Source organism: Litoreibacter roseus, assembly GCF_009811795.1.
GTDB lineage: Bacteria > Pseudomonadota > Alphaproteobacteria > Rhodobacterales > Rhodobacteraceae > Litoreibacter > Litoreibacter roseus.
The window spans coordinates 1-112933 of the sequence record NZ_BLJE01000003.1 but is presented as its reverse complement, the minus strand read 5'-3'; the positions used below and the strand labels follow the sequence as shown (position 1 = coordinate 112933).

Below are 112933 nucleotides of genomic sequence, written 5' to 3'. Positions count from 1 at the left end.
GAGATCGGACAGTTTTCCTTGGCCGTCTTGGCAGCCTCTGCGAATGCGTCCTCGGACGCGCCTGGGATTCGCGCGGTGACCGTCAAGTGAGATTTGGTGACCGCGAACCCACCATCAACTTGTTCCAGTGTGACATCCGCGCTGGTTTTGATCTCATCAGCTGTCAGATTGTGCTCGCCCAGCACCATTGACAGGGCCATGGAAAAACAACTCGCGTGGGCCGCGCCGATCAGCTCTTCGGGGTTTGTACCCGCCTCGCCCTCAAACCGCTTCGCGAACCCGTACGGCACGTTCTCCAGTACGCCGCTCTTTGCAGAGATGTTGCCTTTGCCATCCTTCAGCCCGCCGCGCCAAATCGCTGATCCTGTGTTTACAGTCATTTCGATCTCCTCTCCTTGGTTGGTGGAAAAACGCAGCAGAGCTGAGGTGAGTTCCCTGCGACGGATTGGCAGGCTTTGTTGACGCCACAGCTACCGTCGTCTATGTGAAAGCACCCGAAACAAACGGTTTCAGGTCAGACGCAGGGACGCGTTGGAATCTGCGTCCCAATATACTCGGATTAGGCCGCTGCCAGGCCGTTCGCAATCTTGGACACGCATGACAAAATTTTCAGACCTTAAACTCCATACTAAAGTTCTCAAAGCCATTGATGAGGCCGGATATACCGAGCCGACACCGATCCAGGCGGGCGCCATCCCCCATGCCTGCGAAGGACGTGACGTTTTGGGGATTGCCCAGACCGGCACCGGCAAGACAGCCAGCTTCACGTTACCAATGATAACCTTGCTGAACCGCGGACGCGCGCGCGCGCGGATGCCGAGGTCGCTGGTGCTGGCACCGACGCGGGAACTGGCCGCGCAGGTTGCGGAGAATTTCGATACATACGCCAAATACACCAAGCTGACCAAGGCGCTGCTTATTGGCGGCGTCAGCTTTAAGGAACAAGACGCCCTGATCGACCGTGGCGTGGATGTCCTGATTGCAACGCCGGGCCGCCTTCTGGACCATTTCGAACGCGGCAAGCTGTTGCTGACCGGTGTGCAGATCATGGTTGTCGATGAAGCCGACCGGATGCTGGATATGGGGTTCATCCCCGACATCGAGCGGATTTTCCAATTGACGCCGTTTACCCGCCAAACACTGTTTTTCTCGGCCACCATGGCGCCCGAGATTGAGCGGATCACCAATACGTTTTTGTCAAACCCCCAACGGGTCGAGGTGGCGCGCCAGGCAACCGCATCCGAGACGATAGCCCAGGAGGTTTTCGAAATCGCTGGCGCTGGTCGGGAAACAGCGAAAAAGAAACGCGATTTCTTGCGTTATCTGATCGACAAAGAAGGCGAGGCCGTCACCAACGGGATCATCTTCTGCAACCGGAAAGTCGACGTGGATATTGTCGCAAAATCGCTCAAGCGCCATGGCCACGATGCCGAGCCTATTCACGGCGATCTGGACCAGTCCCATCGGACAAAAACACTCGACGGATTTCGTGACGGGGACATTCGCTTCCTTGTCGCATCTGACGTGGCAGCCCGCGGTCTGGACATTCCAAACGTGAGCCATGTGTTCAACTTCGACGTTCCGTCTCATTCCGAGGACTACGTTCACCGCATTGGTCGGACAGGCCGGGCGGGCCGCTCGGGCAAGGCAATGATGATCTCGACGCCGAAGGATGACAAGCTGCTGGCGGCGATCGAAGGGCTGATCGAGAAGGCCATTCCCCGTGGGGAAACTGAAATGCCAAAACCCGAAAAGGTCGAAGAGAAGCCGAAACGCAGCCGCCGGAAAGCTGCTCCGAATGAAGAAGTGGTTGAGCAGGCGAACGAGGATAAGGCCGAAGCCGCGGAAGAACCCACTGACACAAAGCCGGTGCCAAAGCCCAGCCAAATGCGTGAAGACAAACCGCGCCGGACTCGCGGCGGACGTGGTCGGGGCCGTAAATCAGATGATGGCGGAGAAAAGGTGGTGGGTCTTGGCGATCATCTGCCCCAATTCATCGCTCAAAGCTTTGAGGAACGTCGCGCGGCGAGCTGAACCTTAGCGCTTACGCCAGCTGGGATGGTATTCCGGCCACGAGTTCCATCGGTATTGAAGGCGGTTAGATGTCCAAAAAACTCAAAAACCGTGCCACTCTGGAGGACATTCTTGCAAGCTGCGCGGATAGCTTTTTTCCAGCCCACCCCGTCAAGATAGACAGCAGGCGTCCGGACGGCGACACGCCGCTTCATGTGATGCTATGGCAAGAGAACGCATACGCCGCGCTTGAGCTTATCAAGGCAGGCGCAGACGTGAACGCTGCAGGCGACATGGGAGAAACACCGCTGCATATCGCTGTGAAAAAACAAAATCTGTCCGTTATTGAAGCTCTGATCGACGCGGGGGCAGACAGCATGTTCAAATCTGAACTTGGCCAATCGCCCAAAGACCTGGCGATCGCGCAAGGCGGTGACGTCGCCCGCTTCTTTACCGATAGGTGATTTGGACAGAGGGAGATCGAGGCGGCCTGCGCAAAGACTAGGTGGACGGCTCCCTTCAAGCCCTGAAAGCGTAGACCTTTGGTAGAGCCGTTGAGTAACCTTTCGTTATCCCTCGTCCGGTGAAGCCGCCTGATCCGCGCACAGCGCTTTTTGCATGATCACAGTATCGACCCATTGCCCGAGCTTGAAACCGACCTTTTCCAAAGTCCCTATATGGCGAAATCCCATTTGTTCGTGCAGGCGGATAGATCCAACATTCTGGCTATCGCCGATCACTGCAACCATCTGCCGCCATGATCCACGTTCAGATTGCGCGATCAGTTCAGAGAGCAGTAATCTTCCGAGGCCCTGCCCCCGAAAATCTCGGTCGATATACACAGAGTTCTCAATGGAGTAGCGGTATGCCGGACGCGTGCGGTACCTGCCCGCGTAAGCGTAACCGACGACATGCCCGCCCTGCTCTGCAACTAAATAGGGAAGCCCCAGATCAAGAATACTTGCACGCCGCTCGGCCATCTCGTCCTCTGCCGGCGGCACTTCTTCAAAGGTGGCAAGTCCGTGGAGGACTTCATGGCTGTAGATCCGCAAAATGCCCACGACGTCGTCACGCACAGAATTGCGGATCGTAACCCCAGCCATTCGTGTCAGACCGCCAGTCGGCTGATCAGCACTGTGACCTCCGGCTTCTTGCCGATTTCGTCATTGCTGCTCTGGCGCACGATGCGGGAGATCTGCTCTTCCAGTTTGGCGTCATCCATGACCGTCTTACGGTTTGCACGGCCCAGGAATTGACCGACCTCTTCTTCCAGCACGTCGGCCAGCGGTGCCTTTGATCGTCCGGTTTCGGGCAACCCGCGCAACTCGACCCACGCATCGGACAGGGGTTCATCTTCTTCGTCAATCAGAACACCCACGACGACAGACCCGTTGAGCGCCATGCGAATGCGGTCGCGGACAACACCGTCCAGCGCGCCGACTTGAACCGAGCCGTCAAGATAGAGGCGGCCCGTGTCCACAAACTCCACAACTTCCGGGCGATTGCCGGACAGGGACACCATCGTACCATTCGGGGCCACGACCGACGCGATACCACCGGCCTCGCCCAATTTTGCGTGTTCACGCAGCATCCGGTGCTCCCCGTGCATAGGGATCAGGAATTGTGGCTTCACCAGCGCGTGCATCTCTTGAAGATCGGGGCGGTTCGCATGGCCCGAAACATGGATGTCGGCGAGTTTGTCGTCGATCACGTCCACACCCATCTCACTGAGCGCGTTCACAATCCGCCCGACAGACGTTTCATTGCCGGGAATAGTCTTTGATGAAAAGAGAAACAAATCCCCTTCCTTCAGGCTCAGACCTTGATACTTGCCACGGGACAACTGCGCTGACGCCGCGCGTCGCTCCCCTTGCGAGCCTGTCGCCAGCAACATCAAATTGGCACGGGGAATGTCGCGCGCCTCTTCCGGGGAAACGGTCGAGGGAAATTCGGTGATGACCCCTGTGGCCACACCCGCTTCGATCATCCGTTTCATGGCCCGGCCCAGCAGCACGATAGACCGCCCGGCGGCAATACCGGCATCGGCCAGTGTTTTGACCCGCGCGATGTTGGACGCGAAGGTTGTCGCCACGACCATGCCTTGGGCCTCGGCAACGATTTTCTCGATATTCGGTCCTACGGTCACTTCGGACCGGCCGGGATGCATGGAAAAGACATTCGTTGAGTCGCAAACCAGCGCTTTCACGGGACCAAGATCGCCCCAAGCCTGACGATCGAAAGGCTCCCCCAGAATGGGTGTTTCGTCGATCTTGAAGTCGCCCGTGTGAACCACGCGGCCGTCCGGCGTGTCGATGATCAGCGCGCTGCTTTCGGGGATGGAGTGGCTGATGGGCTGAAATCCGACGGTGAAGGGTCCCGCTTTGACCTGCTCGGGCATAGCGCCGATGGTCTCAATCTCGGAGCCGTCGTAGCCGTGCTCCTCCATCTTCAGCCGGGCAATATGGGCCGTGAACTTCCGGGCGTAGATCGGCGCTTTCAACCGTTCGTAGAGATGACCAACCGCGCCCACGTGATCTTCATGCGCATGGGTGATGAAGATGGCATCCAACTGATCCGCCCGGTCTGCGATCCACTCGATATCGGGGAAGATCAAATCCACCCCCGGTGTGCTGTCCATATCGGGGAACGTCACGCCCATATCGACCAGAATAAAGCGCTCCGATCCCTTCCGGCCGTAGCCATAGAGATACATGTTCATACCAACTTCGCCCGCCCCGCCAAGGGGCAGGTAGACCAATCGCTCGCCTGCCATCAGTTTCTTTCTCTGTTGTATTTGTTAATGACAACCAGCCCATGCATGGTCAGATCATCGTTGAATTCATCAAATAGCGCCTCGGCCTGCTGAAACAACGGGGCAAGCCCCCCGGTCGAAATGACCTTCATCGGTCGCCCATGTTCGCCCTGAATGCGGGCGCAGACCTCTTTGATCAGGCCGATATAACCCCAGAAGACACCCGACTGCATGCAGGCCACCGTATTGGTGCCGATCACAGCTTGCGGCTTGGTGATGTCCACGTGGGGCAGCGCCGCCGCAGCCTGGTGCAACGCCTCAAGGCTGAGGTTCACGCCGGGCGCAATCACTCCGCCGATATAGGCCCCATCCGTGTCGACCACGTCAAAGGTCGTCGCCGTCCCAAAATCCACGATGATCAGGTCGCCACCATAGAGATCGAACCCAGCGACCGTGTTCACCAGACGATCCGGCCCCACTTGAGTGCCAGTGTCGACGCGTACGTCCACGGGCAGGATGCAGCCTTCCTTGCCCACCACGATGGGCCGGGTATTGAAATAGCGATCCGCAAAAACGCGCAGGTTGAAAACCACGCGCGGCACGGTGGAGGACACGATCACTTCCGTGATCTCGACCTCCATCTTCTGAAATTTCATCAGGCTAGACAGCCAGACATAGTATTGATCCGCCGTCCGTTGGTGCTCTGTCGAAGTGCGCCACGTCGCCAGAAACCGGGTTCCGTCCCAGATGGAAAAGACCGTGTTGGTGTTTCCGCAATCGATCGCAAGCAGCATGGGCGCCCCATCTTGTCCCTGAGCCTCGTCTCTATACCGCAGCGTTCATGCCGTCAAAGCCTTCTGAACACTGGAAAATTCAGCGTGTTTTGGCGGACGAGGCACCGCATGCCCGGGTAACGGACCTTCAACCTGTGGGCCGTAGAACTCGCCCCCGGTATACCAAGGCAATGAGATGCGGTTGCCGTCCGAGAGGGCGGGTCTGGCACCCCGGCCAACGCACAGACATCCAACACGCACCGGTGAATAAGGATGGGGCAGGTTAGACAGATCTGCGCTGCAACCGCTGACACTGAACATGGGCGGTGCCGCCTTTTCCAAAAGCCAGAGACCAGATGAAACCCGGCGCTCGGAAACAAACGGCCGGATCATCTTGCATGGGATGTTAGAAATAAATGTCCGCTGCCGGAACGGGAACCATGCCGTCCTTGGTACGCAAGATCAGGTTGCCATATGCATCAACAGTTTCGAACACGCCCGTGATCTCATCGCGCGATGTGCGGGCAGTGATCACCTCGCCCAGCCGGGCAGCGCGCTTCAACCAGTTATCCCGGATCATATCGAAGCCCATTTCGGCGTATATGGCCTCTTCCGTGGCGAAGTTTGCCGCCAATGCGTTGAGGAAGATATCGGGTTCCACCGCAGCGCCACCTTCATCAAACAGCGCAACCGGCGGAAACGCGGCATCGCGCACGCCGTCGGGTTTGTGCAGCAGATTCACCCCGATGCCCACCGCCAACCAGTCCAGCCCCTGCGCCGTTCCCATGCTTTCCAGAAGAATGCCCGCGACTTTTCCGCCATTCAGTAAGACATCATTGGGCCATTTTAATCCTAATCGGGTCCGGTCCACATAGAGAGCAAGCGTTTCGAACAAAGCATTGGAGGCAAAGAAGGACCTAAGCGCGGCTTCCTGCGCCTGCCCGCCCGGCCGCATAACCAAAGTCGCCGCCAGATTGCCGACCGGGTTTTCCCAGTGCCGCCCCTGACGTCCGCGGGCGGCGGTCTGGGTTTTGGCCAAGATCCAGGTGGGACGTTTCAGGTCGCCCGCGATCCGAGCGGCCTCCGCATTTGTGCTGTCCACACTATCGAGAATGATGCAGTCATACCCCTCGGGCCAAAGATCGCCCTTAGTTGACAAGGGCACCCGCCGCAACAAGCGCAAGACCTTCGATCCCGAAGAGGTTGATCACGCCTACGACCATTACGGTCGCCGATCCCATCAGCATCGCCCACCCGGCCAACGGCATGGAACTGTCCAACGCATCCCGGTCTTCGCCGAAATACATGAAGTAGATGATCCGCAAATAGTAGAACGCACCTATCACGCTGGCGATTACACCGGCAACGGCGAGCCAGACCATATTCGCGTCGACTGCGGCCTTGAGCACGTAGAACTTACCGAAAAATCCAACCAGCGGCGGAATGCCCGCAAGGCTGAACATCAGAACCAACATCGCAAGCGCCCGGCCCGGCTGGTATTTGGAATAATTCTGTAGGCTGTCGATATCGGTCACCGGCTCGCCGTCCCGCTCCATCGACAGGATGAAAGCAAAGGTTCCAATGTTCATGACCACGTAGATGGCCATGTAGATCAGCATCGCCTGCACGCCTTCCGCGGTACCTGCCGCGAGCCCCATCAGGGCAAAGCCCATATGCGCAATGGATGAGTAGGCCATCAGCCGTTTGATGTCGCGTTGTCCGATGGCCGCAACCGCACCCAGAAACATGGAGGCGACAGACAGGAAGGCTACGATCTGGCTCCAATCGGAAACGGCCCCGCCGAACGCATCGTGAGCTACCCGCGCAAAAAGGGCCATGGCAGCGACCTTGGGCGCGGTCGCAAAGAACGCGGTGATCGGCGTGGGTGAGCCCTCGTAAACATCTGGTGTCCACATGTGGAACGGGGCGGCGGACACTTTAAAGGCGAGACCTGCGATCACGAAGACCAGACCGAAGAGCAAGCCAAGCGAGACATCGCCCTCGGTCGCCGTGGTGACGATGCCCGAAAACAGCGTTGTCCCCGCATAGCCGTAGACCAACGAGGCCCCGTAAAGCAGCATACCGGAGGAGAGCGCCCCTAGAACGAAGTATTTCAGGCCAGCCTCTGTGGACCGGACACTGTCGCGCCGCAGAGAGGCCACGACATAAAGGGACAGAGACTGAAGCTCCAACCCCATGTAAAGCGCCATCAGATCGCCAGCGCTGACCATCATCATCATGCCAACGACCGCAAGCGCCACAAGGATCGGGTACTCGAACCGGAAGAGATCATGCCGCGTCATGAAGTCCTGACTGAGGATCAGGATCGCGGCGGCCGACAGAAGGATCGTCACCTTCGCAAACCGTGAGAACGCGTCGTCAATAAATGCACCGCCAAAGGCCGTGTTGATCCCTTCGCCCGTCAGGCCGATCCATGCGGCCAAAAGGACGAACACGACCGAGGTCGCCCAAAGAACGATTGGCGCAGTTTTGTCCTTGCCGGTGTAAACCGCCCCCATCAGGGCCGCCATAGCGAAGACTGCGAGGATCACCTCGGGCAAGACGATGGAAAGATCAGCCTGTATCATAGGTCGCCCTCAGTTCCCGGCCACAGCCGTCGCAGCGCCACTGTCCAGCAGCGCGGTGTCGTAATTTGCAATCAGTGCGCCCACGCTGGGTCCGATCATGTCGGTGATCAGCGAGGGATACACGCCCAGAAGCAGGGTCATGACCACCAGCGGTGCGAAAATCGCCCGCTCCCGGCGGCTCATGTCGGTAATCGACTTCAGGCTTTCTTTGATCAGGTCGCCCAAAACCACACGGCGGTAGAGCCAAAGCGCATAGGCGGCAGACAGGATCACACCGCTTGTCGCAACCAGCGCCACCCAAGTGTTGACTTGAAACACGCCCATGAGCGTCAGAAATTCCCCGACAAACCCGGAGGTCCCCGGAAGTCCTACATTGGCCATAGTAAACAGCATGAAAATCAGCGCGTATGCCGGCATCCGGTTCACGAGGCCGCCATAAGCATCGATGTCGCGTGTGTGCATTCGGTCATAGATCACGCCAACACACAGGAAGAGTGCTCCCGAGATGAAACCATGACTGATCATCTGGAAAATCGCCCCATCGATGCCCTGCTGGTTCACCGTGAAGATCCCCATCGTCACGTACCCCATATGCGCAACGGAGGAGTACGCGATCAGCTTCTTCATGTCCTGCTGCGCCAGAGCCACCAGCGAGGTGTAGACGATGGCGATCACGCTCAGCCACAGGATGAACGGCCCCAGAAGGTCGGAAGCAACCGGGAACATGGGCAAGCTGAACCGCAGGAAGCCGTAGCCGCCCATTTTCAACAGGATCGCCGCCAGCACGACAGAGCCCCCCGTGGGCGCCTGAACGTGCGCATCGGGCAGCCATGTGTGGACGGGCCACATCGGCATCTTCACGGCGAAGCTCGCAAAGAAAGCAAGCCACATAAGCGTTTGCATCCCGCCGATCACTTGGAAGCCCAGCACGCTCATCGTTTCGGACCCGAAGTTATGATCCAGAAGCGTTGGGATATCGGTAGTGCCCGCGTCGATATACATCGCAAGCATGGCGACCAGCATCAGGACGGACCCCAGCAGCGTATAGAGGAAAAACTTGAAGCTGGCGTAGATCCGCTCCTTCCCGCCCCAGATGCCGATGATCAGGAACATCGGGATCAGACCAGCCTCGAAGAACAGGTAGAACAGGACCATATCGAGGGCGCAAAACACCCCAATCATCAACGTCTCAAGCACCAGAAACGCGATCATGTAATCTTTGACGCGGTGGGTGACGTCCCAGCAGGACGCAATCACAAGCGGCATCAGGAACGTTGTCAGAAGCACAAACAGGACACTTATTCCGTCAACGCCCATCTTGTATTTCAGACCCAGAAGCCAGTCCCGCTCTTCCACGAACTGGAAGCCGGTGTTGGCCGGATCGAAGCCGGTGTAAAGGAAGATCGACACAAGGAACGTGGCCGAGGTCGCAATAAGCGCCAGCCATTTGGCATTGCGCTGTGCAGCTTCATCATCGCCCCGCAGAAACAGCGCCAGAATGAGCGCCGCAACCAACGGCATGAAGGTGATGATGGACAGAAGGCTTTCCATTATTCAGCACCTCCGCCAATCGCGAACCATGTGATCAACAAGACAATCCCCAGAACCATCGCAAAGGCATAGTGGAACATGAAGCCCGATTGCGCCCGACCGGCCAGACGGGTGAAGAACGGAATGATCCCCATGGCCAATCCATTGATACCGCCGTCAATTACGTTGCCATCACCGCGTTTCCACAGGAAGCTGCCAAGCCAGCGGGCGGGACGCACGAAAACTGCGTCGTAAAGCTCATCAAAATACCATTTGTTCAGCAGGAACTGGTAGAGCGGCCTTTGGTTCTCGGCCAGTTTACCCGGCAGGGATGGATTGCGGATGTAGAACAGCCACGCGGTGGCAAACCCGATCACCATCGCAATGAATGGCGACAGCTTTACCCACGTCGGAACGTGGTGGGCATCATCGAGCACCGTGTTGCTTTCGGCCATGAAGATCGCGCCATCACCGGGCGCCCCGATGACGCGACTGCCGTGATCGTCGCCACCTTCGCCCTCGGCGGCCCCGGCAGCGTAGGCTGCACCAAGTGGTTCCATCAGGGCGTAATTCTCGCCCGAGATGCCAAAGAATTTCTCCACGCTCTCGAAGGATCCGAAGAACGGCTTGTAGAATACCATCCCCGAGAATACCGCACCCACGGCAAGCACAGCCAGCGGCGCCAGCATCGTCCTGGGGCTTTCATGAGCATGCTCATGCGTGTGCTTGTCGCCCCGTGGGGTGCCGTAGAACGTCAGGAACATCAGTCGCCAGGAATAAAAGCTGGTGAACAGCGCCGAGATCACCAGCGCCCAAAACGCAAAGCCCATCGGCGTCGCAGCATACGCGCTTTCGATAATCGCATCTTTGGACACAAAGCCCGCGAAGCCGACCGGGAACCCAAGGTAAAGAAGCGGGATGCCGACGCCTGTGATGGCCAGCGTGCCGATCATCATGGCCCAGAAGGTGTAGGGGATCTTTTTGCGCAGACCGCCATAATTGCGCATATCCTGCTCGTGATGCATCGCGTGAATGACCGAGCCCGCGCCAAGAAAGAGCATCGCCTTGAAGAATGCGTGGGTCAGCAGGTGGAACATGGCCACCGAATAGACGCCCACACCCGCCGCTACGAACATATATCCCAGTTGGGAGCAGGTCGAATAGGCGATCACGCGTTTGATGTCGTTCTGGACCAGCCCGACGGTGGCCGCGAAAAAGGCGGTCGCAGCGCCTAGGAATACGATGAACCCCGTCGCGTAGGGTGCAAATTCCATGATCGGGGACATGCGGCAGACAAGGAAGACGCCCGCCGTCACCATGGTCGCCGCGTGGATCAGCGCGGATACAGGCGTCGGACCTTCCATCGCGTCGGGCAGCCATGTGTGTAGGATCAACTGAGCCGATTTCCCCATTGCCCCGATGAAGAGCAGGAAGGCCACAACCTCCGCCGCGTTCCACTCGCGCCACAGAAACGTCATTTGCGTCTCGGCAATCTCTGGTGCGGCTGCAAATATGTCGGACAGGTTGATCGAGTCTACGAGGAAGAACAGCGCGAAGATGCCCAGAAGGAAGCCGAAATCCCCGACACGGTTGACCACGAAAGCCTTGATGGCTGCAGCGTTCGCCGATGGTTTTCGGTAGTAAAAACCGATCAGAAGGTAGGATGCGACACCAACCCCTTCCCACCCGAAGAACATCTGAACAAGGTTGTCCGCTGTTACCAGCATCAACATCGTGAAGGTGAAGAAGCTGAGATACGCAAAGAAACGGGGCTTATAGACCTCCCCTTCGCGGAAGTTCTCGTCATGGGCCATGTAGCCGAAGCTGTAGAGATGCACGAGGCTGGAGACTGTGGTGATGACGATCAGCATAATCGCGGTCAGACGATCCATGCGGATGGCCCAGCTTGTGTCGAGCGTGCCCGATTGAATCCAGCGCATGATCTCGATCTGTTCAGTGGCACCGTCAAACGTCAGGAACACGATCCAGCTGAGAATGGCCGACAGGAACAAACCGGAGGTTGCGATGACGCAGGCGGCCTGTTCGCCAATCAGTTTCCACCCAAATCCGCAGATGAGCGCGCCAATGAGCGGGGCAAAGAGGATAATGCTTTCCATTGTGACTTAGCCCTTCATCACATTGACGTCTTCCACGGCGATGGTGCCGCGGTTCCGGAAGAAACAGACCAGAATGGCCAGCCCGATGGCCGCCTCCGCCGCCGCAACGGTCAGGACGAACAGGGTGAAGACCTGCCCCGCCAAATCGTTGAGAAAGCTGGAGAATGCGACAAAATTGATATTGACCGCCAAAAGCATCAATTCGATCGACATGAGAATGACGATCACATTCTTCCGGTTCACGAATATACCAAATATACCGATCACAAACAGCGCCGCAGCGACCGTGAGATAGTGTTCAAGTCCGATCATTGCACTGTCCCCCAGAGCCTACTTCTTCTTGCGCGTGAAAAAGCCAAAGGCTGCAAGCACCGAGATGGCAATCGCCACCATGATTGCGATGAAGTCTCCATCCGTCACAGCCCCTGCCCCGGTTTCACGTCTTTCAACTCCATCTGCTCGGCCGGGTCGCGATAAATCTGGCTGAGGATGTCCTGACGTTTGATGTCCTCGCGGTGGCGCAGGGTCAGAACGATGGCGCCGATCATGGCGACCAGCAGGATCAGGCCCGAGGCCTGAAAGAGATAGATATATTTGGTGTAAATCAGCTGTCCCAGAGCCGCGGTGTTCTGAGTGTCTTCCAGCGCCGGCGTGACTGCGTCGCGTAGATCCGCCACGTTTTCCGTGGATTGCCACGCGCCGAACACGAGCGCCAGCTCCATAAGCAGAACAACACCGATCAGGCCCGCGAGCGGCACGAACTTGGCCAATTCCCCGCGCAATTCGGCGAAATCAACGTCAAGCATCATAACAACGAACAAGAACAGGACGGCCACAGCGCCCACGTAGACGATAATGAGCAGCATCGCGACAAATTCGGCGCCAAGCAGAACGAACAGCCCGGCAGAACTTAGAAACGCCGCTATCAGCCAAAGCACGGAATGCACGGGATTTTTCGAAACGACCACCAAAAGGCCAGAGACCACGACCACTGTGGAAAACATGTAAAATGCGAAGTCCGCAAAGCCCATCAGTCGTCCCCCTCACTTGGCGCGTCCAACACTTCGGTCGCAAGCTCCATAGCCTTTGACATGGCTGGCACGCCACCAAACATCGCGGCCTGCGCGATGGTCTCGGCAATTTCCTGTTTCGTCGCGCCGGCCTCTATCAGATGACGCACGGTGATGCGGATCTGTGCTTCAGCCTGAGCACCAGTGATGGTCAACCCAGTTAGGGTCAACAGAAGGCGCGTCTTGGCGTCCAGCCCCTCGGGATTGAACGTCTTTCCCAGAAACTGCTCCATGAACTCGGCGGGCATGGTGGGCACCATCGCCTCAAAGCCTTTGGGCGTGAACGCCTCTAGCGCAGGGTTCATGGCCTTCGCCATGTCCTGCCCCATGCGCATCATGGCGTCGAACGGGTTGGCTGGATCGCTCATCTGTAGGGTGCATCCAATTCGAGGTTGCGGGCAATCTCGGCTTCCCAACGCTCGCCGTTTTCCAGCAGCTTTTCCTTGTCATAGTAAAGCTCTTCGCGGGTTTCAGTCGCGAATTCGAAGTTCGGACCTTCGACGATGGCGTCTACGGGACAGGCCTCCTGACAGAAACCGCAATAGATGCATTTGGTCATGTCGATATCGTAGCGCGTTGTTCGGCGGGAGCCGTCTGCACGCGGTTCTGCGTCAATCGTGATGGCCTGCGCCGGGCAAATGGCCTCGCACAGTTTGCAAGCGATGCAACGCTCTTCCCCGTTGGGATAGCGGCGCAAGGCATGCTCGCCCCGAAACCGCGGGCTGAGTGGTCCCTTTTCATGCGGGTAGTTTACCGTCGCCTTCGGGGCAAAGAAGTATTTGAACCCCAATTGGAAGCCCTTGAAGATATCCAAGAGCAGAAAATATTTCGCGCGACGTCCAATTGATACGGTCATATGCTTACCCCTTTGCCTTCAGCCTTGGGAGTGTCTTGCGCGGCTGTGTCCCAAAAGCGTTCGTAATCGCTTTGAAGAACAGAACCACTCGAAAGTGTTTCGTCAGTTTTTTCGACTTCGTAGTACAGGTACATGCGGCCTGTTGGTATCTTACCCTTCAACTTCAGCCTGCGCCCGGTTTCTGCGGCATCCGGAAAATTCAACGGATCTGCGCGACCCGGAATTTTGTGGATCCCCGCGCACATGTGGACGTTGGCGTGGCATTTCCTCTTCCAGAATGTCCAGACAAGCTCAGGCGAGAATTGGTACATCCCGTGGCCAACCCATCCGTTCATTCCGTTGGCGGACACGAACCTTCCGCCGGGTTTGAGCATATGAAATACGTTTTCTAACGCCTGCGGAACGTTGAAGACATGTTCGATCGTTCCGCCGTCGAAAATGAAACCAAACTGATTGTACAGGCTCTCTGGCACTGGCTGGTTCAAATCTTGTTCGATCGACGGACCTTCGAAGCTCGCATAGTCCATCGTCTCGATTTCACCCAAACCAAGTTCTGCGAAAAGCTTTTCCGAGAACCCATCATCCTGGACAAGGCCAAACCGTCGTTTTTCAAGTCCCGCTCGGCGCAAAGCCGCGTCGTAGCGACGCGCAAACTGACGCTCAATCCGAAAACTCTGACGACCTAGCATGAGGGACCTGCCCTCCGGCTGGAACCGGGTGGAAAGCTCCACGAGCTGTTGGAAGAGTGTGCAGTCCACCCCCATGCGCTCACACCCCTACAGCCCAACGGGCCCAGAAGCCCCCAAACACTTCGAATTTTGCGAGAAAAGCCACGATCACGACCCATGCCAGCGAAAACGGCAGGAACACTTTCCAGCCCAGACGCATCAATTGGTCGTAGCGGTAGCGCGGCACGATGGCTTTCACCATCGCAAAGAGGAAGAAGAACACTGCCATCTTACCAACCATCCAGAGCGGTCCGTCCGGCAGGAACGGGAACGGCGACAGCCAACCGCCAAAGAACAGCAATGTGATCAGTGCGCACATCAGGAAGATTGCGATGTACTCACCTGCCATGAAGAGCAGGAACGGAGTGGAAGAGTATTCCACCTGATAGCCAGCGACCAGTTCCGACTCCGCCTCCGGCAAATCAAAAGGAGGGCGGTTGGTTTCGGCCAACGCGCTTATAAAGAAGAGGAACACCATCGGAAGGTGGGGCAACCAATACCAGTTAAAGAGCCCCAGATCGCCGTCCTGCGCCCGCACGATGTCGCCAAAATTCAGCGACCCTGTGGATAAGACGACCCCAATGATGATCAAGCCGATGGAGACCTCGTAAGAGATCATCTGCGCGGCGGAGCGGAGCGACCCCAAAAACGGGTACTTCGAATTCGAGGCCCAGCCCCCCATGATCACGCCGTAAACCTCAAGCGAGCCAATGGCGAAGATATAGAGAATTGCCACGTTGATATCCGCTAGAACCCATGTGTCGGAAAAGGGGATCACAGCCCAGGAAATCATCGCCAGCACGAACGCCACCAGCGGCGCCAGCATAAACACCGTCTTGTCGGCCCCAGCGGGAATCACGATCTCTTTGACAACGTATTTCAGTGCGTCCGCGACGGTCTGCAGCAGCCCAAAGACACCGACCACGTTCGGGCCGCGACGCATCTGCACGGCGGCCCAGATCTTGCGGTCGCCATAGACCAGAAACAGCAGGCTGATCATCACAAAGGCGATCACGGCCAGACATTGCGCGACAATGATCAACGCGATCCCCGGTCCCGTTGTCAGAAATTCACCCATCAGTCACCTCTTGACCTGCTTGTATCGCGCCTGCGAACTGGCTTTCGTCTGCGGAAGACCGCACCGGGACAACGGTATCATCGGTGTCGGAAGGCAACGGGATCGCCTGATCCCGGCACTCTTTTACACGATCTTCGGCGACTATCGTCTTCAATCCCGGCGGCAGTTCTACCGAGATGGTGTAAATCGCATCTGCGCGCCAAACACCACCCTCTTTTAGCAGGTTTGTGCGGACATGACGCGCATATCCCCCACCTAAATCAAGGGCGTAGTCCGCAGCCACGCAACTGCTGTAGTCATTGATGTATTCGCGGGTCACCGGGGGTGCCACGGCGATCCTGATCTCAACAAGATCAGCGGCGATCTGCGATGCTCCAAGGAAGCTGTATTGCGCCGGTTCTGGCGGGGGGATGAGATCGCAGTCCTTTACGCAGACCTCGGCAGGCGAGGTGCAGGCACACACCATCGCCGCCGTGCATGACAAAACCCACCCGCGCATGGGGTGGTTACTCCGCCGCGATCGGTTCGGCCTGACGCACTTTCGCGTTGGCGCTCAACTCACCCATCAACGGACACGCCCTTGCAATCGGATTGGTCAGGTAGAAATCGGTGATCGCGTTGCGGAAATCTGCATTGCCCAGTTTGCCCGCTGGCACTGGCGTCCATTCGTTGTCCACGACCTCGTCGATCTGCGCGAGATGAGGGGCTTGTGCGATGAGCGCGTTGCGCAGTTCTGCCATGCTGTCGAAAGGCAGCGTAGCGTCCATTTCAGATGACAGCGCCCGCAGGATCGCCCAGTTTTCCTTGGCCTCACCCGGCGGGAAACTGGCGCGCAAGGCGAGCTGAGGGCGGCCTTCGGTGTTCACGAAGAGACCCTGCTCCTCGGTATAGGCGGCGCCCGGCAGGATGATGTCGGCGCGGTGCGCGCCTCGGTCCCCATGGGAGCCTTGATAAATCACGAAGGGCCCCTCGGCGATGTCGATCTCGTCCGCACCCAGATTGTAAATCACCTCGGCCTCGGCGACGGCGTCCATTCCGTGCTCGGTCGTACACCCGGCGTCCAGCGCGCCAACGCGTCCTGCGGCGGTGTGAAGCACCATGAATTTTGACTGCGCGGCCGCGGCCGCGGCCCTCGCGGTGCCCAGAACGGCGGCGCCGTCAGCCTCGGTCAGCGCACCTTGACCCACGATCATGACACCGGGGGTGCCGTGTTTGTCGCTGTGATCGGCCTCGGCCAACTTTGCCAGCGCAGCCCGATCCGTGCCAAGATGGATGTAATCGTAGCTTAAATCCTGCGGCTCACCGATCAGGGCCACTTTTGCGCCCTTTAGCCATGCCTTGCGAATACGGGCGTTCAGAACTGGAGCCTCGACGCGGGGGTTGGTACCGATCAACAGGATCATCTCGGCATCATCGATTTCCTCGATGGTGGCATTTCCGACGTATGCGGAACGGTTGTCCGCAGGCAACTTCGCGCCATCGGTTCGACACTCCACGCCACCGCCCTGTCCTTCGATCAGCTGCTTCAGCGCAAACGCCGCCTCAGCTGACGCCAGATCGCCCACAAGACCGGCAAGTTTCTTACCTTTCATCGCGGCAGCAGTTGCTTTCAAGGCCTCGTCCCAACCGGCTTTGCGCAATTTGCCGTTTTCACGAATGTAGGGCGTGTCCAGCCGCTGGCGGCGCAGGCCGTCCCAGACAAACCGGGTCTTATCGGAAATCCATTCCTCGTTCACGCCGTCATGGTTACGCGGCAGGAACCGCATCACTTCGCGACCTTTGGTATCTACCCGAATATTAGAGCCGAGCGCGTCCATCACATCGATGCTTTCGGTCTTGGTCAACTCCCATGGCCGGGCCGTGAAGGCATAGGGTTTTGAGACCAGTGCACCCACAGGACAAAGATCGATAATATTGCCTTGCAGGTTAGAACCCAGAGTTTGGCCCAGATAGGTGGTAATCTCGGCATCTTCGCCGCGGCCGGTCTGCCCCATCTGTGTGATGCCCGCGACCTCGGTCGTGAAGCGCACACAACGAGTGCAGGAAATACAGCGCGTCATGTGGGTTTCGACGAGTGGACCCAAATCCAGATCGGTCACGGCGCGTTTGGGTTCGCGATAGCGCGAAAAATCAACGCCATAGGCCATCGCCTGATCCTGCAGATCGCATTCACCGCCTTGGTCGCAAATCGGGCAATCCAGCGGATGGTTGATCAGCAGGAATTCCATCACCCCTTCACGGGCTTTCTTGACCATAGGAGAGTTCGTCTTAATCACCGGCGGCTGGCCCTCGGGACCGGGGCGCAAATCCTTGACCTGCATCGCACAGGAGGCGGCTGGTTTGGGCGGGCCGCCCACGACCTCGACCAGACACATGCGACAGTTACCAGCAATCGTCAGGCGTTCATGGTAGCAAAACCGCGGGATTTCGATGCCAGCTTCCTCACACGCCTGAATCAATGTCAGGCGCGGATCGACTTCGATTTCCGTGTCGTCGATGACGATTTTGCGCAGGTCAGCCATTTGAATCTCCACATCCGCAACGCGTTGGGGATGTGCTACATCAAGTTGCGCGGGGCCAAAACCCAATTGCGCAAAAAGCGGCAAAAAGTCCGGCTTTCAGGTGCCCTTAGGTCGCTTTCGACGCCTCGTAGGCCTCCAGCAGGTCAGTGACCTTCACACCGTTGATTGTCATTCCAGCAAGATTGGCGTCGTCGATGGAAACCCCAGCCATATTGACGTTGCGCAGCCTGGTATTTGACAGATTTACATCTTCGATATGGAGGTTCGACATATTGCTGGCAGTAACATTGCCGGAGGACAGGTTTACATCATGAAACGCTGTGTTCGACATGTTCACGTCTTCAAACCGGGCATTTGCGATGACCGCGCGCACCACTTCAAGCGTGTCCCGGGTGTCCTTGATCTTCGCCATATCAATCCGCTCTCAAATACTGACCCACCTTAGTTTCGTTCGAGATTTCAGCCTTGCCAACAGCACAGAAGGTCTCGGGCTTCTTAAAATCCGCGCCACGCGCTCTCAGATAGGCGCGCGCCGCTGATTTGATGCGCTTTTTCTCGGTATCGTTGTCGAGATAGGCATCTATCTCTGCGTCCGAATAGCCCAGTCCCTTGGCCCGCTGCTGCAAGGACAATGCAAACCCGAATGCCTTGATCCGGCGCGGCTCAATCGCGCTGCATTTGTCAGTCAGCATCTTGCCGATGGCAACGATCTTCAAACCGTTGTCGATGGTGGCGTCATCCTGCAGCCGCGTGCGGGCGTCTGCACTTGCCGTGGAGGCGACCAGTGCGGCCGCCAGAATCATTGCAAAGAGTTTCATGCCCCCACTTTCCGAACGCATGCCGTGTTATTCAATATCAGAAGATAAACTAGGGTGGATGGGCATGATTTTCACCCCATCGCATAGGTTTTGGCCGGTTTTTTACCGCGCCGTACACCGCCCGCGGAAGGTAAGCCCCCGGCTTTCCTGCGTGAACGCCCAGTCGTTTGTCGCAGGATCAATCTGCCAGTCCGCATCGGACGCACCGTAGGCAAACAGGCAATACTTCGTGGCCTCGAAGCGAACACTTTCGCGAACGGCATCCACACCCTCGCCCTCATTCTGGACGTTTACGAAAAACTCACGATCATCCTGCCCCGTCGACAATTTGGCCCGGAAAGGAATGATATTTTCGGTTTCGGCATTGCGCCCCGGGTTGCGGTTGAAAAGCCCACAGGAGGCCACCGAGAAAACCAGGCATAAAATCAGAAAAACCCGCACGACATACCCCATGAGACCGCAATTCCGCCTGCAGGTATTTCATGAAACACCTAGGCTGCCAAGTCAGGCTGCGGCGCTGTTACTCCACAAAAACGTTGCGCATCGCGATGTTATAAATGAAGCCTTCGTAATACTCTTCGAAGGTCAACACACCGTCCTCGTCCGTGTCGGCATATTGAGATGAGTTGACGATCCCGGTTTGATGTTCCTCAAGCGTCACAAGGCCGTCATTGTCCCGGTCAAATATGTCGAACACGATGGCAATGGAGGTCGTGAAGCGGGCATCCCGGCCTTGGAAAGTTGCCAATTCCCCGAAGCCGTACTTCCAATCCCGCATCTCCGCGAAGGTCGCGGATCCGTCACCGTCAGTGTCTACTGATGCAAAGGCTTCATCCGTCGCATTATTCAATTCCTCGAACGTGATGGTGCCGTCCGAGTTCACATCAATACCGCTGGCGAACTGCTCTGCTAAGGCGCGGCCTGCGCTGTGGGTTTCCATCTGCGCGACAGCACCCGAGGCGGGTAGGATCAGCGTGAGGACGGTTGTTATCAGACGCACGCTCATTCTGCAGCCACCGGCATGCGTTTGTGTTTGATCCTGTCTTCGATCTCGTCGCGGAAATGTCGGATCAGGCCTTGGATCGGCCATGCCGCAGCGTCGCCAAGCGCGCAAATAGTGTGACCCTCAACCTGCTTTGTCACATCCAGAAGCATGTCGATTTCGGCAGGATCTGCCTCGCCTTTCACCAACCGGTCCATAACGCGCATCATCCAGCCCGTGCCTTCCCGGCATGGCGTGCACTGGCCACAGCTTTCGTGCTTGTAGAATTTCGAAAGACGCCAGATCGCTTTGATGATGTCCGTGGACTGGTCCATGACGATCACCGCCGCTGTGCCGAGGCCCGACCGCTGCTCGCGCAGCCAGTCGAAATCCATGATCGCGTCTTCCTTCATGATCTTTCCGGGCAAACACGGAACGGAGGATCCGCCGGGGATCACCGCTTTCAGATTATCCCACCCGCCGCGGATGCCGCCACAATGCTTGTCGATCAATTCTTCAAAGCTGATGCTCATTGCTTCTTCTACGACGCACGGGTTGTTCACATGACCCGAGATCGCAAACAGCTTGGTGCCCGCATTGTTCGGCCGACCGAAGGACGAGAACCAGTCCCCCCCGCGCCGCAAGATCGTCGGCACGACCGCGATGGACTCAACGTTGTTCACCGTCGTCGGGCATCCGTAAAGACCTGCGCCCGCCGGAAACGGTGGCTTCATGCGGGGCATGCCCTTCTTGCCTTCCAGGCTTTCCAGAAGAGCGGTTTCCTCGCCGCAGATATAAGCGCCCGCGCCATGAACAAGATAGAGGTCGAAATCCCAGCCAGACTTTGCGGCATTCGGACCCAGAAGACCATCCTCGTAGCATTCGTCGATGGCGTTTTGCAGCACCTCTTTCTCGCGAATATACTCACCGCGGATGTAGATATAGCACGCGTTTGCGTTCATCGCGAAGGAGGCGATCAGGCAACCCTCGATCAGCGTGTGGGGATCATGGCACATGATCTCCCGGTCTTTGCAGGTGCCAGGCTCGGACTCGTCGGCATTCACCACCAGATAGGACGGACGCCCGTCACTCTCTTTTGGCATGAAAGACCATTTCAAACCCGTCGGGAACCCTGCCCCGCCGCGGCCGCGCAGGCCGGAGGCTTTCATTTCCTCAACGATTTGGTCACGGCCCCGCTTGATCAGGTCAGCGGTGCCGTCCCAGTGGCCCCGCGCCTTCGCCCCCTTCAGCGAGCGGTCGTGCATTCCATACAGATTCGTGAAAATCCGGTCCTTATCAGCGAGCATCTTCTGCGTTCCTCATTGGCCCTGACGATTGCGCCAGAGATCAAATACCATCCATAGGCCCCAGCCAAATCCGGCCAGAGCGAAAAGGTCAAAAAGCGCCCGCATCCGGTGCGACAGGTTCAGTGCTTCTCCGGCCCAGATCGCTATGATCCAGAAAACACCCACACCGGCCAGAAACAACGCGACACGACGTCCGGCCCGTGCCTGCTGATCCTCTTTATCTGATGCCATAGGGATGCTTACCCATGCCTACGCGTCGTAGACACCGCCTTTCTTAACCTTCTTCGAAAACTCTGTTTCTTCACCGGCCGCCAGTTTTTGCGCCTGGTCTACCCAATTGTCGCGGGCCACGCGACCTTTGAACTTTGGCATGTTTGCATCGACCCAGTCGGCTTCGTCCTGAGACCAACTACCCACCTGATCGAAGTGGTAGATGCCCATATCGTTCAGCATGGTTTCCAGCTGCGGACCGACACCCTTGATCTGCTTGAGATCGTCGGCGCCGCCATCTCGCGGTGCGCTCAGAAGTTCCGGTTTGGTCCCGACATCCGCGCTGTCCGCTTCGGGCGCTTTCTTGGGGGCGGACTTTTTCTCGGCTGCAGGCTTGGCCTTGGCCGGAGCTTTTGCCTTAGCTGATACTGCCTCGCCTTCGTATTTCCATTCGCCCTTGCGCTCGGCCAATTCCTCTTCACCGGCGAGCTTCGCCGATGGCTTGATGTCGCTTGACGCGGGCGCCGCGGCCACCCGCGCGTCGGCACCGTTCTTCGCAGCTGCCGGAGCGGGCTTTTCGACAGGCTCAGGCGCAGGATCCGCTTTCGGCGGGTCCGCCTTCGGGGGATCGGCTTTTGGAACATCTGCCGCAGGTACGCTTGATGTCCCAAGGGCTAACTCAGCGGATGACACAACGCCTTTTTCCCCTGCCCCTGCTGGCACCGGCTTTGGGCTGGTCCGCGTCGCGTCTTCAACGGGCGACGTGACCTCAACTTGGTTTGGCCCGGGAAGGCCCTTGCAGAACACGATACTCAGGAACAATCCGGCGATCACGAAGGCCATGCCGCCCAACGCCACTGCGGCAACAAAGCTGAAACCGGCCAAAACCATCAACAACGCTGCGACGAGCGCACCCCCAAGTGCAGCAATCAGCCAACAACCGATAACGCAGGTCAATCCTCCGGAGTTCTGGTTCATGGATAAGTCCCCCTATTTCTATGTGGTCCTAGTAGACACCGCCTTTTTCGACGCGGCTTGAAAATTCCGTAGTCCCACCCTTAGCAAGGATTTTCGCCTGTTTCACCCATTCATCGCGCGAGACGCGCCCTTTGAAGCCTTCGAGGTTCTGATCGACCCACGCAACCTCCTGATCGGACCAGCTTGCAATCTGGTCAAAGTGGTAAACGCCCAGCTCATGCAACAGCGTTTCCAGCTTGGGTCCGACGCCCTTTACTTGCTTAAGATCATCGGGACCACCATCGCGGGCCGCGCTCAGCAATTCGGGCTTTTCACCCGGTCCTTCGACCGCCGGAGCCTTGGTCTTTGCGCGTGCGGGATCCGGCGCTTCGATGACCTCATCCGGAACGCCCTTATTGGTCGCGTCCGAATTTGACGTCACGGCCTGATTCTGCGCACGCCGTCCCGTTCCGTTGCCCGCGTCTGCATCAGTTGGCCGCGCGGCCTGCTTATCCTTAACCTCATCTTCGGAGAGGGGAACGGCCCGTGCCTCGGCCTTCGCTTTCGTTTCTTTTTTCTTCGAAACGGTGCCGTCCGGCCGGATCCAAGGTGCGACAAGCGGTACTTCGGTGCCGTCGATACGCTTGATCGTGTCACCAATTTCGGTGGCCAACGCGACAGAGGCATTGGCCGCCATCTTGTTCGCTTCGTGATCCTTGAGCGACGTCAGCCCACTTGCGGGTTCAGCCGCATAACGACCGGTTTGCGATCCCGGTGTTGGAACCTCACCCTTCGCCATGCGGTCGATCAGATCGCCCATGCTGTCGGCGGTCAGGTCTTCGTAATAATCCTTGCCGATCTGGGCCATCGGTGCGTTTGCGCAAGCCCCCAGACACTCAACCTCTTCCCAGCTGAACTTGCCATCGTCCGAAATCTGATGGGGGTTCGCTGCGATTTTTTCCTTGCAGACAGCGACCAGATCTTCTGCGCCGCAGATCATGCAAGATGTCGTGCCACACACCTGAATATGGGCCACACTACCCACAGGCTGCAGTTGGAACATGAAATAGAATGTCGCCACTTCCAGCGCGCGGATATAGGCAAGGTCGAGCATCGCAGCCACGGCCTCAATTGCCGGACGGGAAAGCCATCCCTCCTGCTCCTGAGCGCGCCACAAAAGCGGAATGATCGCAGAGGCCTGACGCCCCTCGGGATACTTCTTGATCTGCGCTTCGGCCCATTTTTGGTTGTCAGGGGTGAAGGCAAAGGTTTCGGGCTGTTCAGCGTGGAGACGGCGAAGCATTCTTAATTTACATCCTTCATCTGATTGAAGGTTTCCAATTGATCGAAAGAGGTTTTGCAAATCAAACGGATTTGCGCATGATCTTCAGTAAGATCAGTCCCCCTGTAACAAGCGTTGACCAAGCATATCTCGCGGTCATCGTCGTCAAACAGGCAATTCGTATCGGGCCGTTTGCGATCCGCGAATGTTACTTTTCGGAGCTGAACCACAGCGGCTGCCGAAACCCGCCCCTGACTGACACACTCCAAAGATCCGAAGCTGCTCACCTGTCAATCTCCCCGAACACGACGTCCATCGTGCCGATGATTGCGCTGACGTCCGCCAGTTGGTGGCCTTTGCACATATAGTCCATGGCTTGCAGGTGCAGGAACCCGGGCGCACGCAGCTTGGCGCGGTAAGGTTTATTGGTGCCATCCGCCACAAGGTACACACCGAATTCGCCCTTAGGCGCTTCGACCGCCGCGTAGACCTCGCCCGCGGGCACGTGGAAGCCTTCAGTGTAAAGCTTGAAGTGGTGGATTAATGCCTCCATCGAGGTCTTCATCTCGCCGCGTGTGGGTGGGGTCATCTTGCCGCGCGCCATGATATCGCCGGGACACTCGCGCAGCTTTGCGATTGCCTGTTTGATGATGGACACGGATTGGCGCATCTCTTCCATACGCACAAGATAACGGTCGAAACAGTCGCCGTTTTTGCCGACGGGGATTTGGAAATCGAACTCGTCGTAGCATTCATACGGCTGCGAGCGACGCAGATCCCACGCCATGCCAGACCCGCGCACCATAACACCAGAAAAGCCCCATTCCAGTGCCTCGTCCTCGGTGATGATACCGATATCGGCGTTGCGCTGTTTGAAGATGCGATTGTCGCTCAACAGCCCATCAATATCGTCCATGACGTTCGGGAAAGTCTCACACCATGCTTCGATGTCGTTCAGCAAATCATCGGGCAGATCCTGATGGACACCACCGGGCCGGAAATAGGCCGCGTGGAGCCGTGCACCACAGGCGCGTTCGTAGAACACCATCAACTTTTCGCGTTCTTCGAAGCCCCAAAGCGGCGGCGTCAACGCACCTACGTCCATCGCCTGCGTGGTGACGTTCAAAAGGTGGTTCAGAACGCGCCCGATCTCGGAATAGAGCACCCGGATCAGGGAAGCCCGGCGCGGCACCTCGGTCTTGGTCAGCTTTTCAATGGCCAAACACCAGGCGTGTTCCTGGTTCATCGGGCTCACGTAATCGAGCCGGTCAAAGTACGGCAGGTTCTGCAGATATGTCCGGCTTTCCATGAGCTTTTCGGTGCCGCGGTGCAAAAGCCCGATATGTGGGTCACAACGTTCCACAATCTCGCCATCCAGCTCCAACACCAACCGCAAGACCCCGTGGGCCGCCGGGTGCTGGGGCCCGAAGTTGATGTTGAAGTTGCGGATCTTCTGCTCGCCCGTCAGGGCATCGTCGAATTTGGAGCCGTCCATCATGCGCGTTCTCCGTGTGTAAAGGCGTGTCCCCAAGTCGGTGGCACATCGGCCCCGAACCTTTGGTGCACAAATTCATAGACCGGCGCGAGCGCGGCTTTTGCCCGCCTCGCCTGATCTGCGGAAGGTTTGAGCCCCGGCCTGCGGCTGACATTCACGTGGTACGCCGGATCAGCCGAAACAGTCTCAATTCCAAGAAAGTCGGTGATTTTGCGAAGGGCCTGATCGGAAAAGAGTGTCTCATAGAACAGGTAGAGGATCCGCTGTTGCGGCACTGCGGCCTCCAACGCGCCAATCGTCCTGTCGTAGCGGGACCGCATCGCGTTAACGGCTTGAGGATCGGCGATCTCAAACTCAAGGCGGTCAAAGACCTCTGCATCGGACACCGTGCCAGCCTTCAGTCTTTTCCGGAATTTGTGGAGAACACCGGACCAAAGCCGGGCGACCGGGTCCCGCATGATAAACAGGAAACAATTCCCGTGATGAACCTCGGCCATCTGACGGAAATCCTCGGTGTCGAGAAGCGAGTAGTTCGGGGTCAGTTCCCCTGCCACAGGCTGTCCACGATATCCCATCATCACGAAATCACCATAGGTCGCTGGACCAGACGGGGTACCAGCTGACTTGAGCATCCGGTCAAACGCCCTGACATGGCGAAACCGCCTGACAGCTGCCGGAAGATCACGAGGGTGACGCGTCACGGCCCGGTAAAGGCGTCCGCGCGCCGCATCCTGCAGCCGATCAGCGACTTTGAATGCAAAGCGGTCATCGCGATCAATCCGCGCGTCCCAGAACCGTACTTCCTTGACGGGCGGCAGATGACAGTCCGGATGACGGCTGAGCATTTCATGCAGCCAGGTTGTCCCCGCCTTCTGGGCGCCAATACAGATGAAAAACTTCCGAAGCCCCGGATACCTGCTGCCCGGTACAAGCGGGACGCCTGTGCGCGGGGCAGAATTTTCCGGGGGCGCTGCGATCATTTCGCCGCGTCCTTCTCTTCACCTTTTTCATCGCCTGGCAGAATGTAGTTCGCGCCCTCCCAAGGGCTCATGAAATCGAACTGACGATATTCCTGAACCAGTTTTACCGGCTCATAAACCACGCGCTTTTGCTCTTCATCGTAGCGCACCTCGACGTAGCCGGTGGTGGGAAAGTCCTTGCGCAGTGGATAGCCGCGAAAGCCGTAGTCGGTGAGGATGCGGCGCAGATCCGGATGACCAGAAAAGAGAATGCCGAACATATCGAAAATCTCACGCTCGAACCAGTTGGCTGCCGGATAAACCTCGGTAATGGAGGGCACAGTGTCCTCTTCCCGGATGGCCAGCTTCACGCGGATCCGATGGTTCTGATACATCGACAAGTAGTGGTAAACCACGTCGAACCGTTTGTCGCGGGTTGGATTGTCAACGGCTGTGATGTCGATCAGCGTGGAAAACCGGCAGTTCCGGTCTGTCTTGAGAAATTCGGTGAATGCTAGAAGCGAGGCGGGCGCAATGTTGACAGTAAGTTCCTCGTGGAGGATCTCAGTCGACAGCACGCAATCGGGTCGCTTCACTTCGATATGGGCAGCCAGTTCTTCGAGGGCTTCGGTCATATCAGACCTCCTTCACACGCACGGCTCATCTGACGATGGTTCCCGTGCGGCGGATTTTGCGTTGAAGCTGCAGGATGCCATACAACAACGCCTCTGCCGTCGGCGGACAGCCCGGCACGTAGAGGTCAACCGGCACGATCCGGTCGCAGCCTCGCACCACCGAATAGCTGTAGTGGTAATATCCGCCCCCGTTGGCGCAGGACCCCATCGAGATCACATAGCGCGGCTCTGGCATCTGATCATAGACCTTGCGCAAGGCGGGTGCCATCTTGTTGGTCAGTGTGCCAGCCACGATCATCAGGTCGGATTGGCGAGGAGAGGCCCGCGGTGCCGTTCCAAACCGTTCCAGATCATAGCGCGGCATGGAGGTGTGCATCATCTCCACCGCGCAACAGGCCAAGCCGAATGTCATCCAGTGCAGCGATCCGGTGCGCGCCCAATTGATGATGTCTTCGGTTGAGGTGACAAGAAAACCCTTGTCCTGCAATTCCTTGTTCAGGGCCTGCGTGGCAACTTCTTTGTCGACACTGGCGGTGTTGGCGCCTGCCATCACTCCCATTCGAGCGCTCCTTTTTTCCATTCGTAGGCGAAGCCGATGGTCAGGACGGCGAGGAACACCATCATCGACCAGAAGCCCAACATGCCCACGTCCTTGAATGCCACGGCCCACGGGAAGAGAAACGCGACCTCAAGGTCAAAAATGATGAACAGGATCGAGACAAGATAGAACCGCACGTCGAACTTCATCCGGGCGTCGTCAAATGCGTTGAAGCCGCACTCATAGGCCGACACTTTCTCCGGATCGGGGTTCTGCACGGCAACCACAGCGGCCGCTAAAATCAGAACCAGCCCTAGCCCTATGGCCAAGCCCAGAAATATCAAAATGGGCAGGTAGTCGCGCAGAAGATCTTCCACGTCCGTCTCCTTCGTTCGGGCCGCCTCCCGGTTTGCGGCATCAGGTTGCGCGATGTTTACGCCTGCCCTCTGATACGGTCAACCAACGGCAACGACCACATGCATCTTATTTAGGGGGATTTTCGGGATAACTGCCCTTTGTATCAGGGATCAGGCGATCTGTCGCAGGCGTTTGCCCGGTCGGCATCCGGGTCACAGGAAAAATGAGACACTGTGCGCGCGGAACAAACGATCTAGTTTTTGTGTTCTTCCGTGTTTAGGCCGTCCCGGATGTATTCGGGGGTCCACACTATGTGAGGTCATGTGTGACTGATACCACCCAGACGCCAGAGGATCCCGACGAGGGTCCACCACCAGATCACAAGTATTCCAGCGCCATCCGGTTTCTCGCCTCCTGCCGCGCTTCGCTGATCCGGGTTCATCCGGCGAGACTCCTGTTGTTTGGGTACTTGTCTTACATGTTGATTGGCTGGTTCTTTCTGGCGCTCCCATGGGCGCAGGAGGTGCCGGTGGCCGCACTAGACAGCCTGTTCATTTCGACCTCCGCCGTGTCGACCACCGGACTCGTGTCGGTCGATCCGGGGACATCCTTCACCTTTTTCGGCGAACTGGTCATCATCATCCTGATCCAGATCGGCGGTCTGGGGTACATGACGATCGGCTCTTTCGCGGTACTGGCGCTGCAGCAAAAATTGGGCCGGATGCGGGAAAAAACGGTCAAGGCCGCGTTCAACCTGCCGAACGATATCTCACCTGCGATGTTCCTGCGCTCCGTGATCGTTTTCACTTTCGGGTGTGAGATCGTCGGCGCCGCTGCGCTCTACCCGATGTTCGTCGAGGCCGGCGTAGACAACGCGATGTGGAGCGCGATTTTCCATTCAATTTCAGCCTTTTGTACGGCAGGCTTTAGCCTCAACAGCAATTCATTCGAGAGCTTCTCCGGCAATTTTGGCGTGAATATCGTGATCTCGGCCTTATCCCTGCTGGGTGCCATGGGTTTCCTGATCATCGTTGACACGTGGCGCACGATGCTGGGCCGTTCGCGGCATCTGGGCTTCACAAGCAAGGTGATCTTTCGCATCACGGCGCTGTTCCTTTTGTTTGGCACATTGGTGATGTTCATCGCCGAACCGGGTATCGCTGCGCTGCCAAACAGTGAGCGGTTGATGGTGGCTTTCTTCCAAACGATGACCGCGACGACCACGGTGGGGTTCAACACCTACCCGATTGGTGAGGTCATTCCGGCGGTGCTGATGGTGATCTTCTTTCTCATGGTCATCGGTGCGTCCCCTGCCGGAACGGGCGGTGGCATCAAGACGACGTCCTTCGCCGCCCTGATCGGGTTGGTGCGCTCGACCTTGAAGGGACGCGAGCGGGTGCGATTTTTCAAACGTCAGGTGCCGCTCGACAAACTTCAGACCGCGACTGCCTTGCTGACCTACTACTGCGGTCTCCTGATGGTCGCGATGTTCTGTCTCTTGCTGACCGAACCCGGCGCGGCCTTCGAGGTTATCATGTTCGAGGCAATCTCGGCCATGGGCACGGTCGGTCTGAGCATGGGGATCACCGGCGATCTGAGCGATCTGGGCAAACTGGTCGTGATCGCTTTAATGACCGCCGGCCGCGTCGGTATTCTGACCTTTGGCATAGCGCTGGCCGCGCATGACGAAACGCGGGAGGAGGAAGAGGATAACCAACTGATCATGTGATCCACATGCGGTCGGCAAAAAATTGCATTGTTCCTAATTTTGTGCTAACGGTGGCATATTGTTGCCTACTGTTTCTTTGTGTTTTTTGAGGTTCATTATGTACCGGTTTGGTATTCGTATCGCGGCTTTTGCCCTGACCAGCGTGACCGTCGTCCTCGGCGGGTCTACTCAAGCGTCCACCCCCAACTCCGACACTCTTCGCACGGAAAAGGCGTCCTTGACCGAAAGGCTTGACGCCGCTCGATCGGCGACTGGTGTGACCCCAAAAGAAGTACCGGGACCGTTGGCGCAGTGGCGAAACTGGAGCAATTGGAACAACTGGTCGAATTGGCGAAACTGGCCAAACTGGTAGGTCGCAGACCGATGCCCGGTCTGGCCGACATCCAACTTCTTGTTCTTCAGCCCACCCCTTTCTGCAACCTCAATTGCACATACTGCTATCTGCCGGACCGGTCCCTGAAGGCGCAGATGACACCCGAGACGCTGACTGCGGTGGGTCGCAGCATCGTGGCCAGCCCCTTCTTTCGCGAGGACAGCACCGTCGTCTGGCACGCGGGGGAACCTTTGGTGTTGCCCCCGGACTGGTACGCTGACGCCATCGCGCAACTGGAGGCCGCATCTGGCCGCAAGATCAAGCGCCAGTCCTTTCAGACCAATGCAACCCTGATCGACAACAATTGGATCACCTATTTCCGCAAGCCGGGCGTTTCCGTGGGTGTCAGTCTTGATGGGCCCGCCTTTCTCAATGACCAATGGCGTGTCGGACGTGGCGGACAGGGCACCTACGACAAAGCGATGGACGGCATCGCGCGGCTGAGGTTCGAAAACATCCCGTTTCATATCATCGCCGTTGTCAGTGCGGCCTCGCTCGCCCACCCTGAGGAAATTGCGGATGCTCTTGTCGCCACAGGGGCTTACTCGATCGGCCTGAATGTTGAAGAGATCGAAGGCATCAACACAAGTTCCAGCCTTCTTGGGAAGATTACAGTAAGCCAATACAGCGATTTCCTGATCCGGTTTGTGGATCGAGTTGAAACGCACCAAAATCCCCCGCGTCTGCGCGAACTAGATCAGTTGATGCAGGTTTTGAAAACACGCCCCGACCGGACGCCTCGTCGCAATCAGGAAAACACTGCGGGCGCAATTATCTCGGTCGTGGTTGGAGGTGAGATATCGACATTCTCGCCCGAGCTTTTGGGCACGCCTGCCCCCGACCACGGTGGGTTCAGTTTTGGTAACGTCCATGGCCTTCGCGATCTGGGGCAAATCTATTTCGATAGTCAGTTTCTGAGAACGCTGCGCCAGATTTCTGCAGGCATCACGGCCTGTCAAAAGAGTTGCGCCCATTTTGATCTATGCGGCGGTGGGGCACCCGCCAACAAATTGGGTGAGCACGGACGGTTCGATGTCGCCGAAACCGCCCATTGCCGCCTGAGTATCAAGACGAGTTTTGACGCGCTGTTGTCCCGGATTGAAGCAACCGCGCCGGTAGGAGAGTGAGTGCATGTTCAAAGGTTTTTTCAGATGGTTGCGCAGCGCGTCGGGCACTATGGTCAAGAAGTCAGTTGGCAGCGTGGCGACGGCGACCGGAACGGGCGCTGGTCTTCTTGTGGCATTGGGGCTGGCCGTCTGGGCCTTTCCTCCGGCACGTACACTGCAAACTCTAGACAGCGTCAGGCGCGATGCTGGGATCTGGTACAGCACCGAAAGCGAAGGGATGATCATGGTCGATTCCCCGCAGGTGTTTACGCGGGAACGATTGGTGAACCAGCGCCTGAAGGACAGCGCGTGGATCGAGAAGCAGCTCGAACAGGTCGACAAGCTGCTGGAAGACAAGAAGTTCGCGCAGGCCGATGCCCTGCAACTCAGCCAGAAGTTTCTGGAACTGGTTCAGGAAGGTGCGGAAAAGGCAGATGCCTCCGACACGCTTCCAACCGTGGATATCACCGAACTGCAGGGCCTGGTCGAACCGCAGCCCCTCGCGGTTTTTCAAGCGGCGCAATACTACCGCGAGATGCTGACCCAGAGCCGTTATGAGGCCATTCTGGACGATGCCCATGACATCGGCTCCAACACGCTGCAGAGGCTGAATTTTCGCATGACTGTAAGTCCTGCTCGTAACATGAGCGATGCGATCGCCGCGGCGACGATCACGATTGAACAGCCCAGCGATCCTGAGAAGATTTTTCAGTACTATGGCAGCCTGTTGGTCGAGGTTCGCAAGGAACTCGAACGTACGGTCGAAACGCTTCAGTCCGACCGTAGCTCCGTCTTTTTGAACGATGGGCGATACGCGTTTCAGGAAAGACCCGCATACATTCTGGACAGCGCTTTGGACAAAGCGCTTATGGTATTTCCATCCCAACAGCAGTCAGACTTACTGGCAGCGGCGTTACAACAGGACAGCGTACGTGTGGAACGTGAAGCCTATGATTTCGCAGAAGCTCTTGTCACTGGTACAGCCCCCTGGAGCGGAATGGGCGAAAAACTTTTCCCTGCAGGTCAGTCCAATCCATCGACATTCGGACGTATTGCAGCACAAAAATTGCTTTCACAGTGTGGTCAACCTCATAGCCTTTTCGACCTCGCACCGAGTGTTTTCAACCAATCAAGTTCAACCTACGCAAGCGTCCTTGCTGGCTACAACAAGTACGGCCCGGGGCAGATAACGAGGCAAGGCGAGCCATTGCCCATCCCGCAGGAGATCGACGCAGATGGTCCGGACACGCCGCCCGGCACGAACAACACGGTAAATGCGACTTGGGTGAAAGGTTCGAAACCCCCTAGTGATCAACTAGAAACGCTATTGGAAGCACGCTTGCTCGAGGTTTTGCACAGGCGAAACATTGTCTACCCCTGCCCGACAGATTTGCAACTTAGCCTGCCGCGCGCGAAACTTCGCATCCTTGGGGCAATTGAGCTTCTCAAAGCGCGCGATCCGGGATTTATCCTGTGCGCGAGAATGAACGCCGGGGATGCTCGTCAGCTGGTATCGAGCTTGATTGCTCTACGCGATCCGAACGTGCCCGATATTACCAGCCCGTTTTGCGCACAGACCCGCATGGCCGTTTCCGCTTTGAAGGATACCGAACGGTTCGAACGGCTAATGCGCCCTGGCTCGACCGTCGAGATCGGCAATGTAGGTGTGTCCTATCTGGTGAAGGCAGAGTTGGAGGATACGCGCGTTGACAGCGTCGTGCGCACACGACCTCTGTCTCACTATTTCAAGTTCGAGATTGAAAGCTGCGAGATCAGCAGTTGTCAGGTCAGTGTCTATACATTGATGGAATATGCCGAAACCAGAGAGCACCCGAAGACGGGCGACGCTTACAATCTTGACCGAATTCGCGAGATCGGTCGGGAAGAGGCCCTGCGCCTGTTTCTGGAACTGTCCTGCTTTTCGACAGCACGCAGCTACACGGTCTGGCCACGCACCGGAGAACGGGCCCGCAGCTTCCGCTCTGATCGCGATGGCTGGACGATGCTTGCCGATCTTGTTCCGGGCATCGCGGGTCGCATGCGGACAGAGAATTTTGCCGCAACCCGCGAACACAGCGACCATGTCTTCGGCATCGGAGATTGGGGCGAGACAGAAGGCGAGGAAGACATTGAGGAATGCGGCAGCGCGTTCTTCTGGATCCTCGAACAGTTTCAGCCGCTTGAAAGCGAAAATGGGTTTGCTGCGGATTTCTTCGATGAAACATCCGAGTTTTGGGACGGCGCACCGGCTGGCATGGCCGCGTGGCGCCGCAACATCTTCTGCGGTGTCATGATGACCTCACCCCTCGCCAAGGAGGTATCAGATGAAAGCTGCCTTGATCCTGCGGTTTCAAACGGTTTGGCGAGTGTCGAGCCTGTGCCATGGATCGGGCAAAATCTGGCGAGCCTGTCGCTGGATGACATAGCCCGGGTGGGCGCGAAACAGCGACACATCGCGACGAATATCTCCTGGATCGTCGTGCCGCGCCAGCCGAGCCGCAGAGAACCCAAGCGGCATATCTCTATGAGTGTTCCGCTGTCGGCTATCGTTTCTCTGCCCAGTTGGTGGCCAACCGCAGAGGCCACGATCAAAACCTGCTGGCTGAGGCCAGCGGCGCTCCGTGAAAATACTCGAACCGCCGACTTCTGCGAAAACACCGTTGTTGATCGTCAAACGCGCACAGGGCTGGAGCTGATCGACAGACAGAGGGCACGGTCCCGCGCCGACAGGTCATTGCACCGTTTCCCGATCCCCCTGCCCGGCGATGGTCAGGACGTCCTGCAGAAGCTGGGTTTCTTCATCATTCGCGCGCCGTATCTCGATGTCAGCGAGCGGGATATGACGGTTATTCAATCCGGGCGATCTGCGAGTGTCCGGCTGACCGGCAAGCGCCTGTGGAAGAACCCGCGCGTGCGGATCGGCAATCAATGGCACGACCGGATTGAAGTTCTTCCTGACATGCAGGGCATCATCGCAACCTTTGAGTGCGTCGCGCCCACCAGCACGGCGGAGCGCGCGCTCTATCGGATTACGCGGGAACGGCTACTCGTTTTCGACACCGATCAACCGGGCGGAAAAGCGCTGCGCACAACCGAGGCGGAGCCGAACGGAAATCGGCCGCTTGATGATGTTTACGAAGAAAGCCGCCGGACCGAGGTTTGGACGAGCGAGGGCGTGACCAGCCCTCTTGAGATCACGGTGGAGGCCTTTCGGCCCAGTTTCGTACGCAATGGGCAGGCAGAGATGCCGTGCTGGGCGAAGCTTACCGAAGATGAATTGGAGCAGATGGTCGCCCAGAACAAGTAGCCCCTAGCGGACCCACGCAGCCTTCCGCTTGCCGAAAAACGCGTCGATGCCCTCCGCGCTCTCGCTGCTTTCCCAGCGTGTAACGAGCGCATTGATGGACGCGTCCACCTCGGCCTTTCCCGGTGCGCCGCCCAGCTTCAAGGCCAGCGCCTTGGCCTCGGCAACCGCACCCGGTGCACAATTCATATAAGGTGCGATCTCAGCCTCAACTGCCGCATCCAGATCGCCTGCGACCTGAACAAGACCAAGCGCTTCCGCCTCCGCCGCGTCAAACACGCGGGAGTTCATGAAAACCCGCCGCGCACGCCCTTCCCCCATCCGCGCCAGCACGTAGGGACCAATGGTGGCAGGGATCAGGCCCAGCTTGGTTTCCGTCAGACCAAATTTCGCGCCGGGATCCGCAAGTGCCACGTCGCAGATGGACGCCAGCCCGACCCCGCCCCCGAAGGCCGAGCCTTCGATCCGCCCGACAAGCGGTTTGGGCAGTCGGTTCAAAGCACCAAGCATACCCGCCAGCTTCCCGGCTTCCCGCGCGCGGGATTTACTATCCGCAGAAATCTGCGCTTTCATCCAGTTCAGATCACCGCCAGCGCAAAAATGCCTGTCCGCCCCGGTCAGAACCACAAGCCGAACGGAGGCGTCATCGCTCAAACTGCTAGCAGCGTGGGTCAGTTCTTGAATCATCTGGCCCGACATCGCGTTGCGCTTGTCCGGGCGATTCAAGGTCAGCGTCGCGACGCCGCGCGGGTCCGTTTCAAGCAAAAGCGTCTCATACATGTCTCATCTCCTGTGCCATCACAGCGGCCTGAGAGATCACATCCGCATCAAGCCCAGTCTCGTAGCCCGCACTTTTGAGATGCTCCAGAACCGCCTCTGTCGCGACATTGCCCGCAGCATCGGGTGCGTAGGGGCATCCCCCAAGACCACCAACGGCCGCGTCAAACACCCGAAGTCCGTGGGTCAGGGCGACGTCGATATTTTCCAGCGCCCGCCCGCTGGTATCGTGGAAATGTCCGGCGAGCATATCGGCGGGAACAGCTTTTATCACTGCGTGCAGCATCGCATCGACGGCCTCAGGCGTTCCGCGCCCCACGGTGTCGCCCAAGGAAATCTCGTAGCACCCCGCATCCCGCAACGCTTTGGCCACACGAGTCGTATCCGCAGGATCGACAGCCCCGTCAAAGGGACATTCGACCACGCAGGACACGTAGCCGCGAACGGGGATGGCATCCGCTTCGGCCGCCGCCAGCACAGGCGCGAACCGCGAGAGGCTTTCGGCGATGGTCGCATTCAGATTGGCTTTCGAAAACCCTTCGGAGGCGGACGCGAATACCGCGATCTCATCGACCCCCGCCGCGCGGGCGGCCTCGTAGCCCTTCATATTCGGGACGAGCCCCGCGTAGGAAATTCCTGGGCGGCGTCTAATCCCGGCGAGGACTTCACCGCTGCTGGCCATCTGCGGAACCCATTTCGGTGAAACAAAACTGGCCACTTCGATCCGGCGAAACCCGGCCTCTGACAGAAGGTCAACAAGCGCGATTTTTTCCGACGTCGGAATGATCCGCGCCTCGTTTTGCAGGCCGTCGCGGGGACCGACTTCAAATATCTCCACCCGTTCAGCCATTCTGCATCTCGGGAACAGGGTAAAACTCACGCGGATAGAGCCGTTCATTTCTTGGCGGCAAGGACGCCTTGAAGGCCGGCCTGTCGGTGATACGCCCGTACCACGCCTCGACGGCTGGAAAAGGGTCAGTTCGCGCGAAATGCCGGGACATGTAAACTGCCTGACCGCAGGAAATGTCAGCCGCCGAAAATCCGCCATCCAGCAGATATTCCCTGCCTTGCAAACGCCCTTCGAGCGCGGCGTAGCATTTGCCGAGCCGCGCCGCCTCAAGCTTCATGACGATGGGCGAGCGCATCTCGTCTTCATAGAGCGCGATATGCTGCTGGGTCAGCGCGGCCGTGTGCTGACTGATAGTCTCGGCGAAACTGACCCAGACCAGCCAGTCGCGCCGCTCCGGATCACCGGGCGCACGACCAAGGGCGGTGTCAGGGAAAAGCTCACAGAGGTAACCTGTGATCGCCGCAGTCTCGAACATACACCCCTCGTCGATTTCAAGCGCGGGTACGCGCCCAGACGGGTTCAGTCGGAGATAGTCCGAGCTGCGAAGATTTTTTCCGAACGGATGGACAACAAGCTCATACTCGACGCCCAATTCCTCCAACAGCCAGAGCGTCCGCATGGACCGTGTCTGATGGGCGTGGTGCAGCCGGATCATTCGTCCTCTCCGCGCAAGCGGACCAAGAGATCGCCCGCCTTAACCTGTGCCCCGGCCTGCGTGGTGACCTCCGCAATGACACCGTCGCGGGCGGCGCGCAGGGTGTGTTCCATCTTCATTGCTTCGAGCACGGCAAGCCGGTCCCCTTCAGCGACGGTATCGCCCGGTTTGACCGAGACGGTTTTAACCAGACCGGGCATCGGTGCCAGCGTCATGTCGCTGCCCCCGCCGGCATCGGCCCCACGGGCCAGAGGATCCGGCACATCGAAGTGATAGGCGTTCCCCCAGAAAACGCTGACACCGGTGGGTGTTTGAATGACGTCGGCTGAGACCTTCGCGCCGTCGACGCGCCAGCCTTCTGCTGTTTGCGCGATTTGATGCGTGACGCTTTCGAGTTCGACCGTGAAAACGCCCTGGCCTTCGGGCGAAACATAAGCCGTGCTTGGCGCATCGGGCTGATGCAACACCACCTCATGGCGCAACGGCGCCCACAGCGTGAAACCCGAAAGTGCGCCGTCATACGCTGTCAAAGATGCCACGGCAGCCAAGGCCTGCGTCCGTGTGCAGGGGACAGGCTGCGCCGAAAGGGTTTCGATATCGCGCTCGATCAAACCAGTATCCACATCCCCTGCGGCAAAACCCTCGTGCCGGGTCAGCGCGGTGAGAAAGGCGATGTTGGTCACAGTGCCTGCAATCTGGGTCTGTGACAGAGCGCGTTCCAATTTGCTAAGCGCGTCGGCACGGGTTCCGGCATGGACCGTCAGCTTGGCAATCATTGGATCGTAAAACGGGCTGATCTCGTCCCCAGGTCTGACGCCCGTGTCGATCCTTGCGCGCTCGCTGAACGCCAGATGCGCCAAGGTTCCAGTGGCCGGCAAGAAGCCTGCGGGCACGTCCTCGGCATAGAGACGGGCCTCGAAAGCGTGACCGGTGATCGTCAGTTCATCCTGCGCCACAGGCAAGGGCTGGCCGCTCGCTACCTGGAGCTGCCATTCGACCAGATCAACGCCCGTAATTTCTTCTGTGACGGGGTGTTCTACCTGAAGACGTGTGTTCATCTCCATGAAGTAAAAGCGGTCCGTTCGCAGCCCGTCGGAGGCGTCCACGATGAACTCGACCGTTCCGGCCCCGGCATATCCCACGGCCTCGGCGGCACGGACGGCCGCCTGCCCCATGGCATCGCGCATCTCGGGCGTCATTCCGGGCGCGGGGGCTTCCTCAATAACCTTCTGGTGGCGCCGCTGCAAAGAACAGTCCCGCTCGAACAAATGGACGGCAGTCTTGCCGTCACCAAAAACCTGAACCTCGATGTGGCGCGGCTTTTCCACGTATTTCTCGATCAGAACGCGGTCATTTCCGAAGGCTTTCAGTGCCTCGGACCGGGCAGAGTCGAGCGCTTCTTCGAACATCTCAGGCCCAGCTACAATCCGCATGCCCTTGCCCCCGCCGCCCGCGACGGCCTTAATGAGCACGGGGTAGCCTATCTTTTCGGCCTCGGCGGCCAAATTGTCCTGAGCTTCGCCATGATAGCCCGGAACAACCGGAACGCCGGCCTCTTCCATTAATTTCTTGGCGGCATCCTTGAGGCCCATGGCGCGGATGGCCTTGGCCGACGGGCCGATAAAGGTTAGATCTGACGCTTCGACCGCGTCAACGAAGTCAGGGTTCTCGGATAAAAACCCGTAGCCCGGATGGATCGCTTGAGCGCCAGTCGCCGTCGCCGCGGCGATAATCGCATCGCCTTTGAGATAGCTTTCCGCCGGGGTCTGCCCCCCCAGTGAAATTGCCTCGTCCGCCAAGGAGACATGGCGCGCACCTGCGTCCACATCTGAGTGCACAGCGACCGTTCTTACGCCCAAGCGCGCGCAGGTTTGGATGATCCGGCAGGCGATTTCACTGCGGTTGGCAATGAGGATTTTCGTAAACATCAGGCCAGATCCTCAACTAGTTTGAACCGCTCGCAGACCAGTTCCATTTCACGGTCAAATCCGCTGTTTCGCTCGAAGAAAGCGCGGTGTCCGGCCTGCCAGCCTTCAAGGGTCTCGTTTTCCCCCTCTGCGAGCGCGAACTCCGCGTCCACGTCGCAAAAGCGACGCACTTTGACCTCGGTCGTTTCAATCACCAACGCTGGGGTGCCGTCCCAATTCAGAGAGATGTCTTGCCGCCCGACGGCAGGCAGAGCCTCGCCATCCTCACTGAAATCGCGCAGCGCTCCGCAAGTCGCCGTTTTCTTCCCCAACCGCACGAGGGCCAGAAGTTGGTCGCATAGCGCCTTGCTATCGCCGAATGTGAAGGTTTCGGCGTGCGGATACTTTTGGCGGAGACTATGCGGGATCATCGGTAACCCTCCGAAATTGTGGCTGCGCCACGTCTTTTGGGGACATCCCCTGCGGGGCTGTCATGCCTTCGGCGAGAGTAATTTTGCCAGAAAGAAAAAGCCTATAGATCATTGATCTACATCCGGAACACGCCGAAGCGTGTGTCTTGAATGGGGGCGTTGAGCGCAGCGGTCAAAGACAGAAACAGAACGTCTCGGGCTTTGCGTGGATCGATGATCCCGTCATCCCAAAGCCGTGCTGACGCGTAGAGCGGATGCGACTGTTCCTCGAACATCTCGATTGTGGGCTTTTTGAAAGCGGCCTCGTCTTCGGCGGACCACGTGCCGCCCTTACGTTCGATCCCGTCCCGCCGGACGGTGGCCAAAACACCTGCGGCCTGCTCGCCACCCATCACGGAGATGCGGGAGTTCGGCCAAGACCACATAAAGCGGGGCTGATAGGCGCGGCCGGACATGCCGTAGTTTCCTGCACCAAAGGAGCCACCCACGACCATCGTGACTTTCGGGACGGAGGTCGTTGCGACGGCGGTCACCATCTTGGCGCCGTGCCGTGCAATGCCTTCGTTTTCGTATTGTTTGCCGACCATAAACCCTGTGATGTTTTGCAGAAACACCAATGGGATATGGCGCTGCGAGCAAAGCTCTACGAAATGTGCGCCCTTCTGCGCGGACTCAGAAAACAGTACACCGTTGTTGGCGATGATGCCGACCGGGCAGCCGCGGATATGCGCAAACCCCGTTACAAGCGTTTCGCCGAACCTCGGCTTGAATTCATCAAAACGGGAACCATCGACAAGCCGGGCAATAACCTCCCGGATATCGTAGGGGGTTTTCAGGTCAGCGGGAACGACGCCCAACAACTCTGCCGGATCATAGGCCGGGTCTTCCGGCGACTGCCATTGGACGGTGCCGGGTTTTGCCCGGTTCAGCCCCGCCACAGCACGCCGTGCCAACGCAAGAGCGTGCGCATCGTCTTCGGCGAGATAATCCGCGACACCGGACAGCCGGGTGTGGACATCGCCGCCACCAAGCTCTTCTGCGGTGACGACCTCACCCGTAGCGGCTTTGACTAAGGGGGGGCCTGCGAGAAAGATCGTGCCCTGTTCCTTTACGATAATAGTAACATCCGACATCGCGGGAACGTACGCGCCCCCGGCAGTGCAGGAGCCCATGACGACGGCAATCTGCGGGACGCCTGCCGCGCTCATCCGGGCCTGATTGTAGAAAATACGACCGAAATGATCGCGATCCGGGAATACCTCGTCCTGATTGGGCAGGTTCGCCCCCCCGCTGTCCACGAGGTAAACGCACGGCAAATTATTTTCTGCCGCGATTTCTTGAGCGCGCAGATGTTTTTTAACGGTCATCGGAAAGTAGGTGCCACCCTTTACGGTTGCATCGTTGCAGATAACCATGACGTCCTGGCCATGCACTTGACCGACGCCTGCGATCACCCCGGCGGCCGGGGCCGCGCCGTCGTAGAGACCATGCGCAGCTGTCGCACCGACCTCAAGAAACGGAGCGCCGGGATCAAGAAGGCCTGCCACACGGTCACGCGGCAGCATTTTTCCGCGAGAGGTGTGACGCGCGCGCGACGCCTCGCCACCGCCAAATGCAGCCTGAGCCGCCGCCGCGGCACAGATATCGAGGGCCTTGAGGTTTGCGGCCTCGTTTTGTGCAAAGTCGGGCGATGTCGGTGAGATCAGTGATGTCAGTTTCAACGGTCGTTCCTTCGCATGTCGCGCAATTCAATCGCACGTTCTGCCGTGAAAACCATCATGCAGTTGGCATGCACGATAGATCTGATGGTGCCGCCCGCCCAACGTGTGTAGGAGAGTCCGCACTCTGCGTCCCGATAGGTGATCCAGGCACGCTGCGCCTTCAAAAGCGCTTCTGATATTTCGGGGTCACGGGCCTCGAATACCTGCTGGGCTATGCCATACTGCTCGTTCAGAATGGCATCCCACACAGCGGTCTCCGCAGAGATACATGCCGTGATGCCGAGCGTCGTTTGACCTTGTGGATGGCTTTGACAGATGCCGGAAGCGGACCCGAGGCACTCCGGCGCTGTCTCGCCAACTGATGCATCGCCAAAACACGCGCGCACATCTTGCTCAGCGACATTCAGGTCGTCGATGGACTCGGCGTTGGCTGGACTCACGCCAATCATGAAAAGAGCGATGATCCATCTCATGTGCCATCTGCCCCGAGCAAGGGTGTTTCGGTCGGCCAATCGGCGGGACCAAGGCGACGCACAAGACCGCCGAGCGCGCCGACATGGTATTCGTAATGTTGGCTGGGATCGAAGCCACCCGGACCGCAAATCACAACCAGACGCACACCATAGGCGCGCCCGGGAACAGCGCTGCACTGAGTCAGATCCCCTTTCGGATTGGTCGCCAGATAGCTTGCCGCATATTTATCGATGATTTGCGTCTCGGTGATCGCAAGCTGCATCTTGCGAAACACAGCGCCAAGGGCAGCCGCAATCAGAGCGGCCAAAACCAGAACGACGATTTGAGGTCGGCTTACCCTGAGCATCTCAGGCGGCCGCTGACTTGCAGACCGGGTTCATGCGACCCCCATCAACTCACGGCCAACAAGCATGCGCCGGATCTCGGATGTGCCGGCGCCGATCTCCATCAGCTTGGCATCGCGGAACAGCCGGGACACCGGGCTGTCATTCATGAACCCCGCGCCGCCCATCGCCTGTACGGCCTGGTGCGCCTGCTTCATCGCTTCCTCAGAGGAATACAGCACGCAGGCGGCCGCATCCTGGCGCGTCACCTCGCCGCGATCACACGCCTTGGCGACTTCATAGACGTAGGCGCGGGCGGAGTTCATAGCTGTATACATATCGGCGATTTTGCCTTGCATCAGTTGGAAGTCCCCAATGGGCTTACCAAATTGCTTACGCTCTTTGAGATACGGCATGATCGCATCAAGGCAGGCAGCCATTATCCCCGTGCCGATGCCAGCCAGCACCACACGTTCGTAGTCAAGGCCGGACATCAGAACCTGAACGCCGCGGCCCTCTTCTCCGAGAATATTCTCGAACGGCACTTCTACGTCCTCAAACACCAGTTCTGCGGTATTTGATCCGCGCATACCCAACTTGTCGAAATGAGGACTGGTGGAAAATCCGGTCATCTCTTTTTCGATCAGAAAGGCCGTGATGCCCTTTGATCCGGCTTCGGGATCGGTCTTGGCGTAGACGACGAGGGTCGAAGCATCCGGCCCGTTCGTGATCCAATACTTTGTACCATTGAGGCGAAAGTGATCATTGCGCTTTTCCGCCCGCAGCTTCATCGAAACGACGTCCGAGCCCGCCCCCGCTTCGGACATCGCAAGGGCACCCACATGTTCGCCGGACAAAAGCTTCGGCAAGTATTTCTGTTTCTGCTCTTCGGTCCCGTTCAGCTTAATCTGGTTGACGCACAGATTGGAATGCGCCCCGTAACTCAACGACACCGAGGCTGACGCACGCGCGATCTCTTCAACCGCGATCACGTGGGCAAGGTAGGACATGCCCGCGCCGCCGTAGCTCTCATCTACTGTTATGCCCAAGAGTCCCAGTTCACCCATCTCGGTCCAGAGTTCCGACGGGAAGGCATTCGTCTGGTCTATCTCTGCAGCCAAGGGTTTGACCCTGTCCTGCGCCCATCTGTGCACCATATCTTGGAGTGCGGTGACGTCTTCGCCCAGATCGAACTGCATGGAAGCTGCGAACATGTCTGATTCCTTTTGATTTTTCGCGACCATCTTAATTGAACGGTCGTTCAGAAATAGGGCGCAAAAACCTTACTGTCCACAAAATTTAACAAACCCTTAATACTGTCTTTGCCACATTTTTACCACGATAACACTGGGGATTAAGTTGCGAGCCATGATCTATCTTGCCTTCTATCGGGGCGAGGGTCGGTTGTTCAGCGATACGCTGGTTCAGTTCATCACGCGGTCGGAGTTTTCACACTGCGAGCTTTTTGAAACTGAACAACCGCCTCTGCCTGGGGAAACACACGAATGCATCACCGCCGTCGGAAAAGATGGCGGTGTTCGCGTTAAAGACATCACGTTTACGCCCGGAAAATGGGAATTTGTGCCGGTGCCATGGGCACCTGTCGATACGCTGGCCAGGGCCGCGCACCACATGGGCATGGGCTATGACTACTGGGGGCTCTTGATGTCGCAGTTCTTCAACCTGCGCCGCCACAAGGCCGAGCGTTGGTTTTGCTCAAAGCTTTGCGCGAAGGCGCTTGGCCTGAGCGAGGGGCACACCTATTCGCCCGGCGATCTGAAGCGGGTGCTGGAAGAACACAACCGCGTCTACGCGCTGGCACATATGTCCGGGCGGACGGGCCTTGCGAAGGCCGTTGCCGCTGGCAGCCCGTCCCCGAAACCAGCCGCGGGTCTACCCCAGTTTGGCTACGGGTTGCGGGTTGGTGATCTGTCCCGCCTCGTCGCGAATGATGCGGGCAATCAACGCGCAGTCGTCGAGGCTGAAGGTCAGCGGCAGCCGCATATCGAGCAGCCCCGCCAGAACCCGGTCCGTCTGCGCAAGCCGCTGCGTCCCCGCGTACCGCCAGCTGTCGTAGCGCGACGTGAACGCGCGCGGGGTTTCGGCACCAAACCATTTCAATTCGACACCCCGATCCGCGCAGCGGGCGGCAAAGTGCTCGATTTCTGCCGCGCCCGCGTTCGGCAGCAAGAACTGGAAGGATGAGCCGACGAACCGACCGTTCGGGTTCCGCTGGATAAGGCGGAGCCCGGGAACGTCCTGTAAGCCGCGCTCCATTACCTCGTATCTGGCGTTCCACGCCTCGACCTGAGCATCCAGATTGGCCAGTTGCGGTCTGAGAATTGCGGCGCGCAGGTTGTCCATGCGGCCAGATATATTGGGTGTGTCCCATTTCACCTGCTCAAACACATCGGGCGACGGTGCAGCGGCGTGTCGTTCATAGAGCATGTAGGACCCGGACAACATGATCGCCCGCGCCATGGCGGTGTCATCGTCACTGACAAGCAACCCACCCTCGCCCGAGTTGATATGTTTGTAGGTCTGGCAGGAATAGCACCCAAAAACCCCGTGCCGCCCGGAAGCTGTATCGCGCCATCTCGCCCCCATTGTATGGGCGCAATCCTCGATGACCTGGACCCCAGCCCGGCTGCACAAATCCATCAGCGCGTCCATGTCGCACAAATGGCCGCGCATGTGGCTGAGCAGCAGAATCTTTGCGCCGGAAGTCTCAATTCTGGTGGCAAGATCGTGCAGGTCGATCGTCAGATTGTCAGTGACCTCAACGAAGACCGGGACGGCCCCCAAGCTGGCAATCGCGCCGGGTACGGGCGCTAGAGTAAACCCGTTGGACAGCACCCGGTCCCCCGCCTTCACACCAATGGCGCGCATGGCACATCCCATCGCGTACCCCCCGGATGCAACCGCAAGCGCATAGCTCGCACCGGTATATGCCGCAAAATCCTGTTCCAGCAGCGCGGTCTCCCCCAGCTCCCCTTCTGCAACATTGTAGCGGTGCAGGCGACCGTGGCGCATGAGTCCTATCGCGGCCTCAATACCGGCCTCGGGGATCGGTTCTTGTTGCGTGAAGCTGCCTTCGAATACTTCGGTCATGGTGCACCTTATCCTTGGGTTCGCATGATTCTGCGCAGGGTGGATGAACAGGTCAACCAATGACGGCCACGCCCTGCCCCACGTTCTCAATTCACGGAGTAAGGATTGGGAATTTACGAAGCTGCCGCTTAGATGACCGCCTCGATCACGCTGTCCAGCTCGTCGTAGTGATGCAAAAGCGCCTCGGGCTCCAAGTCGCTGACGTCTTCTTCGCCGGGCCCGAATGTCACCAGCACAGACGGGATGCCTGCTGCGCGGGCGGTGTTTCGGTCTGTGGCAGTGTCCCCGATCAGGACTGCGCTGGTGCGGGCACCCCCCGACCTGTCGATGGCCTCGAACAGCGGCGCCGGGTCCGGCTTGCGCACCGGCAGCGTGTCCGCCCCGATCAGCGCATCGAACACATCCCGAAACTCAAGCCGCGCCATCAAAGTCTCTGCCAACCCCTCGGGCTTATTGGTGCAGATGGCAACTTTCATGTCCAATGCTTTCAACCGATCCACGGCCTCCCGAACACCGGGATAGAGGACAGTGTGAGTATCTATGTTGTCACCATATGCATCTATCAGGGTGGGATACTGGGCATCGATCTGCTCCTCGGCGTCATCCAGACCAAGCCTTTCAAACCCTAGCCTCAACATGGCCCGCGCGCCTCTCAAGGCCGTCGCAGCATCAAGCGTGGGATCAAGCAGGTCACCATGGCCCAGATCGCGGAAACAGAAATTCGCGGCAGCGATAAGATCACCGCTGGTGTCGGCCAAGGTTCCATCCAGATCAAAAACCACGCAGCGCATGACGGTCTTCCTTTCTTTACAAAAAAGGCACCTGTAACGCGCCGTAATGTGTTTTGAGGCGCGAGCAGCTTGCACGCGGTTCGGATACGGATAGAACGGCGGGCAACCAAAAGAAAGTGGGCAGCACATGAATACGGCGCTTGTGATCCTTGCGGCAGGGCAAGGAAGCAGGATGAATTCCGACCTCCCCAAGGTTTTGCACAAGCTTGCTGGGGCCCCCTTGCTGGCGCATGCGGTGCGGGCGGGACAGTTCCTTGATCCGGAAAAGGTGGTTGTTGTGACCGGCCATGGTGCTGCCGCGGTGGAGCGCGAAGTCGAGACTTTTGCGCCCGATGCCATCTGCGTGCGCCAGACCGAACAAAACGGCACCGCGCACGCCGTTGATCAAGCCCGCGCCGTGCTGGACGGGTTTGATGGGGACGTCATCATCCTCTATGGTGATACGCCTTTCATCACCGGCGATACATTGGAACGCATGATCGCGGCCCGCAGCACTGGCGCATCCGTTGTGGTTCTGGGGTTCGAGGCGCAAGACCCCGGTCGCTACGGCAGACTTGTGACCGGCGCGGACGGGCTGGACCGCATCGTCGAAGCGAAAGATTCATCACCTGAAGAACTCTCCATAACACTTTGTAATTCAGGCGTTATCGCGGCAAACCGCGCGACGCTTTTCGATTTGATTGCACGGGTGAACAACAACAATGCGAGTGGGGAATACTACCTGACGGATATCGTCGGTCTTGCGCGTCAGGATGGTTTGCAATGTGAAGTCGTGACTTGTCCGGAAGCGGAGACACTGGGGATTAACACCCGTCAGGAATTGGCACAGGCCGAGACGCTCTACCAAACCCAAGCGCGGACAGCCGCCCTTGAAGACGGCGTATCACTGTCTGATCCGGCAAGCACCTATTTCGCATATGACACCGTGATCGGGCGGGATGCGATAATCGGCCCGAACGTCGTTTTTGGCTTGGACGTTACCGTTGAAAGTGGTGCGGAGATTCGTGCCTTTAGCCATCTCGAAGGCTGTCATGTCGCGCAGGGTGCGATAGTTGGTCCCTTCGCCCGCCTGAGACCGGGCGCGGAAATTGGCGAGAGCGCCCGCGTCGGGAACTTTGTCGAGGTCAAGAACGCGACGCTGGACGAAGGCGCGAAGGTCAATCACCTCTCTTATATTGGTGATGCCCATGTCGGCGCAGCAGCAAATGTCGGGGCTGGCACGATCACGTGTAATTATGACGGCGTTATGAAGCACCGCACCGAGATCGGGGCCAATGCGTTCATCGGCTCCGACACCCTGTTGGTCGCGCCCGTTCACGTAGGTGCCGAAGCGATGACCGCGTCCGGTACCGTGGTGACCGAAGATATCCCGGATGGGGCGCTCGCAATCGGACGGGCGCGGCAAGAGAACAAGGCGGGCTTTGCACGAAAACTGATGCAGATGCTCAAGGCCAAGAAACTGAGGAAGATGCAGTAATGTGTGGAATCGTAGGAGTTCTCGGCGACCACGAGGTCGCGCCGATCATTCTTGAAGCGCTCAAGCGGCTGGAATATCGGGGCTACGACAGCGCTGGCATCGCGACGGTCAACAAAGGCGTATTGGATCGCCGTCGCGCAGTGGGCAAGCTCATCAATCTCAGCGACGTTTTGGTGCATGACCCGCTTGCCGGCAAGTCAGGCATAGGACACACCCGCTGGGCCACTCATGGGGCGCCTTCTGTCGGGAATGCGCATCCCCATCAGGCCGGTCGAGTTGCTGTGGTCCACAACGGGATTATCGAGAATTTCAAAGAGTTGCGCGCCGATCTTGCAAAGGATGGGATCGTACCCCAGACCGAAACGGACACCGAGACGGTGGCCCTTCTGGCCGAGCGCTACATCAGTCAGGGTTTGTCCCCAAGCGATGCGGCAGAACAGACGATTGCGCAACTCGAAGGTGCATTTGCCCTTTGTTTTCTTTTTGACGGCGAAGAAGATTTGCTGATCGCCGCACGCAAGGGCTCCCCACTGGCCATAGGTCATGGCGATGGCGAGATGTTTGTCGGCTCCGATGCCATCGCCCTGTCCCCCATGACGGACCGCATCACTTACTTGGAAGAAGGCGACCGGGCCGTCGTGACCCGCGAAGGCGTGGAAATTTTTGACAGCGAGAACCGGCGCGCCAATCGTGCGGTGCAACAAATCGCGGTCAGCGCATCAAAGGTCGAAAAGGGCGGCTACAAGCATTTCATGGCGAAGGAAATCGCAGAACAGCCTACCGTTCTGGCCGACACGATCTCTGCCTATACGCAGGAAGCAGAAATCCGACTGCCGACGGGTGAGATTGATTTCAGTCAAACCAACAAGCTGACACTGATTGCGTGCGGCACCGCCTACTATGCTTGTCAGGTCGCAAAGTATTGGTTCGAACAAGAAGCACGACTTCCTGTCGAGGTGGATATCGCGTCCGAGTATCGCTACCGCACGCCCCCGGTCAGCGATAAATCCTATGCGCTGTTTGTGTCCCAGTCGGGCGAAACCGCCGATACGCTGGCCGCGCTGCGTTACTGCCAAGGCAAGGCCGCCAAGATTCTGTCTATTGTGAACGTGCCCGAAAGCTCCATCGCGCGGGAAAGCGATATGGCCTTACCGATTTTGGTGGGGACAGAAATCGGCGTCGCCTCGACCAAAGCATTCACCGGCCAGTTGGTTGTCTTGGCGAGCCTTGCCCTGAAGGCTGCGATGCAGCGGGGGCATCTGGACAGCGATGCTTTGGCAGAACGGATCGCAGCGTTGCGGAACCTGCCCGCCTTGCTCAACCAAACCTTGGCGACGGAAGGCCGGATCGAAGAGGTGGCCAAGAAAATTTCTACCGCGCAGGACGTATTGTTCCTCGGGCGCGGCTCCATGTTTCCGATGGCCATGGAAGGCGCGCTGAAACTCAAGGAAATCAGCTATATACACGCTGAAGGTTATGCATCAGGTGAGTTAAAGCACGGCCCGATTGCGCTGATCGACAAGGATGTACCGGTCGTCATCCTCGCCCCCGCCGACGCCTTGTTCGAAAAAACCATCTCCAACATGCAGGAAGTCATGGCGCGCGAGGGCAAGGTCGTTCTGATCACGGACAGCGCTGGTGCAAAAGTGGCATCAGATGGCGTCTGGGAAACACTTGTCATGCCGACTGTGGATCCGTTTTTGGCCCCGATCCTCTATGCCCTGCCCGCCCAACTTCTGAGCTATCACACGGCCGTTGCAAAGGGCACCGACGTGGACCAACCCCGCAATCTCGCGAAGTCAGTCACTGTCGAATAGGGTCAGAGGCATCAGCCACTGTAGACCGCTAAAGTTGGCAGGTCTGTCAGATTGAGACCTAAAGCGCGCATCGCAGACAGCGAAATCCGGCTGCCCGCGCTGGCCTCGCCCTCAATCGGGATCAACGTGAGGCGGACCGAATTGCCGGTGGCTGTTTCAACGCGGCCCGGCGTTTCGGCGGTCACCAAAGGCGTCCTGAGCCACAGCCCCGCATCAGTAGGATCGCCCAAGGAGGCGACGGTCTGCCCCAAGGCCTGCCCGCCAGATGTGGGCTGTGTCGCCTGCGCGCGCTGAGCGGCCGTTGTGGTGTCCAGAGACGCTGGCGCCACGCCCGCGACATCCGCAGACTGAGATGCCGGCCTGTCCGGCGGCGGCGGCGGTGGCGCGGATGGGATGCCCAAAGCATATTGAATTTGGCCGCAGGCGGGCAGCAGAACGATCAGAGAAATCAGCGCAATATTTTTCATGGATGAGACACTAGGTCGACGACCCACGCCCATCAAGCAAACAAAACCGGCATGTGTCTCTTGCGGCGAGCGTATGCCATCATTAACCTCCCCCTATGGCCCTAATTGACCCCTTCCAGCGCGCGATCACATATCTGCGCCTTTCCGTCACGGACCGCTGCGATTTTCGGTGTGTGTATTGCATGTCAGAGAATATGACATTCCTGCCGAAGAAGGATCTTCTGACGCTCGAAGAACTTGACCGGCTGTGCTCAAGCTTTATTCGTCTGGGCGTGGAAAAGCTGCGGATTACCGGTGGGGAACCTTTGGTCCGCCGGGGTATCATGACGTTCTTCGACGGGATGTCGCGGCATCTGGACAGCGGTGCGCTGAAGGAATTGACCCTGACGACCAATGGCTCCCAGCTCGAGAAATATGCCGCCGACCTCTATGCCGCTGGAGTGCGCCGGGTGAATGTATCGCTCGACACGCTGGATGAGGCCAAATTCGCCGAGATCACACGGTGGGGGCGCCTGGCACAGGTGTTGCGCGGCGTGGATGCTGCGTTGAAGGCCGGTTTGAAGGTCAAGATCAACGTCGTCGCGCTTAAGGATTTCAACGAGGTCGAGTTGTTTGATATCGCGGCATGGTGCGCCGATCTGGGCATGGATTTGACCTTTATCGAAGTCATGCCCATGGGCGATATCGGAAACGAGAACCGACTTGGTCAATACTGGTCGCTCGACGATCTTCGTGGGTCGCTGGCCGAGCGCTTTACGTTGACTGATTTGCCCGACAGGACGGGCGGCCCGGCCCGCTATGTCAAACTCGGGGAAACCGGGCAAAGGATCGGCTTTATCACACCGCTGAGCCATAACTTCTGCGAGAGCTGCAATCGGGTCCGCGTGACATGCACGGGCGAGATCTACACCTGCCTTGGCCAAGAGGGAAAATCGGATCTGCGTGGTCCATTGCGGGCCTCCGAGGCAGACGCACCCCTGGAAGATGCCATTCGCGCCGCGATCGGGCTGAAGCCCAAGGGACACGATTTTGATTACTCTCGCCAAGAGCTTGGCGGTCAGATGTCGCGCCATATGAGCCATACGGGTGGCTGACACACCCGTGCGCATCGACGATGTTGATGTGATTGCCCCAAATTTCAAACGCAGATTGTCTGGCGTAACCGCGACGGTGGTCAGACTCGTACCGCTACAGGCGAAGGACGTGGCCATAGCTGCTGCCTGCCCCGTCCCTCTGACCGGTGTCCCGCAGGTTTCCTTGGGCGCGGTGCTTACGATGTCACGTCGCAGGCGGGTTTGGCACGCACGGCGCAACGTCGAGATGCTGGCCGGCCTCTTTCTCAAACACGTCCTGCGCAAAGATTTGAAACTGCTCTTCACCTCGGCCTCCCAACGCCATCACACCGGCCTGACAAAATGGCTGATCGCTCAGATGGACAGGGTGGTCGCGACCTCTCACAAAACAGCCGGATACCTGAACCGGGATGCAGACGTCATCTACCATGGAATCGACACGCAAGCCTTCTGCCCTCCGAAACACAAGGCCGCACTAAGACACTCTATCGGACTGCCGAGGACCGAAACGCTGATTGGCTGCTACGGTCGCATACGGGCCCAGAAGGGAACGGATGTGTTCGTCGACGCCTTGCTGCGCGTTCTGCCCGATCATCCAGACCTGACGGGACTGGTGATGGGCCGCGCCCTGCCGAAAGATCAGGATTTTCTGGCTGAGCAAAAAGCCAAGGTCGCGGCGGCCGGAGCATCACACCGCATACTGTTCCTGCCGGAAGTCCCCGTTTGGGAGATGGCCAAGTGGTATCAAGCGCTCGACATCTACGTTGCACCGCAACGGTGGGAAGGCTTCGGGCTGACGCCACTGGAAGCAATGTCATGCGGTGTCCCGGCCATTGCCACGCGGGTCGGCGCATTCGAAGAACTGATCAAAGCGGGCGAAACCGGGGATCTGGTGTATCCGGGCGATCCCGACCAAATGGCCACAAAGCTGAAGGCCGCATTGGATGCGCCCGAAGCGCTAGCTGACTGGTCAGAAGCTGCTCGGGCGCATGTTGTCGCGGAGTTTCCCCTTCAGAAAGAGGCTGAAAAGCTGGTCGAAATTTATCGCGCGCTGCTTAGTTCCGGAAAACAGACGGGCCAAATTCCAGCATGAAACCGTCGATTTTCTTGGGCGCTGTGACACCGGTGGCCACACAGTTTGCTTTCGTGGACCGGATTCTATTCGCTGTGCGAGCGCTGGCTGAAAACGTAAGATCTTTCAGTATCACCTTATCATTCATAGACACGGTTCCACCCTTCAGCGATTTCCGGACCGCCTGACGCAGCTGAATATTGGTGTACGCCCCTGCCGCGCAAATCTCTATTTTTCCATCCACCATGATCGGTCGCCACATCATGTCGTAACCACCGGCATGCGCGCCGGTCCATCTGAGGTTCGCAGAGGGGAACTCTTCGTCAACTTGCACTGTGCGCGTGACCTTTTTCGTGGCAGCGTGCACGTCAGTGGCAACGACAGCCAGCATCGCCGCTGCCGTCAGGCAAAAGAGTTTCTTCATTTCAATGTATTCCGTACGTTTTGAGTTACCCGGATCGACCATAGAGCCGAGAAGATTACCAGACTATGTGTTTTGGAGCTTCGGGTACCAAAGTGAGAAACCGTTGCGGAAGAGCAGCAACCTCAGGTTGTGGCGGCCAAGCCGAGGCCTAGCCGCCTTGCGTACTCTAGAGGTGTTTCCAGAACACAATCTTATCGGCGCCGGCCTCGTAGAACTCGCGAATGCAAGCCTCTTCGACGTAGCCTGTCTTCTTGTAAAACTGACGCGTCAGTTTGAACTCAGGCGTACCCATCGTCTCGACGATTAAGACACGGGCCCCCTTCTGGGACAGCTGGTTTTCCAGATACCCCATCATTTGAGCCCCTATGCCCTGCCCGTGCCGGTTTGGCAGAACGGCGATGGCCAAGAGATTCCACGTGCCGTCCGTCATCCGTTCAGGCTCACAAAACCCGAACGCAAGGGGTTGGTCGTCCTCGACATAGGTGAACCAAAGGTCTGCCACGGTGCCGCCGAGGAAGCCTTGAAGCATATCCTCCAGCAGACCTGACGGGAACAGCTCTGTTTCATCAAGAATGGCCCTCAGGCCGGGAATGTCCCGCTGTTCGACGGGACGAATGTTATCATTATTTTTCAATAGTTTATACTTTCATGTCGAACATGTTGCCGGAAACAAAAGTTCCGCGTGCACCATGTTCAGAATTGAGGGTAAATCATCGCACCAAAAGACGCGCCCAGAGGCGGTCTGTCTTGTGCGTTCGGCCCAAACTGAGTTGGACTAGCGGTTTCCCGCAATCGTAGACATAAAATCTCCATCCCGACCTCAGATGGCCGGGTCTCTTCTTATCTCGTCTTTGCTGGTGTGTTTCAACCGCCAAAGGCTAGCTGGCGAGACGCTGCTCCACAATCTCGGCCCACCATGAACAGCCCGCAGGAATGACTTCATCGTTGAAGTTGTATTCGGGGTGGTGAACCATTGCCGTGTCGCCATTGCCCACCAGGATGTATGCGCCAGGGCGCTCTTCCAGCATGTAGGCAAAATCCTCGCCCCCCATGATTAAGGGCGCTTCGTCACAATCGCCTGAAACCGACGCAGCAACGGAGGCTGCGAAATCTGTCTGCTCCTCGTGATTGACCATCACGGGGTAGCCTTTGATGTAGTTAACCTCGACCGCCCCCCCGAAGGTTGTGGCCACCCCTTCAGCAATTTCAGGCAAACGCTTCGCGGCGAGATCACGCATCTCGGTCGACATGGTGCGCACAGTGCCGCGCAGCATCACCTGATCCGGGATCACATTGAACGCCTTTGAGCTTGTCTCGAACGCCGTCACCGAGACGACGATCTGTTGGACTGGATCGGCGTTTCGGGATGCGATGGTTTGCAGCGCAAGAACCATGTGAGAGGCTAAGACCGTGGTGTCGATCGTTTCCTGCGGTTTCGCGGCATGGCCGCCTTTGCCTTTGACGGTCAGTTCAAACATATCTGTTGCGGCAAAAAACGCGCCAGGTCGGATAGCGAATGACCCCACAGGGCGGCCCGGCCAATTGTGCATGCCGTAGACCTCATCAATACCCCAGCGATCCATCATACCATCGTCGCACATCTCCTTGCCACCGCCGCCGCCTTCTTCTGCAGGCTGGAAAATCACCACGACCGTTCCGTCGAAATTTCGTGTCTCGGACAGGTACTTGGCCGCCCCCAGAAGCATCGCCGTGTGCCCGTCATGCCCACATGCATGCATCGCGCCCGGCGTTTTGGAGGCATAGTCGAGGCCCGTCGCTTCCAAAATCGGCAGCGCATCCATGTCCGCGCGCAGCCCGATCGTCCGACCTTTCGTGTCGGACTTGCCTTTGATGACGCCGACCACGCCCGTACGTCCGATGCCTTCGACCACCTCGTCGCACCCAAATTCCTTGAGCTTTTCCGCAACAAGCGCGGATGTCCGATGCGTCTCGAAAAGGATCTCAGGATTTTCGTGAATATCACGGCGCCATTCGGTGATCTCAGGCAGCAGTTCGGCAAAACGGTTTTTGACGGGCATGGGGGCTCTCCTTTTGCGATTGGCGTCAGGTTGAACCCCGAAGCCGCAGGGTGCAAGCAAGTGATGGCTCAAGGCGTTTAGGTCGCGAGATGATCCACAAGTTTGCCCAGAAACGCCTCACCTTGCTTAAACTGATCGACCGCCAGAAACTCGTTTGGCTGGTGGGCTTGCGCAATATCACCGGGGCCGCAGATAATGGCGGAGTAGTCTTTTTCCTGAAACTGTCCGGCCTCGGTGCCGTAGCTGACGACGTGAGATCCGTTATCGCCGGTGATCTGGCGGACAAGCTGCTCTGCGCGGCCGTCATCTTCGGGCTGCAACGGCGGCACGTGGAACCGTTGCGTCACCTCGATGCGGGTCTCGGGCCGGATCTTCTGCATCGCCGCTTCGACCTCGGCGACCTTTTCCATCAGGGCGTCTCGATATGTCGCGATGTCCTCGCCGGGCACCAATCGGAAATCAATGCCGAACTCGCAATCCCGCGCCGTGATATTGTGAGCCGTTCCGCCCCAAATTCTACCAGTATGCGCCGTTGTAAACGGAGGATCGAACTGGGCGGCAAGCGGGGTGGGCTCAGCCCGCATCAGCGTTTCATTCAATTGGTTGACCCATTCGATGAGCTTCGCGCCCTGCATGATGGCATTGACACCCGTATGCATGAGCGAGGAGTGAACCTCGAACCCGTGGACGTGGATCCACCAGCCGTAGCCGCCCTTGTGACCTGATACGGCTTTCATCATGGACGGCTCGCCCACAATGACAGCTTGCGCGGGCGGCAGAGCGTCGCGCATTTCAGCAATCATAAACGGTGCACCGACGCAGCCCACCTCTTCATCATAGCTGAAGGCCAGTTGGAGGGGGCGCTTCACACCCCGTTCCAGTGCATGGGGCACGGCGGCAAGGGCCAGTGCGTCAAAACCCTTCATGTCACAGGTGCCGCGTCCGTAAAGCTTGCCGTCGTTTTCAGTCACGACAAACGGATCGGTGTTCCAAGGCTGGCCCTCGACCGGAACAACATCCGTGTGACCGGACAAAACGACGCCACCCTCAACCTCTGGCCCGACATTGGCGTAGAGATTGGCCTTGGTTCGATCATCATTGTAGACCCGCGTCGCCTGAACGCCGAAGCCATCTAGATAGTCTTCAACCCAATCAATAAGAGACAGGTTGCTGCTGGAGCTGACCGTCGGAAAGGCGACAAGCCGGTCGAGTATCTCGCGCGCAGTCAGGGTTTTGGTCATGGGCCGCCTTTCTGGGTTCGCCGATACGCTATCGGAAAGCCCGCGGGGTGCAAGGGCCGGTCATTCCCGCCAATACTTCGCCACCCAAGGTGCAGGTTTGACGAAATGGCGCAGATGGCGGAACGGCGTTTCAAACCTGTCCTTCGTGAAGAGCGCTTTGAGATGCCCAATTGGGGTGTGCCCCTTGTCCCGCTTGCTCCACCGGCCTTCGATCGCGAATTTCGGATCAATGGCACCCGCAAATATTATCGCGCGAGCATTCTTAGGAAGTCTGGGTGTAAAAAAGTAATTCAGCGGGAACACGTAGCAGCAGTTGTAGGTGTAATGCTTAACCAGATCGCTCGGGAAAAACGTCACACCTCCGGGCGCATTGCGTGTGACGAACCGCTGCTCGAAGCGATATTCGTCGGCGACCCCCTGCGGATCGGCCTCGAATTTTTGTTGCAACGAGATAAGCTTGCCGACCGGAAATCGGAATAGGGATGTCTGGCCCAGACGCTCGAACGGCGTACTCTGGTTTCGGGTCATCACAACATCCTCCGGTCCACCGATCTCGAAAAACTGGTCCAGATTGCCTGTGACCACCAGATCGAGGTCCATGAATAGAACCGGACCCGTCAGAGATCCGAGTTTTGGGCCCCACAGGCGGGATTTCGGCCAGATGCCCCGCGTGTTGGTTGGCATCACGGCGTTTATCGGAGGCAGGTCCTCACAATCTACCTCATCACGGATACCGTCGCTATTGTCGGTAAAGCAGGTGAAGGAAAACGGCGGCGTGATGTTGCGCTCTACCATTCCGTAGAGACGATTGATGTAGGTCGCGCCGTACTTGGTGCCCCAATTGATGCAGATTATCTGTTTCATTCGGCCCCTTTACCGCTCTCTCACCGCCTAGATACTGACCCTTCTGCAATCTGAATATGCGCGGACCAAAGTGACGCAGCGTCCCTATCCCAAAACACTCCTGCAAAGAAAGCGCAATTGGAGTTCGTCCGGAAACGTGCTTGCCGCGTTACGCTAACCTGTTAACACTTGCGGTGTCTCGCATGTGAGATGAGACCAAAAAGACGAACTACCAACTTGGGAGCCTGAATGCCCCGCGGCGACCTGTCTGATCAATCGGCCGATTTGTCGGCCCTCCAGCCTGTGCTGGACGTACAAAATCTAAAGACCGTGTTCAAAACCCGGTCCGGCGAAGTTCACGCGGTCAACTCCGTCAGTTTCGATGTTAAACCGGGCGAACTGTTGGGCGTGGTCGGCGAAAGCGGCTCTGGAAAATCCGTCACGATGATGTCCTTGATCGGACTGCTTCCCTCGCCACCCGCGGATGTAAAAGACGGCAGAGTGATATTTGATGGCGTCGACCTGCTGAAAGCTGACGCAAAAACGTTGCGATCCGTTCGAGGCGGCAAGATCGGGTTCGTCTTTCAGGACCCCATGACATCGCTCAATCCTGTCTTCACCGTCGGCTTTCAGATCGCCGAGCCTCTGCGGAAGCATATGGGACTTGGCAAGCGAGCCGCCCGCGCGCGGTCCGTCGAATTGCTGGAGCTCGTCGGAATTCCGGATGCGGCTCGCCGCCTTTCAGACTATCCCCACCAGTTTTCAGGCGGTATGCGTCAACGCGTGATGATCGCCATTGCACTGGCTTGCGATCCCAAGGTGCTAATCGCGGATGAGCCGACTACGGCCCTCGACGTCACAATTCAGGCCCAGATTTTGGAGTTGATCAAGGATCTGCGTCAGAAGTTAGGGATGGCCATCATATGGATCACCCATGATCTTGGCGTCATCGCCGGCATCGCTGACCGGGTCGTTGTCATGTATGGTGGTCAGATTGTCGAACAGGCGCCGGTGAAGGAATTGTTTGGCAACCCTCAGCACCCCTACACCCGCGCACTGTTGGAGACGATCCCATCCGTGCGGGGTCCGCGCGAGGACAAGCTGAACGTCATTGAGGGGCAGCCACCGATCATGGGCGCTGCCCCCACGGCCTGCCCGTTCCGTGCAAGGTGTAGCTTCCGTCATGACCGCTGCGACCGAGAAAACCCCGTGCGGCGCACAGTCGGCCCCGGTCACGACGCTGCCTGTTTCCATGAGTTTTCCCATGGCGCTTGATATGAAAACAGAGCCTCTGGTTCGGGTTCAAAACCTGAAGATGCATTTCCCAATCTATGGCGGGCTTTTGCAGCGTAAGGTTGGGGACGTGAAGGCCGTCGACGGGATATCCTTCGATATCTACGAAGGTGAAACACTGGGGCTTGTCGGCGAAAGTGGCTGCGGCAAATCCACAGTCGGACGTGCGGTGCTGCGGCTCTACGATATCACGGATGGCGCTATCCGGATCGACGGGGACGATATCGCGACTGCGGATGCTGGCAAATTGCGATCCATGCGACCGCTCATGCAGATGATCTTTCAAGACCCGCAGGCTTCGCTCAACCCGCGCATGACGGTCGCGGATATCATTGCCGAACCTCTGCGCGAGCACGTGAAAATGAGCAAGATCGAGCGCGAGGATCGCGTGCTTGAGTTGATGGATCAGGTTGGGCTGAACAAGGAATTCGCCAACCGCTATCCGCATGAGTTTTCCGGCGGCCAGCGCCAACGCATCGGCATCGCCCGTGCCCTCGCGCTGAACCCCAAATTCATTGTCTGTGATGAACCCATTGCGGCTCTGGATGTGTCGATTCAGGCGCAGGTGGTGAACCTGCTCGAAGAGCTACAGGATCGCCTAGGTCTGACCTATCTATTCATCAGCCATGACCTTTCCATGGTGCGCCATATCGCGGACCGAGTGGCAGTCATGTATCTCGGCCAGATCGCTGAACTTGCGCCCCGCGCGGAGCTTTATGAAGCACCGCTGCATCCCTACACGCAAGCACTGCTGTCCGCAGTGCCCGAGCCTGACCCGAATATCGAGGAACAGGTGGAGCGCATCATTCTGACGGGCGACGTCCCCTCCCCCTCCAACCCACCACAGGGCTGCAATTTCTGCACGCGCTGTCCGCAGGTGATGGAGATATGCAAAACCGTCGAACCCCAGTTTCAAGAGGTGCAACCGGGCCGCTTTGTGGCCTGTCACTTGCATCAGATCGCGGAAAACGCGGCATCAGAGGCCCATAAGAGCATCCAACAAGGAGAGATCACATGAAACTCACGACAGCCCTGATGGGCGCAGCGGCGACGCTTGTCCTGACCCCGGCAGCTTTCGCCGATGGGCATGAAGGCGAGCGCGGTCGCGATGGCCAGCTTAACATCATATATTGGCAAGCACCGTCCACGCTGAACCCGTATTTGTCTGGCGGGACCAAAGAGATTGAAAGCGCCTCCATGATCGTCGAGCCTCTGGCACGGTTCAACGAGGTGGGCGAGATGGTGCCATGGTTGGCTGAAAGCATCCCCACAGTTGAAAACGGCGGCGTTGCCGAGGATCTGACCTCGATCACATGGACGCTGAAAGAAGGCGTTCTGTGGTCGGATGGCACCCCCTTCACCGCTGAGGACGCCATTTTTACATGGGAGTACTGCACCCATCCGGAAGGTGGTTGTGCCAACATAAACTACTTCGATGGCGTGACCTCGATGGAGGCTGTGGACGATAGAACGCTCAAGATAACCTTTGATGCACCAAAGCCATTTCCCTACACGGCACTGGTCGGGTCCGAGAGCCCGATCATACAAAAGGCTCAATTCGAGAACTGTATCGGCGCTGCAGCGCCAACCTGCACTGAGCAGAACTTCGGTCCGATCGGCACTGGCCCGTTCAAGGTCGATGAGTTCAAAGCGAACGACGTAATTCAGTTATCCGCTAACGAGAACTTCCGGGAGGCTGGCAAACCCGCCTTTGCAACTGTGTTATTCAAGGGTGGCGGGGATGCCGCAGCATCCGCGCGCTCCGTACTTGAAACCGGCGAGTTCGACTATGCGTGGAATCTGCAGATCGACCCCCAAGTCCTTTCTGACATGGAACAGGTCGGCATTGGTACGGTCGCCGTCGCCTTTGCAACCTCAGTCGAGAGATTGATGGTCAACCAAACAAACCCGGACCCGGCTCTGGGCGACGAGCGCGCGACACTGGCGCATCCGCATCCGTTCCTAACAGATCGGGCTGTCGGCAGAGCCATGTCCATGGCGATAGATCGAAGCTTGCTGGTGGAGGTCGGATATGGTGCAGGGGGCCAACCAACGTGCAACGTGTTGCCAGCACCCGAAGCCTATGCGTCGACTGCGAATGACGACTGTCTCACGCAGGACATCGAAGGTGCAAAACAGGTGCTGGAAGACGCTGGTTGGACAGACACAAACGGCAACGGCATCCGTGACAAAGACGGAATTGAACTGGAGGTGCTCTATCAGACCTCAACAAATGCGGTACGACAGGACACGCAGGCCCTGATCAAACAGTGGTGGTCTGAAATAGGTATAGAGACGGAGTTGCGGAATATCGATGCATCGGTCTTCTTCGGAAGCGATCCTGGCAGCCCGGACACGTTCCAGAAGTTTTTCGCAGACGTCGAGATGTATACCAACAACTTTGCCGGAGTCGATCCCGAAGCCTATATGGCACGGTGGCTTTGCTCGGATATTCCATCTCCTGAAAATCAATGGCAAGGTAACAACAATCAACGGTTCTGCGATCCGGCCTACGACGCGTTGGTTGACGAAATGTCCCAGACAGCAGATCTTGATCGCCGGGCTGAACTTGCAAAGCAGATGAACGATATGCTCATGCAGAGTTACTCAATCATTCCACTTATCCACCGCGGCAATCCTTCAGCGCACGCCAACTCCCTTGGCGGTGTGAAGATGAATGACTGGGATAGCGAGATCTGGAACGTAAAAGACTGGTACCGCACCGAGTAAACACGCCTCAACGAAAGCACCCCGCCCGCGGGTCGGGGTGCGATTTTCCGCTTTCAAAGATATAATCTGAGGCGTCGCCCCAATGTTTAATTTTACGATCCGCAGGTTGATCCTGACGATCCCGACGCTTCTGTTCATTTCTTTTGTCATTTTCTTGATCGTTAAGCTGAGCCCGTCTGATCCAACTGGTAACCTGCCTCTCACGATTCCCGCAGAAGTCCGCGAACAGATCCGTGAAGCTCTGGGGGTCAACCAGCCCCTGATCGTGCAATATCTCAAATGGTTGCAGCAATTCTTCTGGATCGAACCCCTTATCTATCTAGAAAATGCGACCGGTTGGGATCTTGGTGCTGGCGATGCCACACGTCTGATCAGCTATCAGACCCGCAGTCCGGTGATGGACCTCATCATGCAGCGCATGCCGCAAACTTTGTGGGTGGTAGGCACCGCCTATGTGGTCGGCATCCTGATCGCGCTGCCCATTGGCGTCATTTCTGCTTACAAACAATATTCGGTTTTCGACCAAGTGGGCACATTCGTTTCCATGGTGGGCTTTTCGGTTCCGCCCTTCTTCTCGGGCGTCGTGGTCATCGTACTGTTTTCCGTCATAATCCCGTCAGACAGCTTCTTCTGGCTGCCATCCATTTACGATACAACGCACCGTGTGACTGACTGGGACAGCTTCGTGTACCAGTTCCGACAGATGATCATGCCGGTGATGGTGCTGGCGTTGCAGATCACGGCGCAGATCAGCCGCTTCACGCGGGCCTCTATGCTGGACAATCTCAATCAGGATTATGTGCGCACAGCTCGTGCAAAGGGCCTGCGGGAACGTACGGTCGTGCTGCTTCATGTGTTGCGCAATTCGATGATCCCCGTCGTGACAGTCATCGCTTTGGGCATACCGTCAATTTTCGGCGGCGCCATCATCACAGAGCAGGTTTTCAAAGTGAATGGCTTGGGACAACTGTTGATCCTGTCAATTCAAGGCGGTGACGTACCCACGGTTCAAACACTGACTTTCATTTTTGCGATCCTGATCGTCCTGTTCAATCTGATCGCAGACATTCTGTATGGTTTGCTAGATCCGAGGATCCGCTATGACTGATGCCGCAAACCCAATCGCTGAAATTGAAAAACGCAAACCTGCCCGCAGCCAATGGTGGGACGTTTGGGATCAATTCCGCAGCCATAAAGGCGCGCTGCTTGGATCAATCTTCTTCGTAATAATTCTGCTGGCCGTGATCTTCGGACCGATGCTGTGGCATCTCGATGCCACCACAATCGACATTCGGTCCCGGAACCAAGGACCCAGCCTCGCCCATCCGTTTGGCACCGATCAGTTGGGCCGGGATACGTTCGCCCGCATGCTGGCCGGCGGGCGGGTCAGTCTCGCAGTGGGGATGACGGCGATGATCCTTGCCCTGTTCCTCGGGACGCTCATCGGAGTTCTTGCGGGTTACTTCAAGCGGCTCGACGGGCTTTTGATGCGGGCAACAGACCTATTCCTCGCCCTGCCCTTGCTGCCGCTGTTGCTGGTCATCATTATGCTCTTCCGCGACAGGCTGAGCGCCCAGTTTGGGCCCGAGGGGGGCATTTTCATTCTCATGGTCTCGGCCATCGGCATCACCTCATGGATGCAAACAGCGCGGATCGTGCGCGGTGACGTACTGGCTTTGAAGGAGCGGGAGTTCGTTCTTGCGGCGCGCTCTATCGGGACGCCAAATCGGCGGATGATCACACGGCATATTCTGCCCAACGTCCTAAGTCCCATCATGGTATCTGCTACCTTGGGCATCGCGACAGCGATTATCACAGAGAGCGCGCTAAGCTTTCTCGGGCTGGGCTTCCCCCCTGACTTCCCAACATGGGGGCGCCTCCTGTTCGACAGTATCGACTACTTGCAGCAATCCCCCGAACGGGTGATGTGGCCCGGTTTGGCGATCTCACTGACGGTTCTCAGTGTGAACTACATTGGAGACGGTCTAAGGGACGCGCTTGACCCCCGTATCAGGGGCCGCTGAACCAAATCACTCCATGGATTTCCGCACGCGGCGCACCATCCACCAAACGCCAAGAATGACCAGCGGAGTGGCAATGGCAGTCATCACCAGCTTGGACAGGTTGGCGGCGTCCCCCAAAGGACCTGCCATGTAGAGCACAAGGTTGACGGCGTAGTAGCTGATCGCGACCACGGACAAACCTTCGACGGTCTTTTGCAAGCGCAGCTGAAGGTCCGCGCGTTTGTTCATACTTTCCAGCAGGCTCTGGTTCTGGGCAGATCGCTCTACATCGACACGAGTTCGAAGCAGATCACCCGCCCGAATTGCCCGCTCGGCCATGGTCTGCAGTCGGCGTTCCGTAGATTTGACGGTCCGCATCGCAGGGTCAAATCGGCGCATCATGAATTCTGCGAAGGTCTGGCGGCCTGTGTAGCGTTCTTCCCGCAGCACATCGATTCGCTGGTTGACGATCGCTTCATAGGCGCCGGTTGCCCCAAATCGGAAGGAGGACTGCGCCAGCATGTTTTCCAATTCGGCTGAAATCGCCAGAAGGCTGTCGAGCGTTTCTTCCGGCTGGGCCATCTTGCCGGTCATAGAGGACATCAGACCTGTGAGTTCGTTGTCCAACGCCCCCATCCGAGGGCCCAGATCGCGCGACCGCGCGAGTCCCAGCATCGACATGGTTTTGTAGGTCTCGATCTCGCACAAGCGCTGCACAATCCGCCCGATCCGGCGTGCGCCGCAATCCGGGGTGGTAAACGCCGCGAACCGCATGTGACCTGCCGCGTCAATGCGGAAATCACCGGCAATCACGGCAGAGCCATCCAGCACACGGCTGACGGCCAGACTTTCGGGGACGAACCAATCGGTCAGGCGGCTGACGATCTCGGTCTCGTCCTGCATTTCTTCGACGCGGATCAGGGCAGACGTGATCCGAACGCCAGGCGCCTTCGCCAACCAGTCTGTCGGTAAATGACTGAAAATCTGTCCGTTGAACGGACGCTCCTCAACTTGGTCCACGAAGAGCGTGTAGGTTACAAACTCGGTGTGCTGTTCCCATTTTAGCTTGTGCTTTCCTAGATCACCAAACCAGTGCGTTGCCCCCGGTTGAGGATGCGTCGCGCCAAACCGGTCAAGCAATTGGGTAAGATGCTGGCGATCTGCATCCTTGTCCCGCGCCGCAGCCCCCTCTGGCCGCTTGATGGCAAGATAAACGGCGCCACAGGGCGCATCGAGCGTCGGAAATGGGCGCGCATGCAGCTCGTTTGCCAGCGCATAGCGCAGAGGATGGTCTTCGATGGTGGTGATCGCGGGTGCCATATCAGTCATGGCAATAGCACATAGGCCACCACGTCTCCGAGTAAAATACAGAAATTAATAGATTTTCCGCGCTATTCAGTATGCCACGGCACACGCTTTAGCCCATTGGAAACGCGTGCCCTTCGGCCCATTCGGTCGAAGGGCACGCGCGATGTCCTAGTTGAACCTTGCATTCCGAATGCGTCGGATGCTGCGGCGTTCGTGGCGATCAACCGCCCGCGAGCCCTTGATGCCCAGTCGGTCACGACGATCTTCGCGGCGGTCCACGCGGTCTTCCAACCGATCAAGTGGACCGTTGTCCACAGCGCGATCAATCCGATTTTCACGGCGATCCGCCCGATCCTCAAGCCGATCGAGTGGCCCGCCGTTATCCGCGAATGCAGGTGAAAGCGCTGGCAAGGTCATGGCAAAAGCAAGAATGAAAAGATGTCTCATAGGTATCTCCGTAGATGATGTATGATCATCAAACGGGGGCAGCCACGGTTTCCGTCGAAAAAAAATGCCCCGCCGAGATGACGGGGCAGTTTAGTGTTTGAAGGTGGTCTTCAGTCGATCTTTGGTAACAGCGTATCAAGCGATGCTTTTGCGTCACCGTAGAACATCCGTGTGTTATCCTTAAAGAAAAGCGGGTTCTCGATGCCGGAGTAACCGGTGCCCTGTCCACGTTTGGACACGAACACCTGCTTGGCTTTCCAGACTTCCAGAACCGGCATCCCTGCAATCGGCGAATTCGGATCATCCTGTGCGGCCGGGTTCACGATGTCATTTGATCCTATCACGATCGCAACGTCAGTCGATGGGAAATCTTCGTTAATTTCGTCCATCTCTAACACGATGTCGTAGGGAACCTTCGCTTCTGCCAAAAGAACGTTCATGTGGCCCGGCAAACGACCGGCAACGGGATGGATCGCAAACCGAACCTCCTTGCCCTGCGCCCGCAACTTCTTGACCAGTTCCGACACCGCGTTTTGCGCCTGCGCAACCGCCATCCCGTAACCTGGCACGATGATGACACTATCCGCCTCGTTCAATGCTGTGGCCACACCGTCTGCATCAATCGAAACCTGCTCGCCTTCGACCTCCATGGCGGGGCCGCTGGTACCGCCGAAGCCGCCGAGAATAACCGATACGAAGGACCGGTTCATGGCCTTGCACATGATGTAGCTGAGGATCGCACCGGACGACCCGACAAGCGCCCCCACCACGATCAGAAGGTCATTGCCCAGTGAGAAACCGATCGCAGCCGCGGCCCAACCGGAATAGCTGTTCAGCATCGAAACAACCACCGGCATGTCGGCACCACCGATGCCCATGATTAGATGGTAGCCGATGAAAAGCGCGGCCAGCGTCATCAGAAAGAGCGGGAAGAAACCACCCGTGTTGAAGTACCAAATCAAGCACAGCAGGGACAAACCAGCGGCTGCCGCGTTCAGCATATGACCACCAGGCAGCTTTTCAGCCGCACTGGTCAGACGTCCTGACAGCTTGCCGTAGGCCACGACCGAACCAGTGAAAGTGATTGCACCGATAAAGATCCCGAGGAACAGCTCAACCCGCAGGATATTGATCTCCACCTGAGTTTTCTTGGCTACAAGCTCTGCGAAGTAGCCGACCACCGGCTCACCGGATGTCTGGGCTGCGTCGACCAGGCCGATTGTCCAGTCGGCGTTAAAGCCCACGAAAACGGCAGCAAGGCCCACCATCGCGTGCATTCCTGCGACCAGCTCCGGCATCTGGGTCATCTCGACCTTGGAGGCAAGCTGATAGCCAATGATGCCGCCTCCGCCCAGAAGGACCAGTGACGCGAGCCAAAGCCCCGACCCCGGCCCGATCAGCGTGGCGAACACTGCCAGTGCCATACCGGCAATGCCGTACCAGACAGCGCGCTTGGCGCTCTCCTGACCAGAAAGCCCACCCAGCGACAGAATGAAAAGGACAGCCGCGACAACGTAAGCGGCAGTGGTAAATCCGAAGTCCATGATCCGCTACTCCTTAGGATTTCTGGAACATGGCGAGCATGCGCCGTGTCACGAGGAAGCCGCCGAAAATATTGATCCCGGTCATGAAGACAGAAATCCCGGCAAGCAGGATCACGAGTATCGAACCGGAGCCCATCTGCAAAAGCGCGCCCAGAATGATGATCGAGGAGATTGCGTTCGTCACCGCCATCAATGGCGTGTGCAGCGCGTGGGAGACATTCCAGATCACCTGGAAGCCCACAAAGACCGAGAGAACGAAAACAATGAAGTGCTGCATAAAGCTGGCCGGCGCTACAAGGCCCACGGACAGCAACAAAACAGCGCCGACGGTAATCAGCGTGACCTGAAGGCGTGTCTCCTTGGCAAAAGCCGCGACTTCCTGCGCCTTCTTTTCTTCCGGCGTCAGTTCCTTGGCAGGCTCTTTCTTCGGCGCCGCCGCGATAGCCGAGACCTTGGGCGGCGGCGGTGGATAGGTCACTTCTTTGTCATAGGTGACCGTCGCGCCCCGGATCACATCGTCTTCCATGTTGTGAACGATCTGACCGTCCTTTTCAGGCGTCAGATCCGTAAGCATGTGACGAATGTTGTTGCCGTAGAGCGTGGAAGCCTGTGCCGCCATCCGGCTTGGGAAATCCGTGTAGCCGATGATCGTGACATCATTGTCGGTGACAATCTTCTCGTCCATCACCGTCAATTTGCAGTTGCCGCCCTTCTCGGCGGCGAGGTCGACAATGACCGAACCGGGCTTCATCGCTTTGACCATGTCTTCGGTCCAAAGCTCTGGCGCTTCGCGGTTAGGGATCAGCGCCGTGCAGATGACGATGTCGATCTCGGGCGCCATCTCACGGAACTTCTCGAGTTGCTTTTCTCGAAACTCGGGACTGGAAGGTGCCGCATATCCGCCAGACGCTGAGCTGTCCTGCGTGTCTTCGAAATCAAGGAAGACGAACTCTGCCCCCATGGATTCGATCTGTTCGGACACTTCCGGGCGCACGTCGAATGCATAGGTGATCGCGCCAAGAGATGTCGCCGTTCCGATGGCCGCCAGCCCTGCGACACCCGCACCGATGACCAGCACTTTGGCTGGGGGGACTTTACCCGCTGCCGTCACCTGCCCGGTGAAAAAACGTCCAAAGTTGTTACCGGCCTCAATAACCGCCCGGTAGCCCGCGATATTGGCCATCGAACTGAGCGCATCCATTTTCTGAGCGCGACTGATGCGTGGCACCATCTCCATGGCGATGACGTTCGCACCTTTCTTGGCGGCGTCGGCCATGGCTTTTTCATTGGCTGCAGGGTTGAAGAAAGAGATTAGCGTCTGCCCTTCGCGCAGCCGCTTGGATTCGCTCGCATCTGGCTGGCGAACTTTTACAACGACATCCGCTGCTTTCCAAAGTGCAGCAGCCGTTTTGACCACCTCGACGCCCGCTTCTTTATACGCGTCATCGGTAAATCCCGCGTTCAGGCCTGCACCTGTCTCGATCAGGCAATCGTGGCCAAGCTTTTGAATTTGTTGCGCACTATCGGGCGTCATCGCCACCCGATTTTCGCCAGTGTAGGTCTCTTTCGGTGCCCCGATCTTCATCACGGTCCCCTTCGTCTTGGTTTTTAACCATTATTTGCAATCGGCGCTGCTCATATCACCCGATACCGTCAGAGTCAGCGGCGTGCGCAAGAAAAATTCGTGGACGTAACGTCGCAATTGTCGAACATGACCCGCTGGACGCAGATGTCCAGTACGATAAGCTTTCCTCAAGACAAGGAGATGAGATGGATCTGAGTGGGAAACATGCCTTGGTCACAGGCGGTGGCACGGGAATTGGTTTAGCGATTGCAACAGCACTCAAAGGTGTCGGAGCGGACGTCACGATCACGGGACGGCGACGGGATGTTCTTGAGGACGCTGCAAAAACCTATGATTTAAACCCGATTGTCATGGATGTGAGTGACGAACACTCAGTTGAAAGCGGTTTTGCTTCTGCCGTCGCGTCCAAGGGCGTGGTCGATATCACGGTCGCGAATGCCGGGATCGCAGAGGGCGGTGCCATCCCCAAGACCAGTCTGGAGGACTGGCACCGCATCATTGAAATAAATCTGACCGGAACATTTCTAATCACGCGGGCCGCACTCAACGCGCGGGCAAGGACCGATTGGGGGCGTGTAATTGCCATCTCCTCCATCGCTGGCCTTCGGGGACTGAAGGGTGCCGCGGCCTACACGGCCTCCAAACATGGCATGACCGGGCTGATGCGTGGGCTCGCCGCCGACTACCTAGGAGCACCTATCACATTCAATTCGATCTGCCCGGCCTATGTGGACACCGCGATTGTTCCACAGAACATCAAGCGGATCATGGCCCGCACGGGCATGTCAGAGGACGAGGCGAACCAGGTCGTGCTGGGTGCCAATCCCCATGGTCGCCTGATCGAACCGTCCGAAGTTGCACAAGCGGCTCTTTGGCTTTGCGGCCCTGGATCAGAAAGCGTAAACGGTCAGGCAATCCAGATCTCCGGCGGTGAGTTCTGAGCAAAAGGCGGGCCGCCCCAAAAGACAAAAAATCCGAGGCCCAATGAGTATTTTCGACAAAACACGGGCGATGTTTCATCTGCCGGACGGTGTCATCTATCTGGACGGCAATTCGCTGGGCCCCCTGCCCCATCACGCACAAGACCGCGTGGATGAGATGATCCGAGACCAGTGGGGCGAAATGCTGATCACTGGCTGGAACAAGGCGGGCTGGATGGAGCAGCCCAGCCGGGTCGGCGATCGCATCGGTCGGTTGGTCGGTGCCGAAGCTGGGCATGTGGTGATGGGCGACACCTTATCCATTAAGGTCTATCAGGCCCTTGCATCGGCGCTTGAGATGCAGCCCGGCCGCAAGGTCATAGTGTCCGACACAGGCAACTTTCCCTCCGATCTTTACATGGCCGAAGGGCTGATCCGATCACTGGACAAGGGACTGTCTCTCAAATTGGTGGACCCGGATGCCATTGAACATGCCCTAGACGAAAGTGTTGCGATCCTGATGCTGACTCAGGTCGATTATCGCACCGGCCGCATGCATGACATGGCCGATCTGACACGCCGCGCACATGAGAAAGGCATCGTCACTGTATGGGACCTTGCACACTCTGCGGGGGCTGTGCCTGTCAATCTGGCTGAAGTCGGCGCAGATTTTGCGGTCGGTTGCAGCTATAAATATCTCAACTCCGGCCCCGGCGGTCCGGCCTTTATCTACGTTGCGCCCAGACACGCGAATGAGGTCACACCCGCGTTGTCCGGCTGGCTCGGTCACGAAAGTCCTTTCGCCTTTGACCTCTCCTACCGGGCCGCGTCCGGTGTTGAGCGGATGCGTGTGGGGACACCGCCGGTCATTCAGCTGGCCGCATTGGAGGCTGCGCTGGACGTCTGGGATCACGTCGATATGGATACGGTCCGGGCCCGCGCGATTGACTTGTCTGAGCTTTTTATTGCCGAAGTTGAACGCACATGCCCCGATCTCGTGCTTGTTTCGCCGCGTGATGCTGATCGGCGCGGCTCCCAGGTTTCTTTCTCGCACCCCGAAGGCTATGCCATCATGCAAGCGCTGATTGCCCAAAAGGTGATTGGCGATTTTCGGGCGCCGGATATCTTGCGGTTCGGCATCACGCCGCTTTACATCGGGGAGCAGGATATCTTGACTGCAGCATCCACGCTGCACCGCATCATGGAGGACGGGCTTTGGGATCGGGACGCATATCGGGTTCGGGCGCGCGTCACGTAGCTCTGCGTACGTTTCGTCCTACCGACAGTTCCGCCACCTATAAAGTCTTCTTCGAAGCAGTACGTCGAGGCGCAGCCACCCTTTATAGCGAAGCAGACCTTGCTGCATGGGCGGCAAGCGAGAAAGTGCCAGAACGGTGGGGCGAGCGGCTGTCACTCCACCATACATTGATTGCCGAGCGCGAGGGACGGATCATTGGTTTCATGAGTATTGCAAAAAACGGGTATCTCGACATGGCCTATGTCCTGCCCTCCTTCATGGGACAGGGGGTTGCAGAAAAGCTCTATACAGCTTTAGAAAACTGGGCCCGCGCCGCCAAGATCGACCACCTGACGACAGAGGCGAGCCATCTGGCACGGTCTTTCTTTGCACGTCAGGGTTGGACAACGTTGACCCCGCAGACTGTCCATCGCAATGGCCGCGACATTCTGAACTTTCGCATGGAAAAGCACCTTAGTTAGAAACGCATTGGCACCATCACGCACCGGGCTTATACTAAACCAAGCGGTTCAATTCTGGGGCTGAGCAATGACAACCACACTCACCATCAACGGCACTTCTCACACGGTCGATTTGCCGGAGGACGTGCCCCTTCTCTGGGTATTGCGCGATGAGATCGGTTTAACCGGAACCAAGTTCGGCTGCGGCGTCGCCGCATGCGGTGCGTGCACGGTTCATATTGATGGAGAGGCCGTGCGGTCTTGTCAGGTGGGGCTCGGCGACGTCTGGGGTGAAGTCACGACAATCGAGGGGCACGGCACGCCAGATGCCATGAGTGCGGTGCAAGAGGCTTGGGTCAGGCACCAAGTGGCGCAGTGCGGATATTGTCAGTCCGGCCAAATCATGCAGGCTGCGGCACTGCTACAAGAAATATCAAATCCAACCGACGCCGATATAGATGACGCTATGGCGGGCAATCTGTGCCGGTGTGGCACGTACCCGCGCATTCGGGCGGCCATTAAGGACGCGGCGAAAGTGATGGGGGGTGCCTGAGATGAGCCGCGTGGGAAAAATCACCCGAAGAACCTTGCTTGTTGCATCTGCCGCGGTAGCTGGCGGCGTGGCGTTCGGCGTCTACCAAGCGCGGCGCGAACTGCCCAATCCTCTGCGCCCGGCCGAGGGGCAAACCAGCCTTAATCCGTATCTCATCATAGACCAGAGCGGCGTGACCATCATCACCCCGCGCGCCGAAATGGGTCAGGGGATCCACACAACCTTGGCAGCAATGGTCGCGGAGGAGTTGGACGTCGCCTGGGACAGCGTAAAGGTGATGCACGGGCCCGGCGATCAGGCGTATTTTAACGGCGCCATCATGGGGCTTGCCATGCCGTTTCGCGACTATGCCGAGACCGATTTCCAAACGAGGCTCAAAGTGTCTTCCGCTGTGATGGCGAAGATGATGGGCCTGCAAGTAACCGGTGGATCGACCTCGACAATCGACGGCTATGAGAAAATGCGCATGGCAGGGGCCACTGCGCGCGAGACGTTGAAAATGGCGGCGGCCAACCAATTGGGTGCTGGTGTGGATACACTCGAAACGCGCGCCGGTCATGTGATTGCGGCAGATGGCACGATGCTGTCCTACGCCGATCTCGCGCCAGAGGCCGCATTGCTGGATACGCCGCGCTCGTTAGAACTGCGCGATCCGTCAACGTGGCGCTATCTGGGTCAAAGCATGCCGCGCAAGGACCAGAGCGCGAAAGCCACGGGGACCGCGGAATTTGGCGCCGACGTTCGACTGCCCGGCATGAAGTTTGCTGCGATCCGCATCAACCCCAATCTCGGCGCGCCAGTCGAAAGCTATGACGATACAGATGCCCGTAAAATGGCCGGTGTCGAAGAGATCATTCCTTTCGACAACGGTGTCGCGGTTGTCGCCACGAACACATGGCTCGCTATGAAGGCGACCGACGCTGTTCAAATCACGTGGGCGCCTGCCCCCTACCCGCCCAGCACGAAAGAGCTGCTGACGGTGATTGAGGCCGGGTTCGAGAGCAAACCGAACTCTACGCTGCGCGACGACGGTGATGTGGAAACGGTTCTTGCGGAAGCCACCGAGAAGGTCACCGCCGCCTACAGTGTGCCGTGGCTGGCTCATGCGACGATGGAACCGATGAACGCGACGGCGCTCTATACCGGGGATGCGCTGACAATCTGGTCAGGCAATCAGGCCCCCTTAATCACGCGTGACAAATGCGCCGAGGCCGTTGGTCTCGATAAAGACGCGGTAGAGGTCATCACCCCCTTCTTGGGTGGCGGGTTCGGCAGACGGGGTGAGTTCGATTTTTCGCGATATGCGGCCCTCGTCGCGAAGGCCGTACCGGGCACGCCCATCAAGGTCACTTGGTCACGTGAAGAAGACATGCGCCATGATTTTTATCGCCCAGCGGCTCTGGCGCGGTTCGAAGGAGTCGTGGAGGAGGGGCAGATCAAAGCGCTGTCAGGCGCCGTTTCCGCCCCGTCAGTGACGCGCCAAAGCTCCCTCAGACTAGCTGGGTTCGCGCCACCCGGGCCGGATAAAGGCCACGTGGAAGGCGCGTTCGATCAGCCTTACGGCATTCCGAATTTCCGATACCAGGGGCATTTCGCGGATCTTGAGGTGCCGATCGGGTTCTGGCGCTCTGTGGGCAATTCCTACAATGCGTTTTTCATGGAGAGCTTTATTGATGAGATGGCCCATGCCGCGGCGCGGGACCCGCTTGAATTTCGGAAAGAGCTTGCCGCGCGCGAACACGAACCCTCTGCCATGCTGCTGCAAAAAGTGAAGGAAATGTCAGATTGGACTGGGCAAACAGGTCCCGACACAGGCCGTGGGGTCGCATTGACCTATTCCTTCGGAACGCCAGTTGCCGAAATCATTGAAGTGCGCGATGAGGACGGCGCCATTCGGGTCACGAATGCATGGATTGCCTGTGACGTGGGGCGGGCCCTGGACCCGGAGATCATTCGTGCGCAGATGTCGTCGGGCCTCATCTACGGTCTCTCTGCTGCAATCTGGGGCGAAATCACCTTCGAAAACGGTCAGGTCGTTCAGGAAAACTTCCCGGATTACGACGCGATGCGCATCAATACTTGCCCCGAGATCGCCGTCGAAATTCGCGAAACCAACACACACATGGGTGGCGTGGGGGAACCCGGACTTCCGCCCGCCGCACCGGCTTTGGCAAACGCGGTGTTTGATCTCACCGGAACCCGACCACGTGAACTTCCGCTGTCAAAGAATTTTTCGTTTGTAAGCTGAGGATTACGCAGCCTCAACGCGGCTCGCCATTTGTGCGATGCGCGCGCCATACGCCCGCGCGCTTTCAAGGTCGCCGCTGCGGGGCGCCTCTGACGGATCACTGTTTGCGGGCGAAATCGCCATCGCGCCGCCATTTGCGCCGGTCCAGTTCATGTCATCTGGCCCATTTTCCTGCTTGTTTGCTGCAGGTTGACCAAGAGACACCCAAAGCATCCCGTGCTGATTGGCAAACGTGATGAAGTAGTTCAGCGTTTCGTTCTTATCTCCGTTGGTCGATGCAGACGTTGTGAAGCCACCCGCCAGTTTGTTCTGCCACCCGCGCTGGTGCCAGACCTCCGACGAGAGGTCGGCAAATTTTTTAAATTGCCACGCGGGCCCGCCCATATGGGTTGGACTTCCAAAAATAATCGCGTCGGCTTTTTCCAGCGTCTCCCAAAGCATATCCGGAATGTTGCCATCCGCATCAAGGGACCAGACCCTTACATCCGCATGCCCGCGCGCGCCATCAGCAACCGCCTTAGCCTGCCGCGCAGTATGTCCTTCAGCAGAAAAAAATACGATTTCAACCTTAGCCATTCTGTCTCTCCCAAGCAGTATGCTGGGAACAACGCCCGTTCGAACGGCAGGTTCCTTGCTGCGACATTCAGCAACACAGCCTAGCTTGCCTCAAGCACACCTCGGGCAATCTGGTCCGCTTCGATGGACTCGAAAAGCGCCTTGAAGTTCCCTTCACCGAACCCTTCGTCGCCCTTGCGCTGAATGAACTCAAAGAAAATCGGACCGATGACCGTCTTCGAAAAAATCTGAAGCAGGATCTTTGTCTCCCCTCCATCGACGACACCCTCACCATCAATGAGAATGCCGTGCTTTTTCATCTTCTCGAGCGCCTCGGTGTGACCCTGCACACGCTCGTGGCTCAACTCATAATAGGTATCGGGCGGGGCCGGCATGAACTTCAGCCCCCGCGCTGCGATTTCATCGGTTGCCGCGTAGATATCCTTCGCACCCACCGCGATGTGCTGAATACCCTCACCATTGTAGCGTTTGAGATATTCTACGATCTGGCCTGTCTCTCCCCGATCTTCGTTGATCGGAATGCGGATACGACCACAGGGTGAGGTCAACGCCCGTGACAAAAGTCCGCTGTGTTTGCCTTCGATGTCGAAGAACCGGATTTCGCGGAAATTAAAGATATCACCATAGAATTTGAACCAGATGTCCATGTTGCCCTTATGAACGTTGTGGGTCAGGTGATCGAGATAATGGAAGCCGACGCCTTCGGGATGAGCTTTGTCGATCCACTCAAACTCAGTGTTGTACGGGTTGGCCTCGTAGTAATCTTCGATGAAATAGATGAGGCTGCCACCGATCCCGACAATTGCGGGCACATCAAGGGATTTGCCGGGCCCTTCGTAAACCTCTGCCCCTTTTGCAACGGCGTGCTTCAACGCATGATCTGCGTCCACGACACGCCACCCCATCGACGGCGCGCAGGGTCCGTGGATTTCCACAAAATCGCGCGCATGGCTGTTCGGTTCATCGTTGAGAATGTAAGTAATGTCCCCCTGCTGCCAGAGTTCGATTGCTTTAGTCTTGTGAGTCGCCGTGTGGACGTAGCCCATTTTCTGAAACACGTCGCGCAGTGCATTCGGATCCGGGTGCGCAAATTCCACAAACTCAAATCCATCGGTTCCCGCGGGATTGTCCGACGTAATCGTTGCTTTGGGGGCATTGTGGGGGAACGGACCCATGATCAAATCTCCTCTTGGTGCAGTTTCTAAGAGAATAGAGCACGCGGTGCGGGGGAACCGCGCATATGGCTTGCGCAATATCCGGCGGATGCGGATAATTATGGCAAATGATCAGAATAGCGCGAAAGTTCCGCATGTCTAAACTTGACCCCACCGATCTGGCGCTTCTTCGCGCGCTTCAGCGCGACGCGGACCTCACGACGCACGCGCTATCGGAAAGCTTGAACCTGTCTGCATCCCAAGTGGGGCGGCGGCGACAACGGCTTGAGACGGAGGGCTACATTACCGGATATCGCGCGCGGCTGGATGCAGGAAAGCTGGATCTGACGGTTCAGGCCTTCATTCAGGTTCAAACGACGGCTCACACCCCAGAAACACACAAGTCATTCTTGCGTCTCACGGAACTACAGCCAGAGATTATCGCCGCATGGACCCTGACCGGAGAGGCGGATTATTTGCTCCGCGTGTTCTGCACGGATTTGGCGGCGCTCAACCGATTGGTCCAAGACAGACTTCTGCCGCATCCCGCCGTCGCGCGTGTCCAAAGCCAGATCGTGATGGATCAGATCAAGGAAGATGCTCCCCTGCCCGCCTAGGCCCTATTGCTGCCGACCGGTATGTCTTAGGTTAACACTGAAACCGATGGGGCAGACATCATGGAATCCTTTCTTTTCCAATCCACTATCTATTTGCTGGCGGCTTGCGCAGCGGTGCCAATCGCCGTCAGGTTAGGGCTTGGTTCTGTTCTGGGTTACTTGATCGCTGGCATCGTAATTGGGCCTGTTGCAGGCCTGGTCGGCTCAGAAACAGAGAGCTTGCAGCACTTCGCCGAATTCGGCGTCGTTATGATGCTGTTTCTCATCGGACTTGAACTGGAGCCCCGCGCCCTGTGGGATATGCGTGCACGCCTTTTGGGATTAGGGGGGCTGCAAGTAACGCTCAGCGCGGCACTGATCGGGCTCGCGGCCTACGCGATGGGTCTTCACTGGAGTGTAGCGACTGCGATCGGCCTGACACTTGCGTTGTCATCCACCGCAATTGTGCTGCAAACCCTCAGTGAAAAAGGGTTGATGCAAACCGGCGGTGGCCGATCCTCATTTTCCGTACTGCTGACGCAGGATATCGCAGTTATTCCTATGCTGGCGCTGTTCCCGCTTTTGGCCCTGTCCGGAACTCATAATGACAATGGTGGTGGTCACGGGTCCGGCGGTCACGGAGCTGAGGCCACAAGCGATGGTACGGAAGGCAGTGCCACCGGAACCGCCGAAAACCTGATGACCATCGTCGAAAATCTACCTGCCTGGGGTGTCACGGCTGTCACAATGGGGGCGATCATCTTCGTGATCCTCGGCGGTCATTTTCTGACCAGACCGATTTTTCGCTACATCAACTGGGCCCGCCTGCGGGAGATGTACACCGCCGTCTCGCTGCTATTCGTCGTGGGCGTCGCTGTCTTGATGCTGATGGTTGGACTGTCCCCGGCCCTCGGGACTTTTCTGGCCGGTGTGGTCCTCGCAAACAGCGAGTTTCGTCACGAACTTGAGGCTGACCTTGAGCCATTCAAGGGACTATTGCTTGGATTGTTCTTCATAACAGTTGGGGCGGGCATTAACTTCGAGGTACTGGCAGGTGACCCCTTCAGAATTATCGCAATTACGCTTGGCCTTATGGCGATCAAAGCAAGCGTTCTTCTGCTGTTGTCATTCATCTTTCGGATGCCCAAGAAGGACAGAATGCTCTTTGTCCTCAGCCTTGCGCAAGCGGGTGAATTTGGCTTCGTGCTGATCAGCCTGTCAGTACAACAAGATGTAATCTCTACCGAGTTGTCTCAGACGATGCTGCTGGTCGTTGCTCTCTCAATGCTGCTGACGCCGTTGCTTTTCATTCTCCATGACAAACTTGTTCTACGAATGGGAGATGTTGCAGACGCTATTGCGCCAGATGAGATAGACGACCGACAGGCCGTTATCATCGCGGGCGTTGGCCGGTTCGGTCAGGTGGTTAATCGCTTGGTCCAGCACTCAGGCTACAAAACGACCGTGCTTGATCATGATCTGAAGATGATCGAGTTGATGCGGCGGTTCGGGTTCAAGGGGTTCTTCGGTGATCCAACCCGCCCGGAACTGCTGCACGCGGCAGGTCTGAAGGAGGCGAAAGTACTGGTCGTGGCTCTCGACGACCCCGATGCTGCGATCCAGTTGACCGAATATGCCCGAAAAGAACGTCCGGACATCAAGATCATATCCCGCGCCCGCGACAGGGTTCATACCTACAAGCTTTATGCGGCAGGCGCCGATTATATCGTGCGCGAGATGTTCGACAGCTCGCTCCGGGCCGGACGCTATGTGCTGGAAGAGCTGGGCATGACCGAGCATGACGCCCACGAGCAGGAGGTGACTTTCTTCAAGATGGACAGGGCAGCAATGGCGGATCTGGCACGGCTTTGGGATCCGAATGTACCCATCGAGAAGAACGACGCCTACATCGCCCGTTCGAAAGAGCTTAACCGGGAACTTGAGGCCGCGATGGTGCGGGTTATCGCGGAAGAGGAAGCGGAAGGCGCAGCCTAGCCGGTTGCAACGCCCGCCTCTGCAAAGGTCGCCATGCCAGCATGACAGGCAACCGCGCTTTTGATGAGGCCGATGGCCAGAGCCGCGCCAGACCCTTCGCCGAGGCGCAGGCCAAGATCAAGCAGTGGCTCTTTTCCAAGGGTGGTGAGCATCTTCCGATGGGCACCCTCGGCGGACAGATGTGCAGAAATGGCGTGGTCCAAAGCACCCTCTTGAGCCCGCTCAAGCACGCTTGCCGCAGCGGTACAGATAAAGCCATCCAACACCACAGGAATGCGTTTGGCGCGGGCAGCCGCGATTGCACCGGCCATGGCGGCAATTTCCCGACCGCCAAGGCATTTTAGAACCCCCAGCGGGTCATTCAAAATACGTTCGTGGCGGCTAAGCCCCTCGTTTACCACCCGCACCTTGTTGGCAAACCCGGCATCGTCGACCCCGGTACCGCGACCAGTCCAGGTCTCAGCCGGTCCGCCAAACAGGGCCGCCGCAATTGCCGCCGCACTGGTCGTGTTGCCAATCCCCATTTCGCCCGTGGCAAACAGATCCGCCTCCGCATCGACGGCGTTCCAACCGGTCGTCAACGCCGAAATGCATTCCTGTTCGGTCATCGCAGGTTCTTGCGTGAAGTCAGCGGTGGGCGTGTCGAGATCCAAGGCATGTACATCAAGCGTCGCCCCGTTGGCCTCGCAAAGCTGGTTGATCGCCGCACCACCGTGCTGAAAATTGATGACCATCTGTGCCGTGACTTCAGAGGGAAAAGCCGAAACACCTTGGGCCGTTACCCCGTGATTGCCTGCGAAAACCACCATTTGCGTTCTGTCGATGGTTGGTGCGGCTGTTCCACGCCATGACGCGTACCAGATTGCAATGTCCTCTATCCTGCCCAAGGCGCCCGGAGGTTTTGTAAGCTGACCGTTGCGGTCCGCAGCAGCGGTCAGTGCCTCGCTGTCGGCGTGAGGTTGGCGGGCAAGTATGTCACGGAACTCGGCAAGTGTCTGGAACGGCGCGGTCATGGATACCCTTGAGAACAATTGAAATTTCGGTGCGTCCTCTTTACGCCGGAGGATGGGGGATCAAAAGGGCGAGGACGATGGGGTGACAGCAAAAAACGACATTTTCTCTGCCCGTTGGAATGAGCTTCTGATGGCGTTCAGCCTTCTGACCCGTCTGCCGCTGCCCCAACCCGACTGGGAAGGTGACAAACCCGCAGCCCGTGCCGTATGGGCCTACCCGATTGCCGGTGCGAGTGTTGCGCTTTTGGCAGCACTGGTCGGGGCTTTTGCTCTGATTATCGGCCTGTCTGCGCCGCTCGCGGCGATCTGCGTGCTTTTCGTTGGCATTATGACGACCGGCGCGATGCACGAAGATGGGTTGGCTGATTGCGCCGATGGGTTCTGGGGTGGTTGGGACACAGCACGGCGCCTAGAGATCATGAAGGACAGCCGGATCGGCGCTTATGGCGTGATTGCATTGGGCCTAAGCCTCTTGGGACGCTGGGCGGCCTTGTCAGAAATTTTGGCAGCGGACGGCTACATCTTCGCGATTTGTGCGGCTGCTATCGTCTCACGCGGCGCAATGGTCGGCGTGATGGTTCTGTTGCCCCCCGCACGGCAAGACGGGCTTTCACACACTACCGGTCGCCCTGAGATCGACACAACGGTCGTCGCGATAGGCCTGGCGACGGCATTTGCGCTTTTTGCCGGCTTCGGAGCGGTACTGTTTGCGGGACTTGCGACGGCTGGATGTTTCTATTTGGCTCGTGCGAAAATTGGCGGACAAACGGGCGATGTATTGGGTGCAACACAGCAAATCGTCGAGTTAGCCGTGCTGGTTTCGATCGCTTCCTCGCTGAGCTCATGAAAAAACCGCCCCTGCTAGGCAGGCGCGGTTCTTCTTACTTCCATAGCTAGATCAGGCTGCGCGACTGATCAGAACATCGTCAATTTGCTTTTGTGCGGACGGCTCATCGGCGCCGTTTACAGCCGCAATCTCGCGGGTGAGACGCTCCAGCGCTGCTTCGTACAACTGACGCTCGGAATAGCTCTGTTCGCGCTGATCCCCGTGGCGATGCAGGTCACGCACAACCTCGGCAATCGCGATAAGATCACCAGAATTGATTTTTTGCTCATATTCCTGCGCACGGCGAGACCACATGGCCCGCTTCACGCGCGCTTTACCTTTCAGCGTCGTGAACGCCTGCGACACCAGATCGGGCGAGCTGAGCGGGCGCATACCCACTTCCGTTGCCTTATGGGTCGGAACGCGCAAGGTCATTTTGTCTTTCTCGAATGAGATAACAAACAATTCCAGCTCAATGCCTGCGATTTCCTGGCTTTCGATCGAAACGATCTGGCCCACCCCATGAGCCGGATACACAACATATTCGTTAGGGCTGAAGTCTTGTTTTTTCTTGCTCATAAATGATCGTTCCCCCACCGGGAACGCCCTTCTTTCACAGCGAAACAGACAGGCCGGAGGACTGCCCCCCGGTCAATCTGAATTCAGTTTTAGCGTGAGAGGCCATTGCGGATCCAATGCGCAGGCCAAACCCTTGTCATATATATATCATAAAAATAGCGTCTGCGGAAGCGGCGCTGACATTTCAGGGGTCATCACGCTGCTTTTGCTGAACTTATTCCGGCCTTTCACAGCGGTTTGGATGCCGAATCAGCCACCCTCGCCTGGCGCTTCGGAGAAGTATTTCTCCAGCTTTCCTTCTTCGCCGTCGCGCTTTTCAGCGTCGGGGAGCGGATCTTTCTTCGTGATAATCACCGGCCATATTTCGGAGTACTTGCGATTGAACTCGACCCACTTCTCCGCATCCGGCTCCGTATCGGGGCGAATGGCGTCTGCCGGACATTCAGGCTCACACACGCCGCAATCGATGCATTCATCCGGATGAATGACCAACATGTTCTCGCCTTCGTAGAAACAATCAACCGGACACACCTCTACGCAATCGGTGTATTTGCAGGAGATGCAGGCGTCGTTGACGATGTAGGTCATAGATGATGTCCAAATAAGCTCGCAGCCGTTTAGGTAATCCGGCTTTTACAATCATGCAAGCGGCCCACGGCGGGAAAGATCAAGACTGCGGCGATCTTTCTTTGTTGGCCTACCTTTTCCATCGAAACCCGGTGATTTTGGAACGCTTTCCTGTGGGGGCGTCTTGTCGAGGTAAAGGGTCTGGGCCTCGGGCGCAGGCCCACGGCGCGCGCCACACAAAACAACCTCTACAACGCGAATGATTGATCCTTGGGGAAAGGTCAGCGTGTCCCCTGGGCCGATCTTGGCCGCGGCCTTGTCAGTCTTTTCCCCGTTAATCCGCACATGCCCGCTGGTGACTTGCTTAGCGGCAAGCGTTCTGGTTTTGAAAAATCGCGCCTGCCAGAGCCATTTGTCGACGCGAATACGATCCGGGCTGTCCGTCAGGATTTGTCTTTCAGCCCCATAAGGGCTGCCGCAAACGGATTATCGGGATCGATTGGCTTTTCCTTTTTCGGCGGTCTGGCCTGATAGGTCTGCGCTTTGTCCTGACGCGGACCTTTGCCCTTCGGTTTGCCGCGTGGCTTGCCCTGATGTTGCGGCTTCCCACCTTGACGCCCTTTTGCATTGCGGTTTCCGCTCGCGTTACCGCCCCAAGTAAACGTATAAAAGACTTCAACCTCAGGTTCAGCGTCCGCTTGTACGTCGGCATCCGGTGCGCTCTGATTTTCCGGCATAGCTTCCGTCACCGCGGCGCCCTCGGCCTCAGGCTGTGGCGCGACGTCCGTTTCTGCAGCAGGTTGGGCCGCGGCTGTTTCCGACGGTGCATCGACAGCTTCATCTTCAGCCAATGTGGTCTGCGCATCCACATCTGGTGAGGCGGCGGGAGCAGCTTTCACTTTAGGACGCTCGGCGCGGTCGGCCTTATAACCGAGCCCAACCATGAGATCGGCAAATTGCTCCAGCGTCGTTCCGGTGATTGACAGCATATCCGCTTTCGCCTCGAACCCGGCGCGGCTATTTTCAGCGCGCAATTGATCCGCAAGACGTTCCAGCATGTCGATCCGGATCGCCCGCTCTCCGGCCAAGCGATAGCCTGCGTTTGTGTAATACCCCTGAGGCGCATCCTTTACGGCGGGCACCGTAACCAATCCAGGTGGTGGCGCTTCGGGGAACTCGCTGAGGTCTTGCTGGAGTGACCAAAGCACCAAGCGCAGACGTGTCGGGGCCGGTTTCAGCAAAAGCGGCATGAAGATTGTGAACTGACCGAACCGGACGCCGTGCTTGCGCAACTGACCGCGCGCATCCTGATCCAACTGTTTGACGTCGTTGGCCACCTGCGCGCGGGGAATGACACCAAGTGCTTCTGACATCTGGAATGCAAAGCCTTTTGCCAGCCCGGTGAGGGTTTCGTCCTTCGACATCGCCAGCATCGGCTCAAAGGCGGCGGCGACCTTCCGGTCGATGAAATGTTGCAGGCGACGCTTCACCTTCTCGGCGACATCAGCGCCCGCCTCGTCATCTACGAAAGCTTCCACTCCCGGTTTTAAGGGCTCAGCCCCCTTCACCAGTTTGCCGACGGCCATTTCACCCCACATGAGACCGCCCTGTTCGGTGAAATCCATCTCGGTGTCGGGCGAATTGTAGAACTTGTCGGCACGCAGATTAAAATGCGGGGCGAGCGCCTGAAGGGCGGCTTGGCGGACGGTCTTGGCCTCTTCCGCGCTGGCGGTTTGATCCTGACGGAACCGGAACCCATCCAGACGGCCGATCAACTCGCCCTCAACCGTCACTTCACCCTTGTCGTTCACGTCAGCCACCAGGCTCTCCTTCTGTTTCAACCGGCGCAGCAGCACACTTGTGCGCCGGTCGACAAATCTTTGGGTCAGCGCGCCGTGAAGCGCATCCGACAGGCGATCTTCTACCGCACGGGTTTCGCCGCGCCAATGGCTTTCGTCCTCAACCCACCCCTTTCGCTGGGCCACATAGGTCCATGTGCGAATGTAGGCCAAGCGCTTTGACAACGTGTCGATATCGCCATCACTTCGGTCAATACGGGCGATCTGGCGGGCAAGCCAAGTATCGGGAACCCGACCTTCGTCGTGAAGGTAGCCGAAAATATCCGCCAAAAGGCTTGCATGCTCCGCCGCTGAGATCCCCCTGAAGTCGGGGATACGGCAGACATCCCACAGCTGCTTGACGTCCTGCGGGGTCGATACACGGGCCGTCACGTCGATCATACCCTGCAGCGCTTTCAGGGCAGATAGATCGTCAGCCTCACGGGCGCGGCTGAGCCATTTATCGGATGTGGGCTGCTCCAATGCGCGGATCAGGCGATCGAGCGAGCCAAACTCCAGCCGGTCATTGCGCCACTGCAGTTTTTTGATCGGCGTGAATTTCGAGGACATGATCGCCTCGACGACGGTTTCATCCAAAGGCCGGGCCTCTCCGGTCACGCCGAAGGTCCCGGCCTGCATGTAGCGCCCCGCGCGGCCTGCAATCTGCGCCAATTCATTTGGCGCCAAGGGCCGCATCCGGCGCCCGTCGAACTTACTGAGCGCCGAGAACGCGACGTGGTTGATATCGAGGTTGAGCCCCATCCCGATAGCGTCCGTCGCGACCAAATAGTCCACATCACCGTTTTGGTACAATTCGACCTGCGCGTTCCGTGTACGGGGGCTGAGCGCGCCCATGACAACGGCGCACCCGCCCTTCTGACGACGGATCAGTTCCGCAATAGCGTAGACGTTCTCGACCGAAAAACCGACGATCGCAGTGCGAGGCCGCAGACGACTGATTTTCTTAGACCCGGTGTAGCTGAGTTCGGAAAACCGCTCGCGCTTCATGAACTGCGCCCGTGGCTCCATCGCGGCGATAGCGCTTTTCATCGTCTCGGCGCCCAGAAACAGTGTTTCATGAAGACCACGGGCGTTCATAAGGCGGTTGGTAAAGATATGGCCACGTTCCGGATCAGCGCAAAGTTGAATTTCATCAATGGCAAGAAAATCGACGCCCATCCCTTCAGGCATCGCCTCGACGGTGCATACCCAGTATTGCGTGCGCTCGGGTACAATGCGTTCTTCGCCGGTGACCAAGGCCACGACAGATGGACCGCGCAGCGCGACGATCCGGTCATAAACCTCGCGGGCCAACAGACGGAGTGGCAGGCCGATCACCCCCGTTCTGTGGGCGAGCATTCGTTCGATTGCGTAGTGGGTTTTGCCGGTATTGGTCGGTCCGAGAACCGCCGTGATCCGCGCGGTGTCGCGCATCGCTTATGCCTTTGTCAGTGCTCAGATGTCAGAGCGTTGGGCCTAAATTGGGCTAGAGCGTCTCACCCGACACTTGTCGTTCCAGCCGATCTATCGTCGCTTTTAGCTCTGGACGATGCGGATGTATAGCATAGGCGGCCTGATAGGCTTTCAGCGCGTTTGGATCGTCTTCCAACTGTTCCAGAATACGCCCAAGCCCTTGCAGAGCCCCGAAATGCCGTGGGTTCAGGGCCAACGTCTGACGGATATCTGCAATGGACAAGGAAAATTCCTCGATCAGAAAAAATGCAGTTGCGCGGGCATTCCAAGCCTCGGCGAATTCCGGTGCATGATCGATCAGTGCCGAGAAGTGTCCGATTGCTTCGACCACGTTCCCTTCTTCCATCGCCTCACGCCCGCGCTGCAAGAGCAGGTCCATGGACGCCGAACCTGACTCCGACCACTCCCGCCAGATCTTCTCTTCCACCTGCTCCCATTCCGGCAGCTCCGGTTTCTGCAACTGGGCAAAGAGCCGATCCAGCTCTGCTTCATCCGCCGCCGCCGGAAGCGCAAAGTATCCGACGCACAGAAATGTCGTAACGAAAATGTTGAGGATATGTTTTGAAACTCTCATAACGCCTCTAACTTTAGCGGTGCATTCGGGAAAATCGACCCCCTTTGCGCTCACATTCCAAGGAGACCACCCATGAGTGACGTGATTAATGAAGCTGTAACCGCTCTATCGGCGAAAATGGATGGCGGTTTTGACGGCTCCGTCAAGTTCGTCATCGAGGACGAAGGCTCGATCATGGTTGACCAAGACGGTGTGCGTGCAGCCGATGAAGAGGCGGAATGCACCATGAAAGCCGATGCCGAAACGTTTAAATCGATTCTCGATGGCGACCTGAACCCGACAACAGCTTTCATGACTGGCAAGTTGAGCGTTGAAGGCGACATGGGCACCGCGATGAAGCTGGGCTCCGTCCTGTCGTGAGCCTCACCAAGGCCCCATTTTACGAGGATGTCGCCTGCGGACCTGCGGGCGGTGCAGCCTATTGGGTGCTAACAGAAGATGGTGTGAAGATCCGCGTCGGCGTCTGGCCAGCAAGCCCGGATGTCGATGCGAAGGGAACGGTTCTCCTGTTTCCCGGTCGCACCGAATACGTCGAGAAATACGGCCTCACTGCGGTTGATTTCGCGGCAGACGGTTTTGCCATGGTGTCGATTGACTGGCGCGGTCAGGGACTAGGTGACCGGCTTCTGTCAAACCGCGGCGTTGGCCACGTGCACGCCTTCCCGGACTACCAAAAGGATGTCCGTGCCGTTGTCGATGCGCTGGACCACCTCGATCTGTCTGGACCGTTTTATCTTTTGGGCCACTCCATGGGTGGCTGCATTGGTCTGCGCGCCTTGATGGAAAACCTGCCAGTCAAAGCGGCGGCGTTCACAGGGCCCATGTGGGGCATCGCCCTCACACCCTTCCGACGCAAAGCGGGCTGGGTTCTGAGCAGTCTCAGCCGGACCTTTGGCTTCGCAAACGTCATGTCGCCGGGGACAACGTCGGAGACGTATGTCGTGGATAACCCGTTTGACGACAACATGCTAACGACAGATCCTGAGATGTTTGCTTACATGCAGTCTCAGGTTCAGACCTACCCGGATCTTGCTTTGGGCGGGCCATCACTGGGATGGCTGAACGAGGCACTGATCGAATGCGATCGCCTAGCTATCAGACCAACGCCAAATGTCCCCGCACTCACCCTTCTTGGTACACAAGAACGGATCGTTGATATGGAAGCCGTGCGAGACAGGATGTCCCGTTGGACCAATGGGACTTTGCAGATGGTCGAAGGTGCGGAGCACGAGATTCTGATGGAAAACCCACAGATCAGGCACACTTCGATGCAAGCGCTGACGCGCTTTTACTCCGAGCACGCATAGAGCCTAACCGTCTTCCAGCTTACCGTCACGCAAGTGAACGGTGCGATCCATGCGCGCCGCCAAATCCATGTTGTGCGTCGCGATAAGCGCTGCAAGACCTGTGTCCCGTGCAAGTTCGATCAGCGCACCGAACACCTGATCCGACGTTGCAGGATCAAGATTTCCTGTGGGTTCATCGGCCAATAGCAGCGCAGGTGCATTTGCTAGTGCCCGACAAACCGCAACCCTTTGCTGCTCGCCGCCAGACAATTCCCCCGGTCGATGAGCCGCCCTGTGCGCAACGCCCACCCGGTCCAAGAGCTCCAAGGCACGCTGCTCCGCCACACTGCTCGCGACGCCCGCCGCAAGTTGCGGCAGCACTACGTTTTCAATGGCTGTAAACTCAGGCAAAAGATGGTGGAATTGATAGACAAACCCGATCCGCTCGCGACGCGCCCGTGTGCGTGCGCGATCAGACTTTCCACTCATAATATCACCCAATATGGCGACCTCGCCCGCATCAGCGGTGTCCAGCAGACCCGCTATATGCAGCAAGGTTGATTTTCCAGCACCAGAGGGCGCCACCAAGGCCGTCACCTGTCCTGCCCCCACGGACAGCTGCGCCCCATCAAGCACGGTAACCTCGTTGGGTTTGCCCGGGTTGTACCGCTTCTGGATGCCGTCCAGCCTCAGAACCGCATCACTCATAACGCAACGCCTCAACCGGGTTCATCCGTGCCGCACGGCGAGCTGGGAAGATGGTGACGACAAAAGACAAGAAAAGGGACAGGCTTACCGCTGACATCACATCTCCGACCTCTAGCCGAGCCGGCAGACGGGAAATCATGCGGACCGATGGATCCCAAACTCCGCCACCCATTACAAAATTCACCGCGTCGAAAATCGGGTCGATGTAGATCGCGAAAAGACAGCCCAGAACAATACCTGCGATTGTGCCGATCACGCCAACCGACGCGCCGCAAATGAAGAACACCCGCAGCACCGATCCCTCACTGAGACCCATGGTGCGCAGGATACCGATGTCCCGGCCCTTGTTTTTCACCAGCATGATCAACCCGGAGACGATATTCATGGAGGCGATGAGAACCAGAACCGAGAGGATGATGAACATCACATTATCCTCCATCTCCAGCGCTTGAAGGAACGCGCCAGAGCTGTCGCGCCACGTCCAGAGAAGCGCGTTTTCACCGACGGCCTCAAGGATACCAAGCTCTGCGTCGGCGACGTTCTCGGGGTCTTCGAGGATCACTTCGACCTCATCGGCCTGCCCCTCCCGGTTGAAATACTCCTGCGCGGCGGCAAAAGGCATGTAGACCCGCGTCCGATCAATATCGTATCGACCCACCTGAAAAACATAGACAATTTCATAAGCCGCCTGACGCGGACTGGTGCCGAAGGCGGTTTTCACCCCGTCGGGCGAGATCAGCTTGACGCGGTCGCCGACGGTGGCGTTGAGGGTGCGGGCGACGCCGGCGCCTATGGCGATGCCGGCCTCGAACCTGTTGATATCGCCGGCGTAATCCTCGGGATCGACCACGCGGCGGACGTCCATCAGGTCATCGGGACGGATGCCCCAGACCTCGACGCCGGCGTTCCGGCCTGCGTTGACCGCCATGACTTGCCCCTTGATTAAGGGGGCCGCCCGCACAACGCCCGGGGCGGTCGCGGCCTTTTGGGCGAGGTCTTCGTAGTCCGTGATGACCTGCGCGAAGGTCCCCGCTTCGGTCACCCGGCCCGAATTGTAGATGGAGACGTGGCTGTTCGCGCCAAGGATCGTATCGACAAATTCATAACGAAAACCTGACCTTACGGCGAGTGTGATGATCAGGGCGGCCACGGCAAGGGTGATGCCGACAAGGCTGATCCACGTCATGACACTGACACCCCCCTCGGAGCGCTTGGCCCTGAGATAGCGCCACGCGATCATCCATTCAAAGGGGGCAAAGGGGGCAGTTTTCTGCGCCACATTCATTCTCCTGACTGCTCGACCGGAGGTTTGCGCGTTTGCGCTTGCGGGGTCAAGCAACCTGCCCGTGAGGGCGGTGTTCAGGCATGGGGCCCCGGCCGCAGCATACCCGATAAGGCTCTGATTTCAGGGAAAAACAGCTTTCGGACTTCTATCGGACTATCGTCGGACTTCCATCGGACCTGTTTTTGGGTGGTTCGCAGAGCGTTTGGGGATTTGGGGGGGGGGAACCGTCCCTTGTTCCTCTTGATGCTTAAGGTCGCTGAGCGGGAACAAAGCAGATATTTCTCCCAAGGGCGCGAATGTCAGTTCTTGGCGCATCGGACAAGGAGACGGCTAGGTCGTCTCTTTGCCAACGAAGTCAAAAACCGTGCAAATCTGATCGACAACCTCACGTGCAGAGAGCTGAGTGTTCTCAACTCGCAAGTAGTTATCGTATGCAAGCTCGCCTTTGACGGAGTTGAACCGGTACCTTTCTTCAACTTCGCGAATATGCGTGTCTGACCAGTCGACATCGCGCTTGGTCGGCTTGTAGGCCAACCTGTTTTCGGTACGGTTTCGTATCAGTCTTTCTTCAAATGTCGCCTCAAGCTCGACCCAGAAAATATCATGGCCAGCCGCCAAAAACTGTTCCGCAATCCCCTCTATGTATTCGCGCTCTCCGGGTTCATCGAATGCCCAGACAAAGGTAAGGATGTATCCTCTCTCTTTGTCAGCGGCGAACGCATCGAAGAACGCACGTCTTACCTTTTTCACAAGACCGCGCCCCTGCGGGCTGCCATAGCTGAAATAAGGGGCCACCATCTCGATCGCGACATGATTGTGGAACAGCTTGTATCCCGTGCGCTTTTCAAGCTCTTGGCCAATCGTCATCTTTCCGACCGCAGGCGGACCAATTATGAAAATCAAAGACATCTTGATTGGATAAGTTCTGAGACGAGAGAGGGCATATGGCAGAGGTATCACTTTGTGTCAGTGCCGCATAGCCAACGGAGGCTCAGCGCCCGATACCAGTCATCGTGGGCTCGAAACGGACATCCGAAGCTGTCTGCTGGGTTGATCCATTCTATCCCGCCCGCCTAGGCCTGATTTGCGGACAAAGCGGTCGTTGGTTTTCAGGGTTCGAACGATTGCTTTTTGCATGTCGCAACAAACGCAAAGGTGAACGGGTACACTAGCTATATGATATCCCACGGTGCCGCTGCCGACGCTTAGCTTCCACAGCAGCACCATGAGGCCCCGGCATCAATGATGAGTAGTTAATGTCGAATTCATTTAGTCTATGGGGAAGTCTCACTGCCTGAACATGAGGTAGTGTTAACAACAGAGGCAAACCAATATGCTCCCTCATAGCAGCGATGTAGTCATCACCATCTCTGTTTTGAAGGAGGTATTCATTTAGCGGAAAGACTCGCTTCTCAGTAAGGTCGGCGTCGTTCCAAAGACCTTCAGATTGAAACCGCATATTGTGGAGCGTGAATACCCCGTTCTGACGCGCAATGAAGGTATTCTGAAAGCTGGCGGACCTAACGATTTTTACAACACCTAATAGTTCGCACATCACTAGATAGTCTACTGGAAAAAGCCATACGCCAATTCGTCTGCCGTTGTCTTCCATGGACGGATCAAGGTCAGCACAAGCAAAGAAAAGCGCCTTGAGCGCGTCTGTCGACCAGTCAAGCAATCGAGTGGGCACGCCGTGGTGTTGCGCGATCGAAAGCTCGTGAAGAAGAGCGCTGTTCGGAAAATTCTTCACGGTAAAGAACCGACCGTCTCCCGCAAGGACGTTAACTGCCTCTGTCTTTGCGAAGTTCTCATTTGTTTGTAGTAGGTCAAGGCTTTCCTGCGATATCAAGTTACCGCTACGATTTAAGCCCGACAGGAAAGAAGCGAAAAGGTCCGTTTCATACGCTATGCTCGCGCCGGAGATGTAACCGGCTATAAAGTTATTAAATTGCTTACGCTCCCACTCCGTAGCCTTTATTGGCTTTCTGAAGATTGACGGCAAAAGTTTGTATGATGCATCACCATGCCCTCGCGCTAAGAAGCGCTTTCGACACCCAACTATATTAGAGCTAAATGTGTTTGAAGTGGGGAGTAATGCTTCCAAGAGCTTGTGCGCATCTTCAAATTGGTACTCTAGATGGGTATCGTGAACTATGGGGTGGACACCCCCGACCAAAAAATTTTTGTCAGTTTTCAGAAATCTGGAAAAGATGACTTTTAAACGCGCGCGAAAGTCGTCGAGAGTTATCAAGGTAGACGCCTTCAGGTGCCGGTTTGTTCGAATATCTCAAGTATTACAAATGGCTGGGTCGCACGCAACAGATAGTGCCCCTCTCGCCGTCTTCCTGCGACATTACATAGCCGTCATTGATGCACATTTCAGCAACATACAGGTTGGGCTCTTTCCAGACCTCGGATTCAGCTCAACATTCCATGAGGTGTTGCGTAGGTCGACGTCGGGTTGTCGTTGTGGGAGGGCGTGGCGGCCAAGATCAGGACTGCGGACCGGAGCGCTCCGGTCCGCAGTTTGACTCAAGCGTTCGCGGTGATGCGGTCTGGACCGGTGAGGCCGCCGGCGGCGCCTGCCTTCTCGCGCCACTGGACCATGACGTTGGCCACCCGGAAGCGGTCGACGGCCCGGCGGCGGATGGTCAGGCGATTGTCGCCCTTTTTCAGGAAGCCGGCCGGGATGCGGTCCATCCAGAGGTTCCAACCCTCGCGGTCGACCATATCGAAGCTGGGCAGGTGCTTGCCGTTGATGAGGATCCGATGGGTGATCACGTCGCCCTCGGCGGTAGAAGAATTGCCGACGTCCTCGGCCTGGATCATGATGTAGCCCTCAGCGCTCACCGACTGGCCTTGGCGGCTGGCCGTCACCGGGTCGTCGTCGATAATAAAGGTCCGGGTCGCCTCCTGGTTGGGCCGGGTGAACTCCGTGTCGAAATTGAGCCACGCGAAATCGGAACGTGTCATTTGCTTCTCTCCTTGCTGTTTGCGGCGGAATTGCCGAGCAGGGAAGGTGTTGGCGCAGCCGACGCTTGCGAGATATCGGGCGTTGGACTGGACATGCACCACCTGCCCCTGCTTGCTTTCTAGCTACCAACTGCGTGTTCTCAATGCGTTACATATATGTTATAATTCTTTGTAACTTACTGAATTCAAAAGTTTTTGCATGAATAACGCGGTTGCGACAAATGACTACGAAGCGTTCGGCGACCTCGTTCGTCGCCGCCGTCATGCCTTGGGGATGAGCCAAGAGTCGCTGGCGGCGGAAGCCTTGGGCAATGCGGACCGCAAGTCCTTCGTGTCGGCGATCGAGAACAATCGGCTCGCCAAGGTGACGCCTGCCACCGCAAAGAAACTGAGCGGGCCACTCGGCCTGACCCGGTCTGACCTGCCTGCTGCTTTGCGATGGCCGTCCGCATCCGATCCGTCGCCGACGGAGGCGCGGCTGCTCGCGCTCGAGGCAGCGAAACATGCTGCACCCCGGGCGATCGAAGAGCAGGCAATCGCACGTTTTCTGAATCGGCAGCTGGCGGAAGTTCTGCAAAGATCAATGTCCGAAATCTACCGCGAGAGGCTGCGCGCCGGTTTGAACGTATTGCAAACTTGGCTGGGGGCGCCCTTCAGCTTGCAGAGCCTGCTCGCCTGTTACGCCCTTGGTCTGCTCTACGTGATCTTGGCCGGCGCCATCAGTTCTTTCCAAGGTGGCATTTACCTTGGGGAAGTGAACCCTTTTCGTACACGTGGCTGGGCCGGCGCCTTCGGTGATTTGATTTTGCCTTATCTCGGCTTCGTGCTCCTGATCCTTGCGTTGGGTCTGTGCTGGTATTTGGTGCGCGGCTTCGGTTTAAAAGCGATGTCGGAACGTCAGGTAGCAATGCGCTTGGGCGGTGTCGCCGTCACTGCAGGCGTCGCCTGCGGTGTAGTCGACTACCTAGGTACCGCATCGATTTCCGCTGCGGTGCTCTTCACCGCACCAAGTTGCGCTGCCCTTTCGACCCTGTCGCCGTCGCGTGCCGCAGCGTACGGGGCTGCGTGTGGCATCATTCTGGGTCTCATGGCGGCAGTCAGTTCCGGCCTGGCCGATGACACAATGATCGCATTTCTGACCTCGATGAGCGAAGGGATCATCGTCGGAGGTCTTGTTGGCCTATGTGCCGGCTTGGCGAGCGCCCTGATTGCCCGGCAAATGGATGATCTTCGTCCCCGCCAACTTGCGGCTGCCGGGGGCAGTATCGCGATCGGCGCGATGGTTGCATTGGCAGGACTCGTGGCGGCCGGAGATTCCGCAGCTGTTTCGGAAGCAACGCTCGGATTATTCTCCGTCTCTTGGCTGGCGCTCCCGGCTGCCAATGCCTTGCTGGACTTTCTGTCTCTTGGCACAAGTCACGCCATCGGTCGCCACATCGTGAAACTTGGGGTGCGACCGGTTGCGATCTTCGGATTCATCACGCTGGATTTTCTCCTCGCGGCAGCGCTGATGGTATTTGCCGTTGTTATTGTTGGCTTGGCATTGACCGGTGTGACCTTGGGAGTTGGCGTGGAGACCCAGAGTCAGGATTTCCTGGAGAGAAGTTGGGGCGATCCTTGGGGCGAAGGTCTGTGGTTGACCTTGATGGCACTCACCACGGTCCTTTGGACATGGCTTCATTTTGCCTTCGTGTTGGCGCCCTTGGCCGCGGGCGCTTTGGTCAGGGCGATCATCGAACGTCCAGCACTCGATCGGCTTGCAAGGTCACGACAAGACAGCGGTTTCAATGCTTCGGTCGGTGTTCTGGTTTCGCTCAGATACATCGTCTTCTGCGTGAGTTGGGGTGCTCTGGCATTGTCTCCGATCCTCCTGCTCGCCGCATATCCGGAGACGATGCGATCAATCATAGGTTCAGGTTTGCGGACTATATGGCTCCTGACCTGACAATCTGACAGAGTCGGATGATCCGCTGTGACGATCCGATGACTTGGCCAAGCTCACCAGCACTGTAGTCTGCGGGACATGGCCGCAGTTCGTGCGGTGATAATCAATGTCGACGTTCAGTTTCCTTGCTTCATGAGAGCAAAGGGCCCAGTGTCCAGCGATTAGACTTCGTACCTTTGATAAGATGTGTTCAGTCGCATCTCGGGAAAGCTAATCTCCATGGACTATGCAGAGAAAATATCAAACCACTATGCCCACGGAAACCTTGTGTCGGCCATAAAGGCAGGCCTGGCCGCACATGGTATTAAGCCAGACAATGCGCGGGTGGAAGATCTCGGTCCGGTCGATGAATTTCATATCGGTGGCCGGATTGCGAGTGCACATTTTCTGGACCAGCTCAATATAAAGCCGGCCCAAACAATCCTTGATGTTGGCTGTGGCTTGGGCGGATCAGCACGTTTTGCAGCAGATACCTATGGCGCAAAGCTGGTCGGCCTCGATTTGACCGCTGAATATGTCTCAGCGGGGCAGACGCTTTGCGATTGGGTTGGCCTGTCGGATCGCATTGAACTTCATCAAGGCAGTGCGCTTTCCCTCCCGTTTGAAGCAGCGCGTTTCGACGGCGCATTCATGATGCATGTCGGTATGAACATCCAAGACAAGCCAGCCTTGATGGCAGAGGTGTCGCGTGTTCTGAAACCCGGCACAAAATTTGGCATCTATGATATCATGAAAACCAGTGATGAAGATCTGGCGTACCCAGTGCCCTGGGCAACCACATCAGAGACGAGTTGGCTGGCAAGACCTGAAGACTACCGAGCGGCGTTTGAGGATAATGGGTTTAAAGTCGTTTCAGAAAACAGCCGACAAGCCTTCGCTTTGGAGTTCTTCAAGAAGATGAAGGCCGCAAACAACGCCGCAGACGGCCCGCCTCCTTTGGGTTTGCACGTCCTCATGCAGCAATCAAGCGCGGAGAAAATTCCAAACATGGTCGCGAATTTGGCGGCAAATCGGATGTCTCCCGTCGAAATGATCGCAGTCAAACGCGCGTGAGCTTCACCCACGCCTGGCACTTTGGTTTTTGATTGATCAAAACGCTTTGTCGTACAGTGAAAAACTGACGACATTCGCCACGCCGCAATAATGCGACCACTCTGGGCTAGAAGCCCCCACCGGAGCGACTGAGAGATCCCTTTCACCGAGCCGCTTTCTGCGGATGAGGACGGCCCAAAGGAGACATTCATCAACCGAACAGCTGCTGTAGTGCAGCATTTACCAACCGACCATTCGCTGCGCCCAAGAGGTCAAGGTCTTGTCCTAGATCAGAGCGCGGACCTTTGCAGGCGTCGGCAGATTCTGCACTAAGGTCTGTTTGGATAGATCAAACTACTTCGTAAAAAACTGTGCGAACTGTGCGATTTTCAGATGCGCTTGCGGATCGTAGGTCGGGACATCGAACCGGTAACCCGTTTTGCAGATCCACCTTCGGCTTTCATGGCTAGGCACCGGCCAGCCTCTTCAACCAGCGTCTTAAGTTCATCGGGCACGCTTCGGTCACGACGATCTCTTCCAACTTGTGTCGCTTGTTCCCAGTTCGCGGTCCTCCTTTACCTCATCATAGCGATAGACCAATTCAGTTGGGGAGGCTCAGCCGGTCCCACATGGGAGCGAGCCTATAACCTTCTGTCGCAATGGCCGGGCGAAAATTACACAGGCCGTGACAGCTGTTGCACGCACCGCGGTTAGGGTTTGACCGTCAATCCGGGCACCCCCTTCACCTTCTCCGAGACGAAATCGATGAAATGGGCGGTGCGCGCAGGCACCACTGTCGAAGGCTGGCGCACGGCGTAGAGCGGCAGGGCGGGCTTGGTGAAGTCCGGCAAGATGTGCTTCACGGTGCCTCGGTCAAGCTGATCTGCAAAGGCCCAGAGCGGGCCCACGTGGATGCCTTGCCCCGCGACGACGGCGGCCACTGCCGAGCGCACCGCGTTGATCGCGATCCCGCGGGCGCGGCGCACGCGCACTGACTGCCCGTCCGGGCCGATCAGCGTTAGGGGTTCGCTCCGGTTCCGGTCCGAGAACAGAACGAACTCGTGATCCTCCAGATCGGCTGGCGTTTCCGGAATGCCCCGGCGGGCGAGATAGTCGGGCGACGCCACCAGCACGCGCGGCAGATCCGCCAGCTTGCGGGCTACAAGGCTGGAATCGGGCAGCGCACCCGCGCGGATCGCAACGTCGATGTTGTTCGCGCCGAAATCGACGAAACCGCTGGCGAGGATCAGGTCGACATCCAGCCCGGGGTGCATTCTGCGGAACTCCATCAGCCACCTGGCCAGAAACTCCTGCCCGAAATCGATGGCGGCGGTGACGCGGAGGATGCCGGTTGGGGTCACGTTCTCACCGCTGACCTCAGCTTCGAGCGCATCGAACTGATCGAGGATCGCGCGCAGCCGTTCGGCGTAGGCCTGCCCCCGCGCGGTCGGGCGGGTCACGCCACCGGCTCGATCGAGAAGTTTGGCGCCCAGCCGCTGCTCCAGCGCGGTAATGCGACGCGACAGGCCCGTCGGATCCTGTCCGAGGACACGGGCGGCGGCGCGAATCGAGCCGAGATCGACAGTCTTGAGAAAGGCGGTTTCGGCGATGCGTGTCATGCGTCGTAGTGTTTATATCTACAGAGGTTTGTCAATTACGCGTCTGCCGTGCGGTTTCGTCATCATCTAGATCGGGTTCATCACCAGAAGGAGACCCATCATGGAAAAGACATTGAACGGGAAAATCGCGCTTGTAACCGGCGGAAGCCGCAATATCGGCAAGCTGACGGCACTAGACTTGGCGGCGAAGGGTGCAGACGTCATCATCACCTATCGCGAGCGGGCTAAGGCCGCCAATGAGACCGTCGCCGAGATCGAGGCACTCGGGAGCCGGGCAGCGGCGCTTGCGGTAGATTTCGGCGATAGCGCGGGCGTGGCCGGACTGGCCGACGCCGTCATGAAGCAGGTGCGCGACTGGGGGAGCCAGGATCTCGACATCCTCGTCAACAACGCGGGCACGCTCAGGATCGGCGGATTTGACCAAATCACGGGCGATGATCTCGACGCGATCTACACCACTAATTTCAAAAGCGTGGTGCTGTTGACGCAGGCCCTCGCGCCGCATCTTGCCGAGGGCGGCAGGATCGTGAACCTCAGTTCCGGCCTTGCCAACGGCGCCTTCCCGCCGCTCATCGCCTACGGCCCGCTGAAGGCCGCACTGCAGTCGATGACCCTCTACTGGGCGCAGATCTTCGGCGCGCGCAGGATCACCGTGAACGCGGTCGCGCCGGGCGGTCTGGACGACGACTTCAACGCCAAGCTATTCGACGAGATCATTCCCGGCGCGCGGGACTACATCTCGGGCAATACCGCGCTCGGGCGGGTCGGATTGCCCGAGGACGTGAGCGGCGTGATCGCGTTCCTTTGCGAGCCCAAGGCGTCTTTCGTGACCGGCGCTACGATCCGCATCGACGGCGGCTTCAAGCTATGAGGCGCGTCAGGCGCTCCAGCTTCGGATCGTCCTGACTGCTTCCGACACATAGGCCGCGCCGCCGCTCGCATCGGCAGCGGCGCGGTTCAGCACCATGGTCGCCATGACCGAGCCCACGACGAACTCGGCGCAGGTGGCGGGATCGAGGTCTGCGCGGATCCTACCCGCCGCCTGCCCGCGTTCGGTCAGCGCCACGACCTCGGTGCGCAAGGCACCGAAATGCGTGGCGACCGCGTTGCCAAGCATCTCGCTGCCGAGGCTGGCATTTTCGATCGAGGTATTGACCATCAGGCAGCCGAAGTGACGGCGCGTTTCAGGGTGCGGCGCGACCATGCCTTCCAGCATTTCCACCAGCGCATCCACATCGTCGCGGGCGCGCATGGGCGCCAGCACGTAGGTCTCGGTATCCTGGGTGTAGACGCGCATGGCTTCTGCCATCAGCCCCTCCTTGCCGCCGAACACAGTTCGGATCGCGAACCGGCCCAGGCCGGTCTGCTCCTCGATGGCACGGATGCCAAGGCCCTGGTAGCCGCATTCCCAGAAGGCGTCACGGACACGGGCGATCACCTCGTCCTGTTCGTAGCTGCGTGGGCGAGCCATCAGAGCGCCTCCACGATCGCGGCAAGCCCGTCCGCCAGGGCGGGACCGGAAACGGCGTTTCCGTGGGCGGGCAGCAGCAGGACGGGGCGGTCAGCGTCGATCCGGGTCATGGCCCAGTTCTTATAGGCGGTTTTGTCGCCCAGGCACATGGTCGCGAAGGCGCCGCGCGCCTTTGGGCTGTCGGCGGGGGAGTCTTCGGACCCGGCGGGACCGGCGAAGGCATCGCACACGGCCCAGGCAACTCCGTCAGGACCCTCGGCCCTCAGCCAGACTTCCGCCGCCCTCAGCCCCGGTGGTGACATGAGCGACAGGCCCCGGTCAAGGTCGGGCATGGTGTCGAAGACGGAGTGGCCGAGGCGGTTTTCGAGGCGCGGGATCGCGGCGGCGGGCGCACAGACCGTGGCATCAGGGAAGGCGGCGCGCCAGTCCGCGATGCCCAGATGGTGGAAATGCGACGGCGCGAGGATCGTCGTCACGCCGCCCAGGTCCCGCGCAGCCTCAAGCGCTGTGTCATCCGGCTTCGGCACCGGCGAATAGAGCGCCAGCCTGCCCCTCCGCAACCGCGCCGCCACCATCCGGGCCGCGCCTTTTCGGGCGGTGAATAGCCCGTCGAAGCCTGGCACCGGCGACAAAGGTTCGAGTGTTTTCAACGGCATGGCGCTCTCCTTCGGTTCGGGGCGGAATCCGGCTTGACGCCCGTTTCACTTCGTACGTAGTGTAATAACACTTCAACTGTAGCGATACGTTACTTTCTTCAGCCTGACCAGAGGTTTTCATGCGAACTCTCCTTCTTACGACCGCAGTCCTGCTCGCCCCGCCCGCCTTCGCGGACAGCGCACGGGACGTGCATCGTGCCACACTGCAATCCACAGAAATCGGGGGCCACAGCATCGCCTATCTCGATCTCGGCGATCCCGCCGACCCGGCGGTGATGCTGCTCCACGGAATTCCGACCTCGTCCTTCCTGTTCCGCGATGTGGCGCCCCGGATCGCCGCCGCGGGCTACCGGGTAATCGCGCCCGATCTTCTGGGTCACGGCGCGTCCGACAGACCCGACGACTTGGCCGCCTATGCCACCGCGGCGCGCGCCGACCGGATGCTGGCGCTGGCCGACAGCATCGGCATCGACGACTTCGCGCTGGTTCTGCACGACGTGGGCGGGATCACGGGCTGGCAAATGGTCGGCGATGCGCCCGAGCGCCTGAGTGCGGTCGTCGCGACCAACACAATGGCCGGGCTCGCGGGTGTCAGACCGGCGCCGGTGGTCATGCAGATCATGGGCGGCGAGGTGTCTCCGATGGAGGCCTTTGCCGGCCTCGACGATCCAGCCGCGGCACGCGACATGGCCAAGATGTGGCTCGATCAGGGCTGGTCGGGACCGGGCAGCGCTCCAGAGGCCGAGATCGACGCCTATGGTGCCGACCTTCAGGGCTCCAGCGCCGCCTACAGCGGCTTTTTCGCGATGGCCGTGCCCGCTTTCTTGCAGGGCGAGGAAGGTCTGAAGGCCGACCTGGCCGCCTACGAAGGGCCGACCGCCATCATCTTCGGCGAAAACGATTTGTTCTTCGATGCCTCGATCGTGGTCCCGGATCTGGCCGCCAAACTCGGCACGCCGGACGAAAACATCACGCTGATCCCCGGCACCGGTCACTTCCTGCAGGCCATTGCACCCGATGCCTACGTTTCCGCCCTGACCGAATTCCTCAACACCAACCTGGAGAAATGAGCCATGGCAGAAGTCACCACGAAACGCACTATCAATGCCCCCGCCGAAGAGGTCTGGGCCAGCCTTGACGACTACGCCCATATCGCGACCTGGAACCCGAACATCACCGGTTCGCGCCTGATGCCGGGCAGTTCCGAAACCGGCCTCGGCGCGATGCGGCAGTGCGATCTGAAGGCGGACGGCAGCCAGTACCTGCGCGAGCGAATCTCGGAATATGTCCCGGGCCGCAAACTGGTGATCGACATCTATGAAACGACGATGCCGATGAAAAACATGGTGGGTGTCTTCGAGGTCCGCCCCCTCGGGCCCAACCGGAGCGAGCTGAGCTTCTCAATGCGCTTCACGCCGCCGATGGGGCCTGTGGGATTGCTTATGCTGCCGATGATGAAACCTAAACTGCGCAGGCTCATGGCCAAGGTGGTAGAAGGCAATGCACAACACGTCGAACGCGCCGCAGCGTGACGCGATCCGGCCCGGCCATTCCGGCCGGGCCGGGCGTACGACCCTGCCCTGTGATCCGACGGGCGGGGCTGACCTAGCCGAAGGACTTCAGCCCCCGCACCACGGCATCCATCACCTCGTTGACACGCGGGACGTGGCGCAGTTCCTCGTGGGTCACCACCCAAGCAGCGGTTTCCATCGCGTCGCCAAGGCGGACCAAGGAGGCGAGCGCGGGATGCTGCGCCACGTAGGCGTCGGGCAGGATTGTTCGCCCGAGACCGAGCGTGGCAAGCCGCGCGTGCGACATGAAACTGTCCACCCGCGCGACGACGCGGGCGTCGGGGTCTTGCGACAGAATGAATTCATCGATCTCAGAAACACCGCGCGGCAGGTTCCAAGACATCCACGGCAGGCCCTGACGGCTCTCGGCCAGGTCCGGCGGCGCGTATATACCGAGACGGATCGGAGGCAGGCGGCGCCCGACGAGGCTGTCGTGGGGCTTGTCGATGACGCGGATCGCGACATCGGTTTCGCGCCGGTCGATGCTGAGGTAATCGTTGGTGGGCCGCAAATCCAGCACCAGGTCGGGGAACCCTTTTTGCAGCGCGACCAGTTCTTCTGCCAAGAGATCGAGCAGGAAATCGGTCCCTGACAGTTTCACCAGCCCCGAAACGGCGTAGCCCTCCGAGTGAGGGGCCAGCGCCGAGTTCACACCAGCCTCCGCCGCGCGCGCGACTCGCACAAGCTCGTTGCCGGTCTTCGTCAGCACGACGCCGCCCTTGATGCGCTCGACCAGCTTTTCGCCTAGCCGCTTTTCCAGCCTGCGCAGGCGGCGCGGGATCGTCGTGGGGTCGACACGCAACCGCTCCGAGGCCCGGTTGACATAGCCTGCCTCGGCCAGTGCGAGGATCAGCTTCAGGTCGTCCCAATCCAGTTCGTCACTCGGTCGCATCCGGTCTCCTGCACCTGTGCAGGTCAACCTGCAAAGACCTGCATTGAGATGTCAAGCCCCGGCGCGCATCTTCCTGCCACGCCCCCCCGAACAGGAGATTTCAAAATGCCAATCATTCGTGTCACCGTCCCCAAGTCCTCGTGGTCCGTCGAGGAAAAGGCCAGCATCGTCGCCAGGTTGACCGACGGCCTGAACGCCGTCGCTGCCGATTCCGGCAAGGGCGACATCAAGCAGTACATCAACGTGCACATCGAAGAAACCGCTGAGGGCGGCTACGCGATGGGCGGTCAGGTGGTGGGCTGAACCATGGAACTTACCATCACCCGCCAGATTGACGCACCGATCGACAAGGTCTGGGACATACTCGGACCAAATTACACCTCGGCCGGGGACTGGGCCAGTTCGGTCTTCGCTTCGGCGCCGCGCCCCGGCACGGCGAAGGTGGCCAATGCCCCGGCGGCGGGCCGCGTTTGCGAAACTTCGCTCGGGCCGTTCACCGAAACCATCGAGGCCTATGATCCCGACCGCCGACTGGTGTCCTACTCCGCCACCGGCGACAAGATGCCGGGCTTCATGAAGGGGCTCCGCAACACGTGGCAGCTTTCGCCCAGTGGCAACGGCACAAAGGCGTCCATGACCCTTCGCGCCGACATCGCCTTTCCCATGAACGTCCTCATGGGCTGGATGATGAAAATGCAGTTCCGCAAAGCGCTGACCGAAACCATCGACGACCTCAAGGTCTACGCCGAAACTGGCCGCCCCTCGCCCCGCAAGGTCAAGGTCGATGCATCGAAGAAGGCCGCAGCGGCCAGACAAGCCATGGCCTGACAGGGCATGACCCAGGCCTGGCCCGGCATGACCCGTCATCCCCCACAAAACTCACTCAAACTGGAGAACACAGTGAAATACATACTTTCCCTCACACTCGCCCTTACCATGTCAACGGCGCTCTCGGCACAACAGATGCCCAATATCGAAGCTGAAAGAACGGCCATGTACGGTGAATCCGCCGCCGTCACCTCTGACGACTCGCTAACAGACTACACCTATGAAAGTGGCTATCTCGGCGCATATATCGACGCGCCGTTGCAGTCTGTCCAAACGCTTTTGCTGCCCATGACCCCCGAGGAAGCCTTCCCGCTGGTCCACTCTGGCAACGCCGATTGGTCGCTGCAGATCGAGACGTTGACCTGGGACCATTCGGCCTCCGAAAAACCGGGTGAGTTGGGCATGGGGTCGGTGCGCCGCTGCGACTTCGTAGGCGGAGCGGGCACAGCCTATGAGCGCATCTTCGCGGTCGAAGAGAACCGGATGATTGCCTACGATCTGGACATGGAGCGCAGCACCGTGCCGCTTCCGATCAAGGATTTCTTCGTGATCTGGACGCTTGAAGACAAGGGCGCTGACGGAACCTTGATCACCACGCGCATCTATTTTGACGAAGCGCAGGACATGGGCGGGAACGCGGCTGCCGCCGTCGGTGAGGCGCTTGCCGTCGATTTCCGCAACTTCGCCAACATCCACGGCGGCACTTACGTCGAGATGTAATGACTACCCGGGTGCCGCACGCGCCCGGGCCGTTCCCCATCCCGAAGGACACGCAAATGCGCACCGTTTTTCTCTGCCTTTTCTGGCTTGCCACGGCCACGCTCGCATCCGCCGCCAATATCGACCGCGACGCTAGCACCCTCGGCTTCAGCGTCGAGATAGGCAGTGACACCAAGTACGCCATCTTCGGGGACTGGCGCGCCACCATCACGACGCAGGAGACCGTGATTTCACGAGTTGAAGTCATTGTCGATATCGCCTCGGCCAGCTTTGGCGATCGGCTTTTCGACAGCGTCATGCTTTCGCCCGCCTGGCTCGACGTTGGAAACCACCCCGAAGCGCTCTTCGTCGCAGACTTGATCGAAAGCAGCGGCGCTGGCCTCCATACCGCGACCGGCAGCCTGACGCTGAACGGCCATGAAAGATCTCTCGCAGTTACGATCCGCGAAGTCGGAGCGTCGACCGACCAGACGTTCAATGTGTCTGCGCAGGTGCAACGGCTGGACTTCGGCATGACCGACACGGCCGTCCCCGTCGCGCCGATCGTCACTATTACGGGCCGTGTACGGCTTCTCAACCGATGAAGATATTCAGAAAAGACACAATGCCCACACTCTCCGGCCGCTGCCTGTGCGGCGACGTAACCTTCGACATTCCCTCCCCCGCCCGTTTCGACGTGTGCCATTGCGTCGATTGCCGTCGCTGGCACGGTGCGTCGCCGGTCGGGATTGATCTGACCGACGTGACGCTGACCAGCGGGGCCAGCGCCCTCAAATGGTATCGAAGCTCGCCCCTCGCCGAGCGCGGATTTTGCACCACCTGCGGCTCCAGCCTGTTTTACCGCATGGCCGCCAGTCCGGCTCGCTGGTCGTGCTACCTCGGGGCGCTGGAAAACGTGCCCCCCAGCATCGGATTGGGATCGCAGCATTTCGAGCGGCAGAGACCGGTGCAGTACCGGGTCGTGTCAACGCCATGACCCGGTTCGATGACGAGCCCGTCCATGCAGCTGCATGATCGGAGTTATCCAACGATATGCGAGCGGATTGAGTGACGAGGGGCGGCCCAGCCCCGTCGTTCGAATATCTGTCGAAGTATCCCAAACGGGATGAGAATTCTAACTCAAGATCGTAGTTTTATAGCAGATGCGCCCAACTACCTTATCAGATTTGATATCGCGAGATTTATCGTTTCCGATACCGGCCCGAAGCCGCCAAGAAAATCAAAGCCAAAAGCTGCGAGGTAGCTCCCTCAAAAGCCAATGTTCCGCAGCAATTCGCGGTCTCATGAAGTTAAGATAGCGAAAATCGACAGTGATCGTGATCGGCTGACAGGGCCTTCAAATGGCCAAATAGTTGGCCGACGAAATATCATTCGGCAGCAATCGGCGCCTCACCAGAAATGAGGTCCGCATTCTCCCGCAACCAATCGACAAGCGCGTCGCGCACGGCGCGCACGCGGGCGGTGTTCCTGACATCGGCGTGGCTCAACACCCAAATCGACCAACCGGGGTCGGAGAAGTTGGTCGGGAACCTCCGCAACTCTGGCACGCGATCAGCAAGCATGCAGGGTAGGAGAGCCAGCCCCATCCCGGCCCGAGCGGCGTCAAGCATCAAGCCTACCGAGTTCACGCGTATGAGGTGCCGCGTATCGATCTTTATCTCGTCGATCCAATCCGGCACGACGACACCATCGCCAATCCACGTGAGGCAGGAGGTTTCACCGCCACGCTCCGCCGAGGCGACTAGTTCAGGTACGCCGTAGACCCGCGCGGTCGCCTGTCCAAGGTTTCGGCCAACGAGGTCGGACGGCGGCTTGGGTGTGCAGCGGACAGCAACATCGGCTTCACGCGCGCCCAGGTCCATCCGCTCGTCGTCCGAAATGAGCGTCAGACGGATGCCCGGATGCGCATTCCGGAACGCCGACAGAACCGGCAAAAGCAGGCCGCGCATCATTGCATCGCCCGCCGTCACTGTGATTGTCCCGGCGAGAGCATCGGCCTCATCGCGCGCAGCCTGTTCGATCCGTTGCGCCGCCTCGCCCATCTGATGCGCCAGCGGCACGATCCGTTCCGCAAGCGCCGTTGTCGCCCATCGGCCCGGCCCGCGTTCGAAAAGCCGACCACCCAGGCTTGCTTCAAGCGCCGCAATCCGACGCGACACGGTTGAAGGGTTGCATTTCAAGACAACCGCTGCGTCCAGCATGGAGCCGGCATCGTAAACTTCACGAAAGACGTCAAGATCAGTCCATTCTGCGCGATGCATATTCGCATCCCCTAACTGCATTATTCGATGTCGAATGTTATTTTCGCAATCACTAGTCTTGAGGTCAACCGCAATCGAGGACCTGCTGATGACCCCCGAACTCACCATGATGCTCACCGCGTTGCTTCTGCTGGCCGTGCTCACAAACGTTGTCCAGATGGCGGCGCTCGTGGCCAGCCACGGCGTCGGTGGAATGCTAAGGTCGCGCGATAACGTGCCCGTGCCGAAGCCGGGTTTTGCTGGTCGGACCGACCGCGCCATCGAGAACCTTAAGGAGAACCTTCTTTTTTTCCTTCCGCTTTGCCTGATGACCGCGATCCTCGGCATCTCGAACGGTTGGACGGTGGGCGGCGCCCAGATCTTTGTTGCGGCGCGGGCGGCCCATGCGGTCCTTTATCTCATCGGTGTGCCGGGCCTGAGATCGGTCGCCTTCGGCGTGGGCACCGCCGGGCTGGTGCTTATGGTCATCGGCCTTCTCAACCCAGCATAAAGGAGATCCGTCATGAAAATCGACGTCTCAACAAACATTGACGCTTCGGCCGAAAAGGTGTGGAGCCTGCTCGGGCCGCGCTTCGGTGATATCTCGGAGTGGTGTGCGACCGTCAGTGCGTCGCAGCTGACCAACCGGCCGGCGGCACCTCAAGGCGCTCCCGCTGCTGGCCGCCATTGTGAGACGACCTTCGGGCCGTTTGACGAGATGTTTCAGCACTACGATCCAAACGCCCGGACACTGGCATACGAAGCGACGAGTCCTAAGCTGCCATTCTTCATAAAGCGGCTGACCAACCGTTTCACGGTCGAGCCGCTTGGAGACGGGCGCTGCCGCGTAACAATGAACTCGGGCGCCGACATGACCCAACCCTTCCGAACGCTGATGGCGCCGATGATGAAGATATCGATGGGCAAGAGTCTCAAAGGGCTGGTCGAGGAGCTGAAATACTTTGCCGAGCACGACACGCCGCATCCTCGTAAGGTCAAGGCACAGGCAAAAGTCTCCGGAAAGTCTATGGCATGACACGGATTGCCGAGGTTGCTCCCGAACACGCCACTGGCGCAGTGTCCGAAACCTACGCTGCAATCGCGCGCACGCTGGGTCGAGTGCCTAATATGGCCCGCGTTATGGGCACGCAGCCGATCTATCTGGACATCTATATGATGATGCGGGCGAAAATTGCCGAGGGGCGGCTCGACGCCCGCATCCGTGAGGCCATCGCAGTCACCATCTCCGCCGAAAACGGTTGTGACTATTGCGAGGCCGCCCACGCCACGACGGCGATACGTGCCTTTGACACGCCAGGCGACGAAGTGGACGCCTGGCGCTGTGCGACGTCTTCGGACCCTGCGCTCGCCCCGGTTCTCGCTTTGGCGCGTCGCCTCAATGAAACGCGCGGTGCGCTCGAAGACGGCGATCTCGAAGCGGCGCGCGCGGCGGGGCTATCGGATGCCGATATCATTGAGGTGCTCGGTGTGGTCGTGATGAATATCGCGACGAACTACCTCAACCGGCTCGCTCGGACCGATCTCGATTTTCCATCGCCACAGGACGTTGTGAAATGAAGGGCGCGGCCTGTGGCGGAGCCCTGACCTTCGCACTTTTCTTTCTATCAATAAATGGAGCTGTCATGGCCGACACCCTGACGGAATGTCTGACGCCAACCGAGCGCGCCGATATGCGGTCGCTCGCCGCGCGGACAAATGCAGGACCCCTGCAAGCCGCCGGGCATATCCTTACCCTCCTCCCCGCCGAGGCGATATTCGCAACACTTACCGAAATCGAGCCTATGGCGCGTTGGATGCCCGGCCTACAGGGTGGCACCTATGATGACCGTCCCGAAGGCGATCCGATCGTAGCGGGCATGACGCGACGGCTGGACTTTGGCGGGCAATCCGACGTCGAACGGATCGTGGCCGTCGAAGCACCGCGCCTCTTTGCCTACCAGATCGTCGGAGGCTTTCCTATCGACAACCATCTTGCCGTCTTGAGCGTCGCCAAGCTTAGCACCGGCGAGACGCGCGTCTCGTGGTACCAGCACTTCCGGTCGCCCCGCATCACTGGCGTTCTGCAACGCTGGCAGGTGCGACGTTTCGTTGACAGTGGAATGACGGCCCTCGCCGCCCTACTTGGCGGACAACGCACAGATGAATGCTGACTGCCCCATCCCGAAACAGGAAACCTTCGACAATAAACCCCTTTCCAACACCGCCTCCGTAGGCGCGTTCTGCCTCGCTGTTGTACCGTCCGTTGCCGGAGTTCAATCGGCGCCTGACTGAACAGGCGGAATCTCAAAGCGGCGTCGTCGACAAGCGCAACAGCTCCTCGGTGCGATTGGAGGGATTTCTGTCCGCGCTGGCTGCTAGTTCGTCGACCCTTTGGAACGTAACGGATTGGCGAATTCACAGATCGCGGACTTTGCTGTAGTTCGCTTCGATAACCTCAAAGTTGGCTTTCGGTCGCTTTACGGGTTGTCAATTTGAGCGAGGGTTCTGGTCAGGATGACTTTATAAATGTCTGAAGGAATTGGCGGGTCTTGAGGTGGGCCTTGGGATCGTATGTTGGAATGTCGAGTGGGTCGGGCGTTTCATTGATCCATTCCAAATCTTCTTGAATAAGCCTAAGGCCGGACGACTGGACGATTTCCTGCAACAGGTGCGGGACGCTGCGGTGGAGCGCGCCCGCCTGCGCTTGCGTCACACCTTTGGGAGCGAGATTATCGATCAGCGTGAATGTTCCGCCCGGTTTCAGCACACGGGCAATGTCAGCGAAGACAACCTCTGGCCGTCCAAAGGTTAGACCCGGTTGCGGCTCAAACCAAAGTTCGTGCGGCCCTTGCAGCCAGACGGCGCGGTCAACCGTGGCATCGGCCGCATCAAGAGCTTCCCAGGATCTATCGCTATAGTGCGCGTTTAGTTGACCAGACTTTTCAATACGCTTGCGCGCTTCTTTCCCAAAGAACGCCTCCAGCGCCTTGGGTTGCTGAGCGATCAAGGTACCGGCATCGCGGGTCAATTCCAGCAGGATGCCTGTGAACCAGCCCTTTCCGGGCTCGATCTCAAGGATGGTCTGGCCCGTCGCAAGATTAGCGATGGCCACCGTATCCTGTGCCCTTCGCGCCTCGTCCATGGAGCGGTCAGCGTTCGACCGCCCCGTAGATGCCATCAGGTCGCTCAGCCAGCTCATTGGCCTGCGACGACGCCAACCGCGTCGAGACCGAGAATAACACCCACACCGAAGACCGGTACCGCGAACAAGAATAGCGCCCAAGAAAAGCTGCGGAATGGCGTGATGCCCAAAGCATAAAGCGGGAAATACGTTAGACGAGACACGATCATTGCGAGCGCGGCCCAGTATGTCAGAGCGCCGGATGAGCCGCTCAATTGCTGGACGATCACCAGCGCAATCCACGCGGCGGCTACATGGCTTTGGTTGTGCACGGCGCGCAGCATCCTGGCCTGTGCAGGTGAGTCTGGCGGCGGATCCGCGCGATTGGACAGCGCGTAAGCCGTGCCGCCGATCTTATCGAGGTGGATTTGTTGAATCACAATGGAAAGCCAGAGCATTCCGCCGGTCACGAAAACCGACCAAAGTTCGAGTGTCATATCAGATCCTTGGATGTTTTATCAGGCAGCGAGCGCCGCAGCCTTGTCGGGATGGATTTTGCCGGTTTCGGCAAAGAGTTTCAGGTCTTCGAGAGTTTCATCGATCGCTGTTGAGAACTGCCGCCGGATTGCCCAGCCCATCAGCACCCCGAAGGGCGGCATCAGGTCGGCTAAAAACGATAGATCCACTTTGGTTCCGCCGCCAAAGCCGTGTAACTTCCAGCGTCCGCTCAGATTTCGCACGAAAAACGGCATCGCCTTGGCTTTCGCGTCGTAAGCGAGGATGTGGTTTTCCGCGTCGTAGGTGCGAATGGTCTCTGTGACGGCCCCGATTGTCGCGGTGCACACCCGCCCGCCCACGGCCGCCCCCGGAAGGGGGGCGACTGCGGTGTTGGGTTCTGACGACTGCACTGCGCGGGCCCACTGACCGACATCGGCGTAATCCTCCGCAAGGATTTTCCACAGATGCTCAGGTGAGGCCGCAACCTCGATGGTGCGCGCGATCTGCATTATTCGCCGTCCAGCCCAACGGAGCTCGCAATATCGAGCTGCTGCATCTGAAGTGTCTCAAGATTGGCAACACCCGGCAGTGCACCGAACTCGGGCCAAGTCAGCGCTTCTTCGTTGATGCGGTTCATGGCGTCCCGGTCCGTCCAGTAGTTGACCATCGTCCAGGTGCCATCGGGGCCTTCGGCAACAGACCGGGCTACCAAAGTATCGTACTGACCCATTTTTGCCGCGATAGGATCAAGCGCAGCGGTGACAGATGCCGCGTCTGCGCTTTCTTGGGCTTGGAACGTGACGATTTCCATCACGGTCGCATCCTGTGCCGTCGCAAATGATGGGGCGAGAACCAGTGCCGCAGCGCATAGCAGTTTTGTAGGTGTCATTTTGTTTCTCCAGTCAAAAGGGGGAAGTTGAAGCTTTGGGCCTCAGGGTTTCTCGTCGCCGAGATAGGTGCCGCCAAAGACATCCGTGGCGGTTTGAAACGTCCGGCGCAGGGTGCCGGTCAAGACAGGTTCGATCACTATGCCTGTTCCGGGAATTTTTGGATCGTAGAAGGCATGGACCGACAGGTTTGTGCCGCCGTTCAACGCGTTGCCGAAGTCATACAGAAGGACGATCTCACTCACCGGTAGCGACAGGGTCGAGGCTTCTACATCGACGGTGTAGCCGTAGGCATGGGGCGGGTCGTACAGGATAATCGGCTCTACAAGCTCTCGCCCGTCATCAAAGATGCAGATGCGGCGGGACCCCACACCAAACGTGCCGGGATTTTCGCTTTGCGAATGGTCAAAGTGCACTTCTGCAATTGTTGGATCAAACAGGTCAACGCGCGTCAGCAATAGCGGAATGATCTCCGCCGGCGGCAGGTCGAAACGCATTTCAACGATGCGTCTGTGTGTGGCCTGCGTATAGCGGGAGGCATCAGAAAGAACGGTCGCATCCTGCGCAAACGTGGCAGCAGGCACAGAAAAGGCGATCGCCGCCGAGAGGGCGACGCTGCATAATCGGGTCAACATGACGTTCTCCAGATGTTTTGTACTAAACGTTATAGAATCAATAACGTTTGCCGAACCCAATGTCCAGCGTTATATAACGGCAAGTATAAAACAGGTGATGTAATGGCCCGACCCAGAAGTTTTGATGAGGACACGGTGATAGATGCCGCCATGCTTGCGTTCTGGCGCACGGGGTATGACGACACACCGGTCGGTGCGCTTGAGACAGCGACGGGCGTCAAACGCATCAGTCTTTACAATACGTTCGGTGACAAGGAAGGGCTCTTTCTCGCTGCGTTGGATCGCTATCACCTCGGTGCGTCCGACGTGTACGAGGGCATGGTTGCCCAAGGCGGCTTGGATGAAATCCAAAAGCTATTTTCTGCGATGAGCGCCGCGGCAGACAAAGACGCACCAGCCAATTCCGGGTGCCTCATGGTGAACACGGTTTTGGACGTCAGACGCGCGTCCGACGCTGTGAAAGAGAAGATCGTCGGCTATCGCGCCATGATCAGAGGGGCGTTCGTGTCGGCGCTGAAGAATGCGCAAGCCGCAGGTCAAATGGAAGCAGATGACGCCCTGATCGAGGCCCGCGCCACATATCTGCTAGGCCTGCTCTGGGGGGCGTTGGCGATGATCCGTGTTGACGGACAGACAACGGCGGCCAAGGATGTCGCTGATGTCGGCAACGCTGTGATTGACGGGTGGCGAACGCGCTGAAATATCGCGACAAACGCCACCGACAATTTGATCGATGCAACGAGGGCGTTTCTCACCATGGGATATAGGCGGTGCTGTTGTGATGGCCGTCATCCGAAATTGGAACTCATTCTGGCAGACGCTTTAAAACACTCTAATCTTGGACAGCTCTTGCGGTCGGCGTAATCAAGAGAGCCTTGGCATTCCCAAAGCTGTTACCCCTCCAAAAATGCGCGCAATTGAGGTATGATGGCGTCGGGCGCATCCTCTTGCAGGTAGTGTTTCGCCTTCGGCAAACGCGTCACCTTAGCATTGGGCAAACGCGCCTCCCATGCATCGAGCGCCGCGACAGGGAAAAGCGGATCGTTCATACCCCAGAATATGCGGGCCCGTCCTGTGAAATTGTCCAGAAACGGCCCGGTCTCGTTGATTAGGATTTGTGCGCTGGCGTCGGTGGTACGCGTGGGGATCAAACGCGGAAACGCCATGACACCGGCGCGATCCTCCCGCCCCTCGAATACGTCTTTGTAAGCGTGATGCACCGATTTCAAGCGAGCGCTGTCGGCGGTCGCCAACTTCATCACCGTGCGTTCGAAAAAGCCGAGGCGGCGGACAATGAAATCTCCGATTCCCGGTTTGCGCATCACCCGAAGAGGTGTGGGTAGCTTCAAATTTTCGGGGTCCATGCCTGCTGCGGGCGGGTAGAAGCCGAAGGTGTTCATCACCACGATGTTCTTGATGCGGTCGGGGTGGCGTGAGGCCATGCCAAGGCCGATGGGCCCGCCCCAGTCCTGCATGACCAGCGTAATGTTGCGAAGGTCAAGGTCGGTGACCAGCGCCTCCAGATTGCGGATGTGTGCGTCAATCGTATAGGACGTTTCGTTCTCCGGTTTGTCCGAAAGTCCGAAACCAATGTGATCAGGTGCAATGACACGGTGAGAGTCCGACAGGCCCGAAATGAAGTCGCGGTACAGAAACGACCACGTCGGATTGCCGTGCAACATCAGAACCGGATCACCCGCGCCTTTGTCAACATAATGCATCGCACCCATCGGGGTTTGCGCAAAGTGGTGGTCAAACGGATAGGCGTCGGTAATCCCGAGCTTGCGAACCATCTGTTGTGCGCGGCGTTGCGCTGTTTGAAGAGCTTCAGTCATGTGTCCATCTCCACCAGAATTTTGCCAAGTTGCGCGTTCGACGCCATGTAGCGGTAGGCGTCCGCGACCTGATCGAAGGGAAACACCGTGTCGATTACGGGCCGGTAGTCGCCGCGCGCGAGCCCGTCGGACAGATGCGCTACCGCCGCCGCGCGCCGCGCGGGGTGGTCGAGCAACTGCCAAACCAGATGAAACCCCGTCACCGTCAGGCCGCGCCCGATCATGGCCTCGAAAGGCAATGCGGGAACCTCGCCCGACAGCAGGCCATAGGCGACCAGTGTCGCATCCGCCCCCGCCGCCGCGGCGAGCGTCGCCCCCTCCGCGCCCATCACCGCGTCGCAGGCGATGTCGAACCCCCGGCCATCAGTGATCTCTGTGATCCGTGCCACCACGTCCTCGCGTTCGGTGACGATCACATGGTCCGCGCCTGCTTCTCTGAGTGCCGCCACCTTGTCGTCGGTGCGCGTCGTCGCGATGGACGTGCCGCCATGCGCCTTGATGATCTGGAACGCCGCTGTGCCAACCGAGGAACTGGCCGCATTCACGACCACCGATTGCCCCGCACCCTTCGTCAGACCGCCCTTCTGCACCAGCAATCCGTAGGCCGTGCCGAATGCCATCCAGAAGGCGGCGGCGTCGATGTAGCTCATTGCATCGGGGATCGGTTCTAGCGCTGTGGCGGCCATATTCACGACCTCGCCCAGCGTGACGTATTTGAGCTGGTCGAAACCCGGTGTGATTGCCACGCGGTCGCCAACCGAAAACCCTTTGACCTCGGGGCCAACCGCGACGATCTCGCCCGCCCCTTCGACGCCCGCGCCGGACGGAAGAACTGGGTCGATCAGATATTGCCCGGCGATGAACAATAATTCCGCACGGTTGAGGCCGGCGGCCTTGACCGCGATCTGTACTTCACCCGCTTGCGGTGGCGGCACGATCTTGTCCACGAAAAACAGCACGTCGGGGCCGCCGAGGGTGTCGAATTGTACGGTCTTGGGCATGGGAAATCTCTCTCAAAAGGGAACGGCCGCACCCCGGAAACGGGGCGCGGCAAGGATTCAGGGTGCGAAGGTCGGCACGACCATCGCCACCGAGCTTTCTGTATTTGTCAGTTCGTGCCGCCGCTCGCGCAGGGGCTGGTAGTCGGGGTCAGACCACCAGTCGGCGTGCGCCTCGGCAGAGGCAAACTTGAGCAGCACAGTAAAGGACTTGGCGTAGTTGCCTTCCAACACTTGTGGCTCCGGGGTCGCGGCCAGTACCTCGACACCATGCCGCGCATGGATCGCCTGTAACGGATTGGCGTAATCCTCGAAAAACGCGGGCATGTCGTCGATGTCCAACATCACGATCATGTAAACGGGGGATGTATCGCTCATGCCTCAATTCTCCTTTTGAACGCGGTCGCGCAACCAGTCAGAGAGGTGGCGGCCGATGGCTTCGGGTTGATCTTCCTAAATGAAGTGGATGCCGGCACCGACAAACCTCGCTTCTGTATTGGCGAAGGTCTGCGCGGCCAAATCCGCTACCTCCGACGACCAAATCAGGCCGGGGGAGGCGTAGAGAACCAGTTTTGGCTGCGACGATGTTGTCAGCCAAGCGGCGATATCCTCCATCACGGCTACGTTGCGGGCGGGCGTTCCTTCAATGGGGATTTCGTTGGGCCAAACCAGAACCGGCTTGCGGCTTTCGGGTGACGGATAGGGCGCGCGGTAAGCGTCCATCTCAGCGTCGCTCAGCGTGCGCAGGATGGTTGCAGGCAGCAGGCCTTCAATGAAGCCATTCTGCTCAAGAATTATCTGCGGCCCCATCTCTGGATCGCGGAAGGCTTGAAAGGTCTCGCGCGTTTGTGGGTCCACGATTTCCCAGGACGGGATCGGCAGCACCGGAGGAGCCGCAGCCTCCATCATCGCAATAGCACGCACATTTTCGGAGTTGTTAGCGGCATAATATGCACCAAGGCCACCACCCCAATCGTGCAAGACAAGGGTGATGTCCGTGAGATCCATCGCGCCAATAAATTGTTCCAGATAAGCGTAATGATCCTGAAACGTGTAGCCGATGTCGGGCTTTTCGCTGGCCCCCATGCCGATCAGATCAACCGCGATAGCGCGGTGATCATCTGCCACATGAGGAATTACGTTGCGCCACAGGTATGACGAAGTCGGATTGCCATGCACAAACAGGACAACCGGTCCTTCACCGACATCTACAAATGCCATGTCCGACCCCATTATGCGGACGGCTTCCACTTCGAACGGAAACTCAGCAGAGGTCACGGGCTGCTCGGCACCCGCTTCTTGTGCAATTGCTGGGAGGGTGAAGCCTGCCGCCGCACCGACAATCGCGGTCGCGGTAAAAGTCTTAAGTCTTTTCATTTCAGATCCTTTCCTTCAACGCTTGGTGAATAATGGTGAAATTTTTCAGCCTAGATCCGCCGCTGCATCCGCAGCGATATCGCGCAACTCCTCGACGGGCCGTCCGGCCCGGCCAAGGATGCACAGCGCCACATGCGCCGCAAACAGCCGCGCGCTACGCTGCGCAATGCCTTCGGCGTCCAGATCAACCTCGTTCCGCTTCGCCGCTTGGGTCAGCGCGTTGTGATAGGCCGCCTTGATCCGGTCGAAATAGGCGTCCGCACGAGCGCGCACTTTGGGATCCGCCGCGACCTCCTCTTGCGAGACGCTGCAAACGAGGCACCCCTTACGGCCATCCTTTGTTTGCGACAGATTCACGAAGGTGTTCAACAGATTTGCGATGTCGCGCACGCCTGCCGTCTCATTTTCAAGAGGGGTCAGAAACATCCGGCCAGCCTGGTCAGAGAAATCATCCATCGCCTGCAAAAACATAGCGAGTTTATCGCCTGGCCCATTGTATAGCTGCCGACGGTTCAGCCCCGTCGCTGCCTCAAGGTCACTTAGCGAGGTTTCCGCGTAGCCCTGTCGCCAGAACACCGACAAAAGATCGGTCCGCAGTTCGACGGGATCATATGCGATTTGGCGTGCCATAGGACTTTATTCACCGACCAGTGAATAAAGTCAAGTGCGCTATCAGATTGAGACGTGGCTGTTCGCGCCAAGGATCGTATCGACAAATTCATAACGAAAACCTGACCTTACGGCGAGTGTGATGATCAGGGCGGCCACGGCAAGGGTGATGCCGACAAGGCTGATCCACGTCATGACACTGACACCCCCCTCGGAGCGCTTGGCCCTGAGATAGCGCCACGCGATCATCCATTCAAAGGGGGCAAAGGGGGCAGTTTTCTGCGCCACATTCATTCTCCTGACTGCTCGACCGGAGGTTTGCGCATTTGCGCTTGCGGGGTCAAGCAACCTGCCCGTGAGGCCGGTTTTCCGGCATGGGGCCCCGGCCGCAGCATACCCGATAAGGCTCTGATTTCAGGGAAAAACAGCTTTCGGACTTCTATCGGACTATCGTCGGACTTCCATCGGACCTGTTTTATCAGGTTTTGATGAGCTTTACGGGAGTGGTCTTTTAGCGATTTGGGCGGAAGGACGAAGCCGCTTGCGCGGCAATGGCGCGTGTGTCTGACGTTATAAGGCGATCCTGACGGTGCGTATTTTGCGATCTGTCTGCCCTGTCTGACGATTGAGGTTTCTCAATCTGATGACAGGAGGC

118 protein-coding genes and 1 pseudogene (1 of these 119 cut by a window edge) are annotated in these 112933 nt (G+C 58.2%); 39 read left to right on the top strand and 80 right to left on the bottom strand.

All coding sequences use genetic code 11. From position 1 onward, the window contains the following. Window positions 1-380, bottom strand: partial view of an OsmC family protein gene (locus KIN_RS14385; protein ID WP_159808299.1) — the 5' portion only. 46 nt of this gene lie to the left of the window's left edge; only the first 380 of its 426 coding nucleotides appear in the window; its start codon is at window positions 378-380; its stop codon lies beyond the left edge, outside the window. 217 nt (window positions 381-597) lie between these two features. Between KIN_RS14385 and KIN_RS14380 the strand changes: the two genes are divergently transcribed. Both KIN_RS14380 and KIN_RS14375 read left to right on the top strand, forming a co-directional pair. Next, a complete protein-coding gene (locus KIN_RS14380) occupies window positions 598-2034 on the top strand; it encodes a DEAD/DEAH box helicase (RefSeq protein WP_159808297.1) in 1437 nt (478 codons plus the stop codon). A 68-nt stretch (window positions 2035-2102) separates the two neighbouring features. Next, on the top strand, window positions 2103-2477 hold the full coding sequence (locus KIN_RS14375; protein WP_159808295.1) for an ankyrin repeat domain-containing protein: 375 nt from the start codon (window positions 2103-2105) through the stop codon (window positions 2475-2477). Between the two features lie 105 nt (window positions 2478-2582). Here the strand turns inward: KIN_RS14375 and KIN_RS14370 are convergent, their stop codons facing one another. The 29 genes from KIN_RS14370 to KIN_RS14230 all read right to left on the bottom strand — a co-directional run bounded on the left by KIN_RS14370 (window position 2583) and on the right by KIN_RS14230 (window position 27587). Beyond that, the gene (locus KIN_RS14370) at window positions 2583-3116 is read right to left on the bottom strand and encodes a GNAT family N-acetyltransferase (protein WP_159808293.1); all 534 of its coding nucleotides are present in this window, start codon (window positions 3114-3116) and stop codon (window positions 2583-2585) included. 5 nt (window positions 3117-3121) lie between these two features. Next, complete coding sequence (locus tag KIN_RS14365; protein ID WP_159808291.1) at window positions 3122-4786, bottom strand: ribonuclease J; 1665 nt, start codon at window positions 4784-4786, stop codon at window positions 3122-3124. Next, on the bottom strand, window positions 4786-5559 hold the full coding sequence (locus KIN_RS14360) for a type III pantothenate kinase (protein ID WP_159808289.1): 774 nt from the start codon (window positions 5557-5559) through the stop codon (window positions 4786-4788). Before KIN_RS14360 ends, KIN_RS14365 begins: the two co-directional genes overlap by 1 nt. Before the next feature lie 385 nt (window positions 5560-5944). Further along, window positions 5945-6697, bottom strand: a complete 753-nt coding sequence (locus KIN_RS14355; protein ID WP_243144935.1) for a biotin--[acetyl-CoA-carboxylase] ligase — start codon at window positions 6695-6697, stop codon at window positions 5945-5947. After that, window positions 6687-8126: an NADH-quinone oxidoreductase subunit NuoN gene (gene nuoN / locus KIN_RS14350; protein WP_159808287.1), complete on the bottom strand. Its 1440-nt coding sequence runs from the start codon at window positions 8124-8126 to the stop codon at window positions 6687-6689. The genes KIN_RS14355 and nuoN overlap by 11 nt, the downstream gene beginning before the upstream one ends. Before the next feature lie 9 nt (window positions 8127-8135). Further along, complete coding sequence (locus tag KIN_RS14345; RefSeq protein ID WP_159808285.1) at window positions 8136-9677, bottom strand: NADH-quinone oxidoreductase subunit M; 1542 nt, start codon at window positions 9675-9677, stop codon at window positions 8136-8138. After that, the gene (nuoL, locus tag KIN_RS14340) at window positions 9677-11773 is read right to left on the bottom strand and encodes an NADH-quinone oxidoreductase subunit L (RefSeq protein WP_159808283.1); all 2097 of its coding nucleotides are present in this window, start codon (window positions 11771-11773) and stop codon (window positions 9677-9679) included. The genes KIN_RS14345 and nuoL overlap by 1 nt, the downstream gene beginning before the upstream one ends. 6 nt (window positions 11774-11779) lie before the next feature. Next, a complete protein-coding gene (gene nuoK, locus KIN_RS14335; protein ID WP_159808281.1) occupies window positions 11780-12085 on the bottom strand; it encodes an NADH-quinone oxidoreductase subunit NuoK in 306 nt (101 codons plus the stop codon). Window positions 12086-12103: 18 nt separating this feature from the next. Beyond that, window positions 12104-12193, bottom strand: a complete 90-nt coding sequence (locus KIN_RS14330) for an LPXTG cell wall anchor domain-containing protein (protein ID WP_159808279.1) — start codon at window positions 12191-12193, stop codon at window positions 12104-12106. Continuing rightward, window positions 12190-12804, bottom strand: coding sequence for an NADH-quinone oxidoreductase subunit J (locus tag KIN_RS14325; protein WP_159808277.1), 615 nt, complete (start codon window positions 12802-12804; stop codon window positions 12190-12192). The genes KIN_RS14330 and KIN_RS14325 overlap by 4 nt, the downstream gene beginning before the upstream one ends. After that, the gene (locus tag KIN_RS14320; RefSeq protein WP_159808275.1) at window positions 12804-13211 is read right to left on the bottom strand and encodes a carboxymuconolactone decarboxylase family protein; all 408 of its coding nucleotides are present in this window, start codon (window positions 13209-13211) and stop codon (window positions 12804-12806) included. Before KIN_RS14320 ends, KIN_RS14325 begins: the two co-directional genes overlap by 1 nt. Next, the gene (nuoI, locus tag KIN_RS14315) at window positions 13208-13699 is read right to left on the bottom strand and encodes an NADH-quinone oxidoreductase subunit NuoI (protein WP_159808273.1); all 492 of its coding nucleotides are present in this window, start codon (window positions 13697-13699) and stop codon (window positions 13208-13210) included. The genes KIN_RS14320 and nuoI overlap by 4 nt, the downstream gene beginning before the upstream one ends. Next, a complete protein-coding gene (locus tag KIN_RS14310) occupies window positions 13696-14388 on the bottom strand; it encodes a class I SAM-dependent methyltransferase (RefSeq protein ID WP_159808271.1) in 693 nt (230 codons plus the stop codon). Before KIN_RS14310 ends, nuoI begins: the two co-directional genes overlap by 4 nt. 79 nt (window positions 14389-14467) lie before the next feature. Beyond that, complete coding sequence (gene nuoH / locus KIN_RS14305; RefSeq protein WP_159808269.1) at window positions 14468-15505, bottom strand: NADH-quinone oxidoreductase subunit NuoH; 1038 nt, start codon at window positions 15503-15505, stop codon at window positions 14468-14470. Further along, a complete protein-coding gene (locus tag KIN_RS14300; RefSeq protein WP_159808267.1) occupies window positions 15498-16004 on the bottom strand; it encodes a YNQ4 family lipoprotein in 507 nt (168 codons plus the stop codon). The genes nuoH and KIN_RS14300 overlap by 8 nt, the downstream gene beginning before the upstream one ends. Window positions 16005-16011: 7 nt before the next feature. Further along, a complete protein-coding gene (gene nuoG, locus KIN_RS14295; RefSeq protein ID WP_159808265.1) occupies window positions 16012-18027 on the bottom strand; it encodes an NADH-quinone oxidoreductase subunit NuoG in 2016 nt (671 codons plus the stop codon). Between the two features lie 106 nt (window positions 18028-18133). Beyond that, window positions 18134-18439: a pentapeptide repeat-containing protein gene (locus tag KIN_RS14290; RefSeq protein WP_159808263.1), complete on the bottom strand. Its 306-nt coding sequence runs from the start codon at window positions 18437-18439 to the stop codon at window positions 18134-18136. Between the two features lies 1 nt (window position 18440). Further along, window positions 18441-18845 carry a DUF5333 domain-containing protein gene (locus KIN_RS14285; RefSeq protein WP_159808261.1) on the bottom strand — a complete coding sequence of 135 codons (405 nt, stop codon included), beginning with the start codon at window positions 18843-18845 and terminating at the stop codon, window positions 18441-18443. A 102-nt stretch (window positions 18846-18947) separates the two neighbouring features. Then, the gene (locus KIN_RS14280) at window positions 18948-19298 is read right to left on the bottom strand and encodes a hypothetical protein (protein ID WP_159808259.1); all 351 of its coding nucleotides are present in this window, start codon (window positions 19296-19298) and stop codon (window positions 18948-18950) included. A gap of 67 nt (window positions 19299-19365) precedes the next feature. Then, window positions 19366-19851, bottom strand: coding sequence for an EF-hand domain-containing protein (locus tag KIN_RS14275; protein ID WP_159808257.1), 486 nt, complete (start codon window positions 19849-19851; stop codon window positions 19366-19368). Beyond that, a complete protein-coding gene (gene nuoF, locus KIN_RS14270; protein WP_159808255.1) occupies window positions 19848-21134 on the bottom strand; it encodes an NADH-quinone oxidoreductase subunit NuoF in 1287 nt (428 codons plus the stop codon). The genes KIN_RS14275 and nuoF overlap by 4 nt, the downstream gene beginning before the upstream one ends. Window positions 21135-21146: 12 nt before the next feature. Further along, complete coding sequence (locus tag KIN_RS14265) at window positions 21147-21365, bottom strand: DUF5337 domain-containing protein (protein WP_159808253.1); 219 nt, start codon at window positions 21363-21365, stop codon at window positions 21147-21149. An 18-nt stretch (window positions 21366-21383) separates the two neighbouring features. Beyond that, window positions 21384-22322, bottom strand: coding sequence for a helix-hairpin-helix domain-containing protein (locus KIN_RS14260; RefSeq protein ID WP_159808251.1), 939 nt, complete (start codon window positions 22320-22322; stop codon window positions 21384-21386). Window positions 22323-22350: 28 nt separating this feature from the next. Then, a complete protein-coding gene (locus KIN_RS14255; protein WP_159808249.1) occupies window positions 22351-23604 on the bottom strand; it encodes an NADH-quinone oxidoreductase subunit E in 1254 nt (417 codons plus the stop codon). A gap of 262 nt (window positions 23605-23866) precedes the next feature. Then, window positions 23867-25078 carry an NADH-quinone oxidoreductase subunit D gene (locus KIN_RS14250; protein WP_159808906.1) on the bottom strand — a complete coding sequence of 404 codons (1212 nt, stop codon included), beginning with the start codon at window positions 25076-25078 and terminating at the stop codon, window positions 23867-23869. Further along, on the bottom strand, window positions 25078-26058 hold the full coding sequence (locus KIN_RS14245; RefSeq protein ID WP_159808247.1) for a sulfotransferase: 981 nt from the start codon (window positions 26056-26058) through the stop codon (window positions 25078-25080). Before KIN_RS14245 ends, KIN_RS14250 begins: the two co-directional genes overlap by 1 nt. Further along, window positions 26055-26672: an NADH-quinone oxidoreductase subunit C gene (locus KIN_RS14240; protein ID WP_159808245.1), complete on the bottom strand. Its 618-nt coding sequence runs from the start codon at window positions 26670-26672 to the stop codon at window positions 26055-26057. The genes KIN_RS14245 and KIN_RS14240 overlap by 4 nt, the downstream gene beginning before the upstream one ends. Before the next feature lie 25 nt (window positions 26673-26697). Continuing rightward, complete coding sequence (locus tag KIN_RS14235; protein ID WP_159808904.1) at window positions 26698-27222, bottom strand: NuoB/complex I 20 kDa subunit family protein; 525 nt, start codon at window positions 27220-27222, stop codon at window positions 26698-26700. Continuing rightward, window positions 27222-27587 (bottom strand): NADH-quinone oxidoreductase subunit A, encoded by a 366-nt coding sequence (locus tag KIN_RS14230; RefSeq protein ID WP_159808243.1) that lies wholly within the window; start codon window positions 27585-27587, stop codon window positions 27222-27224. Before KIN_RS14230 ends, KIN_RS14235 begins: the two co-directional genes overlap by 1 nt. A gap of 305 nt (window positions 27588-27892) precedes the next feature. On the opposite strand from KIN_RS14230, the gene KIN_RS14225 reads away from it, so the two are divergent. From KIN_RS14225 to KIN_RS14215, 3 genes are all read left to right on the top strand, one after another. Then, window positions 27893-29296, top strand: a complete 1404-nt coding sequence (locus KIN_RS14225) for a TrkH family potassium uptake protein (RefSeq protein ID WP_159808241.1) — start codon at window positions 27893-27895, stop codon at window positions 29294-29296. 291 nt (window positions 29297-29587) lie between these two features. Further along, on the top strand, window positions 29588-30796 hold the full coding sequence (grrM, locus tag KIN_RS14220) for a cyclophane-forming radical SAM/SPASM peptide maturase GrrM/OscB (RefSeq protein WP_159808239.1): 1209 nt from the start codon (window positions 29588-29590) through the stop codon (window positions 30794-30796). 4 nt (window positions 30797-30800) lie between these two features. Beyond that, window positions 30801-34082, top strand: coding sequence for a hypothetical protein (locus tag KIN_RS14215; protein WP_159808237.1), 3282 nt, complete (start codon window positions 30801-30803; stop codon window positions 34080-34082). Window positions 34083-34085: 3 nt separating this feature from the next. Here the strand turns inward: KIN_RS14215 and KIN_RS14210 are convergent, their stop codons facing one another. The 11 genes from KIN_RS14210 to KIN_RS14160 all read right to left on the bottom strand — a co-directional run bounded on the left by KIN_RS14210 (window position 34086) and on the right by KIN_RS14160 (window position 45119). Next, a complete protein-coding gene (locus KIN_RS14210) occupies window positions 34086-34859 on the bottom strand; it encodes a crotonase/enoyl-CoA hydratase family protein (RefSeq protein ID WP_159808235.1) in 774 nt (257 codons plus the stop codon). Beyond that, window positions 34852-35706 carry a hydroxymethylglutaryl-CoA lyase gene (locus KIN_RS14205; RefSeq protein ID WP_159808233.1) on the bottom strand — a complete coding sequence of 285 codons (855 nt, stop codon included), beginning with the start codon at window positions 35704-35706 and terminating at the stop codon, window positions 34852-34854. The genes KIN_RS14210 and KIN_RS14205 overlap by 8 nt, the downstream gene beginning before the upstream one ends. Beyond that, window positions 35699-36361: a glutathione S-transferase family protein gene (locus KIN_RS14200; RefSeq protein ID WP_159808231.1), complete on the bottom strand. Its 663-nt coding sequence runs from the start codon at window positions 36359-36361 to the stop codon at window positions 35699-35701. Before KIN_RS14200 ends, KIN_RS14205 begins: the two co-directional genes overlap by 8 nt. Continuing rightward, on the bottom strand, window positions 36358-38289 hold the full coding sequence (locus tag KIN_RS14195; RefSeq protein ID WP_159808229.1) for an acetyl-CoA carboxylase biotin carboxylase subunit: 1932 nt from the start codon (window positions 38287-38289) through the stop codon (window positions 36358-36360). The genes KIN_RS14200 and KIN_RS14195 overlap by 4 nt, the downstream gene beginning before the upstream one ends. Next, window positions 38289-38699 carry an ASCH domain-containing protein gene (locus KIN_RS14190; protein WP_159808227.1) on the bottom strand — a complete coding sequence of 137 codons (411 nt, stop codon included), beginning with the start codon at window positions 38697-38699 and terminating at the stop codon, window positions 38289-38291. The genes KIN_RS14195 and KIN_RS14190 overlap by 1 nt, the downstream gene beginning before the upstream one ends. Window positions 38700-38815: 116 nt before the next feature. Continuing rightward, window positions 38816-40420, bottom strand: a complete 1605-nt coding sequence (locus KIN_RS14185) for a carboxyl transferase domain-containing protein (protein WP_159808225.1) — start codon at window positions 40418-40420, stop codon at window positions 38816-38818. Next, the gene (locus KIN_RS14180) at window positions 40417-40893 is read right to left on the bottom strand and encodes a lysozyme inhibitor LprI family protein (protein ID WP_159808223.1); all 477 of its coding nucleotides are present in this window, start codon (window positions 40891-40893) and stop codon (window positions 40417-40419) included. The genes KIN_RS14185 and KIN_RS14180 overlap by 4 nt, the downstream gene beginning before the upstream one ends. Next, window positions 40890-41240, bottom strand: coding sequence for a hypothetical protein (locus KIN_RS14175; protein WP_159808221.1), 351 nt, complete (start codon window positions 41238-41240; stop codon window positions 40890-40892). Before KIN_RS14175 ends, KIN_RS14180 begins: the two co-directional genes overlap by 4 nt. A gap of 30 nt (window positions 41241-41270) precedes the next feature. Beyond that, entirely contained in the window at window positions 41271-42431 is a 1161-nt protein-coding gene (locus tag KIN_RS14170) for an isovaleryl-CoA dehydrogenase (protein WP_159808219.1), read from the bottom strand. A 679-nt stretch (window positions 42432-43110) separates the two neighbouring features. Next, a complete protein-coding gene (locus KIN_RS14165) occupies window positions 43111-44328 on the bottom strand; it encodes a DegT/DnrJ/EryC1/StrS family aminotransferase (protein WP_159808217.1) in 1218 nt (405 codons plus the stop codon). 128 nt (window positions 44329-44456) lie between these two features. Continuing rightward, window positions 44457-45119: an HAD-IA family hydrolase gene (locus tag KIN_RS14160; RefSeq protein ID WP_159808215.1), complete on the bottom strand. Its 663-nt coding sequence runs from the start codon at window positions 45117-45119 to the stop codon at window positions 44457-44459. A 127-nt stretch (window positions 45120-45246) separates the two neighbouring features. Between KIN_RS14160 and glmU the strand changes: the two genes are divergently transcribed. After that, on the top strand, window positions 45247-46596 hold the full coding sequence (glmU, locus tag KIN_RS14155) for a bifunctional UDP-N-acetylglucosamine diphosphorylase/glucosamine-1-phosphate N-acetyltransferase GlmU (RefSeq protein ID WP_159808213.1): 1350 nt from the start codon (window positions 45247-45249) through the stop codon (window positions 46594-46596). Then, a complete protein-coding gene (gene glmS / locus KIN_RS14150) occupies window positions 46596-48413 on the top strand; it encodes a glutamine--fructose-6-phosphate transaminase (isomerizing) (RefSeq protein WP_159808211.1) in 1818 nt (605 codons plus the stop codon). The genes glmU and glmS overlap by 1 nt, the downstream gene beginning before the upstream one ends. Before the next feature lie 11 nt (window positions 48414-48424). Here the strand turns inward: glmS and KIN_RS14145 are convergent, their stop codons facing one another. Beyond that, window positions 48425-48880: a D-galactarate dehydratase gene (locus KIN_RS14145; protein ID WP_159808209.1), complete on the bottom strand. Its 456-nt coding sequence runs from the start codon at window positions 48878-48880 to the stop codon at window positions 48425-48427. Between the two features lie 95 nt (window positions 48881-48975). Here KIN_RS14145 and moaA point away from each other — a divergent pair, with 95 nt between their 5' ends. Together moaA and KIN_RS14135 are read left to right on the top strand one after the other, a co-directional pair. Further along, window positions 48976-49974, top strand: a complete 999-nt coding sequence (gene moaA, locus KIN_RS14140) for a GTP 3',8-cyclase MoaA (RefSeq protein WP_159808207.1) — start codon at window positions 48976-48978, stop codon at window positions 49972-49974. Further along, on the top strand, window positions 49967-51046 hold the full coding sequence (locus KIN_RS14135; protein ID WP_243144934.1) for a glycosyltransferase family 4 protein: 1080 nt from the start codon (window positions 49967-49969) through the stop codon (window positions 51044-51046). The genes moaA and KIN_RS14135 overlap by 8 nt, the downstream gene beginning before the upstream one ends. On the opposite strand, the gene KIN_RS14130 is transcribed toward KIN_RS14135, so the two are convergent. The 5 genes from KIN_RS14130 to KIN_RS14110 all read right to left on the bottom strand — a co-directional run bounded on the left by KIN_RS14130 (window position 51009) and on the right by KIN_RS14110 (window position 55593). After that, the gene (locus KIN_RS14130) at window positions 51009-51449 is read right to left on the bottom strand and encodes a hypothetical protein (protein WP_159808205.1); all 441 of its coding nucleotides are present in this window, start codon (window positions 51447-51449) and stop codon (window positions 51009-51011) included. The two genes, KIN_RS14135 and KIN_RS14130, sit on opposite strands and share 38 nt — an antisense overlap. A 166-nt stretch (window positions 51450-51615) precedes the next feature. Beyond that, entirely contained in the window at window positions 51616-52083 is a 468-nt protein-coding gene (locus KIN_RS14125; protein ID WP_207710140.1) for a GNAT family N-acetyltransferase, read from the bottom strand. Between the two features lie 244 nt (window positions 52084-52327). Beyond that, window positions 52328-53488, bottom strand: coding sequence for a M20 aminoacylase family protein (locus KIN_RS14120; RefSeq protein WP_159808203.1), 1161 nt, complete (start codon window positions 53486-53488; stop codon window positions 52328-52330). 77 nt (window positions 53489-53565) lie between these two features. Continuing rightward, the gene (gene argE, locus KIN_RS14115; RefSeq protein ID WP_159808201.1) at window positions 53566-54729 is read right to left on the bottom strand and encodes an acetylornithine deacetylase; all 1164 of its coding nucleotides are present in this window, start codon (window positions 54727-54729) and stop codon (window positions 53566-53568) included. 60 nt (window positions 54730-54789) lie between these two features. Beyond that, window positions 54790-55593 carry a glycosyl transferase gene (locus KIN_RS14110; protein WP_159808199.1) on the bottom strand — a complete coding sequence of 268 codons (804 nt, stop codon included), beginning with the start codon at window positions 55591-55593 and terminating at the stop codon, window positions 54790-54792. Between the two features lie 228 nt (window positions 55594-55821). On the opposite strand from KIN_RS14110, the gene KIN_RS14105 reads away from it, so the two are divergent. From KIN_RS14105 to KIN_RS14085, 5 genes are all read left to right on the top strand, one after another. Then, window positions 55822-56847 carry an ABC transporter ATP-binding protein gene (locus tag KIN_RS14105; RefSeq protein ID WP_159808197.1) on the top strand — a complete coding sequence of 342 codons (1026 nt, stop codon included), beginning with the start codon at window positions 55822-55824 and terminating at the stop codon, window positions 56845-56847. Beyond that, window positions 56837-57883: an ABC transporter ATP-binding protein gene (locus KIN_RS14100; protein ID WP_279285277.1), complete on the top strand. Its 1047-nt coding sequence runs from the start codon at window positions 56837-56839 to the stop codon at window positions 57881-57883. Before KIN_RS14105 ends, KIN_RS14100 begins: the two co-directional genes overlap by 11 nt. Beyond that, on the top strand, window positions 57880-59595 hold the full coding sequence (locus KIN_RS14095) for a peptide ABC transporter substrate-binding protein (RefSeq protein ID WP_159808195.1): 1716 nt from the start codon (window positions 57880-57882) through the stop codon (window positions 59593-59595). The genes KIN_RS14100 and KIN_RS14095 overlap by 4 nt, the downstream gene beginning before the upstream one ends. Before the next feature lie 82 nt (window positions 59596-59677). Further along, window positions 59678-60703: an ABC transporter permease gene (locus KIN_RS14090; RefSeq protein ID WP_159808193.1), complete on the top strand. Its 1026-nt coding sequence runs from the start codon at window positions 59678-59680 to the stop codon at window positions 60701-60703. Then, window positions 60696-61619 (top strand): ABC transporter permease, encoded by a 924-nt coding sequence (locus KIN_RS14085; RefSeq protein WP_159808191.1) that lies wholly within the window; start codon window positions 60696-60698, stop codon window positions 61617-61619. Before KIN_RS14090 ends, KIN_RS14085 begins: the two co-directional genes overlap by 8 nt. Window positions 61620-61625: 6 nt before the next feature. Here KIN_RS14085 and KIN_RS14080 read toward each other — a convergent pair whose 3' ends face one another. From KIN_RS14080 to KIN_RS14065, 4 genes are all read right to left on the bottom strand, one after another. Beyond that, window positions 61626-62906 (bottom strand): DUF3422 family protein, encoded by a 1281-nt coding sequence (locus tag KIN_RS14080; RefSeq protein WP_159808896.1) that lies wholly within the window; start codon window positions 62904-62906, stop codon window positions 61626-61628. A 168-nt stretch (window positions 62907-63074) separates the two neighbouring features. Continuing rightward, the gene (locus KIN_RS14075) at window positions 63075-63353 is read right to left on the bottom strand and encodes a hypothetical protein (RefSeq protein WP_159808189.1); all 279 of its coding nucleotides are present in this window, start codon (window positions 63351-63353) and stop codon (window positions 63075-63077) included. Between the two features lie 110 nt (window positions 63354-63463). Continuing rightward, window positions 63464-64897: an NAD(P)(+) transhydrogenase (Re/Si-specific) subunit beta gene (locus KIN_RS14070; RefSeq protein ID WP_159808187.1), complete on the bottom strand. Its 1434-nt coding sequence runs from the start codon at window positions 64895-64897 to the stop codon at window positions 63464-63466. Window positions 64898-64910: 13 nt separating this feature from the next. Next, window positions 64911-66482 (bottom strand): Re/Si-specific NAD(P)(+) transhydrogenase subunit alpha, encoded by a 1572-nt coding sequence (locus KIN_RS14065; protein WP_159808185.1) that lies wholly within the window; start codon window positions 66480-66482, stop codon window positions 64911-64913. Between the two features lie 185 nt (window positions 66483-66667). Between KIN_RS14065 and KIN_RS14060 the strand changes: the two genes are divergently transcribed. From KIN_RS14060 to KIN_RS14040, 5 genes are all read left to right on the top strand, one after another. Next, window positions 66668-67423, top strand: coding sequence for an SDR family NAD(P)-dependent oxidoreductase (locus tag KIN_RS14060; RefSeq protein WP_159808183.1), 756 nt, complete (start codon window positions 66668-66670; stop codon window positions 67421-67423). A 43-nt stretch (window positions 67424-67466) separates the two neighbouring features. Then, window positions 67467-68660 (top strand): kynureninase, encoded by a 1194-nt coding sequence (gene kynU / locus KIN_RS14055; protein WP_159808181.1) that lies wholly within the window; start codon window positions 67467-67469, stop codon window positions 68658-68660. Beyond that, window positions 68618-69121, top strand: coding sequence for a GNAT family N-acetyltransferase (locus KIN_RS14050; RefSeq protein ID WP_159808179.1), 504 nt, complete (start codon window positions 68618-68620; stop codon window positions 69119-69121). The genes kynU and KIN_RS14050 overlap by 43 nt, the downstream gene beginning before the upstream one ends. 67 nt (window positions 69122-69188) lie before the next feature. Then, entirely contained in the window at window positions 69189-69653 is a 465-nt protein-coding gene (locus tag KIN_RS14045; protein ID WP_159808177.1) for a (2Fe-2S)-binding protein, read from the top strand. 1 nt (window position 69654) lies between these two features. After that, window positions 69655-71901: a xanthine dehydrogenase family protein molybdopterin-binding subunit gene (locus KIN_RS14040; protein ID WP_159808175.1), complete on the top strand. Its 2247-nt coding sequence runs from the start codon at window positions 69655-69657 to the stop codon at window positions 71899-71901. A gap of 3 nt (window positions 71902-71904) precedes the next feature. Here the strand turns inward: KIN_RS14040 and KIN_RS14035 are convergent, their stop codons facing one another. Both KIN_RS14035 and hppD read right to left on the bottom strand, forming a co-directional pair. Further along, entirely contained in the window at window positions 71905-72477 is a 573-nt protein-coding gene (locus tag KIN_RS14035) for a flavodoxin family protein (RefSeq protein WP_159808173.1), read from the bottom strand. 80 nt (window positions 72478-72557) lie between these two features. After that, window positions 72558-73652, bottom strand: a complete 1095-nt coding sequence (hppD, locus tag KIN_RS14030; protein ID WP_159808171.1) for a 4-hydroxyphenylpyruvate dioxygenase — start codon at window positions 73650-73652, stop codon at window positions 72558-72560. 134 nt (window positions 73653-73786) lie between these two features. Between hppD and KIN_RS14025 the strand changes: the two genes are divergently transcribed. Together KIN_RS14025 and KIN_RS14020 are read left to right on the top strand one after the other, a co-directional pair. Then, on the top strand, window positions 73787-74248 hold the full coding sequence (locus tag KIN_RS14025; protein ID WP_159808169.1) for an Lrp/AsnC family transcriptional regulator: 462 nt from the start codon (window positions 73787-73789) through the stop codon (window positions 74246-74248). A 60-nt stretch (window positions 74249-74308) separates the two neighbouring features. Further along, entirely contained in the window at window positions 74309-76222 is a 1914-nt protein-coding gene (locus KIN_RS14020; protein WP_159808167.1) for a cation:proton antiporter domain-containing protein, read from the top strand. Here KIN_RS14020 and cobT read toward each other — a convergent pair. Then, window positions 76219-77235, bottom strand: coding sequence for a nicotinate-nucleotide--dimethylbenzimidazole phosphoribosyltransferase (gene cobT, locus KIN_RS14015; RefSeq protein WP_159808165.1), 1017 nt, complete (start codon window positions 77233-77235; stop codon window positions 76219-76221). The genes KIN_RS14020 and cobT overlap by 4 nt on opposite strands. 82 nt (window positions 77236-77317) lie before the next feature. Between cobT and KIN_RS14010 the strand changes: the two genes are divergently transcribed. Then, window positions 77318-78082 carry an adenosylcobinamide-GDP ribazoletransferase gene (locus tag KIN_RS14010; protein WP_373281658.1) on the top strand — a complete coding sequence of 255 codons (765 nt, stop codon included), beginning with the start codon at window positions 77318-77320 and terminating at the stop codon, window positions 78080-78082. A gap of 51 nt (window positions 78083-78133) precedes the next feature. Here KIN_RS14010 and KIN_RS14005 read toward each other — a convergent pair whose 3' ends face one another. The 5 genes from KIN_RS14005 to KIN_RS13985 all read right to left on the bottom strand — a co-directional run bounded on the left by KIN_RS14005 (window position 78134) and on the right by KIN_RS13985 (window position 83092). Continuing rightward, window positions 78134-78640: a CarD family transcriptional regulator gene (locus tag KIN_RS14005; protein WP_159808161.1), complete on the bottom strand. Its 507-nt coding sequence runs from the start codon at window positions 78638-78640 to the stop codon at window positions 78134-78136. A gap of 249 nt (window positions 78641-78889) precedes the next feature. Next, a complete protein-coding gene (gene fdxA, locus KIN_RS14000) occupies window positions 78890-79228 on the bottom strand; it encodes a ferredoxin FdxA (protein ID WP_159808159.1) in 339 nt (112 codons plus the stop codon). Between the two features lie 51 nt (window positions 79229-79279). Further along, window positions 79280-79654, bottom strand: coding sequence for an RNA-binding S4 domain-containing protein (locus KIN_RS13995; RefSeq protein ID WP_159808894.1), 375 nt, complete (start codon window positions 79652-79654; stop codon window positions 79280-79282). Then, window positions 79651-82479, bottom strand: coding sequence for a helicase-related protein (locus KIN_RS13990; protein ID WP_159808157.1), 2829 nt, complete (start codon window positions 82477-82479; stop codon window positions 79651-79653). Before KIN_RS13990 ends, KIN_RS13995 begins: the two co-directional genes overlap by 4 nt. 52 nt (window positions 82480-82531) lie before the next feature. Next, on the bottom strand, window positions 82532-83092 hold the full coding sequence (locus KIN_RS13985; RefSeq protein WP_159808155.1) for a tetratricopeptide repeat protein: 561 nt from the start codon (window positions 83090-83092) through the stop codon (window positions 82532-82534). 72 nt (window positions 83093-83164) lie between these two features. Here KIN_RS13985 and KIN_RS13980 point away from each other — a divergent pair, with 72 nt between their 5' ends. Together KIN_RS13980 and KIN_RS13975 are read left to right on the top strand one after the other, a co-directional pair. Further along, a complete protein-coding gene (locus tag KIN_RS13980) occupies window positions 83165-83452 on the top strand; it encodes an SCP2 sterol-binding domain-containing protein (protein ID WP_159808153.1) in 288 nt (95 codons plus the stop codon). Further along, window positions 83449-84399 carry an alpha/beta hydrolase gene (locus KIN_RS13975; RefSeq protein ID WP_159808151.1) on the top strand — a complete coding sequence of 317 codons (951 nt, stop codon included), beginning with the start codon at window positions 83449-83451 and terminating at the stop codon, window positions 84397-84399. The genes KIN_RS13980 and KIN_RS13975 overlap by 4 nt, the downstream gene beginning before the upstream one ends. 3 nt (window positions 84400-84402) lie before the next feature. On the opposite strand, the gene KIN_RS13970 is transcribed toward KIN_RS13975, so the two are convergent. The 5 genes from KIN_RS13970 to KIN_RS13950 form a co-directional block, all read right to left on the bottom strand. Further along, the gene (locus KIN_RS13970) at window positions 84403-85086 is read right to left on the bottom strand and encodes an ABC transporter ATP-binding protein (protein ID WP_159808149.1); all 684 of its coding nucleotides are present in this window, start codon (window positions 85084-85086) and stop codon (window positions 84403-84405) included. Beyond that, window positions 85079-86371 carry a lipoprotein-releasing ABC transporter permease subunit gene (locus KIN_RS13965; RefSeq protein WP_159808147.1) on the bottom strand — a complete coding sequence of 431 codons (1293 nt, stop codon included), beginning with the start codon at window positions 86369-86371 and terminating at the stop codon, window positions 85079-85081. Before KIN_RS13965 ends, KIN_RS13970 begins: the two co-directional genes overlap by 8 nt. A gap of 330 nt (window positions 86372-86701) precedes the next feature. Continuing rightward, window positions 86702-87238, bottom strand: a complete 537-nt coding sequence (locus KIN_RS13960; RefSeq protein ID WP_207710139.1) for a hypothetical protein — start codon at window positions 87236-87238, stop codon at window positions 86702-86704. Between the two features lie 301 nt (window positions 87239-87539). Further along, complete coding sequence (locus KIN_RS13955) at window positions 87540-88622, bottom strand: FRG domain-containing protein (protein ID WP_243144933.1); 1083 nt, start codon at window positions 88620-88622, stop codon at window positions 87540-87542. 281 nt (window positions 88623-88903) lie between these two features. Next, on the bottom strand, window positions 88904-89344 hold the full coding sequence (locus KIN_RS13950; RefSeq protein WP_159808143.1) for a DUF7383 domain-containing protein: 441 nt from the start codon (window positions 89342-89344) through the stop codon (window positions 88904-88906). Between the two features lie 199 nt (window positions 89345-89543). Between KIN_RS13950 and KIN_RS13945 the strand changes: the two genes are divergently transcribed. Both KIN_RS13945 and KIN_RS13940 read left to right on the top strand, forming a co-directional pair. Then, on the top strand, window positions 89544-91289 hold the full coding sequence (locus KIN_RS13945) for a helix-turn-helix domain-containing protein (protein WP_159808141.1): 1746 nt from the start codon (window positions 89544-89546) through the stop codon (window positions 91287-91289). 219 nt (window positions 91290-91508) lie between these two features. Further along, entirely contained in the window at window positions 91509-92342 is an 834-nt protein-coding gene (locus KIN_RS13940; RefSeq protein ID WP_159808139.1) for a class I SAM-dependent methyltransferase, read from the top strand. A gap of 689 nt (window positions 92343-93031) precedes the next feature. On the opposite strand, the gene KIN_RS13935 is transcribed toward KIN_RS13940, so the two are convergent. Next, window positions 93032-93940 carry a LysR family transcriptional regulator gene (locus tag KIN_RS13935; protein WP_159808137.1) on the bottom strand — a complete coding sequence of 303 codons (909 nt, stop codon included), beginning with the start codon at window positions 93938-93940 and terminating at the stop codon, window positions 93032-93034. A 100-nt stretch (window positions 93941-94040) separates the two neighbouring features. On the opposite strand from KIN_RS13935, the gene KIN_RS13930 reads away from it, so the two are divergent. Continuing rightward, window positions 94041-94811 carry an SDR family NAD(P)-dependent oxidoreductase gene (locus KIN_RS13930; protein ID WP_159808135.1) on the top strand — a complete coding sequence of 257 codons (771 nt, stop codon included), beginning with the start codon at window positions 94041-94043 and terminating at the stop codon, window positions 94809-94811. Between the two features lie 6 nt (window positions 94812-94817). Here KIN_RS13930 and KIN_RS13925 read toward each other — a convergent pair whose 3' ends face one another. After that, window positions 94818-95411: a TetR/AcrR family transcriptional regulator gene (locus tag KIN_RS13925; protein ID WP_159808133.1), complete on the bottom strand. Its 594-nt coding sequence runs from the start codon at window positions 95409-95411 to the stop codon at window positions 94818-94820. After that, a complete protein-coding gene (locus KIN_RS13920; RefSeq protein WP_159808131.1) occupies window positions 95411-96067 on the bottom strand; it encodes a hypothetical protein in 657 nt (218 codons plus the stop codon). The genes KIN_RS13925 and KIN_RS13920 overlap by 1 nt, the downstream gene beginning before the upstream one ends. A 119-nt stretch (window positions 96068-96186) precedes the next feature. Between KIN_RS13920 and KIN_RS13915 the strand changes: the two genes are divergently transcribed. Then, on the top strand, window positions 96187-97137 hold the full coding sequence (locus KIN_RS13915) for an alpha/beta fold hydrolase (protein ID WP_159808129.1): 951 nt from the start codon (window positions 96187-96189) through the stop codon (window positions 97135-97137). Window positions 97138-97140: 3 nt separating this feature from the next. Next, window positions 97141-97599 carry an SRPBCC family protein gene (locus tag KIN_RS13910; protein ID WP_159808127.1) on the top strand — a complete coding sequence of 153 codons (459 nt, stop codon included), beginning with the start codon at window positions 97141-97143 and terminating at the stop codon, window positions 97597-97599. Window positions 97600-97672: 73 nt separating this feature from the next. Here the strand turns inward: KIN_RS13910 and KIN_RS13905 are convergent, their stop codons facing one another. Then, window positions 97673-98530 carry a LysR family transcriptional regulator gene (locus tag KIN_RS13905; RefSeq protein WP_159808125.1) on the bottom strand — a complete coding sequence of 286 codons (858 nt, stop codon included), beginning with the start codon at window positions 98528-98530 and terminating at the stop codon, window positions 97673-97675. Window positions 98531-98635: 105 nt separating this feature from the next. Between KIN_RS13905 and KIN_RS13900 the strand changes: the two genes are divergently transcribed. From KIN_RS13900 to KIN_RS13880, 5 genes are all read left to right on the top strand, one after another. Then, window positions 98636-98833, top strand: a complete 198-nt coding sequence (locus KIN_RS13900) for a tautomerase family protein (protein WP_159808123.1) — start codon at window positions 98636-98638, stop codon at window positions 98831-98833. Window positions 98834-98836: 3 nt separating this feature from the next. Beyond that, entirely contained in the window at window positions 98837-99358 is a 522-nt protein-coding gene (locus KIN_RS13895) for an SRPBCC family protein (RefSeq protein WP_159808121.1), read from the top strand. 72 nt (window positions 99359-99430) lie between these two features. After that, entirely contained in the window at window positions 99431-100078 is a 648-nt protein-coding gene (locus tag KIN_RS13890) for an SRPBCC family protein (protein WP_159808119.1), read from the top strand. Window positions 100079-100134: 56 nt separating this feature from the next. Continuing rightward, window positions 100135-100662, top strand: a complete 528-nt coding sequence (locus tag KIN_RS13885; RefSeq protein WP_159808117.1) for a YceI family protein — start codon at window positions 100135-100137, stop codon at window positions 100660-100662. Next, window positions 100659-101054, top strand: a complete 396-nt coding sequence (locus KIN_RS13880) for a GFA family protein (protein ID WP_159808115.1) — start codon at window positions 100659-100661, stop codon at window positions 101052-101054. The genes KIN_RS13885 and KIN_RS13880 overlap by 4 nt, the downstream gene beginning before the upstream one ends. A 391-nt stretch (window positions 101055-101445) precedes the next feature. Here KIN_RS13880 and KIN_RS13875 read toward each other — a convergent pair whose 3' ends face one another. Next, window positions 101446-102339: a LysR family transcriptional regulator gene (locus KIN_RS13875; protein ID WP_159808113.1), complete on the bottom strand. Its 894-nt coding sequence runs from the start codon at window positions 102337-102339 to the stop codon at window positions 101446-101448. 88 nt (window positions 102340-102427) lie between these two features. Between KIN_RS13875 and KIN_RS13870 the strand changes: the two genes are divergently transcribed. From KIN_RS13870 to KIN_RS13855, 4 genes are all read left to right on the top strand, one after another. After that, entirely contained in the window at window positions 102428-102829 is a 402-nt protein-coding gene (locus tag KIN_RS13870) for an MAPEG family protein (RefSeq protein ID WP_159808111.1), read from the top strand. A 12-nt stretch (window positions 102830-102841) separates the two neighbouring features. Beyond that, window positions 102842-103354, top strand: a complete 513-nt coding sequence (locus KIN_RS13865; RefSeq protein ID WP_159808109.1) for an SRPBCC family protein — start codon at window positions 102842-102844, stop codon at window positions 103352-103354. Next, a complete protein-coding gene (locus KIN_RS13860) occupies window positions 103351-103896 on the top strand; it encodes a carboxymuconolactone decarboxylase family protein (RefSeq protein WP_159808107.1) in 546 nt (181 codons plus the stop codon). Before KIN_RS13865 ends, KIN_RS13860 begins: the two co-directional genes overlap by 4 nt. 65 nt (window positions 103897-103961) lie before the next feature. Continuing rightward, entirely contained in the window at window positions 103962-104489 is a 528-nt protein-coding gene (locus tag KIN_RS13855) for an SRPBCC family protein (RefSeq protein WP_159808105.1), read from the top strand. Between the two features lie 338 nt (window positions 104490-104827). Here KIN_RS13855 and KIN_RS13850 read toward each other — a convergent pair whose 3' ends face one another. The 5 genes from KIN_RS13850 to KIN_RS13830 are packed head-to-tail and all read right to left on the bottom strand — an operon-like array spanning window position 104828 to window position 107459. Beyond that, complete coding sequence (locus tag KIN_RS13850) at window positions 104828-105517, bottom strand: class I SAM-dependent methyltransferase (protein ID WP_159808103.1); 690 nt, start codon at window positions 105515-105517, stop codon at window positions 104828-104830. Next, entirely contained in the window at window positions 105514-105936 is a 423-nt protein-coding gene (locus KIN_RS13845; protein WP_159808101.1) for an MAPEG family protein, read from the bottom strand. Before KIN_RS13845 ends, KIN_RS13850 begins: the two co-directional genes overlap by 4 nt. 21 nt (window positions 105937-105957) lie before the next feature. After that, complete coding sequence (locus KIN_RS13840; RefSeq protein ID WP_159808099.1) at window positions 105958-106446, bottom strand: SRPBCC family protein; 489 nt, start codon at window positions 106444-106446, stop codon at window positions 105958-105960. Then, window positions 106446-106826, bottom strand: coding sequence for a hypothetical protein (locus tag KIN_RS13835; protein WP_159808097.1), 381 nt, complete (start codon window positions 106824-106826; stop codon window positions 106446-106448). The genes KIN_RS13840 and KIN_RS13835 overlap by 1 nt, the downstream gene beginning before the upstream one ends. Before the next feature lie 42 nt (window positions 106827-106868). After that, entirely contained in the window at window positions 106869-107459 is a 591-nt protein-coding gene (locus KIN_RS13830) for an SRPBCC family protein (RefSeq protein WP_159808095.1), read from the bottom strand. Between the two features lie 102 nt (window positions 107460-107561). Between KIN_RS13830 and KIN_RS13825 the strand changes: the two genes are divergently transcribed. Then, entirely contained in the window at window positions 107562-108158 is a 597-nt protein-coding gene (locus KIN_RS13825) for a TetR/AcrR family transcriptional regulator (protein ID WP_159808093.1), read from the top strand. A 194-nt stretch (window positions 108159-108352) separates the two neighbouring features. Here the strand turns inward: KIN_RS13825 and KIN_RS13820 are convergent, their stop codons facing one another. From KIN_RS13820 to KIN_RS13795, 6 genes and pseudogenes are all read right to left on the bottom strand, one after another. Continuing rightward, window positions 108353-109294 carry an alpha/beta fold hydrolase gene (locus KIN_RS13820; RefSeq protein WP_159808091.1) on the bottom strand — a complete coding sequence of 314 codons (942 nt, stop codon included), beginning with the start codon at window positions 109292-109294 and terminating at the stop codon, window positions 108353-108355. Next, complete coding sequence (locus tag KIN_RS13815) at window positions 109291-110295, bottom strand: zinc-dependent alcohol dehydrogenase family protein (RefSeq protein WP_159808089.1); 1005 nt, start codon at window positions 110293-110295, stop codon at window positions 109291-109293. Before KIN_RS13815 ends, KIN_RS13820 begins: the two co-directional genes overlap by 4 nt. 57 nt (window positions 110296-110352) lie before the next feature. After that, entirely contained in the window at window positions 110353-110670 is a 318-nt protein-coding gene (locus KIN_RS13810; protein WP_159808087.1) for a DUF1330 domain-containing protein, read from the bottom strand. Window positions 110671-110745: 75 nt separating this feature from the next. Then, window positions 110746-111669, bottom strand: coding sequence for a haloalkane dehalogenase (locus KIN_RS13805; RefSeq protein WP_159808085.1), 924 nt, complete (start codon window positions 111667-111669; stop codon window positions 110746-110748). A gap of 45 nt (window positions 111670-111714) precedes the next feature. Then, window positions 111715-112299, bottom strand: coding sequence for a TetR/AcrR family transcriptional regulator (locus KIN_RS13800; RefSeq protein ID WP_159808083.1), 585 nt, complete (start codon window positions 112297-112299; stop codon window positions 111715-111717). A gap of 45 nt (window positions 112300-112344) precedes the next feature. After that, window positions 112345-112572 (bottom strand): annotated as a pseudogene (locus KIN_RS13795) (lipoprotein-releasing system transmembrane subunit LolC); the annotation flags it as partial. Between the last annotated feature and the right edge of the window lie 361 nt (window positions 112573-112933).

Bases quoted from the DNA above. Each gene is read 5' to 3' on its own strand.
- KIN_RS14380 (WP_159808297.1), top strand. From the start codon at position 598: ATGACAAAATTTTCAGACCTTAAACTCCATACTAAAGTTCTCAAAGCC.
- KIN_RS14375 (WP_159808295.1), top strand. From the start codon at position 2,103: ATGTCCAAAAAACTCAAAAACCGTGCCACTCTGGAGGACATTCTTGCA.
- KIN_RS14370 (WP_159808293.1), bottom strand. From the start codon at position 3,116: ATGGCTGGGGTTACGATCCGCAATTCTGTGCGTGACGACGTCGTGGGC.
- KIN_RS14365 (WP_159808291.1), bottom strand. From the start codon at position 4,786: ATGGCAGGCGAGCGATTGGTCTACCTGCCCCTTGGCGGGGCGGGCGAA.
- KIN_RS14360 (WP_159808289.1), bottom strand. From the start codon at position 5,559: ATGCTGCTTGCGATCGATTGCGGAAACACCAACACGGTCTTTTCCATC.
- nuoN (WP_159808287.1), bottom strand. From the start codon at position 8,126: ATGATACAGGCTGATCTTTCCATCGTCTTGCCCGAGGTGATCCTCGCA.
- KIN_RS14345 (WP_159808285.1), bottom strand. From the start codon at position 9,677: ATGGAAAGCCTTCTGTCCATCATCACCTTCATGCCGTTGGTTGCGGCG.
- nuoL (WP_159808283.1), bottom strand. From the start codon at position 11,773: ATGGAAAGCATTATCCTCTTTGCCCCGCTCATTGGCGCGCTCATCTGC.
- nuoK (WP_159808281.1), bottom strand. From the start codon at position 12,085: ATGATCGGACTTGAACACTATCTCACGGTCGCTGCGGCGCTGTTTGTG.
- KIN_RS14325 (WP_159808277.1), bottom strand. From the start codon at position 12,804: ATGGGCTTTGCGGACTTCGCATTTTACATGTTTTCCACAGTGGTCGTG.
- KIN_RS14320 (WP_159808275.1), bottom strand. From the start codon at position 13,211: ATGAGCGATCCAGCCAACCCGTTCGACGCCATGATGCGCATGGGGCAG.
- nuoI (WP_159808273.1), bottom strand. From the start codon at position 13,699: ATGACCGTATCAATTGGACGTCGCGCGAAATATTTTCTGCTCTTGGAT.
- KIN_RS14310 (WP_159808271.1), bottom strand. From the start codon at position 14,388: ATGCTAGGTCGTCAGAGTTTTCGGATTGAGCGTCAGTTTGCGCGTCGC.
- nuoH (WP_159808269.1), bottom strand. From the start codon at position 15,505: ATGGGTGAATTTCTGACAACGGGACCGGGGATCGCGTTGATCATTGTC.
- KIN_RS14300 (WP_159808267.1), bottom strand. From the start codon at position 16,004: ATGCGCGGGTGGGTTTTGTCATGCACGGCGGCGATGGTGTGTGCCTGC.
- nuoG (WP_159808265.1), bottom strand. From the start codon at position 18,027: ATGGCTGACCTGCGCAAAATCGTCATCGACGACACGGAAATCGAAGTC.
- KIN_RS14290 (WP_159808263.1), bottom strand. From the start codon at position 18,439: ATGGCGAAGATCAAGGACACCCGGGACACGCTTGAAGTGGTGCGCGCG.
- KIN_RS14285 (WP_159808261.1), bottom strand. From the start codon at position 18,845: ATGAAACTCTTTGCAATGATTCTGGCGGCCGCACTGGTCGCCTCCACG.
- KIN_RS14280 (WP_159808259.1), bottom strand. From the start codon at position 19,298: ATGGGGTATGTCGTGCGGGTTTTTCTGATTTTATGCCTGGTTTTCTCG.
- KIN_RS14275 (WP_159808257.1), bottom strand. From the start codon at position 19,851: ATGAGCGTGCGTCTGATAACAACCGTCCTCACGCTGATCCTACCCGCC.
- nuoF (WP_159808255.1), bottom strand. From the start codon at position 21,134: ATGCTCGCTGATAAGGACCGGATTTTCACGAATCTGTATGGAATGCAC.
- KIN_RS14265 (WP_159808253.1), bottom strand. From the start codon at position 21,365: ATGGCATCAGATAAAGAGGATCAGCAGGCACGGGCCGGACGTCGTGTC.
- KIN_RS14260 (WP_159808251.1), bottom strand. From the start codon at position 22,322: ATGAACCAGAACTCCGGAGGATTGACCTGCGTTATCGGTTGTTGGCTG.
- KIN_RS14255 (WP_159808249.1), bottom strand. From the start codon at position 23,604: ATGCTTCGCCGTCTCCACGCTGAACAGCCCGAAACCTTTGCCTTCACC.
- KIN_RS14250 (WP_159808906.1), bottom strand. From the start codon at position 25,078: ATGGACGGCTCCAAATTCGACGATGCCCTGACGGGCGAGCAGAAGATC.
- KIN_RS14245 (WP_159808247.1), bottom strand. From the start codon at position 26,058: ATGATCGCAGCGCCCCCGGAAAATTCTGCCCCGCGCACAGGCGTCCCG.
- KIN_RS14240 (WP_159808245.1), bottom strand. From the start codon at position 26,672: ATGACCGAAGCCCTCGAAGAACTGGCTGCCCATATCGAAGTGAAGCGA.
- KIN_RS14235 (WP_159808904.1), bottom strand. From the start codon at position 27,222: ATGGCAGGCGCCAACACCGCCAGTGTCGACAAAGAAGTTGCCACGCAG.
- KIN_RS14215 (WP_159808237.1), top strand. From the start codon at position 30,801: ATGTTCAAAGGTTTTTTCAGATGGTTGCGCAGCGCGTCGGGCACTATG.
- KIN_RS14210 (WP_159808235.1), bottom strand. From the start codon at position 34,859: ATGTATGAGACGCTTTTGCTTGAAACGGACCCGCGCGGCGTCGCGACG.
- KIN_RS14205 (WP_159808233.1), bottom strand. From the start codon at position 35,706: ATGGCTGAACGGGTGGAGATATTTGAAGTCGGTCCCCGCGACGGCCTG.
- KIN_RS14200 (WP_159808231.1), bottom strand. From the start codon at position 36,361: ATGATCCGGCTGCACCACGCCCATCAGACACGGTCCATGCGGACGCTC.
- KIN_RS14195 (WP_159808229.1), bottom strand. From the start codon at position 38,289: ATGTTTACGAAAATCCTCATTGCCAACCGCAGTGAAATCGCCTGCCGG.
- KIN_RS14190 (WP_159808227.1), bottom strand. From the start codon at position 38,699: ATGATCCCGCATAGTCTCCGCCAAAAGTATCCGCACGCCGAAACCTTC.
- KIN_RS14180 (WP_159808223.1), bottom strand. From the start codon at position 40,893: ATGAGATGGATCATCGCTCTTTTCATGATTGGCGTGAGTCCAGCCAAC.
- KIN_RS14175 (WP_159808221.1), bottom strand. From the start codon at position 41,240: ATGCTCAGGGTAAGCCGACCTCAAATCGTCGTTCTGGTTTTGGCCGCT.
- KIN_RS14170 (WP_159808219.1), bottom strand. From the start codon at position 42,431: ATGTTCGCAGCTTCCATGCAGTTCGATCTGGGCGAAGACGTCACCGCA.
- KIN_RS14165 (WP_159808217.1), bottom strand. From the start codon at position 44,328: ATGACCGAAGTATTCGAAGGCAGCTTCACGCAACAAGAACCGATCCCC.
- KIN_RS14160 (WP_159808215.1), bottom strand. From the start codon at position 45,119: ATGCGCTGCGTGGTTTTTGATCTGGATGGAACCTTGGCCGACACCAGC.
- glmU (WP_159808213.1), top strand. From the start codon at position 45,247: ATGAATACGGCGCTTGTGATCCTTGCGGCAGGGCAAGGAAGCAGGATG.
- glmS (WP_159808211.1), top strand. From the start codon at position 46,596: ATGTGTGGAATCGTAGGAGTTCTCGGCGACCACGAGGTCGCGCCGATC.
- KIN_RS14145 (WP_159808209.1), bottom strand. From the start codon at position 48,880: ATGAAAAATATTGCGCTGATTTCTCTGATCGTTCTGCTGCCCGCCTGC.
- moaA (WP_159808207.1), top strand. From the start codon at position 48,976: ATGGCCCTAATTGACCCCTTCCAGCGCGCGATCACATATCTGCGCCTT.
- KIN_RS14130 (WP_159808205.1), bottom strand. From the start codon at position 51,449: ATGAAGAAACTCTTTTGCCTGACGGCAGCGGCGATGCTGGCTGTCGTT.
- KIN_RS14120 (WP_159808203.1), bottom strand. From the start codon at position 53,488: ATGCCCGTCAAAAACCGTTTTGCCGAACTGCTGCCTGAGATCACCGAA.
- argE (WP_159808201.1), bottom strand. From the start codon at position 54,729: ATGACCAAAACCCTGACTGCGCGCGAGATACTCGACCGGCTTGTCGCC.
- KIN_RS14110 (WP_159808199.1), bottom strand. From the start codon at position 55,593: ATGAAACAGATAATCTGCATCAATTGGGGCACCAAGTACGGCGCGACC.
- KIN_RS14105 (WP_159808197.1), top strand. From the start codon at position 55,822: ATGCCCCGCGGCGACCTGTCTGATCAATCGGCCGATTTGTCGGCCCTC.
- KIN_RS14100 (WP_279285277.1), top strand. From the start codon at position 56,837: ATGGCGCTTGATATGAAAACAGAGCCTCTGGTTCGGGTTCAAAACCTG.
- KIN_RS14095 (WP_159808195.1), top strand. From the start codon at position 57,880: ATGAAACTCACGACAGCCCTGATGGGCGCAGCGGCGACGCTTGTCCTG.
- KIN_RS14090 (WP_159808193.1), top strand. From the start codon at position 59,678: ATGTTTAATTTTACGATCCGCAGGTTGATCCTGACGATCCCGACGCTT.
- KIN_RS14085 (WP_159808191.1), top strand. From the start codon at position 60,696: ATGACTGATGCCGCAAACCCAATCGCTGAAATTGAAAAACGCAAACCT.
- KIN_RS14075 (WP_159808189.1), bottom strand. From the start codon at position 63,353: ATGAGACATCTTTTCATTCTTGCTTTTGCCATGACCTTGCCAGCGCTT.
- KIN_RS14070 (WP_159808187.1), bottom strand. From the start codon at position 64,897: ATGGACTTCGGATTTACCACTGCCGCTTACGTTGTCGCGGCTGTCCTT.
- KIN_RS14065 (WP_159808185.1), bottom strand. From the start codon at position 66,482: ATGAAGATCGGGGCACCGAAAGAGACCTACACTGGCGAAAATCGGGTG.
- KIN_RS14060 (WP_159808183.1), top strand. From the start codon at position 66,668: ATGGATCTGAGTGGGAAACATGCCTTGGTCACAGGCGGTGGCACGGGA.
- kynU (WP_159808181.1), top strand. From the start codon at position 67,467: ATGAGTATTTTCGACAAAACACGGGCGATGTTTCATCTGCCGGACGGT.
- KIN_RS14045 (WP_159808177.1), top strand. From the start codon at position 69,189: ATGACAACCACACTCACCATCAACGGCACTTCTCACACGGTCGATTTG.
- KIN_RS14040 (WP_159808175.1), top strand. From the start codon at position 69,655: ATGAGCCGCGTGGGAAAAATCACCCGAAGAACCTTGCTTGTTGCATCT.
- KIN_RS14035 (WP_159808173.1), bottom strand. From the start codon at position 72,477: ATGGCTAAGGTTGAAATCGTATTTTTTTCTGCTGAAGGACATACTGCG.
- hppD (WP_159808171.1), bottom strand. From the start codon at position 73,652: ATGGGTCCGTTCCCCCACAATGCCCCCAAAGCAACGATTACGTCGGAC.
- KIN_RS14025 (WP_159808169.1), top strand. From the start codon at position 73,787: ATGTCTAAACTTGACCCCACCGATCTGGCGCTTCTTCGCGCGCTTCAG.
- KIN_RS14020 (WP_159808167.1), top strand. From the start codon at position 74,309: ATGGAATCCTTTCTTTTCCAATCCACTATCTATTTGCTGGCGGCTTGC.
- cobT (WP_159808165.1), bottom strand. From the start codon at position 77,235: ATGACCGCGCCGTTCCAGACACTTGCCGAGTTCCGTGACATACTTGCC.
- KIN_RS14005 (WP_159808161.1), bottom strand. From the start codon at position 78,640: ATGAGCAAGAAAAAACAAGACTTCAGCCCTAACGAATATGTTGTGTAT.
- fdxA (WP_159808159.1), bottom strand. From the start codon at position 79,228: ATGACCTACATCGTCAACGACGCCTGCATCTCCTGCAAATACACCGAT.
- KIN_RS13990 (WP_159808157.1), bottom strand. From the start codon at position 82,479: ATGCGCGACACCGCGCGGATCACGGCGGTTCTCGGACCGACCAATACC.
- KIN_RS13985 (WP_159808155.1), bottom strand. From the start codon at position 83,092: ATGAGAGTTTCAAAACATATCCTCAACATTTTCGTTACGACATTTCTG.
- KIN_RS13980 (WP_159808153.1), top strand. From the start codon at position 83,165: ATGAGTGACGTGATTAATGAAGCTGTAACCGCTCTATCGGCGAAAATG.
- KIN_RS13970 (WP_159808149.1), bottom strand. From the start codon at position 85,086: ATGAGTGATGCGGTTCTGAGGCTGGACGGCATCCAGAAGCGGTACAAC.
- KIN_RS13965 (WP_159808147.1), bottom strand. From the start codon at position 86,371: ATGAATGTGGCGCAGAAAACTGCCCCCTTTGCCCCCTTTGAATGGATG.
- KIN_RS13960 (WP_207710139.1), bottom strand. From the start codon at position 87,238: ATGACGATTGGCCAAGAGCTTGAAAAGCGCACGGGATACAAGCTGTTC.
- KIN_RS13950 (WP_159808143.1), bottom strand. From the start codon at position 89,344: ATGACACGTTCCGATTTCGCGTGGCTCAATTTCGACACGGAGTTCACC.
- KIN_RS13945 (WP_159808141.1), top strand. From the start codon at position 89,544: ATGAATAACGCGGTTGCGACAAATGACTACGAAGCGTTCGGCGACCTC.
- KIN_RS13940 (WP_159808139.1), top strand. From the start codon at position 91,509: ATGGACTATGCAGAGAAAATATCAAACCACTATGCCCACGGAAACCTT.
- KIN_RS13935 (WP_159808137.1), bottom strand. From the start codon at position 93,940: ATGACACGCATCGCCGAAACCGCCTTTCTCAAGACTGTCGATCTCGGC.
- KIN_RS13930 (WP_159808135.1), top strand. From the start codon at position 94,041: ATGGAAAAGACATTGAACGGGAAAATCGCGCTTGTAACCGGCGGAAGC.
- KIN_RS13925 (WP_159808133.1), bottom strand. From the start codon at position 95,411: ATGGCTCGCCCACGCAGCTACGAACAGGACGAGGTGATCGCCCGTGTC.
- KIN_RS13920 (WP_159808131.1), bottom strand. From the start codon at position 96,067: ATGCCGTTGAAAACACTCGAACCTTTGTCGCCGGTGCCAGGCTTCGAC.
- KIN_RS13915 (WP_159808129.1), top strand. From the start codon at position 96,187: ATGCGAACTCTCCTTCTTACGACCGCAGTCCTGCTCGCCCCGCCCGCC.
- KIN_RS13910 (WP_159808127.1), top strand. From the start codon at position 97,141: ATGGCAGAAGTCACCACGAAACGCACTATCAATGCCCCCGCCGAAGAG.
- KIN_RS13905 (WP_159808125.1), bottom strand. From the start codon at position 98,530: ATGCGACCGAGTGACGAACTGGATTGGGACGACCTGAAGCTGATCCTC.
- KIN_RS13900 (WP_159808123.1), top strand. From the start codon at position 98,636: ATGCCAATCATTCGTGTCACCGTCCCCAAGTCCTCGTGGTCCGTCGAG.
- KIN_RS13895 (WP_159808121.1), top strand. From the start codon at position 98,837: ATGGAACTTACCATCACCCGCCAGATTGACGCACCGATCGACAAGGTC.
- KIN_RS13885 (WP_159808117.1), top strand. From the start codon at position 100,135: ATGCGCACCGTTTTTCTCTGCCTTTTCTGGCTTGCCACGGCCACGCTC.
- KIN_RS13880 (WP_159808115.1), top strand. From the start codon at position 100,659: ATGAAGATATTCAGAAAAGACACAATGCCCACACTCTCCGGCCGCTGC.
- KIN_RS13875 (WP_159808113.1), bottom strand. From the start codon at position 102,339: ATGCATCGCGCAGAATGGACTGATCTTGACGTCTTTCGTGAAGTTTAC.
- KIN_RS13870 (WP_159808111.1), top strand. From the start codon at position 102,428: ATGACCCCCGAACTCACCATGATGCTCACCGCGTTGCTTCTGCTGGCC.
- KIN_RS13865 (WP_159808109.1), top strand. From the start codon at position 102,842: ATGAAAATCGACGTCTCAACAAACATTGACGCTTCGGCCGAAAAGGTG.
- KIN_RS13860 (WP_159808107.1), top strand. From the start codon at position 103,351: ATGACACGGATTGCCGAGGTTGCTCCCGAACACGCCACTGGCGCAGTG.
- KIN_RS13855 (WP_159808105.1), top strand. From the start codon at position 103,962: ATGGCCGACACCCTGACGGAATGTCTGACGCCAACCGAGCGCGCCGAT.
- KIN_RS13850 (WP_159808103.1), bottom strand. From the start codon at position 105,517: ATGAGCTGGCTGAGCGACCTGATGGCATCTACGGGGCGGTCGAACGCT.
- KIN_RS13845 (WP_159808101.1), bottom strand. From the start codon at position 105,936: ATGACACTCGAACTTTGGTCGGTTTTCGTGACCGGCGGAATGCTCTGG.
- KIN_RS13840 (WP_159808099.1), bottom strand. From the start codon at position 106,446: ATGCAGATCGCGCGCACCATCGAGGTTGCGGCCTCACCTGAGCATCTG.
- KIN_RS13835 (WP_159808097.1), bottom strand. From the start codon at position 106,826: ATGACACCTACAAAACTGCTATGCGCTGCGGCACTGGTTCTCGCCCCA.
- KIN_RS13830 (WP_159808095.1), bottom strand. From the start codon at position 107,459: ATGTTGACCCGATTATGCAGCGTCGCCCTCTCGGCGGCGATCGCCTTT.
- KIN_RS13825 (WP_159808093.1), top strand. From the start codon at position 107,562: ATGGCCCGACCCAGAAGTTTTGATGAGGACACGGTGATAGATGCCGCC.
- KIN_RS13820 (WP_159808091.1), bottom strand. From the start codon at position 109,294: ATGACTGAAGCTCTTCAAACAGCGCAACGCCGCGCACAACAGATGGTT.
- KIN_RS13815 (WP_159808089.1), bottom strand. From the start codon at position 110,295: ATGCCCAAGACCGTACAATTCGACACCCTCGGCGGCCCCGACGTGCTG.
- KIN_RS13810 (WP_159808087.1), bottom strand. From the start codon at position 110,670: ATGAGCGATACATCCCCCGTTTACATGATCGTGATGTTGGACATCGAC.
- KIN_RS13805 (WP_159808085.1), bottom strand. From the start codon at position 111,669: ATGAAAAGACTTAAGACTTTTACCGCGACCGCGATTGTCGGTGCGGCG.
- KIN_RS13800 (WP_159808083.1), bottom strand. From the start codon at position 112,299: ATGGCACGCCAAATCGCATATGATCCCGTCGAACTGCGGACCGATCTT.